A 112299-nucleotide genomic window follows, 5' to 3' on the forward strand; every position below is an offset into this window, starting at 1 on the left:
TATGCCGAAAATATGCGCTTATGGAATTGGGACGTGGTCATGTTTATCACATTGATAATGGTTGTTGTAGTAATGGTCATGGATAAGATCTCTGCAACATTACGCAAGAAATATATTATTGGTGAAGAAATTGCACTTTACCAACCCACTAATAGTATTAAAACACATGACTGAAATTAATATATTAGTGCTAGAGTGTTTTATTGATATATCTAATAATTCATTATGAATCGCATGTATAAATAAATGTGCTTTCTGAGTTTGTTATTTATATTTCGTTATTATTGGTCTATTGAGTGCTTTATCATTAATCAGATTTACATTGAGAAAATTGGCTTTGATCTATACAATACTGCCCGCTAGACGTTAAAGAAGATTTTTTGTTTTTCTTGCGATATTCGCACACGTCTAATCTACATAATAGGAATAGGGCAGTAATATGATCAACAACGATGTGCTCCGTAGTGTTCGCTACATGCTTAACGTAAACGATACCAAGATAACAGAAATCATTAAGCTGGCGGATTTTGATGTGAACAATGCGGATGTCGTTAATTTTCTTAAAAAAGAAGATGAAGCTGGCTATCAGGATTGTCCTGATCTGGTGATGGCACATTTCCTTAATGGCCTGATTTTCTTTCGACGTGGTAAAGATGACAAGTTCCCGGCACCTGCGGTAGAGCCAGTCATTACTAACAATATTGTGCTCAAAAAACTGCGTGTGGCATTTGAGTTAAAAGACACTGATATGCACGATGTTTTTAATGCCGTTGAATTCCCAGTATCCAAACCTGAGTTAAATGCCTTGTTCCGTAAAGAAGGGAGCAAAAACTTCCGTCCTTGTGGTGATCAGGTATTGCGTTATTTCTTGAAAGGTTTGACATTACGTATACGTGGTCCTAAGAAGTAAACCCGTCTATTGGTATAAATTACCACTCAAGAAAACAGGAATGGCAATAAGCGATTCCTGTTTTTCGTTAATTAACGCCATAGCCTCTTCACTATATTATCTCTGTTAACTTCTAAATTAAGCCATTTCTGCTTATCTTCTGTCATACCTTACTTTTCACTTTATTGCACTATCTGTGCTCGTCAGCTGCTCATTAATGGTGCAGATATTGGGGGGGATATCAGGCTATTTGGCCATAATATCTATAATCTTCAATTAAATTATTAAGATATAAAACTGGCATGGCGATTGCGCTGAGTAATTCAATCTTGTGTGTTTTTACTCAACAACCAGAGGTTAACGCTATGCAACACCGTCACTTATTTAAAGTTTTTGCACTCTCAGCTTCGGTCATCAGCATGGGTGTGGCTTTTGGCACACTGGCTGCTGATACTATCAAAGTGGGTATTTTGCACTCGTTGTCCGGCACGATGGCTATTTCTGAAACACCACTGAAAGATATGGCATTGATGAGTATTGATGATATTAATGCTCATGGCGGTGTATTAGGTAAACAACTTGAGCCAGTTATTGTCGATCCGGCATCCAACTGGCCCTTATTTGCTGAGAAAGCACGGCAATTATTAACACAAGATAAAGTTGCTGTTGTCTTTGGTGCCTGGACTTCAGTTTCTCGTAAATCAGTATTACCCGTATTTGAAGAGTTAAATGGCTTACTGTTCTACCCGGTGCAATATGAAGGTGAAGAAATGTCTCCGAATGTCTTTTATACGGGGGCCGCACCAAATCAACAAGCTATCCCTGCTGTAGAATATTTATTGAGTGAAGATGGTGGTGCGGCGAAGCGCTTTATTTTACTGGGCACTGATTACGTATATCCACGGACTACGAATAAAATTCTGCGTGCTTTCTTGCATACGAAAGGTATCCAAGATAAAGACATTGAGGAAATATATACTCCATTCGGTTATAGCGATTACCAAACTATTGTCGGCAATATTAAGAAATTCTCTGCTGATGGCAAAACGGCGGTTATTTCTACCATCAACGGTGATTCAAATGTTCCTTTCTACAAAGAGCTAGCTAATCAGGGTATTAAAGCGACCGATGTACCGGTTATTGCTTTCTCCGTAGGAGAGGAGGAGTTACGTGGCATTGATACTAAGCCATTAGTGGGCAATCTTGCGGCCTGGAACTATTTCCAATCCGTGGATAACCCAACTAACAAGAAATTTGTTGAGCAATGGAAAGCATATGCCAAAGCACACAACTTGCCGAATGCAGATACAGCAGTCACCAATGACCCGATGGAAGCAACTTGGGTAGGCATGCATATGTGGGCTCAGGCGGTAGAAAAAGCCAAATCAACCGATGTAGATAAAGTTCGAGCGGCCATGGCCGGGCAGACCTATCCGGCTCCGTCCGGTTTTACGTTGACGATGGACAAAACCAATCACCATTTACATAAGCCGGTGATGATTGGCGAAATTGAGTCTGACGGACAGTTCAATGTGGTATGGCAGACTGATGCGCCCATTCGGGCGCAGCCATGGAGCCCATTTATCGCCGGAAATGATAAAAAACCGGATCATCCAGTGAAAAGCACGCAATAGCGGTGACACTCCGGAGCCAGGTTAAGTTGGCTCCGGTTCTCCTTTGCCAAATACCTGTGATGAGTGGGCCTATGAAATCATTAATTCCATTTTGGGGTAGAGCAGCTAATTATTTGCTCAGACCGATAATCGGTTTGTTAATGGGGATATCGGCACTAGCAGTCGCAGGGCCTGCCCATGATTTTGTTGCAGCCAATCGTTCACAGCAGGCCATTATGTTGCAGCAGTGGGCAACAGAACCCGATGTTAGCCGGTTACCCTTATTGCAAGCGCTGAAGCAAGAAACGTTGGTGATTGATGGCGCCGGGCAAGCTTTTATCCAAAATAATCAGACTTTCACACCTCTAGAGGGTCAGGCACAACCCACTGATATACCGAAAAAAATCTGGCTTAATAACCGATTACGTACCCTGATTGCTAATGCGTTGTCAGCTCAACGGTTAGTTAGTGAGGACCCATCGGTTCGTTTGCTTGCAGCCCAAGAGTTACAGAAACAGGCGCAAAGCAGTCAATTGTTATTACTTAATCAGCGTCTGAAATTAGAAACTGATAATAAAGTGAAAGAGGCATTGAGCATTGCGCTTGCCAATTTGCAGCTCACTGATAGTGACCCTCAGGTACGCCTGAATGCCGTGCAGTTACTGGGGCAATCGGGTTCGCCTCAGACTCAGTCTCGGCTACAAAGTTTAACGGACATCAAGGTAGAACCTGATGAGCAAGTGCGTACTGCGGCTGCCAGTAGTCTAAAACAAGTACAACATCGGCTGATGGTTGGGGATATCATCGGGCAGGTATTTAGTGGGCTATCACTGGGGTCTATCCTGTTGTTAGCCGCGCTGGGATTAGCCATTACGTATGGTTTGCTAGGTGTCATTAATATGGCTCATGGCGAAATGCTCATGCTGGGGGCTTATTCCGCTTATTTAGTGCAATCCTTATTCCAACATTTTGCCCCTCACTGGCTGGCACTATATCCATTGCTCGCTTTACCCGTCGCTTTCTTTATTACCGCAGGAATTGGTATGGCTTTAGAGCGAACAATCATTCGTCATTTGTATGGCCGACCATTGGAAACTTTATTGGCAACGTGGGGCATCAGCCTAATGTTGATTCAGAGTGTACGGATGATTTTTGGTGCACAAAATCTAGAGGTTGCTAACCCGGCTTGGTTATCGGGAGGGATACAGGTTTTGCCGAATCTGGTTTTACCTTGGAATCGTATTGCGGTGATTGTTTTTGTGGTGATTGTATTGCTGCTTACATGGCTGTTACTGAATAAGACTCGTCTCGGATTACAAGTACGTGCAGTCACCCAGAACCGCGCAATGGCGGCGTGTTGTGGTGTGGCGACAGGGCGAGTCGATATGTTGGCATTTGGACTGGGTTCCGGTATCGCCGGATTGGGGGGCGTAGCACTATCACAGTTGGGGAATGTCGGCCCGGAATTAGGGCAGGGTTATATCATCGACTCTTTCTTGGTGGTGGTACTCGGCGGCGTAGGGCAGCTAGCAGGTAGTGTTGTTGCCGCACTGGGATTGGGAATGCTGAATAAAATTCTGGAACCTCAGATTGGTGCAGTGCTCGGCAAAATTTTAATTTTAGTGCTGATCATTTTGTTTATTCAAAAACGACCACAGGGTCTGTTTGCTCTCAAGGGCAGGGTGAGTGACTAATGAATCAACCTTTGGCGATTACGATGACACAAAAAGCACCAACTCTCACTCTATCACTGGGGGTAGTGGTACTTATTTTATTGATTACTCTTCCTTTTCTGGCTTTGTTACCAATGGATAATCCATTGGCAATTTCAACCTATACCCTAACACTTATCGGCAAGATTCTGTGTTACGCGGTGGTCGCAATTGCACTAGATTTGGTGTGGGGCTATGCCGGGTTACTGTCACTGGGGCATGGCTTATTTTTCGCCCTCGGTGGTTATGCTATGGGCATGTACTTAATGCGACAGGCTGCAGGAGAGGGCCTGCCTGCATTTATGTCTTTTCTGTCATGGAGTGAGTTGCCGTGGTTTTGGAGTGGTAGCCAATATTTTGTGTGGGCGCTGTGTTTGATTGTACTCGTACCCGGTTTATTGGCTTTTGTTTTTGGCTATTTTGCCTTTCGTTCCAAAATAAAAGGGGTCTATTTTTCCATCATGACACAAGCACTCACTTACGCAGGGATGCTGCTATTTTTTCGCAACGAAACGGGTTTTGGTGGCAATAATGGCTTTACTGGTTTTACGACGATATTAGGCTTTTCAGTGTCAGCGACATCAACACGCATTGCCCTGTTTCTCGCCACTCTCATACTGTTAATCGCCAGCCTGGCATTAGGCTTTGCGTTAGCGCGAACCAAATTCGGTCGAGTATTAACCGCGGTGCGAGATGCTGAAAACCGCCTGACATTTTGTGGCTATGACCCCAAAGGTTTCAAATTGTTTGTCTGGACACTTTCTGCGGTGCTGTGTGCTTTAGCTGGTGCGTTATATGTGCCACAGGTTGGTATTATCAATCCCAGCGAAATGTCTCCAACCAACTCTATTGAAGCCGCAATTTGGGTAGCGCTTGGTGGGCGCGGTACTTTGATCGGCCCGGTACTGGGGGCGGGGATTGTTAATGGTGCAAAAAGTTGGTTTACCATGGCAATGCCGGAATATTGGCAGTTCTTCCTTGGTTTGATATTTATTCTGGTGACCTTGTTCTTGCCTAAAGGTGTTATTGGTTTACTGCGTCGGGGGAAAGATAAATGAGCCGATTTCAAATAACTGAACAACTAATTTACCCCGAAATCATTGCTCAAGAACCCGGGGTTGTGCAGCATGCAGCAGACAAATACCGCCAGCAGCGAGACCCCGTGCTGACACTGGAAGAGATCAATGTCAGTTTTGATGGCTTTCATGCATTGAGAAATCTTTCATTGCAAATTGGTGTTGGGGAGTTGCGCTGCATTATTGGCCCGAATGGTGCGGGTAAAACAACATTGATGGATGTCATCACCGGTAAAACGCGACCACAGAGTGGCAAAATGATGTATGACCAACATCATGATCTTTTGGCAATGAATACGATTGAGATTGCACAGGCGGGTATTGGGCGAAAATTCCAAAAACCGACAGTATTTGAGGCGCTGAGTGTCTTTGAAAATCTTGAGTTGGCACAAAAAAGCACAAAAACTGTTTGGGCAAGTTTGTGTGCCAGATTGAGTAGTGAACAGCAAGATCAAATTGATGAAACATTAGCCATATTGCGCTTAACTGATATGCGGCAGCGCCCTGCCGGTTTGTTATCGCACGGCCAAAAACAGTTTCTTGAAATCGGCATGTTATTAGTGCAAGACCCGCATTTGCTTCTTTTGGATGAGCCAGCTGCAGGGATGACTGATGCAGAAACTGCTTATACAGCAGAGTTGTTTAATCAGTTGGCAGGTAAACATTCCTTAATGGTGGTGGAGCATGATATGGGATTTGTTGAGACCATTGCCGACCATGTAACAGTGTTGCATCAAGGGCAGGTATTAGCTGAGGGGACATTGGCAGAGGTGCAGGCTAATGAGCAAGTGATTGAGGTTTATTTGGGGCGCTGAGTTGCTCTGACTTATTGTTACTTTACCCCTTTGTATTTGGGATCATGTCTTGATTCTGAACGACTAGTCACCGTGATACTTAGCATTTGGTGATCAGCAGTTATCTGGATCCGTTGGGAGATAATATATGCTGCAAGTAAATGAACTCGATCAATATTATGGTGGCAGTCATATATTGCGCGGCTTGTCATTTGAGGCTGCGGTGGGTGAAGTGACATGCTTATTGGGTAGAAATGGTGTAGGTAAAACAACATTACTCAAATGTCTGATGGGATTAGTGTCAGCCAGAAATGGCAGCATTATTTGGGAAGGTAAAAACATTAGCCACCAATCTCCCCATCAGAGAGTCAAAGGGGGAATTGCCTACGTGCCACAAGGGCGGGAAATATTTCCCCGACTCACTGTCGAAGAGAATATTTTATTAGGGCTTTCGCGTTTCCCAAACTCACAAAGTAAAACAGTCCCTGAGCATATTTATCAACTCTTCCCTGTGTTGCAGGAGATGAAGTATCGCCGTGGCGGGGATTTATCTGGTGGGCAACAACAACAACTAGCGATTGGCCGGGCATTGGCTTGCCAACCGAGGCTGTTAATTCTTGATGAACCCACAGAAGGAATTCAGCCCTCAGTGATTAAAGAGATTGGATTAGTCATCAAAAAATTAGCGGCCCAAGGAGATATGGCTATCTTGTTGGTAGAGCAGTTTTATGATTTTGCTGCGGAGTTGGCCGATAATTATTTAGTGATGTCTCGTGGCAAAATTATCCAGCGAGGACACGGCACCGATATGGAGCTTGAGGGTGTCCGTGGCCTAGTCGCTATTTAACTGTCTTATGGTATAGGCTAGTTTTATGGCAGTTTCTTGTTATCAATAGGCAGTGAATCAGATGCACCCCACTCAGCCCAAGAACCATCATACAATGAGACTGTAGGGGCATTGACTGCCGCTAATCCCAGAGCAACAACGGCGGCTGTCACGCCAGAACCACAACTGGTAATAATGGGCTTGCTCAAGTCCACGCCTTGAGCAGCAAAAATACTTGCCAGCACCTGTGGCGATTTCAAATTACCGTTTTCAACCATGCTCCCCCAGGGAACATTAATGCTTCCAGGAATGCGCCCTAAGCGCAGGCCTGGCCGAGGTTCTGGTTCCTGAGCGTTAAATCTCCCCATCGGGCGTGCGTCTAGAATCTGTATCTCACTATCGCCAAGTGCGGCTAAAATCTGTTCAGCATTTTTAACCGCAGCAGCGTTGAATGTCGCATTGAATATTTCTGGGGAGCGGTCAGTTGGCCCGCTTTCTAATGCAAATCCAGACTGTAGCCATCCGCTGATACCGCCCGTTAAAATATGTACTTTTTTTACGCCAAATGTACGAAACGTCCACCAAACCCGCGGAGCAGAAAACAGGTTGCCATCATCATAAATAACCAATGTCTGCTGCTCATTGATCCCTAATTGGCCAACCATTTCACTGAATACTTGGGGGGATGGCAGCATATGAGGTAAATCGGTGCTGTGGTCTGCTATTGCGTCAATATCAAAATAAACCGCGCCAGGAATATGTCCCTGCTCAAATTCAGCTCGAATATCTCTCTTAGGTATTAATCCTGGTGGTGACATTCTGGCATCCAGAATAACGATGTTGGCATCATGAATATTTTCTGCCAGCCAGTGTGGTGTTACCAGAAAAGGTGAGTTCATAGCAAGTTACCTGTCGAAATTATAAAGGAGCAGCTCAGTGAGTACTCCATCGTGGTATTCACTATATAACGAAATAACATGATTGAAACCTTGAGTTATCAGCGTTGCGCAATGCGTCGCAATAATTGAAATCTATTATTTCATTTGTTACATAAAGAAAATAAAGTTTTCATTTGTAGTGTATTTGTTCATTGTTTTTGTGAACTGAGTAACGCGATTTATGCTTTGCATATGCAAAGTTTCATTGCACTAAAAATATTATTTGTAGTACTTCTCAAAAAGAGTTTTTATTCCATAATTTCCTTGATGATGAAATTTTAATTTCGTATAACCGTTACCAAGTAAAGTCCTAAGTGAGATGTCACCTTAAACAGGCAAGGGGAATAGAATGCAAAAGGTTCGAATTGGCCTTATCGGTACTGGTTATATCGGTCGTTGTCATGCCATTGCTTACGCGCAGGTCGCGACTGTTTTTCCATTAAAGGGGCTGCCAGTACTGGAAATGCTAGCTGAAGTCACTCCTGAATTAGCCCAACAACGCGCAGCTGAATTTGGTTTTTCTCGCGCCACTGCAAATTGGCAGGAGCTAGTTGCTGATCCAAATATTGATGTGGTGGATATCTGTGCGCCAAATTTCTTGCACAAGGAAATGGCACTGGCAGCAATTAGCCACGGGAAGCATGTTTACTCAGAAAAACCTTTGGCTCTTAATGCTGCAGATGCCCAAGAAATGGTCGAAGCTGCGCGAGCAAAAGGCGTAAAAACGTTGGTAGGTTTCAATTATATGAAAAACCCTACTAGCCAGTTAGCACGTGAGATTATTGCTAACGGTGAAATTGGTGATGTTGTTCATTTTTACGGTACACATAATGAGGATTATTTGGCCGATCCGAACACGCCCTTAGATTGGCATTGCACCAGATCACAAGCAGGGCTTGGTGCGTTAGGGGATCTAGCTGCACACATTGTGAATATGGCTCATTATTTGGTCGGTGATATTACCAATGTCTGTGGTGATATGCAGACAGTTATACAGCAGCGGCCCGACCCAAAAGATCGCTCAATCTTACGAACAGTAGAAAATGAGGATCAGGCCAGCGCATTGGTACGCTTTGCTAATGGGGCAATGGGAACAATAGAGACATCTCGTATCGCTTGTGGCCGCAAAATGGGGTTAACCTACGTGGTTACTGGGACTAAAGGCACTATCAGTTATACACAGGAACGCATGGCAGAATTACAACTCTATCGCCATGATGATCCGCAATCAAGACAAGGGTTTAAAACATTGCTCACCGGGCCGCAGCACCCAGACTATGCTGCTTTTTGTGTCAGTGCAGGGCATGGTATTGGTTTTAACGATCAAAAAACGGTTGAGATTCGTGATTTGATAAACGGTATAGCTGGTGAGGAGAGTATGTGGCCAGATTTTGAAGAAGGTTGGAAAGTATCTAAAGTATTGGATGCTATTGCCGTTTCAGCGCAAGAATTGTGTTGGATAGAGGTTTAGATAGACAGTTTTTAGATATACATAGTGCTTTAAATTAGTTAGCAGTGGGTATGCTTAAGCTGATACTGGTCCAAATTATGCCAAGTATGAGTCTTAAATATGTCGACTGCTGATGCCAAATCTGATTACCGCCCGGCAGGTGCTGCTTATTATCTTAGCCGGCAGCAACGAGCGCGAATAAAACAGTTATCACGTTCTTGGGTCTGGCGTTTGGAATTGCCAACTTGGGCGTTGATTAGTGTTATATACACGGGTTGGTTTGCATGTGTTATCTATTGGCAACAACTGGGTTCTGTGATTGGTAGCGTGTTTCTAATCTTGTTTAGCACGTGGTATATGTCGCTACAACATGAGTTGATTCACGGACATCCGACTCGCTGGCGGAGAGTCAATCAGCTATTCGGGACTTTGCCGCTTGCAGTGTGGTATCCCTATGGTCTCTATCGTGACTCTCATATTCAACATCACAGGGATGAGGATTTAACCCACCCAGAAAAAGACCCTGAAGGTTATTACTATACAGCAGAGCAATGGCGGTATTTTCCTTCTGTATTCAAAAGTATTGTACGTATTAGCAATACTTTCATTGGCCGATTGGTGCTGGGGCCAGCGCTAGATATCATTGATACTATCCGTAGCGCAACTCGTGCCTTTATTACTGGTGATCGTCCTGCCATTATCATGTGGTTAATTCATTTGGGGCTACTGAGTTTATTGCTTCACTGGATGTCCAGTCATGGTATTTCAACAATTTTTGCCATTTTAGTGATTGCTTATCCGGCACTTAGCCTGACTAAAGTGAGGTCGTTTTTTGAGCATAGAGCCGCGCAAGACAGTGCAGCACGTTCAACATTGAATGAGGCGGCATGGCCATGGCGATTGTTATTTCTAAACCTTAATTATCATCTAGTTCATCATGATTTACCTGCTTTGCCTTGGTATGGATTGCGTCAGATTTATCTGGAAAATCGCGTTCAATATCAACATCGCAGCGGGTACTTTGTGGTGAATGGCTATACTCAATGGTTTGAAGCTTTTGCTTTTACAGCTTTAGCAATAGAAATTCATCCTTTTTACGATAGCGAAAATAAAACATCAATCAGTAAACGACAACATGACAAGATTGATAGTGGCGATAGCCCTACTCAAACTCCATCTCAAATAGCCCGTTAAATGTAAAAAGCAGCTCATTGATGCTGAACAAACACTCTAGAAACTCTCTTCAGTTAGCTAAAATTTACTGTTGTTATATACAGCCATTTGTGTAATCTTAACCGTAAGTTTTGTAGACAAAATAATTTTTAAATACTTAGCTATCATACTGTTATGTATGAAACTGATCGGTCTGTTAGCCTAAAAAATTGCGAATAATATATTTGATATCAATTGGTTATTTGGTTTGTTTTGGACTAAATCTAATATGGTTACTGACTTGTTAATGATGGCAGGTTGTATACTTTACTGGCGTTTCTGTTGACAAACATTAGCAACCTAACTTTCTCTAACCCTTGAGCACATAGAGGTAAAACATGGCAAAGAACTTAACTCGTGGCCAGATTTTTGCGTTAGCAACAGTTATGTTGGCGACATCTAGTGGTGCATCTCAAGCTGCAGATACTGTCCGTGTTGGCTCAAAAATTGATACCGAAGGCTCATTGTTGGGTAACATTATTGTGCAGGTTTTGGATGCTAACGGAATTAAAACCACTAATAAATCGCAGTTGGGTACAACTAAAGTGGTGCGAGGTGCAATCACTGCTGGCGAGATTGATATTTATCCTGAATATACTGGTAATGGTGCCTTTTTCTTCTCTGATGAAAAAGATCCGGCTTGGAAGAATGCCAAAGCAGGTTATGAAAAAGTCAAAGCGCTGGATTACGAAAAGAATAAACTAGTATGGCTTTCGCCGGCTCCAGCAAATAATACTTGGACTATCGCAGTCCGCCAAGACTTAGCCAAAACGAATAACTTGAAAACATTGGATGACTTAGGCAAGTGGATTAATGCGGGGGGGCAATTTAAACTGGCGGCTTCTGCCGAATTTATTGAGCGTCCTGATGCTTTACCTGCTTTCCAGCAAGCGTATGGTTTCAAATTAAATCAGGATCAGTTGTTATCATTGGCTGGGGGAGATACAGCGGTAACAATCAAAGCTGCCGCAGAGCAAACCTCTGGTGTTAATGCCGCAATGGCTTATGGTACTGATGGCCCGGTAGCGGCCTTAGGATTGCAAACGCTGGAAGATACTAAAGGTGTCCAGCCTATTTATGCCCCAACGCCGATAATTCGCGAAGCCACACTGAAAGCGCATCCCAATATACCTACCTTACTCGATCCTGTATTTGCCACACTTGATGGCCCGACGTTACAAAAACTGAATGCCCGTATTGCGGTAGAGGGGCAGGATGCGAAAAAAGTCGCAGCCAATTATCTGAAAGAGAAAGGATTCGTTAAAGGATAATAATGAGTATGGGGGTGGTGCTATAACCGTCTGCATTATAGTGCCATCAAATAAACAGGTAATCGCTTATTAAGACAAAGATTATCTGTCATGGAGATGGATTTTTATGACTGTAAAAAACCGAGTCCTGTTAGCACTGGTTATTTTGCTGATTTTATCTGGCATGGGACTTTCTTTTGTTAGCCATGCGCCGAATCGCTTGATCTCTGGGCAGGGGATCTCGCTTTGGTCGCTAATGACTGGGCCGGTTTGGTGGGGATTAGCACCTATAGCAATATTGTTTATTTTTGTTTTTTTTAAACAGAGTAAGACCCTGTACTGGTCGACAGTTTTAGTGGCGGAGGTGTTGCTATTTACCTTGCTGTTGCTAGCGGGTACCACAGCCATACAACTTTCTGGAGGTGAAGATAGCCTCACTCGTACTTCACTCGGTGGTGGGTTTTGGCTAATGAGTGGGGTGAGCATATTGATAGCGATCGATAGCTTATCCCGTGCTGTGATGAACCCTATTTGGCGCAGCTTAGCTAACGTTTTGTTGGTATTACCGGTTGTTCTATTGCTGGTAACAGGGCAACTTGATCAGCTGTCATTGATGAAGGAATATGTGAATCGGCAAGACGTATTTGACGATGCATTGTGGCAGCATTTACAAATCCTAGTCGCAACGCTCATACCTGCTGTCATTCTGGGTATTCCTCTCGGCCTATTCTGTTTTCGTTCTCATCGTTTTCAAGGCGCTATTTTTTCAACACTGAATATTATTCAAACCATTCCATCAATTGCCTTATTTGGGTTGCTGATTGCCCCTTTAGCGGGGCTAGCAGCGGCAATTCCGTGGTTAGCAGAGCATGGTGTCAGTGGTATAGGACTGGCCCCAGCGATTGTTGCTTTGGTGCTTTATGCCTTATTACCCTTAGTGCGTAATGTCGTTGCTGGATTAGAGTCGGTTCCTGACAGTGTCGTTGAATCAGCCCAAGGCATGGGAATGACCCGTAGCCAGTTGTTCTTTCGGGTGCAAATACCCATCGCTATGCCACTCATTTTATCCGGCATTCGTATTATCTCAGTACAAACCGTTGGGCTTGCTGTCGTTGCGGCATTGATTGGTGCTGGTGGTTTGGGCGCAATTGTATTTCAAGGTCTGCTGAGCAGTGCATTGGATTTAGTGTTGCTGGGTGTCATACCCGTGATCGTGATGGCGGTAGTGGTTGATTCGCTGTTTAAATTCATCGTTATTTTTATGGATACTTCACATCGATGATTCATTTCCATCAGGTAAGTAAATATTTTGCAGGTAAACGTGCAGTAGATAACCTCACGCTACAGATTGCGAAAGGAGAGTTTACTGTACTGATTGGTACCTCTGGTTCAGGTAAGTCGACTACGTTAAAAATGATTAATCGACTTATTGAGCATGACGAGGGAAGAATCCATTTTGCCGGTGAAGAAATCCGTAATTATAATCCCGAAGATCTACGGCGACGTATGGGGTATGCCATTCAATCCATTGGTCTATTTCCTCACTGGACAGTGGCGCGCAATATTGCCACTGTGCCGCAATTGCTAAAATGGCCTCGAGAACGTATTCATCAGCGGGTTATCGAGTTGCTGGAGTTATTGCATCTGGATCCAGAGCAATTCCTGCATCGTTATCCTCACCAACTTTCAGGTGGGCAGCAACAGCGAGTCGGTGTCGCTCGAGCTTTAGCCGCAGACCCTGAAGTTTTATTGATGGATGAACCATTCGGGGCATTAGACCCCGTGACGCGTTCCGCATTGCAGTTTGAAATTACCCGTATTCATCAATTGTCAGGCCGGACCATCGTGCTGGTCACCCATGATATTGATGAAGCCTTAGCTCTGGCTGACCGCATAGTCTTGATGGATGAGGGAAGAGTTATTCAGCAAGGGACTCCTCTTGAAATGTTAACTCAACCAGCCAATGATTTTGTTCGCGATTTCTTCGGCCGTAGCGATCTCGGTATTAAATTATTATCCCTAGGTAGGGCTGAACAGCGTGTCAGGCAGGGTGAAATGCTAATAGGGCAGCCGATATTGGGTACCATGAGTCTACGTGAAGCTCTTTCTTTATTTGTATCTCGCCAGACGGATAAGTTGCCAGTTGCTAATGAACATGGGCAGCCATTGGGTGTACTTTATTTTGCAGATCTCATTGCAGATGCAGATAAGGAGGACTTGTGAAACCGACCGTGACCAAAGGCGGGAATATAAAAAATACGTTTGCGGTACGAATGTGGTCAGCTCTATCGCAGGGTTTAAAAGACCCCCTCTGCTGGGTGTTGCTATTATTGGCTGGCCTGGTTTTTGGCATGACTTCCTTGCAAGGCTTTTTCGCAGCACTGTTTCCTGATCTCGATAGGCCCATTTACGTACAGGATACCTTTTGGTCACTAGTTGTGGCCCATGTTTTTCTAGTATTGATTTCCAGTGTTATTGCCGTTGTTATCGGAGTGAGTGCCGGTGTTGCGGTCACTCGGCCGGCTGGGAAAGAATTCCGTTCTGTGGTGGAAACAGTTGTTGCCATGGGGCAAACCTTTCCTCCTGTTGCAGTGCTTGCTATTGCTGTTCCTGTCATGGGGTTTAGTGAAAAACCCGCCATTATCGCTTTAGTGCTCTATGGTTTATTGCCTATTTTACAGGGAACTATCACTGGTATTGAGTCTGTTTCTCGGGATATTCGTGAAGTCGCTCAAGGCGTCGGAATGAGTGCCAGACAGATTTTGTGGAAGGTAGAACTACCATTGGCATCCCCAGTCATCGTTGCGGGTATTCGAACATCGGTCATTATTAATATTGGTACAGCCGCAATAGCCTCAACGGTTGGAACAAAAACCTTAGGCTCTCCTATTATTATCGGGCTTAGCGGTTTTAATACGGCTTATGTTATTCAAGGGGCCGTCGTAGTTGCCTTATTGGCAATTATCACGGATATGATATTTACTCGCTGGAATCGACGATTGTCACGGTGGCGCGAATTACAAACCTTCACTGTTGTTAAAGACAATTGACGTTAAAAACAACTGATACTTTGAATTTTTACCGTTTCCGTGGTGAGCCCCTATGCTAGTTTCGCTGCCTATGTATGGCATCCATCCGCAGGACGTGCAGCCTTTTTGGCAACGTTTGTCTTGTCAACTGCGTCATCATGGGGTTACGGGAGTCGAAGAGCAGCTGATCTGGCCCTCTGACTTGTTACAGCATTGGCGAGACCCCAATATGCTACTGAGTCAAACCTGTGGTTTCCCGCTGGTGACATCATTGCGTCAGCAAGTGCAATTAGTGGGGGTTTTGGGTTATCAATCACCGTATTGCACAGGCCCGTATTATCGCAGTCTGGTTGTTGTTCGCGAGAATGAAGAGGGTCAACGATTAGCGGATTTTCGCCATAGAATAGTTACTTACAACAGTACAGACTCTCAGTCTGGTTATAATGCCTTACGTGCTTTAATTGCACCGCTGGCGGTTAATGGGGGTTTCTTTTCTCGCGGGTTAGTTTCCGGAGGGCATTACCAATCAATCGAAATGATTCAGCAAGGGCAGGCCGATATAGCAGCGATAGATTGTGTGAGCTTTGCGCTATTACAACGAGCCAAACCCACCGCAGTTGCCGGGCTAAAGATCATTGCGCTAACAGAGGCAGCACCAGGGTTACCGCTAATTACCTCATTATCGACATCGCAGGAGCAACTTCTGCGGATACGTCAGGCCATCACTGCTACAGTCAACTTACCGACATCAACTTCAGCTAAAAATAAGTTATTAATAGGAACATTTACTGTGTTGCCTTGGACGGCCTATGACGTCATTAGTCAAATGCAAAAAAAAGCGTTTGCATTGGGAGTCACCACAGTTTGATGCAGGTTCTTGTTTTTAGGTGAGTGAGCGGGTGTATTTCGGTTATCTGGGTACGACATCAGTACCTTCAGGCAGGATATAAAATTGTCTGTGAGGAATATGGCGTACATAAATAAGTGACTAACCTCTCTTTGTACACTTCTTCCGATATGGGTGCCTTTATAGTCAGTAGCGATTAATTTGGTAAGACAATATGCAAGAGATCGCCATGTCAGGTGAATGTGCAGTGATGATGGCGAGTTGCTCGTTATTGGCCGTTGGCAGGATGGAATATGGTCATTAAATCGGCAATTGATGTTATTGACGATATTCGTGCAGGAAGTTTGATCCATATATTGCCGGATTGGTCGGGGGATATTTTACCTTTAATGATCTTGTGCCCCCACCGCTCACAGGTGTCTGAATGGGTTAGGGGCTTACAAGCACTTTTGCAGCAGTGATGCCGGCGCTTACGGTGATTCTTGACCATTGTTAGATAAGCCCGCAGGGCCAATATCAGACAAGGGGGTCGATTCGATGGTTTCAGTTTCATGTGGAGTGGTTGAACGGGTGTAGATGTTCAGCCCAGCCAGAAAAACGCCGCCTAACGAACTCAGAGCCATTATCGCAATCAGGATAATGAGTGCTTTTCTCAGCATAATTATTTTCACTTTTTACCTAAACAGCGTGAATTATAGCCCGTTCACTAAATGAAACAACCATGTTGCATTCTTGCTGTATAGAGATTAACGAGGTTTAAACAAAAATTTCCCCAAGGTCACCAATACCACCGCAGAAACAATAACCGCTAATGCGCACCATTCGGTAGTTGATAAACTTTCACCGGCAAAACCAATACCCAACAATACTGCGACGACCGGGTTTACATAGGCATAGCTGGTGGCTACCGCAGGGCGAACATTTTTTAGCAAAAACATATAAGCACTGATGGCGAGCATTGAACCGAAAACAATCAAATAAAGTAACGAAAGAATCCCGCCCATAGAGGGCATTTGGTTAAGTTCTTCGCCACTGATTGTACTGGCCAGCAGTAAAACCACTCCTGCAACTAGCATCTGAGCTGCTCCGGACATTGCACCACTCGGCAGCGCCAAACGTGAGCTCCAGACAGAGCCGAACGCCCAACTGGCCGACGCCAGTAATATCAGCATCGCGCCCAGTGGGTTGCCAAGCAAGTTACTGCCAGTGTTAAGCAATATTATGCCTACTAAGCCGAGTGCAATACCAGCCCACTCCAATTTAGTGTTACGCATCCCCCATAACATGCTGAAACACAAGGTGAATAGGGGAACAGTTGCCACCATCACGGCGGCAATTCCCGAGGGAACATGCTGATGTTCGGCTATGGTTACCAGGCCATTACCTATTGCTAATAATAAGATACCGATGGCGCTGGCTCCCATCCATTGGCGTAACGTTGGTAATGCGTGACCACGAATAGCAAGAAAACTGAACAGTAATATCCCGGCAATCAAGTAGCGTAATCCTGCCATCATCAAGGGAGGCCAGCTTTCTACCCCAATACGAATGACTAGATAGGTAGAACCCCAGACGAAGTATAAGGTGAAGAGTGAACCTATCAGCAACCACAGATTACGACTATTTTGCTTCAGCATAGTTATTCAATAAGAAAGGAGAGGTAAAACACAGATGCACCAGTAAACATGAGAACAGTGATCGTTAGCAAAGGTTTTTATCATTTTTTTACCTTTTAATTATTCGTCTAAAATTTGCACTAAAACAGAGGGTTATTCTTGTGGGTGACAATGGTTAGGTTAAGAAACAGTGACAAAAACTGCACTTTTTAAGAAAGCATATAAAGCTTCAGGCATGATGCATAAAATCAGAGAATAACGGCCATACATAACCGATTATCAGACAAGGTGAATAAATTATGAGTGCTGTGCGCGTGGGTAAATTAGCTGATATTCGTGCTCTAAATTGGATACCTGTTTACGTTGTACTGATGATGTTACTGGCCTTTGTTATGCCACCTGTTGCTGATGCAGCGCAACATGACTATGCCTTTTTATCGACCAGCGCGGTGCAGCATAATCAACGGGCCATAGCGCAAGATGCGCAAAGGGGGCAACTGCCCGCAATGACTCAGCAAGCTTACCGCCAGTTATTACAGCAGGCAGATAAAGCGCTGAAACGGGCGAATCCCAGTGTCATGGATAAAAATAGGGTGCCTCCCAGTGGTTCTAAACATGATTATCTGAGTCTCAGCGCTTATTGGTGGCCCGATAGCCAAAAAAATGAGGGTTTACCCTGGATACGTAAAGATGGGCTGGTTAACCCCGCGAGTAAAAATGATGATAGTGATGGTGTGCGCTTGGCCGATTTTACGGCCCAAGTACAAACACTGACATTAGCTTGGTATTTCTCTGGACAACAAAAATATGCCGATAAAGCCATCAGCTTGATTCGAACCTGGTTTATTGCTCCGAAAACCCGAATCTCGATTTTGCGCAAGGTGTACCGGGAATGGCTTCTGGGCGGGGGGCTGGGGTTTTGGATGGGCGTTATTTCGCCACTCGGATTGTCGATTCACTCATTATGCTGCAGCAAAACAAACATTGGACAGCGCAGGATGAGCAGCTGATACAGCAATGGATGACAGAATATCTGGCGTGGTTACGGCATAGCCCGGCAGGTAAAAAAGAGGCGGCAGCACGGAATAACCACGCTAACTGGTATGCAGTGCAAGTAGCGGGCATCGCTTGGTATCTGCAACAACCGGATGTGGTATCAGAGATGGCCAATTTATTGAAAACAAAACTGGATACACAACTAGCCGCAGATGGTTCACAACCTTTGGAACTGGCCAGAACACGTTCATTCCATTACAGCTATTTCAGTTTGCAAGCCGCAGTATTGATGGCTCAGTTAGCGGATAAAATGCACATAGATCTGTGGCATTATCAAACATCTCACGGCAGTAGTGTGATTAAAGCACTTGATTTTATGGCTCCTTTTTCCGATGAACAAAAAGCGTGGCCCTATCACAGCCTTGACCATATAGGGGTACGGTTAGTTCCGCTGATGGTTCAGGCAGATAAAGCGTTAGGGAAGAATCGTTATCAATATTGGATTCAACATGCGGATTTGACCAAAACGATGCCGAGACAACAAGGTGCGCGGGCTGAAGTGGTGCGTGAGGTGGGGTTATTATCTGTTCCTGCTAATTATGAATAATTTATTGATAAAAATAAAACCGGGAGTGACCTCCCGGCAAAGTGAAAATAATGATGATTAATAAAACTCACAAATCACGATGAAGCATTCAAACAATGAGGATAATGCCGATGTACATTACTTAGAACTGATAAACCAGGCCGACAGCAACAACGTTGTCTGTATTTAATTTCAGCTTGTTATCATCGTTCAGTTGGTTGATTTTGTAATCAACATAGGTAGACATGTTTTTGTTGAAGTAGTAGTAAGTACCAACAGAAACATATTTAACCAGATCAGCATCACCGATACCTTCGATATCTTTTCCTTTAGACTGAATATAAGCCAAAGAAGGTTTCAAACCAAAATCAAAAAGATATTGCGCGACCAATTCAACGTTTTGGGTTTTATTTGCAAAGCCACTCACGCTGGTTGAGACATTATTAATAACCGCAGTACCAGAAATAGGCGTCATATTACGAGTTTCGGCATAGGTTGCACCTAAATAAACACCGTTATCGTCATATTTCAGGCCGGTAGTCCAAGCGTCTGCTTTATCACCTTTACCGAAGTTACTATTTTTCTGAGCGGTAGTGCGGTTAGACGACGCATAAGCGGCACCAACACTCACACCGGCACCAATCTCGTAACTGGAAGACAAACCGAAGCCATCACCATTCTGTTTTGTTGCGTCGGCACGACCATTATTGCTATCTGATTCACTGCCGTTTTTGCCTTGGTATTGCAGAGAGAACTTCAGACCATCAACCAAACCGAAGAAGTCGGTGTTGCGATAAGTCGCCACGCCAGTTGTGCGGCCAGTCATAAAGTTATCGGTTCTGGTATAGCTGTCATTACCAAACTCCGGCAGCATATCTGTCCAAGCGGCGATATCATATAACACACCGTAGTTACGGCCATAATCGATTGAACCTAATTTTCCGTAACGTAAACCCGCAAACGCTAAACGTGTTTTATTGTCTTTTGTTTCTTGGCTTTCAGCGTAGTTAGCGGCAATGTTATATTCCCACTGACCGTAACCGGTCAATTGGTCAGTAATTTGTGTTGCACCTTTGAAACCAAAGCGGACGTAAGATTTATCGCCATCACTTTTATTATTATCAGAGAAGTAATGCAATCCTTTTACTTTTCCGTATAAATCAAGTTTATTACCGTCTTTATTATAAATTTCTGCTGCGTGTGCTGTTGTGGCAACTAATAAAGCCGGTACTAAGATTGCCAGAATATTACGTTTCATATTTTTGCCCTGTTTCTCTTATTTAAAAGACGCGAGTAGTAGAATTTTTTGCTGTATCCAATATCTTTCTGAATTCATCCAGCGCAGAATTTTTACCGCATCTGTGTGATATATTTATGACAAATCATAAATAACTGCGACATTGCGTAAATTTCATCCCACTGTCATTTGCGTAAGAAGGATATTTCAACTACTGCAACGGGCTTTCGGGCTGACGTGGACGTTGTGGTGTGGGACAATAGGGCAACATTCAGTTTAGATAAGATATGCATGGCGTTATCCCCAGCAGTAAAAGAACAAATCAGTCAGTGGTATAAAGCGCTTTCGCAGCAGATTCCGGACTTTATCTCTCGAGCACCTCAGCGTCAGATGATAGCCGAAGTGGCGAAAACGCTAGCCGGTGATGCCGGTCGCCATTTGGCGATTGAGGCTCCTACCGGTGTGGGTAAAACGCTGTCTTATCTGATCCCCGGTATTGCGGTCAGTCGTGCAGAAAGTAAGCCGCTGGTGGTTAGTACCGCGAACGTGGCGTTGCAGGATCAGATTTACAGCAAAGATTTGCCGCTGTTGAAGAAAATTATTCCTGACCTCAAATTCACCGGTGCCTTTGGGCGCGGGCGGTATGTTTGTCCGCGTAATTTAGCGGCAATGTGCACGGACGTCTCGGGGCAAGGGGATTTGTCACTGTTTCTCGGCGATGAGTTGGCACCTGCTAACGGTGAAGAACAGGCGACCTGTTTAGCGCTCACGAAGTCACTGAACAGCCATGCCTGGGATGGATTGCGTGACCATCATCAGTTATCCCTTAGTGACAGCTTGTGGGCGAAATTGAGCACCGATAAAGCCAACTGTCTTGGCCGTAATTGCCATTATTTTCGTGAATGTCCGTTTTTTATTGCCCGTAAAGAGATTGAAAGTGCTGATGTGGTGGTCGCCAACCATGCGCTGGTGATGGCCGCACTCGAAACCGAATCTGTGTTACCCAATCCAAAAGAGTTGCTGTTGGTGTTGGATGAGGGGCACCATTTGCCCGATGTGGCGCGGGATGCATTGGAAATTGACGGTGAAATTACCGCCGTTTTTGCCAATATGCAGCTGGACATGATTGTACGTTTGGTGGACCAATGCATGGTGCAGTATCGGCCTAAAAACCCGCCAGGCTTATCAAACCCTGAGCGCTTGAAAGATCATTGCGAGCAGTTGCGTGAGTTGATGTTGAGTGTCGAGCAACAAGTCAGCCAACTTTTGCCAACGGATAATAGTCCGGCGGTGCATCGTTTTGAAATGGGGGTGCTACCGGGGAGTTTGACAGACGATTGTGCCAAATTATTCAAGCTGACGGACGCTCTGCGTGGCTTGGCCGAATTTGTCCTCAATGACTTGAGTGAACAAACCGGTAAGCACGATATCGTTCGTTTACATCGCGCTATTTTGCAAATGAGCAGGACGTTGGGTTATTTGGAAGCCATGAGTAAACTCTGGCGGTTGGCAGCAATGGAAAAAGCCTCGAATGCGCCGATTTCCAAATGGGTAACCCGTGAGTATCGCGAGAACCAAACGCACCTCTATTTCCACTGTGTGGGAATTCGTGTCAGTGATCAGCTCGATAAAATGCTGTGGCGTAAAGTTCCTCATGTGATTGTGACGTCGGCAACCTTACGTTCGCTGAACAGTTTTGCACGCCTACAAGAACTTAGCGGGTTGAGTGAGAAAGCCGGTGATCGGTTTGAAACATTGTCATCGCCGTTTAATCATATCGAACAAGGGAAACTCATTATCCCCAAGATGTGCCATGAGCCAACCATGGCCCATGAAGCGGAACACCTGGCTGAGATGGCACAATTTTTCCGTGCGCAACACGCCAGCGGGCGGCATAAAGGCATGTTGATCCTGTTTAGTAGCCACCGCGCAATGCAAACTTTCCTTAGTCATGTCACCGATTTGCGTTTAATGCTGTTGGTTCAAGGGGATCAACCGCGTTATCGGTTGGTTGAAGAACACCGCAAGCGGGTAAAGAATGGCACCGCCAGTGTATTAATTGGCCTGCAATCATTTGCCGAAGGGTTGGATTTGAAAGGTGAATTGCTGACTCAGGTTCATATTCACAAGATCTCGTTTCCGCCGATCGACAGCCCGGTGATTCTAACGGAAGGCGAGTGGCTAAAATCACAGAACCGCTACCCATTTGAAGTTCAAAGTCTACCTAGTGCTTCGTTTAACTTGATTCAGCAGGTTGGGCGCTTGATTCGCAGTAATGCATGTCACGGTGAAATAGTTATTTATGACCGGCGTTTATTAACTAAAGGTTATGGTTCGCGGCTATTAGCGGCACTGCCGGTATTCCCAATTGAACAGCCGGAAATGCCAAAGGGCCTCATTACACCTGCCGCAGTGACTAAAGTACCCGCTAAGTCAGGCGCGAAAAAAGTGCGAAGGGAACGAACGCCCAGTAGCTAATTATCGATATAAAAAACCATTTGATTTGAAATCTTTCCCTATAGACATCAATCCAGTGACTAAGATTATATAAGCCGCTGGTGAGCTGAACCTAACAAGTCAAGCCAGTCCGTACCTCCGGTGTCAATTGCTGGTTATTGGTTAGCGGCAGCGCTAACTGTATCGACATGTTTAGCGGGCAGGGGTGAAGCAGAATGAAACAGCTAATGGCAGAGTTTATTGGCACTTTCTGGCTGGTATTGGGCGGATGTGGCAGCGCAGTATTAGCCGCAATGTTTCCAGTAGCGGGGATTGGATTTCTTGGCGTCGCGTTAGCATTCGGGCTGACTGTAGTCACAATGGCTTATGCCTTGGGGCATATTTCAGGCGCACATTTTAACCCAGCAGTGTCTCTTGGTTTATGGGTCGGTGGTCGTTTCTCCGGCGCACAATTAATCCCCTATATTGTGGCACAAGTTCTTGGCGGGTTAATGGGGGCGGCAATTTTGTATTTAATTGCCAGTGGTAAAGCCGGTTTTGACGTTAGCGCCGGGTTTGCCAGTAATGGTTTTGGTGTACGCTCGCCGGGCGGATATAGCCTACAAGCGGTATTGGTCGCTGAAGTGGTTTTAACTATGGGATTTGTGATGGTGATTATGGGAGCAACGGACAAAGGTTCACATCCTGCCGCTGCACCACTCGCCATTGGACTATGTTTGACGCTGATTCATCTGATCAGTATTCCCGTGGATAATACGTCGGTAAATCCTGCGCGCAGCACTGGGGTGGCTATTTTTGCCGGGGGTATTGCCTTGCAGCAACTGTGGGTATTCTGGCTAGCACCTTTGGTTGGCGGTGCTTTGGGCGGAGCCATCTACCGTGTACTCTTTAGCCCGCCGGAGGAATTGAGTAACCTAGAGTGATTTATAGGTCGCAGCGGGAGCTAATCCTCTGTTGCGGCCGACTTCCCCCTATCAACGTTTTGCCCTTTATTCCCCTATATTCGTGCTGCCTACCGTTACAATGCCGATATTTCGAGTATAGCTATCGCTATCAATGATAAAGTTTAAGTAATATTTAACCTGATTTATATTTGCCGAATACGGACAGGGGAAACACTGCACCATGGATTACAGCAAAATTATCAAAGAGATTGGACGTGGTAAGAATCATGCTCGCGATCTGAGTTTGGATACCGCCTATGAACTGTATAAATCCATGCTGGCGGGGCAGGTTCCAGCGCTGGAATTGGGGGGTATCCTGATTGCATTTCGTATTAAAGGTGAATCCGAACAAGAAATTCTGGGTTTTTATCAGGCGATGCAAGAACAGGTTATGCCACTGCGTGCGCCAGAGGGATACCCATTACCTGTCGTGATCCCCAGTTATAATGGCGCTCGTAAGCAAGCCAACCTTACACCATTATTAGCATTGTTGCTTTCACGCCTTGGCCTACCCGTGGTAGTGCATGGCGTTACAGAAGACAGTAGCCGAGTGACCAGTGCCGAGATTTTCCAACAATTGAATATCCCTTGGTCACTGAATTCTAAAGACGCTCAACAGCGCCTTGATTGCGGGTTACCTGTGTTTATTCCGGTGTCGGCATTATCCAGTCCATTAGATGAACAACTACAGCAACGTTGGCGTATGGGGGTCAGAAATAGCAGTCACACGCTGGCAAAGCTGGCTACGCCCTTTATTCACGATAAAGCGCTACGTCTTGCCAGTGTTTCTCATCCCGAATATATGGAAAAAGTAGGAGGGTTCTTCCAGGCGATAAACGCCCCAGCACTGTTGCAGCAAGGCACTGAAGGGGAAGTTTATGCCAATCCACTGCGCTGCCCACCAATTCATTATATTCATGGTGGTGCGCAGACAATTTTATTGGATCGTCAACCTGAAGCGACTGAGCTGATATTACCTGAGTCGAAAGAGGTTGCCGTCACGGCACGTTGGATTGAACGTTGTCTGGCAGGTGAATTGCCAATCCCTGATGCTATCCAAAAACAATTAGCATGCTGTTTGGTCGGCGTAGGGCGAGCAGACACGGTTGAGCAGGCACTACAGCAGGTTAAAATTGTGTGAACACTGGGCCTGAATCATCGGGCCTTATTAATTTATCCGGTGAATATATGGCCTGTAATTATCTTATCGGGTTATTTATGCATTTTATTGCTATTTACAAGGTGTCAAAAACTTTCCTAAATACCGATTTTTAATATAAGATTTTTTACTTTTAATGCCCCCGGCGTATTTTCTGCAATAAAATATTTTCCTCAATCAAATGCCTATCTAATCAGTGTTTATAACCAATAAATACGATTTTTAAACTGCTAACCGAATATTTAAAGAGCAATCGCTTTTTTTCTTAATTAAGTCGGCTTTTTACCTCTTTTCTGTGTGTTTTTGCCTCATGATAATCGCCATTTGTCGTCTGTTCTGACAGTGCTAGACTGAGGAAAGTCCATTAGTTCTCTTACCGGAACATTGCTGAAAAGGAAGATTATGCAACAGGCTTTGAACTACTTTACTGCACTGAACCAGGATTATCTGGCTGTCCATCAAGCCAAAGAAGATCTTTTCTGGCAGAACTACATGGGGATAGGGGGGGATGATATTGCACGGCAATTTTCTGCGGCGGAAACAGCTTACAAACGTTTTATTGCTCAAAGCCATCGTTTAACAGAATTGCGCGACTTGATTCAATCATTAGAAAATCAACCGGCTAGTATAGAGCGTGATGAGTTAATGCATGGGTTACAGGGGTGGTATCGTTTTTTTGACTGTAATGCGATTGAAGACCCCAGTACGCAAGTCTTACTTGATGAGATTATTTCTGCTGAATCCGATCTATATCAGCGGCGTAAAGCCTTTACTCTAACGCACATGAATGCAGCGGGTGAGCGAGTTCCCGCATCATTAGGTGAGCTACTGACCAATCAGGGTACAAATGAAAATGCAGAGTGTCGCCATAGTTCACATCTGGCATTGCGTGAACTGGAGCAATGGTTATTACACAATGGATTACCAGAGTTAATTAATTTACGGAATCGCTTTGCACGGCAAATGGGGTATCGCAATTACTTCGATTATAAAGTGAATAAAACCGAGCGTATGACGCCAGAGCAGTTGTTCACTATTTTAGACCGCTTTGAAGTGCAGACGCGTGAGGCGAATCAACGCAGTTTAAGGCAATTAGCTGTAGAAAAAGGCCCTGAAACACTGGAACCTTGGAATATCCGTTTCGCCAGCAGTGGCGATGTGACTCGTCAATTAGACCCTTATTTCCCCTTTGCTGAGTCTCTCCACCGCTGGGTCAATAGCTTTAAACGACTGCATATTAGTTTTCGCGGCGCACAAATGAATCTGGATCTGCTGGTACGCTCAGGGAAATATGAAAATGGCTTTATGCATGGCCCGGTACCACCCTATGTCGACCAAGGAAAATGGATCCCGGCGCGGATTAATTTCACCAGTTTAGCCAAGCCAGATCAGGTTGGTAGTGGGGCTTCGGGGTTAAACACCTTATTTCATGAAGGTGGGCATGCGGCACACTTCGCCAATATTGTGCAAAATGCACCCTGTTTTTCACAAGAGTTTCCACCGACCTCAATGGCCTATGCCGAAACTCAATCCATGTTCTGCGACAGCCTGCTCAACGATGCTGATTGGCTAAAACGTTATGCTAAAAACAGCGCGGGGGAATCTGTACCCGACGTCTTGATTCAAGAAAGTATTCAGGCGCGGCAACCCATGCGGGCTTTTAACGAGCGTCATATATTATTGGTTCCCTATTTTGAATGGCAGCTTTATCAGTGGGATGATGCGCAACGCACACCACAAGCTATTACTCAATTAGCTCGGGATATTGAACTGAAAATTCTAGGAGTCAGTGGTAGCCCAAGACCAACATTAGCGATTCCGCATTTGTTATCGATGGAGTCGGCTTGCTCCTATCAGGGATATTTACTGGCACTGATGGCAGTTGAGCAGACGAGAGCATTTTTCCTTAAACGTGATGGTTATCTGACAGATAACCCAACAATCGGCCCGGATCTGGCGCAACATTATTGGCGACCAGGTAACAGTGTCAGCCACGATGAGACATTGCGTAGCCTGACAGGGGAAGGCTTCAATCCTGATTATTTGGCGAAAGTTTGTAACCAAACCGTTGAGGACGCTTGGTTCGATGCGCAAAAAACCATCGAGCAGGCAGCTTTGCGCCCACAATCCACGGCAGACTTTGATTTGAATGTCACGTTGCGAATAGTCGATGGGGATAAATTACTGGCGGATAATCAGCAAGGTGATGAAGCAATGTGCCGCACATTTGCCAATGCAATAAATAAATTGCTTCATTAAGTATGAATTTGGCATTTTTCTCGCCAAAAAAAAGCTCATCAAACCAGTGCTGATGAGCTTTTTCTCTTGTGGCAGCGAAGGGGATTAGACACCGCTGACAGCGTGATAATTTCAAACACAAACGTTAAATTAGTTATAAATAACCGCAGTACCGTGCATCAAGTTATTCCCTGTTGCAGATGTGATGGTGAACGCTTTCGCACCAGCCGCATCTGCTTTTTCTGCCAGTTGTGCTTTCAAGCTGCTTAAATCAGTCACGCCACTGACAGAGACGACCCCGACTTGTTCTAATTTAGCGGCATCTTGGCTGTTAACGTATTCAGCTGCAAAGCTACCGAAAGAGAGAGTAGAGAGTGCGATAACTGCAACGAAATTTTTGATGCTTTTCATGATGTATTCCTATTCGATTTTAAAGTTGAAAGGGCGCTTCCTTTCGATAGAAGCTATGCTACGCCATTGTTGAAACTTTAAAACCGGATAGAATTGAGTTAATTGATCAAAATATTTGAATATTAATTGTAGGCGGACACTCATCCGTTTACCGCTAACCCGCTTAACGCTAATTTATGCTATCTTACGCGCCAGAAAATGCCTACCAGAGAGCCTGTACGATGGAAAACAAAAAAGTATTCCCGAAAGAAAAAAGCGGATTGCATCCCCGAAACCGTCATCGTTCGCGTTATGACTTTGATGCTCTTTCAGTGAGTTGCCCTGAGTTGATCCCTTTTTTGGCACCCACTGCCTACGGTGATATTTCCATCGATTTCGCTGATCCTTTGGCGGTGAAGATGTTAAACAAGGCCCTGCTAAAACACTTCTATGGTATTGAGTATTGGGATATTCCTGCTGATTTTTTATGCCCACCTATCCCAGGCCGAGCCGATTATGTGCATCATCTAGCTGATCTACTTGCCAGTTGCAACGATGGTGTGATCCCGCAGGGGAAGAACATTGCTTTGCTAGATATTGGTGTGGGCGCTAACTGTATTTATCCCATTATTGGTCAGCGAGAATATGGCTGGCGTTTTACCGGCACGGAGATTGACGCACAAGCACTCAGTGCGGCAAAAATGGTGGTCTCTATGAACCCGACACTGAAAAACGCACTGCGACTGAGACACCAGAAGAATCCACAGGCAATTTTTGACGGTGTTCTGGCAGTCAATGAGCGCTACGATGCCACATTGTGTAACCCACCATTTCATGGTTCAGCTGAAGAAGCGGCAGCCACCACGCGCCGCAAGCTACATAAGTTGGGCAAAGGGGAAGTTGCAGCGAAACCCGTACAAAATTTTGGGGGTAAAAATAGCGAACTGTGGTGTGATGGCGGCGAAGAAGGGTTCGTCAGTCGCATGGTAGCTGAGAGCGCAACCAAGGCAAAAAATTGCTTCTGGTTTACTTCATTGATTTCCAAAAAAACAACATTACCGGCTATTTATCATGCCCTGCGTTACGCCAATGCTGTGGAGGTTCGCACCATTGATATGGCACAAGGGCAGAAAGTGAGTCGGTTTGTTGCATGGACTTTTCTGACACCAGAGGAGCAAGTCGTTTGGAAAGCCGAGCGCTGGACCCTGCGTTCTTGACGCCGCAGCGGTGTTCGCTGTATTCACTCACCCGAATCACTTACTGATGTAAGCTCATCGGGATGAGTTCACTTGCTGCCTTGCTGCAACGGCAATAACTTTGGGTCATACTCTGCGTTCTTGACGCCGCAGCGGTGTTCGCTGTATTCACTCACCCGAATCACTTACTGATGTAAGCTCATCGGGATGAGTTCACTTGCTGCCTTGCTGCAACGGCAATAACTTTGGGTCATACTCTGCGTTCTTGACGCTGCAGCGGTGTTCGCTGTATTCACTCACCCGAATCACATACTGATTTCACTGGTTCAACTCTTTCCTGTGCCTCGACTCTTTGGGGCACAGCGAGCAGATATGTCTCCCGAATCACTGAGTTATATAAGCTAATGACTTGATGCTTATCGACTTTAGTCTAAGCTAATTAAGATAAATCTTAGTTGGGCATAATAAGCCGACAAGTAATGGCTTTATTGTAATTTTTTGTCGTATTTTGATTTTAGAAACTCCTCTAACTCATCGTCCAGGGTGAAGAATAAAATCCAAAGAGCCTTAAGGCTTTTTGGTTTTATCGTGCATGCACGTTGATCGGCACATTGTTAATTTGCGGCTCAATCATTCGCCATAAGGACTCAACTTATGCTGTTTAACTTCAGCTCATCTCATGCATCTCCACGCGCAGAACTGACATCAATTGATAATGCAGTTCCAATGATTATTTTTAAGCCCGACGGCACAGTAAAACACGCGAATACATTATTTTTACAGGCAATGGGATATCAGCAAAATGAGGTTGTGGGTAAACATCATAAATTATTTTGTGACCCACATTATGCGCGAAGTGATGCTTATCGCCGCCACTGGCAATTACTCAATGAAGGGCGACCTATTACCGATAATATTAAGCGCATTCGTAAAGATGGCAGCATTATCTGGCTACAGGGGACCTATACACCGGTACTTGATAGTCAAGGCCGAGTTGTGGAAATAATTAAGATTGCGAGTGATGTAACTGAGCGAGTTTTGCAATCTCAGGAACATCAAAGTTTACTGGCTGCTTTAAATCGCTCTATGGGGATGATTACCTTTACACCGCAGGGCATTATTTTGGATGCCAATGATAATTTGCTTAAGGTGATTGGCTATTCATTGGCAGAGATTCAGCATAAACCCCATCATATCTTGTGTACTCCTGAATTTGCTCACTCGGATGAATATCGTCAGCATTGGCAGCGATTAGCACGAGGTGAGTTTGTTATCGGGCGTTTTGAGCGAGTCAATAGCCGTGGTGAGCGGGTATGGCTGGAGGCGAGTTATAACCCGATTATGGATAATGATGGGCAGATACTGAAAGTAGTAAAGATTGCTCAAGATATTACACAGTTGATGTTGCAGTAAGAACATGAGGAAAACCTGATCCGCGATGTGCACCATTTGTCATTAACCACCGATCGTTCCGCATCTCAGGGCGCTGAAATTGTTCAGCAGGCGGTGCGTGGTATGCAAGAGGTCGAATCTGTCGCTCGTGAAACATCGGATGTTGTCAGTGAGTTAGGCCGCTGCTCGAAAGAGATAGGCACCATTGTAGAAGCTATTCGTAAAATCTCTTCGCAAACTAACTTACTGGCGATCAATGCTTCTATTGAAGCTGCCCACGCCGGTGAACATGGTAAAGGTTTTTCAGTGGTAGCGAGTGAAGTCCGGATGCTGGCAGAGAGGTCTCGCAAGGCAGCGACAGAAATCGAACATATGACAAAGACGATTCAAAACGGTGTTATGGCGGCCATTAAGGGCATGGATGTTTGCGTCGAACATGCCGGTGGCGGAGTGACACTGACACAAGATGCCGGTGAGGTGATCAATCAGGTCAATATCGGTATGCAGGATGTTGTGAAGTTGATGGCCGCATTTGCTCAAGTAAAGAATCGGCAAAGTATGCCAGGCTAGGTTTAAGATAGCGCAAGATAAAAAACGGGCAGGTATCGGTGAGATACCCGCCCGTTGTGATTTGATACCTGTAGCGCATTAAGATACGTGTTGCAGGAATTCCCGTAAACGCTCACTGGGTGGATGAGAAATCAAGCTATCAGGATCACCATCTTGTGCCACGCGGCCTTTATCAATAAAGATCAGGCGCGACGCCACTTTTTGGGCGAAACCGACCTCATGAGTCACAATCACCATGGTCATGCCTTCTTCGGCCAAGTCTTTCATTACCGTCAGGACTTCATGGCGCAATTCAGGGTCCAGTGCAGATGTTGGCTCATCAAACAGCATCAGTTTCGGTTTTACCGCCAATGCACGGGCGATAGCCACACGCTGTTGTTGACCGCCCGACAGTTCCGCCGGGTAATGATGAGCGCGCTCTTCTAAACCCACCTTGGTCAATAACTCCATCGCGAGCTTATTGGCAGCTTCTTTTGATGCCTTACGTACACGGATCGGGCCAAATGCCACATTTTCCAGCGCCGTCAGGTGCGGGAACAGGTAAAACTGCTGGAACACCATGCCAGCTTCCTGACGAATTAAGCGTTCATCGACTTTAGGGTCATTGACATCCAGACCGTCGACAATCAGTTGACCACTGGTAATCACTTCCAGCTTATTGATACAACGCAGCAAGGTCGATTTACCTGAACCGGAAGGACCAATAATGACCACCACTTCTCCCTTGGTGATATTCAGATTGATGTCGTGGAGCACCTGGGTTTTACCAAAGTGTTTGGAGACGTTTTTAAATTCAATCATATGATTTTCAGTTTTCTTTCTAACCGGCGCAGAACGAAGCTCAGAGCCAAGGTAATTATCAGGTAGATCACCGCCACCGCACTCCATATCTCCATGGCGCGGAAGTTGCCGGCAATAATTTCCTGACCCTGACGAGTCAGTTCGGCTACGCCAATCACAATAAACAGTGAAGTGTCTTTGATGCTAACGATCCATTGGTTACCTAATGGCGGCAACATACGACGCAAGGCCAATGGCGCAATCACATAACGCAAGGTATCACGTTTGGATAAACCCAACGCCAGTCCGGCTTCACGGAACCCATTATGAATGGATAGCACGGCACCACGGGTGATTTCCGCGATATAGGCACCAGAGTTAATAATGATCGTCACAACGGCTGCTGAGAAGGGGTCAATGCGCACAGGCATCATCATCGGCAATGCAAAGTAGATGAACATCACCTGCACCACAATTGGCGTGCCACGGATAAGTTCAATAAAAACTAATGCGATATTTCTACTCAGCCAACCGCCATAGGCGCGGGCAAAACCGGCTATAACCCCAATAATCAGGCCGCCAAGCAACCCCAGGACCGAAATCCATAGGGTTAACTTGGCGCCTTCAAGCAGGATTGGGATGGCGGGCCAAATAGCGCTCCATTCAAACTGCATGGATATTCTCCTGGTCTAAAAACGGCAAAAATAAATTACTTAGGTTCTACGCCGAACCATTTTTTATAGATTGCAGCGTAAGTGCCGTCTTCTTTCAGGGATTTCAGAGCAGCGTTAACTTTTTCACGCAAGTCACTGCCTTGTGGGAATGCGACACCATACTGCTGGGCTTTAATGGAGTCACCTACAGCTTTGAACTGGCCATTACCGGCGGTTTTGATGAAGTAAAGGATATTGGGTGTGTCATGCAATACAGCATCAGCACGGCCAGTACCTAACTCCAGATAGGCATTATCAATATTTGGGAATTGGCGCAGGTCTTTGGTTTTGATATTGGCTTTCGCGTAATCAACAGAACCCGTACCACTTTTCACTGCCAGCACTTTCCCCGCCAGATCAGCTTCGCCTTTAATGTCATTGTTATCTGCTTTGACCATCACCAGTAAGCCGCTGTTGTAATAACCATCGGAGAAATCAACGGCTTTTTTGCGCTCGTCAGTAATGGTGATACCGGCCAGTGCCAGATCCACGTTTTTGGTTTGCAGCGCAGGAATGATGCCACTGAAATCCATTGGTTTCAGGGTATATTTCAGATCCAGTTTTTTCGCGATGGCATCCCATAAATCGATATCAAAACCGACATATTTATCCCCTTGTTTGAACTCAAAAGGAACGAAAGCGGTGTCTGTTGCAACAATCAGTTCTTTCTCTGCGGCGTGGGAGCTAACGGCAAAGGCCAGCGTGAGTGCGGCCAATGAAACTTTGACAAGTGACTTCATAAGTGGGAGTTCCTTTGTGCTTTTGTGGATATACCTTGGGTTGTTGAGATTGCAGTGAGCTGCAATGCCAATCGCTTGAGGCATGGAGATCCATTTTTATATTTCAGGATGCAATATGAAAAGATCGTGCCAGAAATGCAAGTTATTTAAAAACAAAGAGATTTCTTAAATTAATTTGCAGGTAAATACTTAGCTGACACTCATTGCACCAATATGACCCACCAAAATGGTGCGTTACTGTCATTTTGGTGCAACTTATCGATTATTTACTTATTATTAACTCGGTAGTCAATAATAAACAATCGGTAATCAACATTAATGTAACAATATTGTTAACTGTATCGGATTTTTGCTTGAAAAGGGTGCAGTGAGGGGAGTTGAAAACTATCTAAGTTGGCTATCTTTACTGCCACGACGATTATAGCCAGCATGGGTTGCTTGGTGTTTATCTAATTCATTTTGGCAGGTCAGACAATATTTAACACCGGCCAGTGCCTTGCGTCGTGCTTCAGGAATAGCGTGCCCACACTCCAGACAATATAATTCACTCTCACCTTTACCAAGAGCTTGTCGGGCGCGTTTGACTGCGTCTTCTAAGGTCGAGTCAATTTGATCTTGTACTGCGCCGTCGCCAGCCCATCCACTTGCCATATGACCTCCATGAACAGAGCCGGATAATCACCGGCCCTGTATCGTATCCTACAATTTAAAATCTACTGAGCTATAGGATGATAATTACTCAATATTTGCTTCGATAAACCACAAGAATTTATCCAGATCACGAGATGCGGCGGTAAACATATCTGCCGTATCTTCATCTTTAACTTCTGAAATTGCTTTACGGATGAAGTTCGCGACCACCCCATAACGATCCGCCAACTCTTTCAGGTGCTCTTGCACACTGTGGATATTGGTTGGATAGCTCTTCAATGGTGTTTCTTGAGTTACGAGTTGTGCAGTACCTAACGCAACGCCACCTAACTGTACGGCACGCTCAGCGAAGGTATCCAAGTGATCATTAATGGCAGTGCGGAAGCCATCCAACATTTCATGGACAGCAATAAAGTTGGCACCACGCATATTCCAATGTGCTTGTTTGGTGATAAGTGACAGATCGATGAACTGAATAACCATGTCATTTAAGTACTTAATGGTTATTTCTTTAGTATGTTCATCAACATCATTGCGTGTGTAGATGAGTTCGGAAGATTTTGCTTTTACCAGTTTTGCTGTACTCATAATAGGTATCCCTTTATTGAGTTGATTGCCAATTTCTTCACCGCAATAAGTATAACAAGAATATTTAACTTTGTGGTTTAGATAGTGCCTATCAATTAAATAGCTTATTAGCAAGAGTGTTTTAAAATGTAATTGAGTGTTTCCTATTTAAAATAGATTTTTTGCTTTTATGGCGTCTAATCGATAATGACTATGGCTGTGATTTATATATATTTTATTATTTAAATGGTTTTGAATGGTATTTTATACTGAAGATGAAATGAAGCTGTGGTTAATTAATAACTTGCGTGGCTCAGTTTCGGTGATTAATAACATGAAAAATAAATAGTTTCTACTCTGGACTATTTCATTGCTATTTTATCAATATGTTATGCCGATTAATTTAACCGGCATTGATAAGAGGGTTATTGTGGCATGTGGGCAACAATGAATAAGCGTGGGAATGCGAGTAAGCGTTGCCCATCAACTTGTTGTGGATAGGCGGTATCGATGAGAGCCAGATAATCTTGCAAGAAATCTACTCGCAGAGCTTCAGAAAGTGGCTCGAGGAAGGGGCGTAAACCGGTAGCACGTAGCCAGTCAATAATCGCTTGTGCTGAAGGCATTGGGTGGTGATAGGTGGTACGCCAAATATCTACCCGTTCGGCATGTGGAGCCAACAAATCGTAATATTGATTGGCCGTGAGCACTTTTGTTCGGATAACCCCTGCTTCTTGTAAGGTTTGTTGCCATGGGCCATTTTCTGCCACTTCCCGCATGGCTCTGTGGCTGGGTTCATCCAGATTATCAGGCATCTGAACCGCAAGGACACCGCCGGGTGCCAGCTTGGTCAATAAATCAGGAAAAAGTTGCTGGTGGTCAGTGATCCACTGTAATGAGGCATTGGCATAAATAAGGTCTTGTGGCTCAGAAGGCTGCCACTGGCGGATATCTGTTTCGAGAAAGGCGCAATCAGGCAAGCGCTGCTGCGCGCTGAGTAACATACTTGCTGAATTATCAATTCCAACAAGTTGGCTGTGGGGAAAACGCTGTTGCAATAACTGAGTGGAGTTGCCCGGCCCACACCCTAAGTCACTGATCCGTTTTGGGGCTGCTAGCGTAATATGCGCGAGCAGATCATTGGCAGGGCGGGTGCGTTCCGCTTCAAATTGGCGGTATAAATCAGGATCCCAGTCTTGCATGAATAACCTCCAAGAGAGTAACAGTGGAGTGATTTGGGTAGTAAAAACCGCCATCACTCTTTAACGTAAGTCCTACAACTTCAAGCCTTACAAAAACAAAGAACAACAGTATCTTACAGATTTTGTAATGCGCCACTGAATAAGACCGCCCCAGTTGGCTGACCAGTAGGAGATCCGCCGTGCGGCTCCAGACTGATTGCCAGCAATGAATTTGCGCTTAACTGATTTTCAGCCAGTGTCAGTTGGGTTGGCCCATGGGTATTTAGCAAGCCCAGTGAGTGAGGTTTTTCACCGGCGGGAATACTCCATAATTCAAGGCTGTTGCTATCACTGACTGCAACTGGATTGAGTGGTGTTAGCGTTAAACTGCGAGTCGATTTTTCAAGGCTGACAACCCATTGGCCATGTTGTTGGCTATTAGACAACACTGCTACAGGTATTGCCGTGGGGGGGGTTACCAGTAGTCGCGGTATCACTAATATAGCAGCAAGAGCGGCGGCGACCGCCCAACCAGCATAAGACCAACGATTTCGCTTAATATGGCGCACATTAATGGCTGGTAACTGTAGCTCCAGCCGTTTCCAAACACGCTCAGGCGGCTCTAACGGGGCTAGCTGATTATCCAATTGAGTAAACAAGCTTTGCCAACTGGCAACATCTGCTGCCAGCCGGGGATCACGGCGGACTCTTCGTTCAAAACGCACCCGGGCCAGTCCGCGCAAGGTTCCCAGCGCATACTCTGCAGCCAGTGCTGAGTCATATTCGCGTCTGTTTTTCATAAGCCTACACAGTCCTTCAGGTGGTCCAGTGCACGACGTATCCAGCTTTTTATCGTACCAAGTGGTTGCTGTAAATGAATTGAGATTTCCCCATGAGAAAGCCCTTGATAATAAGCCAGCATAATACTTTGCCGTTGCTCTACTGATAGGTGCGCCAGGCAATTGGCTAATTGTTGAGCTTCACTATCTTGCTGCAATTGCGCCAACGGTGTCAGGGTGTCATCGGGCAGTGCAGCAGTTTCTTCATCGTCCAATGTTTGCAGGCGATTATCACTACCCCGCATCAAATCGATAGCTCGGTTACGTACGATATGCGTTAGCCACGTCAGCGGTGCACTGAGTTGCGCATTATAATTTCCTGCTCGGTGCCAAACGGTGAGAAAGCTGTCGTGTAAAACTTCTTCTGCTCGGGCAGGATTACGGAGCATGCGTAGCGCGACTGCGAATAATCGGGGGGAGGTGAGTCGATAAAGCTTTTCAAAAGCGGACTGATCGCCTTGAGCTATGGCATTTATCAGTCCGATCTGTTGTTCCAGCGAACATTCATTCATGTGCCAATCCCTAAAAAATCCGTCAGGTGCAGTGAGACACTGCACCCAGTATAGACGGGTTTTATTTAGGCATCAGGACAGTATCGATAACATCGATCACACCATTTTTCTGTTGTACATCATAGGTACTGATGTTGGCGACATTCCCTTTCGCATCTTTGATCTGAATATTGTGCGGACCATTATTCATAAACCATAGTGGTTGACCGTTAACAGTTTTCAGTTCAGCAGTGCCCCCACCGGCTTTAATTTTACTTGCTAACTGCTTCATATCGTACTTCCCGGCCACCACGTGATACGTCAGGATCTGGGTGAGCATGGCTTTATTTTCTGGTTTGACCAGATTTTCAACCGTACCTGCTGGCAATTTTGCAAACGCGGCGTCAGTGGGTGCGAACACGGTAAAGGGACCCTGGCCTTGTAGTGTGTCAACCAACCCAGCGGCCTTAACTGCTGCAACCAAAGTGGTATGGTCTTTCGAGTTCACCGCATTCTCAATAATATTCTTGCTCGGAAACATTGAAGCGCCACCCACCATGACAGTGTCGGACATCATGGCGGCCATTGAAACACTGCTGAACACTAAAGAAGCACAGATAGCGGTACGAATAAGCGTTTTCATAATGTATTCCTTTTAGGATGGTTGAGGTGAAGTCTTGCCTCACATCTACCTATACGAATCAGCTTGGTGTTTTGGATGCAAAAAAATTAAAAAATAATAAAGAAAAAACGCCAACCCTTGAAATTACTGGGTTGGCGAGAATGCTGGTAGGCATCAGAAAGGCTATTAGTGCGAGTTTGGGACGAGTACCCGATGCATAACATAGGCATCAACGTAACCCAGTTCGCGATGGTTAAATGCGTTTGGTAATGTGGCAATGATGTCGAAACCTAACTTTTGCCATAGAGCAACGGCCAGAGTATTGGTGCTGACAACAAAGTTAAACTGCATTGCCCGGTAGCCGAGAGTTGTTGCCTGTTCAATGCAATGAATCCCTAAGGCTTTGCCAATCCCCAAGCCGCGAGCTTGCCCGTCAACCATAAACGATGCATTAGCAACATGAGAACCGAGGCCGCGTTGGTTATCGATTAATTTATACATGCCAACAATATGTTGTTCATGCAGCGCGACGAAACAGCGCACCCCGGGGCCAAACCAGTAATCATAAGCATCTTGCTCAGAGGTATCAGGAGTGAAGACATAAGTATCCCCACGGCTGATGACTGCCTGAAATAGCGGCCATATTTGGGCAAAATCTGCGGGCGTCGCCATTCTGATTTCCATGTATAGCTCCTTTTTTAGGCAATTTGGTCAATTTGGGGCTTGGGTTTGATCGTTAACGTTGCACCAATCGATGCACTGATAATGGATGCCAAAGCCAACCATTGAATCAATGTTAGATGTTCATTTAAGAATACCAGCCCCGAAATTGCCGCTAATGCAGGTTCCAAACTCATCAGCGTACCGAATGTACGGGTTGGAAGGCGGGTGAGGGCGACCATCTCAAGTGAGTAGGGCAACGCGGTGGACAAAATAGCCACCGCTAAGGCAACCGGTAAAATTGCGGGGTCAAACAGTGCCAAACCGTTATAAGCCACCCCTATTGGACAGAAAACCAGTGCCGCAATCAGAGAGCCAACTGCAACGGTTCCTGGCCCATGATCTCCCCCGGCTTTTTGCCCTGAAACGATATACAGTGCCCAGCAAGCCCCCGCACCTAGCGCATAAGCCGCACCAAACAAATCTATCGTGCCAATATTATTCCCTAAGGGTAATAGGAACCACAAACCAAGTATGGCTAATCCGACCCAGATGAAATCAACGGGGCGGCGTGAAGATAGCATAGCCACCGCCAGAGGTCCGGTAAACTCCAGTGCGACGGCAATCCCTAATGGCACCGTTTTTAATGACAGATAAAACAGAAAATTCATGCCACCCAACGTCACCCCATAAATAAACAAGGGTAAACGACTGCCCGCTTCAAATCGCATTCGCCACGGTTTAAAGATGATAAACAGTATTAATGTGCCAATACCAAGGCGCAGCGACGTTATTCCCTGTGCTCCGACGACGGGAAACAGGCTTTTTGCAAGCGATGCGCCACTCTGTATTGAGATCATAGCGATTATCAGCAAGAAAATCGGAAGCAGTGGCAGTGAATGTTTGGATGAAGGAGACAAAGACATCCTGTTGAGCCTCGAAGAAAAGTATTAGATATCCATGTCTGCCAGTGTAAATGAAATGTCAGCGAAGTGTTTGAAAATAACCAAGAACTAAAGAAAAGACGTCGCCCAGAAAATTAAAGATAAATAATTTTCTGACTTGCTGTTTTTTAACGCTATTTTTGACGTTAATTTGAGCATGAAAATTAAGAATAGTCTGGAATGCCTTTTGGTGATGGATGTCACAAAATAGAGTGGTATAGTGAAAAATCGTAAGCGTATTAGCAAGATGGAAGATGCTTGAAATTCTTTGTTACACCAAATAAATAGTTAGACAATCATTACCAGGCAGAGTTTCTAACTGTTTATTGTTATAATTTCATGGTGTTTTTGTTTCATCTAAAATTTTGCGTCTTTCGAGGTGGTTATGAATAAAATTGCATGTCTTTCAGCTGTAGCAGCTTGTGTATTAGCAGTGACCGCAGGTTCCGCTTTTGCAGGTCAAAGCACTGTTTCTGGTGGTTATGCCCAGAGCGATTACCAAGGTGTTGCTAACAAATCTTCAGGTTTCAACCTGAAATACCGTTACGAGTGGAGTGATTCTCAACTGGGGTACATCACCTCTTTCACTCACACTGAAAAAAGCAGCTTCGGTGACAGCGCGTCTGTTTACAACAAAGCACAATACAATGCCATCACCGGTGGTCCAGCTTACCGCATCAACGATTGGGCTAGCATCTATGGCCTGGTAGGTGTGGGTTACGGTCGTTTCACTCAGAACTTCCCAACTTCTGCGGGCGACAAAAACAGCACCAGCGATTACGGTTTCACTTACGGCGCAGGTATGCAGTTTAACCCAATGCAAAATGTTGCTCTGGATGTTTCTTACGAACAGAGCCGTATCCGCAACGTTGATGTGGGTACTTGGGTTGCTGGCGTAGGTTACACTTTCTAAGCAATTGCTTAGGACTATCAGCATTCATCTTTTATCGTGACATGCTGTGCTTGAAAAATCCGCTTTCGGGCGGATTTTTTTCGTCTGTACCCTACATCGGTATCAATCAGTGATGCTGGGAGTGGCCGTATTTGACGGGATGAAAACTATTTGACCGTATTGGCGGCATCAGCAATCAAATCGATGATTTGTTGTGGATGTGAAATATGTGATGCGTGGCTAGAGAGTAACTCAATCACCTTTTGTGCTTGAATTCGTTCGGCAAATCCACGTTGTGTTTCGGCTGGTAACATTCTGTCTTCGGTTGAAACTTGATACCAGCAGGGTTTGACGCGCCAGGCTGGTTGGGCTGACTTATCAGTAAAAGTGCGGGCGGCTAAAGGTTTTTGTGATAACGCCATAACCAAGGCTTCGTTTTCATCGATATCTTGGCACATGTGCTCATGGAATTTGTCGGAATCAATCCACAAAAAACCGTTATCATCAGGGCGAATGTAAGCTGTCCCGGCAGGGGGGGCACGTAAAGCTAATAGGCTAGATAAACTTTCACCAGCATCAGGGGCAAATGCGGCAAGATAAACCATCCCTACCACATTTTGCAGGTGCCCGACCTGTGTAATCACCATTCCGCCATAAGAGTGACCGACTAATAATGTCGGGCCATACAATGCAGTGGTGAGTTTGATCGTGCGTTCTACATCATCGGCTAATGATGTAAGCGGATTCTGGATAGCAATAACTCGGTGTCCCATTGCATGTAAGGCGGGAATAATATGTCGCCATTGTGAGCCATCAGCCCATGCTCCATGTACTAATAGAATATTAAGTTTTGCCACCATATTTCCCCCTGAACGGGTATTATCGTCAGTCGTGCATAATATCTTTATGCAGATACGGTATTCTTGATGAATAACAATTTCTGGTCATTTACTGTTCTTAATTACAAGTTTTAATGACTGATGTATGTTATTAAAATTAATCAACTCTGTTATTAGAATTAAAGTATAAGCTTCCGGAGATGAATGGCTTTAAGATAAATACTAAAAAAGGCTATTCAATTAATCTATTAATGTGATATTTAACGATATAAAATCCCTAATAACAAAATAGAGGCTATTTTAAATAAGTAAAAACAAGAGATTAACCTGATTTTATCTCTTGATATTACCACGTAATTTACTGGTAAAAATGGAATAATATGACACACTACTCATAGCTTTGATTGATTGTCACTGTGTTTATCGTGATTGACGTATCAAGCTGAATAAAAACAATTGGTCAATATAAAACAATAAGTTGCCCTAAAATAGGTTGTAATCATGACAATACTCAGTGAACAGGTAGCTCCTATACTGCATGATACCAAACTAGAACAGCAAATTTTACGCCGCTCGATTTTTTGTACCTTGTTTATTGCCATTATGGGCATCGTTTTCGGTATTGTGTGTGGCTCAATGTCGATTATTTTTGATGGTATGTTTTCTGCGTTAGATGCTGGGATGTGCAGTTTATCTTTATTGGTATCTCGATTACTGGGTCAACCCAATAGCCGGCGTTTTCAATATGGTTTCTGGCATGTCGAACCTTTAGTTTTGGCCTTTAATGGCAGTCTACTGGCTTTCCTTTGTCTGTATGCTTTTGTTAATGCTATTAAAGGGATTATCGATGGAGGGCGGGAGCTGGAGCTTGGCTGGGCAATTGTTTATGCGCTGGTCGTCAGTGTTTTCTGTTTTACTATCTTCTTAAAACAACGCCGCTTAAATAAACGAGTGAAGTCTGAATTAATTGCATTGGATACCAAAAGCTGGCTGATGTCAGCTTGTATTAGCTCTGCTTTATTAGTGGCCTTTTTGCTTTCCTGGAGCATGGAAGGCACGCGCTATGAACATTTGATTGTTTATACTGACCCTAGCGTGTTAGCACTGTTAACATTGGTCTTGATTCCAGTTCCAATAAAAACAGTCATTGCCGCTGTTCGTGAAGTATTACAGATGACACCCGATACACTGGATGCATCGATGGAAAGCTTAATGGACAGACTAATGGCTAAGTACCAGTTTGTTGATTATTCACACTACGCCACCCGTATTGGTCGGGGATTATTTGTCGAAATTCATGTGGTTATTCCACCAGAGATGGAAAATAGCGGAGTCTCTTATTTTGACCAAATACGTGATGAAATCTCCCATGCGATTGGCGAGTCAGGGCCACATCGTTGGTTAACCATTTCCTTTACCCGCAATGCGAAGTGGTTATAGTAAAAAGTCATGGGCCAGATGAATGTACATTAACTCACCGGGATAATGAAAAAGATGATGACGAAACGCCAAGTAAAACTTAACCCGATTGATGCCCCACCAAGATTGACTTCAGTTGCTAAAGTAGCGCTTAGTGATGACACTATTGCTGCACGTAAAGCTAAAATTATCAGTAATATGGCTTACGCTAATATTGATTACTTACTTATTTATGCTGATAAAGAGCATGGTGGTAATTTCGAGTATTTGGCCGGATTTATTCCGCGGTTTGAAGAGGCCGCCATGGTTGTGCATGCTTCAGGCGAAATCTATTTATTGCTCGGTAATGAGAATTTAAAGCTGTCACAATATGCCCGAGTGAAAAATACCGCGATCCATGTTCCTTATTTTTCGCTGCCTAATCAGCCGATGGACACCACTAAAACCATGGCGGAATTACTGGCTGAAACCGGAATACGACAGGCAAAAAATGTCGGAGTGGTGGGGTGGAAATTGTTCACCAGCAAGTTAGAAGATAATAGCCAGCTATTTGATGTCCCCTATTTTCTTCTCGATGCTATCAAGAAGTCTGTTTCATCGGCAGCGTCGGTAACGAATGCGACAAATCTATTTATTGGCAGTGATGTGGCGGCTAGGGCGACAAACAGTGCTAATGAATTAGCTCATTATGAATATGGCGCTAATTTGGCATCAAATTGCGTTCTCAGTGCATTAGCCGCAGTAGATATTGGCATAACAGAAAAACAACTTGGCAGTTATCTGACAGATGAAGGGCAACCGAACACCGTTGTGATAATTGCTGCCACGGGTGATCGTTTTGAACAGGCTAATCTGTATCCGGGCGATAAAACGGTAACGCTAGGTGATAAAATATCATTGACCACGGGCTTTAAAGGCGGCTTAAGTAGCCGAACCGGTTATGCCGTCCATCATGCAGATGAGCTACCAAAAGCGCAAAGAGATTACCTTGATAAGGTTGCTATTCCTTATTACTCCACGGTAGTGGCTTGGCTGGAAAGCATTCGAATCGGAATGCCCGGCAAAGAGATGTATGCGCTAGTGGAAACTATTTTCCCTAAAGAGCAATACCACTGGTCATTAAATCCAGGTCATTTGACTGCGGATGAAGAGTGGCTTTGTTCGCCGATTTATTCTGGTTCAGAAGAGAAAATTCGCAGTGGGATGCTATTCCAAATTGATATTATCCCTTCGGTAAAAGGCTATGCAGGAGTTAGCGCAGAGGACTGTATTGCTTTGGCTGACAAACCGTTACGTGATGAACTGGCTACCCGTTATCCAGATGTTTGGCACAGAATACAAAAACGTCGCGATTATCTCAGTGAGACACTGAATATCCATCTAAGTGAAGAAGTATTGCCAATGTCGAATACGGTGGGTTATCTGCGGCCTTTCTTGTTGAATAAAGGCGGTGCATTGCAATGCAGCAATAAAGTGCCTAACTGACACATACCATCTGAGCTTTATTGAGAAGGGGCTATTTGGCCCTTTTTCTGGTGATAGGCCTTGCTGTAGCCGCCGCTCATTCCCCGATTTATCTTCCTGTTGAGATTTCATGCAAACTGGAGGCGATACTCTTGCCATCTTGTGGCATAATGCGCGCCGAATCACATTTTCTAGTATTCTTGAATATCCCTATTCAGTAATCCAATCGAGAGCGAGCTCTGTGCTAAGTACTAACAATATCACCATGCAATTCGGCAGCAAGCCGCTGTTTGAAAACATTTCAGTAAAATTCGGCGGCGGTAATCGCTATGGCCTGATCGGCGCTAATGGCTGTGGTAAATCCACATTCATGAAAATCCTCGGTGGTGATCTGGTGCCAAGCGGCGGTAACGTTTTCCTGGATCCAAACGAGCGTCTGGGTAAATTACGTCAGGATCAATTCGCCTTTGAAAACAACACAGTGCTGGACACCGTCATTATGGGGCACGGCGAACTGTGGGAAGTAAAAGAAGAGCGCGACCGCATTTACGCCCTCGCTGAGATGAGCGAAGAAGATGGCTATAAAGTCGCTGATCTGGAAGTGGCCTACGGTGAAATGGATGGTTACAGCGCAGAAGCCCGTGCCGGTGAATTGCTACTTGGTGTTGGTATTCCTGTTGAACAGCATTACGGCCTGATGAGCGAAATTGCTCCCGGCTGGAAACTGCGTGTGTTGCTGGCGCAGGCCCTGTTCTCAGACCCAGAAATTCTGTTACTCGATGAACCAACCAACAACTTGGATATCGATACTATCCGTTGGTTGGAACAAGTTCTGAACGAACGTAGCAGCACCATGATCATTATTTCCCATGACCGTCACTTCCTAAACATGGTTTGTACGCACATGGCAGATCTGGATTACGGCGAATTACGCGTTTATCCGGGTAACTATGACGAATATATGACGGCGGCGACGCAAGCCCGCGAGCGTCTACTCTCTGATAACGCTAAGAAGAAAGCTCAGATCTCTGAACTGCAATCATTTGTTAGCCGTTTTAGTGCCAACGCCTCTAAATCCAAGCAGGCCACATCACGTGCTCGTCAGATTGATAAAATTCAACTTGATGAAGTAAAAGCGTCCAGCCGCCAGAACCCGTTTATCCGCTTTGATCAGGATAAAAAGCTGTTCCGTAATGCGCTAGAAGTTGAAATGTTGACCAAAGGTTTTGATAACGGTCCACTGTTTAAGAACCTGAATTTGCGCTTGGAAGTGGGTGAGAAAGTGGCAATCCTTGGGCCAAATGGTATCGGTAAATCGACTTTACTGAAAACATTAGTCGGGGATTATGAGGCTGATGCAGGTACGGTTAAATGGTCAGAAAATAGCAAAATTGGCTACTACGCACAGGATCATGCCAGCGATTTTGAAATCGACCTGACTGTATTTGACTGGATGAGTCAGTGGAAGCAAGAAAAAGACGACGAGCAGGCTGTGCGCAGTGTGTTAGGCCGTTTGTTGTTTAGCCAAGACGACATCAAGAAGAAAGTTAAGGTGCTGTCTGGTGGTGAAAAAGGACGGATGCTGTTTGGTAAGTTGATGATGCAGCGCCCTAACATTTTGATCATGGATGAACCAACCAACCACTTGGATATGGAATCCATCGAATCTCTGAACATGGCATTGGAAATGTACGAAGGTACGTTAATTTTCGTCTCCCATGACCGTGAGTTCGTTAGCTCCCTGGCGACCCGAGTGATTGAAATGACACCGAAAAAACTGATCGACTTTACCGGTAACTACGAAGATTATCTGCGTAGCCAAGGTATTCAGTCCTGATTATTTGATTGAGTGTTAATAAGAAAGCTGATGCATCGCATCAGCTTTTTTTATTTTAATGATTAGACGATGGTCTCACTCTGCCTTACTGCACACTTCGCAGTTGGCATCTTTTGCCAGTTTCATACTACGAAACTCGGCCGTCATGGCATCATACATGAGTATGCGACCTGATATTACCTGACCGTAATCAGCCAGCAGCTTAATGGCTTCCATGGCCTGTAAATTACCAATAACCCCTACCAATGGGGCCATGACACCAGCCTCAACACAGGTCAGGGCGTTATCGCCAAACAATCGACTCAAACAGCGATAGCAGGGCTGATTCTCCTGATAAGTAAAGACACTCACTTGCCCCTCCATGCGGATTGCTGCGCCAGACACCAGTGGTTTATGCTGCAAATAACATAGACGATTAAGCTGCTCACGGCTGGCGACGTTATCTGTGCAATCCAGTACTAATTGATGTTCTGCAATAACAACAGAAAGTGACTCATCATCTAGTTGTGCATCAATAGGTTCCAGTTTTACATCAGGGTTCAGCTCTGACAGCGTCAGTGCCGCAGAGGTCACTTTAGGCATACCGATGCGGCTGTCACGGTGTAGAATTTGTCGTTGTAAGTTGGAAAGAGAAACCGTATCAAAATCCAGCAGTGTAAGATGGCCAATACCTGCCACGGCTAGATATTGTGCTGCTGCACATCCAAGGCCGCCCAACCCAACAATTAATACTTTGGCTGCGTTTAGTTTTTCCTGACCATCAAAATCAAAACCGCGCAGAATGATTTGCCGGTTATAGCGCAGGGTTTGTGCATCGGAAAGTTCCGGCAACATAGTAGCCTCTTAGCAATTAGTTGTTCAACAATCGACTAATTCAATAACCCGTTAAATAATTCGATCTCAACGGTTTCACCGACCGCCACCGAACCCCGCTCTCGTTCAAGGACGATAAAACAGTTGCCTTGACTAAATGAGCTGAAAACATGGGAACCTTGATGTCCGGTGGTACGAACTTCCAGTTCTCCGTGAGCATTAGTTGAAAAGATCCCACGTTGGAAATCTAAACGGCCCGGCGTTTTTTTCAGCGCCGTCGTCGTTTTTGCCTGTAAACGTAATGGTGGTTGCCATTGCGAATGCCCTGAAAGCTTGGCGATAAGCGGTTGCACCAATTGATAAAATGTCAGTACTGCCGAAACCGGATTACCCGGTAAGCCGCAGAACCAGGCATTTTTCAACTTGCCGAAAGCAAAAGGTTTACCGGGTTTTATGGCCAGTTTCCAGAAGCCAATATCTCCCAGCTCATCGAGCATTTGTTTAGTGTAATCGGCTTCACCGACTGAAACGCCACCACTGCTAATGACCAAATCTGCGGCGGCATCCGCTTTTTCAAATGCCTTACGTAATGCTTGCTGATCATCACGGATAACACCGAGATCAATAATTTGGCAGCCGAGTTGTTGCAGCATTAAGCGGACAGCAAAACGATTCGTATCATAAATCTGGCCTTCACCGAGTGGTTGTCCGACAGGTTGTAATTCGTCTCCTGTGGAAAAAATAGCCACTTTTAATGTGCGGAAAACATTAATCTCGGCAATACCTAATGAAGCCAATAACGGCAGTTGCGCTACGCCTAATCTAACACCAGCAGGAAAAACGGCAGCCCCTTGCTCGATGTCTTCGCCCGCTAGACGGATATTTTGCCCCGCACGCGGGTTGCCACTAAAGGTTACCCCTTGTTCACTCACCGTTGCTTGCTCTTGCATGATGACGGCATCGGCACCTTCAGGAATAGGTGCGCCGGTCATGATTCGCACACAAGTATTGACAGGCCATACATCTTTAAATGGCGCGCCTGCAAAAGCCTTACCCGCCACCGGTAATGGCATTGTGCTGCTAAGCTCATTGCAGCGAACAGCATAACCGTCCATGGCAGAATTGGCGAAAGGTGGTACGGCAATGGGTGATGTTATTGCACTGGCTGTGATACGGCCCGCAGCATCAGTGAGTGCGATGATTTCTGTCGCCTGTAAGGGCGTGACCTGTGACAGCATTTTAGTCAGTGCTTGTTCCAGAGAGAGTAAATCCGAGGTATTACAGTGATCCATGCTGAACTCCGTGGTCTGAGGGCATCGTTGCATATCATGGATGCAGAGATACCTATCAAATAAGAGCATCATTATGGCAGAGATTACCATGTGGGTGAATTGATGGGAGGCAAAGAGACCTCAGACTGTTACTGTCTTGGTCAGTAATATTCTTTTTATCGATACTTGCTTTTATTGGGTGAATAGGAGGGGACATGGACTATCAAAAAATTCTGAAATTCTGGTTTAGTGAGATGGATTCGGCTTTGTGGTTTAAAAAAGACGAGAATTTTGATGCCCATTTACGCCAGCATTTTGGCTCCATTTGGCAGGCTGCCTCAAAGGGGGAGCTAGCTCATTGGCGGCAGAGTATTGAAGGGCGTTTGGCTGAAATTCTAATATTAGATCAGTTTAGTCGAAATCTATTCCGTGATTTACCGGCCTCATTTTCCTGTGATGGAATGGCACTCGTGTTGGCTCAGGAGGCTGTGAATACCGGTCTGGCAGGGCAGTTATCCGATACTCAACGCGGGTTTCTCTATCTGCCTTTTATGCATTCCGAATCTGCATTAATTCACCAACAAGCGTTAGCACTCTATACGGAATTAGGTAACGAGATTCAGCTAGATTATGAATTGCGCCACAAAGCCATTATTGATCGTTTTGGTCGGTACCCACATCGTAACCTTATTCTTGGGCGGGTATCCAGCGCAGAAGAACAGGCTTTTCTGTTAGAACCGGGATCAGCATTTTAAGTCGCAGAGCTAAAATACAAAGGCCAAGACAACGCTATTCCGCCCTTTCTCTGTGGGCGGAAATATTCCTAATAACTTCGTTTCTCACAAATAAATATTAATCTTACACTCCACATTGCATATTTATTCGATTGCGATCACAGGAGAAATAAGGTTTTTCCTAAACTATTGTCTAGGATAGAACTTAGATTGAAACGATATTGTTACTAATATATAACAATACGACAATATATAAATGAGCCTTCAATGTTTGCATATTCTCAGCTCTCGGTTTATGCCGGCGTGGATGTCTCATAAGATGACGGATGCATCAAATATGGCAGACACAACATCAATAGAGATAGTATCGGCAGAAAATACAGCAATAGCAGCGCAATCAGCACGACTCACAGAGAAGGCGGATACTCGGCAGAGAGTTCGGGCTATTGTTGGTGCTTCTTCAGGCAATTTGGTTGAATGGTTCGATTTCTATATTTATTCTTTCTGTGCGCTCTACTTTGCGCCACTTTTCTTTCCTAGTGATAATCCTACGACACAATTAGTTCAAACTGCGGGGGTTTTTGCTGCGGGCTTTTTGATGCGACCAATTGGCGGCTGGTTATTTGGTTATATTGCTGATAAGCATGGGCGTAAGCTCTCAATGCTTATTTCGGTTTATATGATGTGTGCCGGTTCGCTGATGATTGCTTGCCTACCTACCTATGCCTCGATTGGAAGTTTGGCACCAATTTTACTATTGGTTGCACGTTTATTCCAAGGGCTATCAGTTGGCGGAGAATATGGCACTAGCGCAACTTATATGAGTGAGGTTGCAGTAAAAGGGCGTAAAGGTTTTTATGCTTCATTCCAGTATGTCACATTAATCGGTGGTCAATTACTGGCTTTACTGGTACTGGTTTTATTACAACAAACACTCTCATCCGAAGTGTTACATAGCTGGGGATGGCGTATTCCTTTCGTATTAGGTGCGCTGCTGGCAGTTGTTGCACTTTATTTACGCCGTTCATTGAATGAAACTTCAGATGAAAAGACGCGCAATAAGAAAGATGCCGGCAGTTTGAAAGGGCTGTGGAAAAACCGCCGTGCCTTTATTATGGTATTGGGCTTCACTGCGGGTGGTTCGCTTTCTTTTTATACTTACACCACCTATATGCAAAAGTATTTAGTTAATACTGCGGGCATGGATGTGAAAACTGCCAGTTTGGTGATGACTGCTGCTTTGTTTATTTTTATGATAATTCAACCTTTATTTGGTGCATTGTCTGACCGTATTAGTCGACGTACATCTATGCTCACTTTTGGGTTATTAGCTATGTTGCTGACGGTTCCAATTTTACATGCGCTAAAAGGTGTTACCAGCCCTTATATTGCCTTTATGTTAATTGTCACTGCTCTTATTATTGTCAGCTTTTATACCTCCATTGGCGGGTTGCTGAAAGCAGAAATGTTCCCGCCAGAAGTCCGGGCACTGGGGGTTGGTTTATCTTATGCTGTCGCAAATGCCATGTTTGGTGGCAGTGCCGAATATGTGGCGCTATCACTCAAGTCATTTGATATGGAGAGCAGCTTCTTTTGGTACGTCTCTGCAATGTGTTTCCTGACTTTCCTCGTCTCTTTACGTTTACATCGTAAAGGGCAAGAAGTTGATTTATAAATTAAATTATAAATACCTATAATAAAAAATTGAGGCCACAATCATGTGGCTTCAGTGGTATTAGCGATGTAATGTTGGATTGTTGCCAGCAAATTCCCTGTCCCGCAGCATGTATCATTATATCCTTCAGTATGCCGGCGATTAATGACGCGGTCGTGGGGGCATCCACCGTGACAAATAGAAAACCACTGACAATGGTGCATTTTTATCGTCGCCTCTTTTTCCTCATTGATGGCTTGTTGATTATGGGATGAGTGAGCTAAAAGATCGGCTAAGTCAGTATGTAATAATGAACCATAAATACTGTCTTTATCACCGACATATTTATCACAGGGGGAGACATCTCCGTTGGGCTCCAAAGTAATTATCTCTTGTGAACAATTCCCAGACCAATAACAAGCGGCAGTTTTTGTCGCCGGGTTTTTTAGCACTTTGATAAAATCGTCAAAAACAGCGATATGTATCTTATCTTGATAACCTTTAACCCAGAGCGTAAACAGTATGGAGAGAAAGTTAATAAACTCGGCATAACTGATGAAACTGTTGCCGATGTATTCACCTTTAACTAACCGATTGTCAGGCACTATATTGAGGAACTCAATACTGGTTAATTCAATTGAAATAAAGTAATCGAGCATTTCTTTCATATCCGTTTGGTACACATCTCGATCAACAACTATGAGGGCACCATACAATATATTATGTTGCTGTAATTTTTTTATTCCTTTTGCAATACGATCGGAAGTTCCCCTTCCTCGATAGTCAATTCTTCTTTTATCATTCACTGCTGGGACACCATCCAGACTTATTCCGACATTCATTCCAATACCTTGAATAAACTTTAGCCACTCATCTGAAATACTGACTAAGTTTGATTGCATCGTATTCGTAATATATTGTCCCGGCCGTTTAAATTGTTGTTGCAACCAGATCAACTTTTTAAAAAAAGCAGGTTTGAGTAATGTTATTTCACCGCCATGCCATACAAACTCAAATCTATTTACATTAGGAATAGCCAGAATCTGGCGTACACTATGAACTAGTGTATGAAATGAAACCGTTTGGTTGGGGCCTTCGGCCCATGAATGGCAATAGGTACAGCGTAGATTACATAAACGTGTCGCCTTCAATACAATAACCAGTTTTTCTGCTTTGATTGCTTTTGCAGAGATATATTTCTTTATTTCTTGATTGTATATTTCCACCTCATCATTATCTAATATTTGATCGGCAGGGATTTTACCGATCAAATATGCGGATAATGATTTATATTCACAAGTTTCAAGTTTTTTTAAATGTTGAGTGTCTATATCATTAATTTTAATGCAATCAATGTTTTTGACTGGAATTCTATTTTCCATAAAATATTCCTATTTGGTCATGTGAAATTACCATCTTTCATATTGATTACTCTATTTCCGTAAGTGGCTGCTTCAACTGAATGCGTCACCATAATAATAGTGGTGCCTTTTTTATTTATATATTTCAATTGCTGGAGTACAGCATGTGCATTTTTGCTATCTAAATTCCCAGTAGGTTCATCAGCCAAAAGCAATGTGGGTTTAGACACCATCGCCCGGGCGATAGCTACACGCTGCTGTTGACCGCCTGATAATTGCGCAGGCTTATGTTCTCTCCGGTTATCAATACCGAAGAGAGTTAAAATCTGATCGACTCTTTCAATCCGCTCTTTCTTGTTAATACCCCGATATTTAAGGGGTAATGCAATATTATCAAAAATGGATAGATGAGGTATAAGATTAAATGATTGAAAAATATACCCTATCAGAGTTCTTCTCAGAATGATCTTTTGTGAATAACTTAAGTTAGTTATTTCCTCTCCCGCGAGAGTTAGTGAACCACTATCCAAATTATCAAATAGACCAATGATATTGAGCAGTGTTGATTTTCCCGATCCCGATGGTCCCATAATTGAAACGAAATCGCCTTTTTCAACAGAAAAATTCAAATGATTAAGAACCTTAGTCTTTATTGTTTTGGTTATGTAGCATTTTTCAGCATTTTGTATATTTAGCATTTTATTTAAACTCAATGATATCGTATTCATTATTATTGGTTTCAGGAGGCATGACAATATGTTGTCCAGCCGTCAGCCCTGCTGTGATCTCTGTTTTTATGGCACTTCTTCGTTTAATGCTTACTTTGGATTTAATGGCTGTATCTTTTTCTGGTTGGTAAATATAGATAAAATAATCCCCATTTTTGCCAGAGACAATACTTTCTGTCGGAACTAGTAATACGTTATCATTTTCTTCCTGCAATATAATCTGTATTTCAATCGACTGTCCTCTCTTTAACGGAAAAATACTTTCTTGATACGGTACAAGTTTGGCTTTGAACTTACCATTTTCAACAATGGTTGATACCGACTCAATGAGGAGAGGGACATTCTGACCATTTATTTGTGAAACGATATGGCTCTGCGGTATGATTTTATCGAGATAATACTCACTGAAGTAAACATTAAAATAGTATGATTGTAAATTATCTATTATTGCGATTTTTTTACCGGGTTTTATCTGCTGACCTAACTCAATATCCAGAACAGATAATGTTCCATCAATTGGTGCAGTTATTACTAGCTGATCCATACCATCTTCAATCATTCCCATCATTCTCTCTAGTAATGAAATAGAATTCTCTATCTCCTTAAATTGTGATGGAAATGATTTTTTATTTTTATCATTATGTTCCCGCAATATGTCAACTTTTATCTGCCAGTTTCTTAGCATGCCAATTTGGTTTTCTAATTCAGATTTGGCAATCATTGATTTCCTATCTAGTACTTGATGTCTGTCTAATGCTTTAGAAATGACAGCTATTTGATACTCTGCGTCTTGCAAGTTTATTTTTGTGTCTCGATTATCTTGCTCAAGCTGCATTTTTATATTACGCAGGTTATTTATTTTTTCTGCAATATTCGCTATTCTAGATGTTGCTTCTAGCATAAAGTCATAGTTTGATAAATTGGCAATAACATCACCTTTAGCCACAGTATCAAAGGCCTGCTTTGTGATATCTATAACTTTCCCACCGCGTTCACTTGAGATAATTATGCTCTCCTTTGGTACTGTAATTGCCCGTGTAATGAGTAGATCTTGATACGACTCTGGCTTAATTTCATGAAAGATAACATCCTCTCGCGAAACTAGGAGTGCTCGCTGAATTGTTGATAAATAATATACAGAGTAAAGGCTGCCAATAAACAGCATTAGCACGAAAATAATAATTAATTTAGCGCTGTTATTTATATGTTTTTTTGGTTCTATTTTTATATCCATGGGTATTATTTATTTCCAAAAATATTCAATGATTTGCTGCTAAATATGAGTGTGACAACCATGACTGTAATTACACTTAACATGAAAATAATAAGTGCGCTGGTGGCATAAATATAAGAAATACTATTCACTAAGGGGTATTGACTGAGCCAGCGTTGCAATAATAAAAAACTGATAGGAAGTGATATTCCAGCGGCTATCACTATAGGGATTAGGTTTTGTTGTATAAAAAATATAACATTAGTATAAATAGAACCACCTATTGACTCCATTATTTCTAATGTTTTCCCTAGTCGTTTTGTTTCTGAAGTACCAACTATAATGGTGCTGATGAGTATTAATATTACAGAAAGTAAGGTGGCCATATTAATGGTCTCTTTCATAAGTTTGTTATTGTTAAAGTAATCTTGATGTAATTCATTGGCGGATTTTATCTGTTCAGTGCTAACGTTATAGTGTTTTAATATTTTCTCTACAGCAGCGCGATCTGTAATGTTATTTAGCTTGATTGCAGCATAGCGTTGGGCACTGTTCTGAATAAAAATAAGTAACGGAGATGATACATCCTCTCGCTCGGCAAGATGGAAATCATCGATAACTCTAAGGATTCTTACGGTCTGCGGTGTACCGCTTTCGTTAATGTAAAATATGTTATTCAATACCTGATCATAGGAATATAGCCCCATTAATGCCAAAAAAGACTTAGTAGCAATAGCATGGTGCATATTATTACTGGTGCTCGGCAATATTAGATTATTATCACCTGCAAGTGTTTTTATCCCCCATGTATTAATGAAGTGCTTATTTACATTTAGTGTGTTAACCGTAATAAGTTTATCTTTCTCCTGTTGATTGTGGTGAAAAATAGAAATATTTCTTCTCGACATATCAAATGGACGCCAACTGCTCATCGCTATATTTTTGGTGCGAATTTTTTTATTTAATTCATCTTGTAAGCTATTAATCAACACCTGGGATTTAAGGTCATCATTTAATGCAAAAGTCACTACATTATTTTTCTCATAGCCGAAATTATTGTTTTGCATCAAGTATATTTGCGTCATGATACCTGCCCATAAATAAATGATGATGCCAGCAATAATAATTTGCAGACAAAACATAATGCGATGCATATTCTGAGTATGAGTTTGTCGAGCATAAATACTGTCATAATAGATATGGCTAGGGAGTGATAGTGTAAATAAGAATAAAATATGAGCAAGCAAAATGGCAATGTACGTTGCAGCTAAAGTCATAGAAAATGCGGTTAAAAAATCCTGACTACCTTGAGTCAGTATGAGTTCTCTGACGTTATCAGAAAACTGTGTGAGTGATATTAAAATGAAAAGAACCAATAGAAGCATAAATACAGTTTGTAATGTTGCGATGAAAAAAGATTCAATCAGTAGTTGATACAGAGAGGCTCCGACGGCTTTTTTCACATAGAAACTGTTTTTCTTATTGTTGTTAATGACATTATTAATGTTGAAGAAGTTCATGGTCGTGGTTAAAAAAACAAACAAACCTGTAGCGTATAAAATATTTAAATATGCGCTTGACACAACGGAACTCATTTCATCGGGGAGTGCATTGTCATAATGGATATCAGTGATATTGCGGACTGATAATTGAATGAACTCTTCAGGGCTAAAGGGTGCACCAGGAAGTTGGGGGGCATGTTGGCTAATGTGTGAATTCAATTGTTTAATATTAGGCTTTATTCCCGATTCCATAGTGATAAAAACGTAGGCGTGCGTGTCATACCAATCGTGCCTTTTATCATGGTAGTTCTCTATTATGTCAGGAGACAATGTGACGAAAGCTCCGGTTTTAAAGCGACTGGATTTATCAAGTTCAACCATATCTTTAATAATGAATTGTCCTTTATCTCCGAGTGTAATGACGTGGCCCTGCGGAGTATCTAAATGAAGATATCGATGGTTGAACTCGGGGGTGATAATAATTTCGTTATGTGCCAAGTGAGAGGGCTTTTGTCGAAAAGGGTTTACGGCATCAAAAAAATCAGTGCTAACTGCATAGATATCTACATCAGAATATGTCTTATCGTTAACCTGCAAGTGAGTAACAATACGAACCATAGAATCCACGCGTTTGATATTTTTATCATTCTTTAAAACGGAAGTCAGCGGTAAGGGGGATTGTGCTGATTTTACTTCATCACCATTGGGCAGGTTAAACTGTGTTTCTATCCGATAAATATCATTGTAATTGTTATGTTGTTTTTCAATGCGATCATCCGTTAAATAAAGAAGTAAAACTAAGAACGAGGAGATTAATCCAATGGCTGTTACTATTATGGCTAACAGGCTTGATAATGGACTTATTTTCAAATCATTGAAAAATTCACTTGTCAGCATATGGAAGTATCTCACTTGTTTTAATGAAATTTAGTGATGTTATTTCTTTAAATTATTTATTTTAATTATCGTATCAACACTAAAATATATTATATTTCTATTGCAATGCTGAAAATATACTGAGTAACAGTTAGGATTAAGATGTTAATGAAACACCTTAATCCAATATATTAAAAAATGTCATTGATTAACTTATTGTTGAGTAAAGCTTTTTGACCAATTCCATGCGGTTATTTTGGTATTGGTTCCGTTGTTTTTTAAATTTTCTATTTCATGGTCATTTATAGAGAGCGAATTATTTTCAAATGATGCTTCTAATGACGCTAACTTGGTTCTCAACATCATTAAATTTGTCTTGTTTGTTTTTCCGTCAGTTTGGTGTGAAATATGCATATAATTCTCCATTTAAATAATATCCTTTAGATGTTACTGAAGCTTGGTAAGTGTTCAGCCATTTATTTGTAATTCTTTTTTTGGACTTTATCAATGTTTTTTATTTCTGATTGTCACATAGCCTCTAATTAATTTTATTGTTATTTAAATTATTTTTTAGAACTAAATGTAACGATGATGATGATAAGTTTTTTATCAAATAAAAAGCCCCAAAAGGGGCTGGTAATATTTATTATTGATAATTTAGTTAGTTGCGACAGTTACGGGTGTAAATATTCCGCATGGAAGCGCAAGTGATCCTCAATAAAAGTCGCTATGGTGAAATAGCTATGATCATAACCAGGTTGAATACGCAGAGTCAGCGGCCAGTCACGTTGACGCGCGAGTTCAGCCAGTTTTGCTGGCTGCAACTGGTCAGCCAGGAACTGATCACCATCACCTTGATCAACCAACATGGGTAATGTGGTTTGGGCATGAGTAAGTAAATGGCAACTATCATATTGCAGCCATTGGCTTTCATCCGCACCTAAATATGCTGTAAAGGCTTTGCGGCCCCAAGGGACTTGGCACGGATTGACGATCGGTGCGAAAGCAGAAGCAGATTTATACTGACCAGGATTGCGTAAGGCGAGCATTAGTGCTCCATGGCCCCCCATTGAGTGACCACAGATAGATTGATGCTCTTGGTTAACACTAAAATGCTGGCGGATTAGCGCTGGTAGCTCTTGGCTAATGTAATCGTACATTCGAAAATGCTCTGACCAAGGCGCTTGCGTTGCATTTAGATAAAAACCAGCGCCTTGCCCCAAATCATAGCTATCATCATTGGGCACTTCATCACCACGTGGGCTGGTATCGGGCATCACCAATACCAATCCGAGTTCGGCAGCAACTCTTTGTGCGCCTGCTTTCAGGGTGAAATTTTCATCATTACATGTCAGCCCTGAAAGCCAATAAAGCACGGGAGGAGGATTATCATCCCGTGGCGGTGGCAGATAGATGCTGAAAGTCATATTACAATTCAGGCTGCTGGCGGCGTGGCGGTAGCGTTGCTGCCACCCACCAAACATCCGGTGCTCTTCGAGAAGTTCAAGTGACGTATTCATGCGTTGTCTGCCTCCTTGCCTTATTTATCTTGTGAAGGTTTATCGAAATGAATCACGGTGCGGATGGATTTGCCTTCATGCATTAAATCAAAGGCTTCATTGATTTGATCCAGACCCATGGTATGAGTGATAAAATCATTCAGAGCGAATTTACCGTCCAGATATTGCTGCACAATGCCGGGTAATTCTGAGCGACCTTTCACCCCACCAAATGCAGAACCACGCCAGACTCGGCCGGTTACCAACTGGAATGGACGGGTTGAGATCTCTTCGCCGGCACCGGCAACACCAATAATCACGGATTCACCCCAACCTTTGTGGCAGCATTCTAAAGCTGAACGCATGACATTGACGTTACCAATGCATTCAAATGAGAAATCTACGCCACCGTCGGTCAGCTCAACAATCACATCTTGGATAGGTTTATCATAATCTTTCGGGTTGATCAGATCAGTTGCCCCCAGTTTGCGTGCCAGCTCGAATTTACTGGTATTTAGGTCGATGCCGATAATTCGGCTGGCTCCAGCCATCTGTGCACCGATGACGGCAGACAAGCCAATTCCCCCCAAACCGAAAATGGCTACAGTATCGCCGGGTTTGACTTTGGCAGTATTGATAACCGCACCCATACCAGTGGTGACACCGCAGCCCAGCAGACAAACTTCCTCTAATGGTGCTTCTTTATTGATTTTTGCCAGTGATATTTCTGGCACAACAGTCAATTCAGAGAATGTTGAAGTCCCCATATAATGGAAGATAGGTTGACCATTTTTTGAAAAACGGGTGGTGCCATCTGGCATCAAGCCTTTGCCTTGGGTACTGCGGATTGCCTGACATAAATTGGTTTTGCCTGAGCGGCAGAATTTACACTCGCCACATTCTGGGGTGTATAGCGGAATGACATGGTCACCCACAGCAACGCTGGTAACACCTTCACCAATAGCTTCCACAATCCCGCCGCCTTCATGACCAAGGATGGCCGGGAATACCCCTTCAGGATCTTTGCCTGACAGAGTATAGGCATCAGTGTGGCATACCCCACTGGCGACAATCCGTACGAGCACTTCGCCTTTTTGTGGTGGCATCAAATCCACTTCTTCAACGGATAGTGGCTGGTTTGGCCCCCATGCGACTGCGGCGCGGGTTTTAATCATCTCCATGGTGTTGCTCCTATAGCTTCTGTGTAATGAGTGTTATATAAATATATTCTTTATGTATCATATATGTTGCATGTGGCTGTTCGTGATGATAGCCCATGATCATTGTATGAATTATGACCGTAAACTGGGGTTGTGCTTGCTCAATTACGGCATTTCCGTCTGTTCAATGATCAGTTCTTTGAGTGCGCGGACATTAGGGCTAAAGGCATCTTTGCGCCAAATCAACCAAGTCGAAGTGTTGGCGATATCAGGTGGCAGCAAATGAACTTGTACCCGCTCATGCCCTGGTAGCAAAGCCAATACCGAGTGTGGAATTAGCGCTAACCCAGCACCGCTGGCCACGCAGGCCAGCATGGCATGGTAGGACTGAATTTCCATGATTTGCCCAGGTAGTGCGCCAGCTTGACGGAACCAACTCTCCAGTTGCAGCCGGTATGAGCAACTGGGGCGAAAAGCAAACAGTGTTTCGTCCACGGCGTCTTGGGCTTGTTCAATAGGGTGGTGATCAACACAGGAAATGATCACTAATTTTTCGTCGAAGGAGCGGCAGCCGTGCAGCTCATCATGCTGTACCGGGCCATCGACCAGCGCGGTTGCGAGTGTACCCGCCCGCACTTGTTCAATGATCTCGCCGGAAGTGCCGGTGGTCAGTGACAAGGCAACTTTAGGGTAGCGCTGGTGATAAGACGCCAGCAAGCTGGGTAAGCGAGTGGCCGCAGTACTCTCCATTGAACCGAGTGGGAAATGGCCCGCGGGTTCACCAGCATGGGTAATGCGCATTGCCTCTTCACTCAGTGCCAGAATTCGGTTGGCGTAGCAGAGAAAATTATGGCCCATAGGCGACAGACGCAGGCGCTGTTTTTCACGGATAAACAGATCAGCCCCTAGCTCAATTTCAAGCTGGCGTAAGCGTGTCGTCAAGTTTGAAGGGACGCGGTGCATTTGCTCCGCTGCTCGGGCAACGGAACCGGTTTCTGCCACGCAGCAAAACATGCGTAGCTGGGTCAGATCCATGAGTGTTCTCTTTTTGTGATGAACTTAGTGAGTATTATTCATTTTTTGTGATTCTAATGCTCAGGCATGATATTGGCAACTTTCTTTTAACAGACTGGCAGATCAATTCACTGGCAGAGCAATATAGGGTAGGGCGGATGGCACTAAGAATTGCATTAAGTGGTTTCTTGGCATTAGTGGTTGCGATGGGAATTGGTCGCTTTGCTTTTACCCCACAAGTGCCTCTTATGATTGCGGAACACCAATTTACACTAACAGGTGCGGGGCTGGTGGCGGCGTTTAACTACTTGGGTTATCTGTTCGGTGCCTTTGATGCTATGCGTGCCAGTCGCCATGTTGAGCGCCGTTTATGGCTGGGATTATGGGGGGCGGTGACTCTAACGCTGCTATCAGCTATCGTCGATGGCCCGTGGTGGCATGGTCTGGTGCGTTTTGTGATTGGTTGGGCCAGCGGTTGGTCAATGGTGCTAATTGCTGCTTGGACGAATGAACGACTGGCGCATTTTGGTCGCCCGGCATTGAGTGCGGCGGTATTTGCCGGGCCAGGGGCGGGGATATTCATCAGCGGTATGCTGGCCGTCCTAATCCATAGCTATGAATTATCTGCTGCTGAAGCCTGGCTAGTGTATGGCGGATTGGCACTGATTATTATTGCGACGATCAGTATTAATCTGCCGCGGAGTGGGGAGCTTCACCGTCCACATATTGCCGCTGTTCCACTGACCTTAACTCCGGCATTGAAACGCTTGGTATGGAGCTACAGTTTGGCGGGGTTTGGCTATATTTTACCCGCGACGTTTTTATCGCAAATGGCTACCTCTCGGTTTCCAGATAGCCTTTTCGCCCAATTTGTCTGGCCTGTTTTTGGCGGTGCAGCCGTGATTGGTATCATCATCGGTATTCTGACGCGCCATTGCCTGACTTCCCAAACTCGGCTGGCATTGACACTTTGGATTCAGGCTTTAGGGGTGCTGTGTGCCGAATGGGTACCGGGCGTGAGTGGGTTAGCATTAGGTGCATTACTTACCGGCGGCGGATTCCTCAGTGTTGTTCAACTTTCACTGCAACATGGCCGCGAACTGGCACCGGAACACACTCGCTATATGGCCGGTTTGCTGACCACCGGCTATGCTATCGGGCAACTGGTTGGTCCAATATTGTCTGCAATATCAACAGCATTAACCCACCGGCTAGAGCCTGCACTCTATGTGGCTGTCATCGCGCTGATTATTGCGGGCGGATTAGTGATTAAAACCCCAGCCCGCGCTCGGGAAACTGTCACGAATTGAATGTTTGTCAGGTGCTGGCAGAGATGCAGCTCTTTCATCATGATATAAAGAACAATCACAGATGAATAACAATCACTGGATAATCATTTTGCTCTCCACTAAAGTGGGGAGCAAAATCTGAACGTGATCTGCATCATGTTTATCCCGCTCAGATACGTACGCCTGTTGGAGAGAAAAATGTCATCGCTGAGTAAAGAAGCTGAGCTGGTTCATGAAGCATTGCTGGCCCGTGGACTCGAAACCCCATTGCGCAAACAAGAACTAGACGCCGAAACGCGCAAGACCCGGATTCAGGAACATATGACGCAAGTCATGCAATTGCTGAATCTTGATTTATCTGACGATAGTCTGGCGGATACGCCAAGACGTATCGCCAAGATGTATGTTGATGAGATTTTCTCCGGACTGGATTACGAAAATTTCCCTAAAATCACCTTGATCGAAAATAAAATGAAGGTCGATGAGATGGTCACTGTGCGGGATATCACCTTGACCAGCACCTGCGAACATCATTTTGTGACCATCGATGGTAAAGCAACGGTGGCATATATTCCGAAAGATAGCGTGATTGGTTTGTCCAAAATTAACCGTATTGTGCAGTTTTTCGCCCAGCGTCCACAAGTACAAGAGCGACTGACACAGCAAATCTTGCTGGCGTTGCAGACTTTGTTGGGGACTAATAATGTCGCAGTTTCTATTGATGCTGTGCATTATTGCGTAAAGGCGCGTGGTATCCGTGATGCTACCAGCGCCACCACCACAACATCACTGGGTGGATTATTCAAATCCAGCCAAAATACTCGCCAGGAATTCCTGCGTGCAGTACGCCACAACGGCTAATTAATCTTTTGTCAGAATGGGCACCATTGGGTGCTCCAAAACAGGATGTCGGGTATGCGTCAACGCATCGCAACGCTAGACAGTGCGCGAGGTCTGGCCATTCTTGGCATTCTTCTGCTCAATATCAGTGCTTTCGGCCTACCAAAAGCAGCTTACCTTAATCCTGCCTACCTTGGTCTCCCCTCCGTGTCTGATACTTGGACATGGGCCATCCTTGATATCGTCGCGCAAGCAAAGTTCCTGTCTATTTTTGCTATTTTATTTGGGGCGGGCCTTGAACTGCTACTTAAACGGGGTAAAAGCTGGATACGGGCGCGGCTTTCTCTGCTGCTATTACTGGGATTAATTCACGGCATCTTCTTTTGGGATGGGGATATTCTACTAGCCTATGGTTTGATTGGGCTGGTGTGCTGGCGAATGATTCGTGATGCTAAAGATGCTGCCAGTTTATTGCGCACAGGGGTTGTGATGTATTTGCTGGGCGTCGCGGTATTATTACTGCTGGGGTTTATTACCAGTGGGGAACCGGGGCGTTTTTGGCAACCGGGGCCTGCGGATTTGCAATATGAACAATTTTGGAAGTTGCAGGGCGGAGTGGAAGCCTGGAAAAACCGGCTTGATCTGTTGTCCTCCAATTTGATTGCTATCGGTGCGCAATATGGCTGGGAACTGGCGGGATCGATGCTTTTTGGCGCAGGGTTAATGCGTTGCGGTTGGTTACGGGGCGAGTTTAGCTTACGCCATTACCGGCTTCTCGCTGCATGTCTGATACCGCTTTCATTAGTTATCCAAATACCCGGTGTGGTGATGCAATGGCTGGTGGGATGGGATTTCCGCTGGACAGGTTTCTTGTTACAAGTTCCCCGTGAGTTAGGTGCCCCGTTGCAGGCCGTGGGATATCTCGCTCTATTGTATGGTTTTTGGCCGACACTCTCGGGCTGGCGAATCAGCCACTGGTTGGCACAGGTTGGCCGCATGGCATTAAGCAATTATTTACTACAGACATTACTCTGTACATTGCTGTTCTATCACTTCGGTTTATACCAACAACTTGATCGCGTGCAATTGCTCGCTGTCGTTCCATTGGTCTGGCTGTGCAATATTCTTTTCTCCTTGTTATGGCTGCACTATTTTGCCCAAGGGCCAGTTGAGTGGCTATGGCGCAAATTGACAGCTTATGCCTGCGGTCAATCGTTACAACCACGCAACACTAAGCCGTGAATATGCCAGCAAAGTCAAAATGAGTGGGCGGTTGCAAATTTGTATGTAAACGTTTTCTTTCTTGTGACGTATTTCACGTGGCAATTTCAACAAACTGGGTAGGATAGGCCACCTGCCATGCTCGGTTGTTCGCTCCGTAGCATGGCGACTTATTTTTCACAGGATAAGCCATGGCCGCTCTGCATTCAGTTAGAAACAATATCACCATTCGCGATGTGGCTTCACGGGCGGGCGTTTCGCTGGCTACCGTATCCAGAGTCCTTAATAACAGTGCCGCTATCCGGCCAGAAACCCGCGCAGCTGTCTTGAAAGCTGTGTCAGAACTGGGCTACCGGCCCAATGCCAATGCGCAAGCACTCGCCACGCAAAGCAGTGATACTGTCGGTGTCGTCGTCATGGATGTCTCAGATCCCTTTTTTGGTGCACTAGTGAAAGCGGTGGACACTGTTGCCCAGCAGCATCAGAAATATGTGTTGATTGGCAATAGTTACCATCAGGCTGATAAAGAACGTCATGCCATTGAAGTGTTGCTCCGTCAACGCTGTAACGCCTTGGTTGTTCATGCTAAGGCATTGAGTAACGGCGAGTTAATCACTTTTTTAGAGCAAGTTCCTGGTATGGTCCTGATTAATCGGATTATTCCCGGTTTTGAGCATCGCTGCGTAGGATTAGACAATGTTAGCGGTGCGCAAATGGCGTGTCGCTTGTTACTGAAACAGGATCATCAACGCATTGGTTTCCTCGGTTCTAACCACCCCATTGATGATGTTCTTCAGCGCCAAACTGGCTACTTAAATGCGCTTGAAGGTGCCGGTATCACTGCCCCGGAGAGTTGGCGAGCCTACGGTTCTCCAGACTTGGCCGGAGGCGAACGGGCGATGATTGACTTGCTAGGGCGTAATTTACAACTCAGTGCTGTGTTTGCTTACAACGATTCAATGGCTGCAGGTGCATTAGCCGTATTGAAAGAAAACGGTATCAGCGTTCCTGAGCAGTTTTCGCTGGTGGGCTTTGACGATATCCCGATAGCACGTTATACCAGCCCAAAACTGACGACAGTCCGTTATCCTATTGTTTCTATGGCAACTTTAGCTACCGAGCTAGCGCTTGAAGGGGCCAGCCGTGCAACGGACCCTCACGCCACTTATTGTTTTACTCCCACCTTGGTGCCACGACATTCTGTCGCAATTTGTGGTGTTGCTCACTAGTTGGGGATTTATTCTTGTGTAACCGTTTTCAATCTGTGAGAAAATTCACAGATTCTTAACAACGGGACGTCTATGCTCTAGTGGTTTTCTACCTGAATGTATCAATATGTCATCAGTTACCGGATAAAAAAATACACGGTAGCGGGTTTTTAGAATAGCGATTTACAAACACGAGTTCCGCAGACGAGGAGTTTGTAAATGACATGGTTTTTGACGACTCAGGCTGCTTTTCGGAGTGGAGTGTGCTCAAGGACGATAGATATTCAGTGTCAGCTGCTTTGAACGATGGGGTTTTCTCACGTTAAGGCGATGGTGTTATCACCCTGTACTACCCTACATAAACCCGGAGATACAAATGAATAAGAAGGTTTTCACATTAGCGACTCTGGTTGCCAGCATGATGTTCGGCGCGGCGGCTCAAGCTGATACCCGTATTGGTGTCACTATTTATAAGTATGATGACAACTTTATGTCCGTGGTCCGTAAAGCTATCGAGAAAGATGCTAAAGCATCTCCTGACGTTACCTTACTGATGAACGACTCGCAGAATGACCAATCCAAGCAAAACGACCAAATCGACGTGTTGCTGGCGAAAGGCGTAAAAGCACTGGCGATCAACTTGGTTGACCCAGCCGCAGCGCCAGTGGTTATTGATAAAGCGCGTGCCAATGATGTGCCAATTGTTTTCTATAACAAAGAGCCTTCACGCAAAGCACTGGATAGCTACGACAAAGCATATTATGTAGGGACTGACTCTAAAGAATCTGGCGTGATTCAGGGTGAGCTGATTGCCAAACACTGGCAAGCCAACCCTGCTTGGGATCTGAACAAAGATGGCAAAATTCAATTTGTGTTGCTGAAAGGCGAGCCGGGCCATCCAGATGCTGAAGCTCGTACCACTTACGTCATTAAAACGCTGAATGAAAAAGGTCTGCCAACACAGCAACTGCAATTAGATACTGCCATGTGGGATACCGCTCAGGCTAAAGACAAAATGGATGCCTGGTTATCTGGCCCTAATGCAAACAAAATTGAAGTGGTTATCGCCAACAACGATGCGATGGCAATGGGGGCAGTAGAAGCATTGAAAGCGCATAACAAAACTAGCATTCCAGTCTTTGGTGTTGATGCCCTGCCAGAAGCATTGGCGATGGTGAAATCAGGTCAAATGGCCGGTACTGTTCTGAATGATGCGAACAATCAGGCGAAAGCAACCTTTGATCTGGCTAAAAACCTGGCTGCGGGCAAACCTGCCGCTGAAGGGACTACTTGGAAAATCGACAACAAAATTGTACGTATCCCGTATGTAGGTGTTGATAAAGATAATCTGGCTGAATTTACCAAGTAACAGTCAGCACCGGTAATAGGTGGCTAAACGTAAAGAAGTAACTATTAACCTTCTGGCCCAATAGTGGATAACCAGTAGCGGGGCGGAAGGTTTTTTTGCATTAATCCTTATTTTAGAGTGTGCGCTGTTCGGTGGATAGAATATATCTCGCGGAAAAGTCGCGCTTCTTAGCCAGGTACAACTATGGCCGATATTAATACAGCACAACCCCGTGAGTGGTTGCTGGAAATGAGTAATATCAATAAATCATTTCCAGGCGTAAAGGCGTTAGATAACGTAAATCTTAAAGTGCGACCAAATTCTATTCATGCGTTAATGGGAGAAAATGGAGCAGGTAAGTCAACGCTATTAAAATGTCTGTTTGGTATCTATAAAAAAGACTCCGGGAGCATTCTCTTTCAGGGGCAAGAAATAGAATTTAAAAGTTCTAAAGAAGCATTAGAACATGGCGTGTCTATGGTGCATCAGGAATTAAATCTGGTGTTACAGCGTACCGTCATGGACAACATGTGGTTGGGGCGTTATCCCACGAAAGGTTTCTTTGTCGATCAGGATAAAATGTACAAAGACACCAAGGCTATCTTTGATGAATTAGATATTGATATAGACCCACGAGATAAAGTTGCCACTTTATCCGTATCGCAAATGCAAATGATCGAGATTGCCAAAGCATTCTCATATAACGCCAAAATCGTTATTATGGATGAGCCGACTTCTTCATTAACTGAGAAAGAAGTTAATCATCTATTTACCATTATCCGTAAATTAAAAGAGCGTGGTTGCGGAATTGTTTATATCTCCCACAAGATGGAAGAGATATTTCAACTGTGCGATGAAATCACTATTTTGCGCGATGGCCAATGGATAGCAACTCAGCCGCTGGAAGGGCTGACGATGGATCAAATCATCTCAATGATGGTGGGACGTTCATTGAGTCAGCGCTTCCCTGACCGCCTAAATAAACCTGGTGAAGTTATTCTGGAAGTGAAAAACCTCACTTCACTGCGCCAACCCTCTATTCGTGATGTCTCCTTTGATTTGCATAAAGGTGAGATTTTAGGGATTGCCGGATTGGTGGGAGCCAAACGGACCGATATCGTTGAAACTTTATTTGGTATTCGTGAAAAAGTCGCTGGCACCATTAAGCTACATGGTAAGAATATTAATAACCACAGTGCCAATGAAGCCATTAATCATGGTTTTGCATTGGTGACGGAAGAGCGTCGTTCCACTGGGATTTATGCTTATCTTGATGTTGGTTTTAACTCCCTGATATCGAATATCCGCAACTATAAAAATAAATTTGGGCTGCTGGACAATACACGCATGAAAAGTGATACCCAATGGGTTATCGATGCAATGCGGGTAAAAACCCCCGGTCACCGTACCAGTATCGGTTCATTATCTGGTGGTAATCAGCAGAAAGTTATTATTGGCCGTTGGCTACTGACTCAGCCAGAAATATTAATGTTGGATGAGCCGACTCGGGGTATTGATGTCGGTGCTAAGTTTGAAATCTATCAGTTAATGACTGAATTAGCGAAGAAAGACAAAGGAATTATTATAATTTCCTCTGAAATGCCTGAGCTATTAGGGATCACTGACAGAATTTTGGTAATGAGTAATGGTCAGGTTGCGGGCATTGTTGAAACCAAAAAAGCCACGCAGAATGAAATATTACGTCTTGCATCCTTGCATCTCTAATCTAGTCGAAGGTTCTTATTATGAATGCGTTAAATAAGAAAAGCATGCTCACTTACCTAAAAGAGAGCGGGATTTATGTAGTGTTATTCGTATTGTTGGCAATAATTATTGTCAAGGACCCGACATTCTTAAGCCTGATGAACTTAAGTAATATTCTGACCCAATCTTCTGTGCGTATCATTATCGCACTCGGTGTTGCGGGCTTGATTGTTACCCAAGGGACTGACTTGTCTGCGGGTCGTCAGGTGGGGTTAGCGGCGGTGGTTGCGGCAACCATGTTGCAATCCATGGATAACGTTAATAAAGTTTTCCCTGATTTACAGACGGTACCCATCCCGGTTGTTACCTTAACCGTTTGTTTAATTGGTGCAGTTATTGGTCTGGTTAACGGTATTATCATTGCTTACCTGAATGTGACGCCATTTATTACCACATTGGGCACGATGATTATTGTTTACGGGATTAACTCCCTGTATTACGACTTTGTTGGTGCATCGCCAATTGCCGGTTTTGATCCTGCGTTCTCGACCTTTGCCCAAGGATTCTTACGATTTGGTGATTTCAAGCTGTCTTATATTACCTTTTATGCACTCATTGCTATCGGCTTTGTTTGGGTATTGTGGAACAAAACTCGCTTTGGTAAAAATATCTTCGCTATCGGCGGTAACCCAGAAGCGGCAAAAGTTTCTGGTGTAAATGTGCCATTAAACCTGATCATGATTTATGCCTTATCCGGTGTGTTCTATGCCTTCGGTGGGATGTTAGAAGCGGGCCGTATCGGTAGTGCCACCAACAACCTCGGTTTTATGTATGAGTTAGATGCGATTGCGGCTTGCGTGGTTGGCGGTGTCTCCTTCAGCGGTGGGGTGGGTACGGTTATCGGTGTGGTAACCGGTGTTATCATCTTTACCGTCATTAACTATGGGCTGACTTATATCGGTGTAAACCCTTACTGGCAATACATTATCAAGGGTGCGATCATTATCTTTGCAGTAGCACTGGATTCATTGAAATACGCGAAGAAAAAATAATCAGCGACTGAAATTAGATAATAAGCAGTAACAGCAGAGATAAAAATAAAATCCAGTTTTGGGCTAACCTAACTGGATTTTTTATTGGGAATTTTTTAAGGATTATTTCTCTGTTGTGTGCACAGTCTGGTATTCATGTCCTTCATCGAGATAAATTTCGCTATATAGATATTTATATCTCGATAAGCATGTGATGCGTTGAAATAAATAGCTGTAACTGTGTGTAACTTAATGTTTTATTTGGTTTTGATGTAAATGAGACGTGATTTCACCCATAGGTAAGCAGGCATAAGTTTTAGTCAAAAAGTTTGTTAATCCAGATCAAGCTTACAGCGGGTTAATATATATTTTTTTATTTCAATATCTTAAAGTATTTAAACTCCACTTCTCTGGGCTTAATTATTTTGGGTATATATGGATAGCACAAAAAAACTACCCCGCCCCACATTGGCCCAAGTCTGGCAAGATACATTGTTCCGGGTATCAAAAAGATTATTATTATTGAGGGATATCACCGATTTAGTTAATGAGCTTCGAAAGCTCTCTTTTTCTGTCGTGCGTTTTCAACGTGTCAATTTATTACTGCTGAACCCGCTGTATAACCAAATGACACTTTATACTCATGATGAAGTGACTGACACCGTTGTGGGCTCACACAATATTTTGTTTGCTGAAGGGCCTGGTGGGATGGCTTGGCAACAACAGATACCTTTGCAAACTGACCCACATCGTATGCGAAGGGAGTTTTCTACAGTTTGTGATTTAGCGCCATATCAGCAATTACATTCTGGCTGTCACTTTCCCTTAGGCCATGGCAATCATTGGTCGGGATGCGTTGAGTTTATTAAAACTGATAATAGTGAGTTTGATGAGCAAGCTGTGACTTTTTTGGCACTATTGGCCGAGGTCGTGGCTATCGCAGTTGATAATATTACTGAAATAAAACGGGCATGTTCTGAACGAGAGCAACTGCGCTTTGAACGAGATCACTTCCGAATATTGGTGGATGTCACCAATACGGTTATTTCTAAACTGGAACTGGATGTATTAGCCGCAGAAGTCTCTAAAGAGATACACCGCTTTTTCAATATTGATTACATTAGCCTGGCAATATGTGGCACGCATAAAGATAAAAATAAACTGAATGTTTTTTCTACCCGCTATCAGGTGGGGAAAGCGGTACAGTACCAGCAGGCGTGGGTAGATATGACGGGCACATTAGCAGGGCAAGTTTTACGCAGCCGCGAATTATTGCTGGTAAATTTAGCCGATATTTCTCTCTTAGCGCCGGATGATAAACAACTGGCTAATATGTTGGATGAGGGGTTACAAGCTGTTTGTTTATTACCGCTATTTTTCGGTCATAAAATGCTGGGGGTATTAAAACTGGCGCAATGTCAGAGTGATATCTTCACTGACAGTAACCTCAAGTTATTACGTCAAATTGCTGCCAGAATTGCTATTGCGGTTGATAATGCTCTGGCTTACAACGAAATTACTCGCCTGAAAGATTCATTGGTAAATGAAAATCTCTATCTCACTGACCAGATTATTCATAATGAAGAGTTTGGCGAAATCATTGGCCACAGTGCAGGAATTAAAGCAGTGCTGGAACAGGTTGAAATGGTGGCCTCCAGTGATTGTACTGTGTTGATTCTGGGGGAAACTGGCACCGGTAAAGAGTTAATAGCCCGCGCAATTCATAATTTAAGCACCCGAAAGAATAAACGTATGGTGAAAATGAACTGTGCAGCTATTCCCTCAGGTTTAATGGAAAGCGATCTCTTTGGTCATGAGAAGGGGGCTTACACCGGAGCTGCGGCACAACGTATTGGTCGATTTGAAATGGCTGATGGTGGCACGCTATTTCTTGATGAGGTGGGGGATATTCCCCTAGAACTGCAACCAAAACTTTTACGGGTATTACAAGAGCGAGAAATAGAACGCTTGGGTGGTAGTAAAATTATTCCAGTTGATGTTCGGTTAATTGCAGCAACAAATCGTGATTTAAAATTGATGATGGTAAATCGAGAATATCGCAGTGATCTCTATTATCGGCTCAATGTTTTTCCGATTGTGATCCCACCACTGCGTGAACGCCCTGAAGATATTCCCCTATTAGTAAAATTCTTCACTCAGAAAATAGCCAAACGAATGAACCGCACTATCGATATCATTCCGGGCGAAACATTACGATTACTCAGTCGCCTGCCATGGCCTGGGAATATTCGTGAACTGGAAAATGTGATTGAACGGGCAGTGATACTCAGTCGTGGAACCACATTAAATTTGCAGTTACAAGAACTGGAATACCATTTATCCCCCTTAGAGGCGGTTAAGCCGGTATCGGAAAAAACCATTCATAAACCATTATTACCAGAGAGTGATGAGCCGGAGTTTTCAGAATCTGAACGTACGCGAATTATTCGGGTATTGCGAGAAACCAACGGTGTGGTTGCCGGGCCAAAAGGAGCGGCGATTAAATTGGGGTTGAAACGAACCACTCTGTTATCTCGGATGCAACGACTCGGAATATCCGTAAGAAGTATCGAAGACGAAGACAGTTTGATGTGAAAATGCATCCCGCTAAGCCAGTATTTCACTCTGTGAGGTATTGCAGTTTTGCCAGTCTGAGCGAATCCAGACTGGCAAATCGTAATAATCGTTAATCCATCAACAGACTTCAGCTTCTCTACGTAACCGTGCCTTCAACTGGCTATATTCCTGCTGCACGTAATTTTCTGCCCACGTCTGATCGGCAATGGCTTCGAGTTTCACTGCGCAATATTTATACTCTGGGGTCTTAGAGATCGGATCCAGATGGTCAAGGGTCAATTCATTGCAGGCACCAATCCACCACTGATAAGTCATATAGACCGCACCAACATTGATGCGCTCACTGACTGACACTCGAGTGATAACTTTGCCGCGCCGTGATGCAACCCAGACCAACTGCTGATCCTGCAAGTGCATTTTATCAGCATCCTGCGGACTGATTTGCACATAGCCCGGTTCATCAGCCAGTGTTTGTAATGCGGAACAGTTACCGGTCATCGAACGGCATGAGTAGTGGCCGACTTCCCGGACGGTGCACAGCACCAGCGGGTATTCCTCATCCACCTGCTCCATCGGAGCACGCCATTCGCTGGCAAATAACAATCCTTTACCTCCGGGGCGGTCGAATTTATTGCCGGCATATAGCCACGGCGTACCGGGGCTGTCTTCAGTGGTGCAAGGCCACGGAACATAACCTAAACCGGCCATTTTTTCATAGGTTGCACCGTAATACAGTGGGCACAGTTCGCGCAATTCATCCCAAATTTCTTGAGTATTATGATATTTCATCGGATAGCCGAGGGCTGTCGCCATTAAACTGATAATTTCCCAGTCCGGTTTAACATCCCCTTGTGGATCAACTGCTTTTTCAAAGCGTTGGAAGCCACGATCCGCGGCAGAGTAAACACCTTCATGCTCACCCCACGATGTAGCAGGGAGAATCACATCGGCTTCGGCGGCAGTTTTTGTCATAAAGATGTCCTGCACAATCAGCAATTCCAACTCACTGAATGCTTCGCGCATCATCGACAGGTCCGGTTCCGTTTGTAGGGGGTCTTCACCCATCACATAGTTGGCTTTGATTTTGCCTTCTTTCACTTTGTGCGGCACATCCGTCAGCGAGTAGCCAATTTTGTCAGACAGGGAAGGGACTCCCCACGCTTTAGCAAATTTCTCTAGTGTTGCCGGATCAGTTACGGGCTGATAGCCGGGATACATATTCGGCAAGGCCCCCATGTCGCAGGCACCTTGTACGTTATTTTGTCCACGCACTGGACCGACACCGACATTCGGGCGCCCCAGATTGCCCGTCAGCAACGCTAATCCTGACAATCCTTTAACAACGTCTACACCCTGACCCCATTGGGTGACCCCCATACCCCATAAAATGGTGGCAGAAGGTGCCGCAGCATAGATGCGCATCGCTTCACGGATCGTTTGTGCGGGCAGACCAGTAATGCCTTCGACATATTCCGGCGTGTATTTGGCGACAATGTTGCGATACTCGTCAAAACCTTCGGTATAGCGCGAAACATAGTCTTTGTCATATAGCTCTTCAGTGATTAACACATTGGCAAATGCATTGACCAGCGCCATATTCGAACCATTTTTCAATGGCAACCAAAGGTCAGCAATACGTGCGGTTTCGATATGTCGCGGATCGCAAACAATCACTTTAGCGCCTTTCTCTTTTGCTTTGAGAATACGGCGTGCCACGATGGGGTGGGAGTCGGCGGCGTTATAGCCAAACACTAAAATGCATTTGGTATCTTCAATCTCGCAGATGGAATTACTCATCGCGCCATTGCCCAGCGTCACTTGCAGGCCTGCCACTGAAGGGCCGTGACACACGCGTGCGCAACAATCGATATTGTTGCTGCCGGTGACCGCACGGGCAAATTTTTGCATCACATAATTGGTCTCATTACCCGGCCCACGTGAAGAACCCGTGTGCATAATGGCTTCCGGACCATATTTTTCTTTAATTGCGCGCAGTTTGCTACTGGCGAAATCAATGGCTTCATCCCAAGAAACTGCCTCCAGCTTGCCGCCTTTTTGACGACGAATCATCGGTTGTTTTAGGCGTGGCGTCAGCAATTTGGTGTCATTGAGAAAATCCCAGCCATAGTAGCCTTTCAGACACAATTCACCCTGATTCGTAACACCATTCGCGCCCTCAGCGCCGACCACTTTACCGTTTTCAACCAGCAAATTTATTTTGCAGCCGGAGCCACAGTATGGGCAAACAGTTAATGCTTTATACATTTTTAATCCCCTTGGCTTTTGAGGCTGACTAGAAACTCATCTCGTTGGCTTCATCTAGCGCAGCGCGCATCTGTTTCTTGCGAAGCATGGCCTGCATAGTGTCGCGGCCAATCATGTGTAATGCCTGAGTTGGGCAAACTGAAATACAGGCCGGACCTGCCGTGCGGCCCTCACATAAATCGCATTTCTGTGCTTCTGCTTTCAGACAAAAGCCCTGAGAGAGACCGTTGAACATAACTTCAACTTCTTTAGTCACCACACTCATAGCACCGTACGGGCAGGCAACGACGCAGGTTTTGCAGCCAATACATTTTTCCTGCAACACTTGGATGCTGTCAGAGGCACGAATAATAGCGCCGTTCGGGCAAACATTGGCGCAAGGTGCATCTTCACAGTGACGACACATAATGGCGGTACTGACATTAAGTCCTTTAACCACTTTTAACCGTGGGGCAAAATTAGCCTTATTCAAGGCCTCCAGCCTGCCACCATTATGTGCCAGCACGCAGGCCACCTCGCAGGTGCGGCAACCAATGCACTTTTTGGGGTCTGCAATTATGAACCGGTTCATTGCTTTATCTCCTTACCCTTCATCTTTCAAATTGCAGCGGTGTTGGCTGCATTCGCTCACCCGAATCACTGACTTGTGTCAGCTCATCGGGACTCACTCATTTGCCGCCTTGCCGCACCTTGAAATCTATCAGGTATATTGGTCGTCATCTTTCAAGTTGCAGCGGTGTTGGCTGCATGGGCATTAAATAGCGTTCTGGCAGATTTGCCCTCGGGTGAGCAAAAATAGGCCATGACCTGATACAGGTATTCACTTAGAGATTGCATGGTTTATGCCAAGTTGAACTAATGACATGAAAATGAGTTAAACTTATTGTTTTGTAAGGAAATTATTGCTTTCCGTAAAAAGAACAATGAAGAGAGAAACTGTCGGTGAATGTGACGTCGGCAAATTTGACGACGCCACACCGTCACGCCATTAAAGGTGACTAAAGCCACCATCACCTTGCCAGTGAGCTAATTTCTGATACAGCGTATCCACGGCCTGTTTGACGATATCGGTCATGGGGAAGTAAAACGCTACCAATGTAGGTTGGATCCCCACGAACAACACTTCGGGGATATCTTCTTTTAGTTGGTCGATGAGAAAATTAAGTGGCAAATTATGAGTGCTCATGATGAACATTTCGGCAATCCGCTCAGGGTCAATAATTCGAATCTCCCCCGGCGGTAGCGCCATATCGGCGGCATCCACAATCACCAACCGTGTTGGCTGCAAAGCACGAATACGGTGAACCACATTTTCAGGGGCTGAACCACCATCAATCACTTGCCAGTGGGCTAATGGTTGCTGGGTCATGCGTTCAGCTAACAACGGGCCAGCGCCGTCATCACCCATCATGCTGTTGCCGACGGTTAATACCAGATTTGTGATTGCGCTCGGAGTGAGTGCTGCATCCTGAATAGTCATGGGCGGCGTTTCACCATTAAGTAAATTGCTGGTTCCTGCTCAATATCGTATAGGGTTTGCAGCAGTTGCTGACTCCATGACTGATGCAAGGTGTTGGCATCTTGTGCCAGCGGTGCAAAAGCGTGGGCCAGTAATTGGGTATGGGTGCTGTCGATGGTGATTTCACCAAACTTGAGCAACCCCGCCATTTTGCGGCGAGCTTCACCTTCAGGTAATTGGCTAAACCACTGTTCATACTCGTCCAATGGGCATTCCATCATCGTTTTTAGGCAGTCAATCACGCCGACATGATGGCCGATAGCCAGCGAGTAATACATCACTTGCTGCGCCTGCTCAGGCATATCGTCATCACTGTCGAGGAATTTCTGGTTCAGGACATAAAAAATAACTTTAACGGACATGAATATGCCCCCCTGCTAACTGCTCCTGTGCTATCTGCTGCAAGTGAGCGAATATCTCACTGAGTCGCGGGTCAGCCTGCTGATTGAGGTAAATCTGGCAGCGCTGATCCAACTCCTGCAAGGGCTGATTCACCAGTAGCGATAGGAAACTGTCGGTGATTTCTCTGCCATGACGGTAACCGGCCATGCGTCGGGCCTCGCGTTCAAGCAATACCCGCAAACTGAGAGGTGCATCAGGGTGAATCAGTGCCACGCGTTCATCGGCCGCTTCTTGATGATCCTCTCCTTTCAATTTCTGCTCCAACAAGCCTAATGCCACAGCAAAGCCATAAATAGTGGCTGCAGGGGGGGGTGGGCAACCGGGGATATAAACATCAATAGGCACAATGGTGTCGCTGCCGCCCCAGACACAATAGAGGTCGTGGAAGATACCGCCACCGCAGCCACAAGCACCATAAGAGACACAAATTTTGGGATCAGGGGCAGACTCATAGGCGCGCAGGGCCGGTGCACGCATGGCTCGGGTCACCGCACCTGTGAACAGCAAAATATCAGCGTGGCGTGGCGATGCGACGACCTTGATACCAAAGCGTTCTGTATCGAACAGTGGTGTAATAGCCGCGAAAATCTCGATTTCGCAACCATTACATCCCCCGCAGTCCACCCGATACACATAGGCCGAGCGCTTAATATCTTTCAGTAACTTGCCTTTTAACTGAGCGACGGCAGGGTCAAGGGCAATGGGCTGACTGACATGATGCCCCCAGCCCGGTTTTGATGAATGTGACTGGCTCATAGCTTGCTCCCTTCATCCCTGCGTGGGGTTGGTATTACTTTGTTATTCAAGGCAATATTATTTTTAAGTACAATATTCTCATGACCAACAATATTCTGTTTACGTTTACACTCAGGGCAGGTTTCAAAATGAGGCCGCTGTAGCTCAACATCTTCAGCACTCATGCCTGAATGAATCAGCAGTGCCATGACGTAATCCACCTCTTTTTTCGGCGCAAAAGGTTTTTGGCACTGTTGGCAATGGGTGAGGGTAAAACTGGCACGCTGATATAAATCAGCTTTATTGAAAACTGCCAACTCAAACTCTTCTGACAACACTATGGCGCGGGTCGGGCAGACCTCTTCACAGCGCCCACAGAAAATGCAGCGGCCAAGGAATAACTGCCATTGGCGTGTGCCCTTGGCAGTGTCAGTTTCCATGGTCAGTGCATTGGCTGGGCACGCCATGGTACAGGCACCGCAGGCAATACATTGTTCAGCATCATATTGTGGTTTACCGCGAAAACCATGGCTAACGTCGAGTGGCTTAAACGGATATTTCACCGTGGTATCGCCGACTTTCAGGATGGTTTTAAACAGTTTAAACATTCTTCATCCCTCTATTTGAGCGGCGAATGGGTGCGCTCAATGCCATAACGCTCGATCTCTTTGTACGGTACGGTGACGGATTTTTGCTTATTCACATCCACCAACGTCACTCGGTCGGTACAGGAGTAACAGGGATCGAGGCTGCCGATAATCAATGGCGCATCGGAAACCGTATTACCGCGCAACATGTAACGCAGTACCGGCCAGTTAGCGTAAGTGGCCGCCCGGCAGCGCCAGCGGAACAGTTTTTGATTGTCGCCAGTCATACTCCAATGCACATCTTCACCCCGTGGGGCTTCTGAGAATCCGAGAGCAAACTTATACGGCTGATAGTGGACTTTTTCTTCCAGCAGAGGTCCTGCAGGCATATGGTTCAGCCCATATTCAATCATCACTAATGAGTCGAAGAATTCACGTACCCGCACCAGCAGACGAGAATGTACGTCACAGCCAGCAAGGCTAAATAGTTCTTTAGGAACATTGGCGTAATTGGCATAGGGGTGGTCATGGCGCATATCACGGGTATAGCCGCTGGCGCGGATCATCGGGCCGACAGGGCTGAAATCGCGGGCAATCTTGCGGTCCAGCATACCGACACCGACAGTACGTTGCTCGATATTGGCGGTACTCATCAGCATGTCTACCAACTCACCGATATCCGCGCGCATTTCGGCCACCAATTGCAGTGTTTTCAGACGGTCCGCTTTCAGGATGTCACGGCGCACTCCGCCAATCAGGTTTAGACCGTAGGTTTTACGCGCCCCGGTGAGCATTTCGGCGATGGTCATGGCCTTCTCGCGTACTCGGAAAAACTGCATAAAACCGGTATCAAAACCGACAAAGTGGCAGGACAGACCAATATTGAGCAGGTGGCTATGCAAGCGCTCCACTTCTAGCAAAATGGTGCGAATCATCTGCGCCCGTGGTGGGACGATAATACCTAATGCATTTTCAATCGATGAGGTGTAGGCCACACTGTGGGTGAAGCCACAAATGCCGCAGATACGATCTGAAAGGAAAGTGACGTCGTTATAGCCCATACGGGTCTCCGCCAATTTTTCCATGCCGCGATGGACGTAAAACAGGCGGTAATCGGCATCGATAATATCTTCACCATCGACAAACAAGCGGAAGTGGCCCGGCTCATCGGAGGTAATATGCATCGGGCCGATGGGCACTACCCGGCTGCTGCTACCCGCTTCGTTTTCAAATTGATACGTTTCAGTGTCGCCAGTTGGGGTTGGGCGCTGACGATAATCCATGGTGTCTTTGCGCAATGGATAAAGGTCATCCGGCCAATCGTCGGGTAGGACTAAACGGCGCTCATCCGGCAAGCCAACAGGCTGAAGACCATACATATCTCGCACTTCGCGCTCGCCCCAAACTGCCGCTGGAACACGTGGTGTGACCGACGGAAATTCAGGCCGTTCTGGGCTGATGAGTGCTTTGACTATCACCCAACATTTATCGCCATACTGCTTGCCGGTATCAATGCCGTATTGTTCACGGCCTTCCATTGATAGCACATAGTAAATAGCAAAATAGCCATTCAAACTGCGTTCGTCATTGCCAAATAGAACTGACAGCCAGCCACCTTGCTGATAATAAAGGTGTTCAACCACCTCCGGCAGGCTATTAAGCTTGATGGTTATGGTCAGTTGATTATCGGTTTGCCACTCTTCATCAAGAATTACCGCCGGAAACTGTTCGCGCAGGCGAGCAACATAGGCGGCACCCAGTTTTTCACCGCCGTGTGGCTGACTTGGAATAGTTGAAATAGGCGTTTCGTGAGTCACGTTACATCTCCTGACGGGTCGGGGTGAATGGCAGAGCGGTATGCGTTTCTGCGTCGGAATGGATAGATTGCGTTGGGGAAATATTTTGCGGAGATGACAAGAATTCCCACGGCAAAATAAAAGGCTGGCGCACTGGGGCGCGACTGTCGTCATGGAGGACAATTTGCGCCGCATCAGTCAGTAAGCGAGTCACTGGCGAGGGAATATGGACACCTAGCAGCAACATAAGCAGCAATAAAATAGCCATCGGGGCGGTAGTCAGAATGCCCAGCTCACCTTTACTGACGGCAGCGGGTGGCGTGCCTAGAACGGTGCTGGCAACCATGCGCACCAAACCTGCTAGCACCAGCGTTAGCAGCAATAGCAGCACGATCACTAGCCAAATATGCCCGGCTTTAATTGCGGCGGCCACCACCATAAACTCACTGATAAACACGTTAAAAGGTGGCATTCCCGCCAGCGCCAATGCACCACCGGCCAGCATGACTGCCGTGAGTGGGGCTACCCGGATAATGCCTTTAATTGCGCCCATATCCCGTGTGCCATATTTCAACAGCACGTTACCGGAGCCGCAGAACAGTAAAGTTTTCGCCAAACTGTGATTAAGGGTATGGAAAAGAGCGGCCAATACTCCCAGCGGCCCACCAATTCCGAGCGCCACCGCGATTAAACCCATGTTTTCGACACTGGAGTAGGCCAGTAAGCGCTTCATATCGCGCTGCGCCAGAATAAAGAATGCGGAGACGGCAACGGACATCATGCCAAATACCAACAACAGCATTTGCGGGAAATACGGCCCGATCGCGGCACTGATAATGATGTAATAGCGGATTATCACTAACAGCGCGCAATTCAATAATACGGCCGACAATAACGCGCTAGTGGGACTTGGCGCTTCGCTGTGGGCATCCGGTAGCCATGAATGCATTGGGAACAGGCCAGTTTTGGTGCCAAAACCAATCAGAATAAAGACAAAGGCCAGATGCATCAGGCTAGGATCCAGTTCTTTGGCGTGTTCAGCCACCACAGTCCAGAAAATGGCACTGCCCGGATCCACCAGCACATTGGCGGCATTGGCATACACCAACACCGTGCCATATAGCCCGAAAGCCACACCAACAGTACAAATAATAATGTACTTCCAAGCCGCTTCCAGTGACGAGCGTTGACCATATAAACCGACCAAAAAGGCGGAGCTGAGGGTGGTGGCCTCGATGCCGACCCACATCAAAATCAGGTTATTACTGGTGACGACCAGTAACATGGTGAATAAAAATAGATGGAAAAAACCATAATAGTTACACAGCGTGCTAACGGTTATTTCACCATTATTCACTTCATGGCGCATGTAGCCGAGGGAATAGAGGCCGGTGATAAAGCCAATGACCCCGAGAATGGCGAGGAACAGGGCGCTGAGACTGTCGATATGCAGCCAGTGGTGGGCGGCCAGAATCTCCCCACCCAGCGCGACCCGACAGACTACCGTCAACGCCACTACCAGCAGTAAAGTGATACCGGTGAAATGCACCCAAGTGGTCGCCATTCGTGCCGCGCCCCCCAAGAACCGGCAAGCAAATGCCAACAGCGAGGCTATCAGAGGTATCATTAACAGTAACAACAGCAGGTCAGTATGACTCATTTCATTACCCCTTTAGCGCCGTCAGTTGTTTAACATCCAGCGTGTGCAATGTGCGGTAAATCTTGCGCGCCATTAGCGTCATCACCACCACTGCGAAAATGGCATCGGTAGCAATGCCAATCTCTACCAACTCTGGCGCGCGGAAGGCCAACAGCGCCAACATCAAGTGCGCACCATTTTCCATCAGGCAGTAGCCGAAAATGTTTTTTAGAATATTGCGCTGGGTGACGATACATAGCAGGCCAATCAGGAAATGCCCAAGCGAGACGGCTAATGCAGGCTTCAGTGCACTGACCATCGGCAACTGCACTGGCTCGACCACGAAGTAGCTCAGTAAGATAATGATGGCGGCAATAAAAATAAGGGAGGCGGTTCCAATGACACCGCCGTTGGCTTTCGGGTCTTCCATCTGACGAAATGCGCGATACATAATCCACGGCACCAGCACCACCTTGGTGATAAAGGCGGTTAACGACCACAGATACAGTTCATGAGCGTGCAGCGTTTCTGCCAATACCAAGAAAATCAGCACCAGTACCAACGACTGCAAGGCATAAAACAGCGCCGAAGTGGCAGGTTTCTTTACGAGGATGACCAGCAGAGAGGTAATTATCAGCAGCCCTGCAAGATTGTTGACGACCATCGTGTTGACAAAAAGTGTTCCGGTCATTTTTTACTCCCTTATCCGAGCCAAGCGACGGCAATAAAGCTTGAGCACACTGACATAATCACCAGTACGACCAGCACCCCCTGTATAGCCAATGGCAGGGGTTTAGCGCTGGCAACCTCTTCTGATGGTTTACCGGGCACGGTTTGTCCAAACCAGTACAGGAACCAGCCGAAGCTGGCGACTGACTCAATAAGTGCCAGCACCAGCAGTGGGATCAGCAGCCAATGTTCATGGGAAAGTGAAAAGCCAGCGGCAAAAATAGGGAATTTACTAAAGAAGCCGTTGAATGGTGGCACCCCGGTAATCGCCAGTGCTGCAACACAGAATCCCACACCTAAGAGCGGCATTTTCCCCATGATCCCTTTGAGTTTGGGCAACATGCGGGTACCGCAGCTGTAGCTCAGAGCGCCAGCGACCAAGAAGAACAGACTCTTGGCGAAGGCGTGGTTGAAGATGTAGGCAATGCCGCCATCGAAGGCCAGCTGTGACCCATAGATTGCTAAAGAGAGTGCGAAGAAAATGTAGGACAACTGAGTGATGGTGGAGTAGGCCAATAGCCGCTTCATGTCTTTTTGTGGCAGATACATAAAGAAACCATAAATCAGCGTGATAACGGCCATCACCATGCCCACAGTACCGATAATCTGTGGCACGTCACCGGCAGAATAAATGGCGCGAGCAAAGATATAGACGCCTACTTTCACCATCGACGCGGCATGTAGATAAGAGCTGACCGGTGTCGGTGCTTCCATTGCATCCGGCAACCAGATATGCAACGGCAACTGAGCTGATTTCCCCCAAGCGGCAAACAAAATGCCACCAAAGACGATGATTTTAGTGGTGTGATCCAGTTGTGCCAGTGCGGTGAGGGCGAAGGTGCCGGTATTGACCAGCAGCACCGCCGCGGCTAAGTACAGCCCGATGGCTGCTACATGGGTTACCAGCAAAGCTTTGAGTGCCGAACGTAGCGACTTCTGACTTTGGTAGTAGCCTATCAACCCCCACGAACAGCCACCGGTGATTTCGAAGAAGAATAACTGACCCAGCAGAGTGGAGGACAACACTAGCCCAGCCATTGCGCCGATGAAAACCAACAGTAATGCATAGTAGCGATTCGTGCCTTCATGTGGATGCTCGCGGTTACCCAGAGTGAGATAACCGGTGGAATAAATGCTAACCAGCAAGCCAAGGAACACCACGGCGAAAGCAATCAAGGTACTGATGCGGTCGACAGTCAAACCGAACAGCGCCATATCACCGTAATGAATCAGATCAAAAGTGATGTCTATCTTCCCGCCAGCTAAATAGATGTAGGCCAGCAACATTGTTCCGAGAGTGGCTAATAGCGCAAAGAAGATGCAAGACCATTTCGCCATTTTCTGCGGTAAACAGGCCGTCAGGATGGCACCTGCAAACGGGAGCAATAGAGTGGCAAGGGCTGTGTTTGCAAGGACAGTATTCATAAGAGCCATGTTCTCCATGATGGGGTTATTAGCTCCTTAAAGGCCAGTGAGATAGAAAACCAGAGATAAGGCAGCGACGCCAAACCCCAGCCAAGTGACACGGGAGGTCAACAGGAAGCGCCCGCGGGCGATACTGTTTTCCACCAAGGAGGCGAGGACAAATATCACCAGCAACTTGATAACACCGGCTACCAGCGCCCATAACAGACCCGGCCCACTGAGCACGGCCAGTTTGCCAAAGGGGATAAACACACCAAGGAACAGTTGCGCCACCACCACCTGTTTTAGACTGATGCCCCATTTGACCAACCCCAGTGATGCGCCGGAATACTCAGTTAATGGTCCTTCTTGTAACTCTTGTTCTGCTTCGGCGACATCAAACGGGATTTTGCCCATCTCGATAAAAACGGCGAAACCGCAGGCGAGCAGCGCCAAAGCCGTGGCCGTCGGTGATTGCCAGTGCCCTTGAGACAGCACGGTGCTGATGGTGCCGATATTGGTGGACCCTGCAATCAGCCCGACGACCAGCAGTGACAGAATTAATGTGGGTTCGACCAGTACGCCAAGAGTCAATTCTCGGCTGGCACCGATACCGGCGAAAATACTGCCGCTATCCAAACCTGCCAGAGAGAAAAAGAAACGGAACAGTGCGAAGAGATAGAGCAGAGCGATGAGGTCACCGGCCACGCCAAAGGGGGAGGCCAACGTGAAGACTGGCAGTGCCATGGCAATCAACAACATGCTGCCCAGCAACATATAGGGCATGAGGCGGAAGATAACGCCAGCATTAGCTGGAGCCACATCTTGCCGTTTCAGCAGTTTGGCTAGGTCACGATACTCTTGCAAAATGCCCGGCCCACGACGGGAGTGCATTCTGGCCTTCACCATGCGCGAGACGCCCGACATCAATGGCGCGAGCGCCAGCATGATCAGCGCCTGCCCGATGGCAAAGGCAATCATAGAGACCGCAGGCATATCAGTAGTTGGCATTGCTTGTCTCCTTAAAGAGCCGCAACGATCAGCAGGATTACCAATGCGGCAACCACATACAGACAGTAGAGGCGGAAATCACCCTGTTGCAGCCATTGAATTCGTTGACTGAGCCATTGGATCAGGCGGATAAGTGGGGCCACAATTTTGTCGTCCCATACGGGTTCCACCCGGCCTGCGCTGCGCACTGAACTCTCCAGTACGCGCTGCATTATTGGTGCGGGATCCAGTGTTTTGCGAATACGGTATAGTGGGGCAAACATCGCCCGCAATGGCTGGGTAAAGCCGCCAGCAGAAACTGTCATGGCCTGCTCGTATGCGTAACCACAGGCCCAAGGGTCTCCGCCATGACGAAATGCCAGACGGCTACCTCTGTAGAGGCTGACAACCAGCAAAATCACCAGTGGCAAGATGAGTAAACCGCAGAAAATATAGAGGGTGGACAGCATCGCCTGAGAACTGTGTTGCGGGAACAAGAGCGCGCCTTGTGCCACCTGAAGGTGAGGCATCGGTTGAGTGGTTATCAGGCTGGAGGCGATACGGGCGATGACGGGAGCGACATGACTGGCCCCTATTCCTAATGCCAGACAGAGCAGCGCCAACAACAGCATGGCAGAGGTCATTGGCCAAGGAACTTCCCGTGCAAGGGCGGTTTTTTCTGTGCGCGGTAGGCCGCAGAAGCTGAGGCCGTAAACCTTAACAAAGCACATCGCGGCCAGTGCACCAGTGATGGCCAGCATCACAATAGCAATCGGCCCGGCGAGGCGAATAATGAAGCCGCCATCTTGGGTCATGGTAAACAGTGATTGATAGGTAAACCATTCACTGACAAAACCATTGAATGGCGGCAGGGCTGAAATTGCCATACATCCCACCAGAAAAGCCAGCGCGGTGTAAGGCATCATTCTGGCTAATCCCCCCATCTTCTCCATATCTTTGGTATGGATGCGGTAAATAACGGCACCGGCCCCCAAGAAAAGTAGCCCCTTGAACACGGCGTGGTTCAGCAGATGATAGAGCGCGCCAAGCAGGCCAAGAGCAGCTAGCACCGGCTGGTGGCTGGCGATACCTATCATGCCAACACCGACACCCATCAGAATAATGCCAATATTTTCAACAGTATGATAAGCCAGTAGGCGTTTGATATCGTGTTCGGCCAGCGCATATAACACCCCCAGTACAGAGGACACCGCACCAAAGCCCAGTACCATTACCCCCCACCACAATTGGCTGGCGCCGAGTAAATCAATGCCTACTTTGATAATGCCGAAAATACCGATTTTAACCATGACACCAGACATCAGGGCAGAAGCATGCGATGGGGCCGCTGGGTGAGCGCGGGGTAGCCAGCCGTGGAGTGGTAGCATCCCGGCTTTGGCACCAAAACCAAAAAAGGCTAATAAAAAGATAATTGAGGCCATGATTGGCTGCGGATTAGCCTGCCGGAAGGCATCAAATTCTAAACTGCCGCTTTGGCGATACAGCAAGAAGAAAGCAATCATAATCAGCACTGAACCAGCATGGGCAATCAGGAAGTAAAGCAAGCCAGCACTGATGGCATCATCGTCCTGATCGGAAATCACCAGGAAGTAAGAGGCCAGCGACATCATTTCGAAGAAAATAATAAAGTAGAACGCGTTGTCCACTACCACTAGTGCCACCATCGAGGCGATGAATAGGTTCATAAATACGCCCATCCCCCATGCCCCACGCCCTTTGTATTCCTGCACATAAGCCAGTGAATATATAGAGGTTATTACCACTAACAGTGAAATGACCATCAACATAAATGCCGCCAATGGGTCAAGACGCAAACTGAATGCCGCGAACGGGAATGGCCCCGCCGTGGCAAAAGTGACAACGTCGCCACCAAGCAGTGTTGGGGTGGCGGCGAGCAGACCGGCAGCGCCACCTAATAATGAGGCCAATCCGGCGGCATAGATTGCCAACGTTTCGCGGCGTGCCAGCAGTAGGGAGAACAGTGCGCCAGCCAGATAGAGCAGTAAGGAGAGCCACAATAGCTCCAGAGAGTTCATCATCTTTTCTGCTCCTCGTGAGAGAGGGGGGCTGAAGTGTCTACGGCCATAAAGGGCAAGTCATTGGCAAACCCACCGGCGGCTGCCAGACGTTTAGCGCGATTCGCTTGTTCTATGCTGTGCTCATCAACCAGCATTAAGGCATTGGTTGGACAGACCCGCACACACTCCGGCCCTTGAGGTAGGAAGCTGCATAAATCACATTTCACCGCGACAATTCGCACGCCGGCATTCCAGGCAAGAAATGGGTTCATATTGGCCGGGCTGAAAGGAACATCGGACAATTCAGTCATGGGAATAGAGTCAGGGAAGGTTTCTGGCACAGACAATGGTTTGCTGCCTGCAGGAGTAATCGCACCAAACGGGCAGGCAAGCCCGCAGAGCTTGCAGCCGATACAGGTAGTTTCATTCAATTCGACGGCATTATTCGTAAGGGTAATTGCATTGACCGGACAAACCCGCGCGCACCATGCATCCTCGCAGTGGCGACAGAGAATGGGGGAGGTCACCGTGGCATTACGCATGACGGTCAATCTGGGGTGTTGTTGTAAACCCTTGGCTTTATGCACTTGGCTGCATGCAGCCATACAGGTATTGCATCCAATACAAAGCCTCGACTCCGCAATAACAAAGCGGTTCATAGCCATACCCTCCGGGACAAAAAACTGGTGACAGTCAGGCCAATAGAAATCATTTCTCAGCTCCAAAGCATATTCTGTGCCAGTACGGCATGCGCGGAGGTAAAAGAGTCATGAAGGCCCACCCGCTGTGCGTTAGGAGTGTGGTAGATAACGCGTTGAAATTTAAAAGGCAGTAAAAACAGTGTGATTGCTGTGGCTATGTGTCGACATTAGTGACGAAACGACTGTTTAGCGATGACACTTCGACAGTGACGGTTTATCAGGTGAGTAGACTGTAAAATAAAGTTGGTTAATAACGTTATTTATCAATTAATTAAATTGAATTTCAGACAGGTAAAAACCACTGTATTGCTGGCATCTTCTTTGCATTACTTTTGCGAGGGATATCAACACAGGAAGCACAGTCATGCATGAGATTACCTTGTGCCAAAACGCGATTACCATGATGGAGCAGCAAGCCAGACTGCACGGTGCGCAGAAGATAACTGGGGTTTGGCTAGAAACCGGGGCATTTTCTTGTGTCGAGCCGCAAGCATTAGCATTCTGTTTTGAATTGGTTTGCCGAGGCACCTTGGCGGAAGGTTGTGTTTTGCATTTAAGCCAACAGCCGTCACAGGTGTGGTGCCATGACTGCCAACAGCATGTCAACTTACTCAGCAGTAAAGTGACACGCTGCCCATTGTGTGCCGGAAGTCATTTACAGATAGGAGCGGCAGATGACGGCGTGATGATCAAGCGGCTGGAGGTGGAATGAATTTATTTTTTGTGCTGATAAAACCCAGCACCGATTGGGTGGGAGTCGAACTATGTGTATAGGCATTCCAGGGCAAATTGTCGCATTGGACGATGCTCAACTGGGGACTGCATGGGTGGATGTTTGTGGTGTGCGCCGTTCAGTGAACATTATGCTGGTGGCGGCGGATGAGCAGGCCAGCTTGGCATTAATTGGCCATTGGGTCTTGGTGCATGTGGGGTTTGCTATGAGCCGTTTGGATGAAGATGAGGCGCTGGAAACATTGCAACTCTTGCAGGAGATGGGGGAGGTTGAGAATGATGTGCGGGCGTTTTTGGGGCAACGGGAAAGTCACTAATATTCCCGATGCACCCTAATGACAAAACTAAAGTTACTGACTTTTTTGTTTTTCTTCTGTCAGCCGGTGTTCCAACTCGACAAGCTGTTCTGGTGAGACGGCCGGGTAACCTTGTGCGTCATCGGGGATGACGTGAACAGCTGGAATTGGGATCAATGGCCCCAAAAAGCGAGGTTCACGTTTCAGAATATAGAGATCAGACAGTGCACCGAGGCGGGCAAAAATCTCACGAACCCGGACATTGAGCATATCTTTCGGTGAAGGCACGGCAAAACACTGTGCCTGAATCCCCATATGCAAGGCAATAAACAGTGCTCGTTCGCAATGGAAACGCTGAGTAATGATAATAAAATCATTAGTATCAAAAACTTTTCGGGTACGTACTATGGAGTCCAGAGTACGAAAACCAGCGTAATCCAACACAATGTCAGCCGGTGCCACACCTGCGGCAATCAAATCACGGCGCATGGTCATCGGCTCATTATAACTTTGTAGCGCATTGTCGCCACTGAGCAATAAGTAGCTGACTTTGCCACTGTTATAGGCATTTATTGCCCCTTGGATGCGGTATTGATAAAACTGATTAATACCGCCAGTACGGTAATATTTGGCGGTTCCCAACACAACGCCAACCTGCCGATGGGGTAAATCTTGTAGTTCATCATAGATAAAAGGAGCCGTTTTCCAGCTAATCCAGCGATCGAGCGCAATAGCAGTCACCATCAGCAATCCTGCGATGGTAATTAGGCTAATTATCAGGCGTTTCCACATTCTCAGGCCTTCGATGCGTTCAATTCACAGTAGTATTTGCAAGGCTACTGTACCTGTCGTTGCCACGCAAGCCATTCTACCCTTCGTCCTTGACGCCACAACGGTGTTCGCTGCGCTCACTTACCCGAATCACTTACTGATGTAAGCTCATCGGGATAAGTGCGCTGGCTGCCTTGTTGTAACGCCAATGACGTTGGGTGCCCCTTCGCTTTTGACGCCACAACGGTGTTCGCTGCGCTTACTTACCCGAATCACTTACTGATGTAAGCTCATCGGGATAAGTGCGCTGGCTGCCTTGTTGTAACGCCAATGACGTTGGGTGCCCCTTCGCTTTTGACGCCACAAAGGTGTTCGCTGCGCTTACTTACCCGAATCACTTACTGATGTAAGCTCATCGGGATAAGTGCGCTGGCTGCCTTGTTGTAACGTCAATGACTTTAAGGCATTTCTATTGTTCTATTACTGTTTGAAATATTCACGAATAGATTAACCGGCCCGTATTTATGTACAGGCCGGTTAATATTTAGAACGAAGTGCGTTTATAGCTGCGGTATTGTGGTTGCCAGTAGTTATGGTCAATGGCTTTTTTCAATGCTTCTTCAGAAGTCACGATGGCGACACCTTGCAACTGTGCTGCTTTCCCTACTTGCATCGCAATACTCATGGAGACGGTTCGAATATCATCAATATTTGGCAGCAATGCCCCTTCACCGTGAAGTGCTAGTGGTGAACAATCGGCCAATGCCCGGCTGGCGGCCATTAACATGCCATCGGTAACGCGCTTGGCTCCTGATGCCAGTACACCCAAACCAATACCGGGGAAAATATACGAGTTATTACATTGCGCAATCGGGTACAACTTGTCTTTATAGCTGACCGGTGAGAATGGACTACCGGTGGCGACCAGTGCAGCTCCCTCGGTCCAGTTAATAATATCTTCCGGCCGCGCCTCTACTCGTGATGTTGGATTAGACAATGGCATGACAATCGGGCGAGCACAGTGTTTGTGCATTTCACGAATGAGTTCTTCGGTAAACAGCCCCGGTTGACCAGAAACACCGATTAAGACGGTTGGCTTGGCATTACGGACTACATCCAACAGGGAAATCGCATCACTGTTCGAGTCCCAACTTTGTAACGCTTCACTTTTTTGTACTAGCTTGCTTTGGAAGTCGAGCAAATTAGGTAATTTGTCGGTTAACAGGCCGAAGCGGTCGACCATAAAGACACGTGCACGTGCTTGCTCTTCACTCAGCCCTTCTGAAATCATTTGGGCGATGATCTGTTCAGCAATACCACAGCCGGCGGATCCTGCACCGAGGAAAGTGACAGTTTGGTCGCGCAACTGACTCCCAGCAGCACGGCTGGCAGCAATTAGGCTACCGAGTGTGACCGCGGCTGTTCCTTGAATATCATCATTGAAACAGCACAGTTCATCGCGGTAGCGGTTCAGCAGTGGGGTTGCATTGTTCTGGGCAAAGTCTTCAAACTGCAACAACACATTCGGCCAGCGACGTTTTACAGCCTGAATGAACTCATCGACAAATGCATAATATTCATCACCGGAGATACGCGGATGGCGCCAGCCCATATACAGTGGGTCATTCAGGCGTTGCGGGTTATTGGTGCCGACATCCAATACCACTGGCAAAGTATAAGCCGGACTGATACCTCCACATGCGGTATAAAGTGACAATTTACCAATAGGAATGCCCATTCCGCCGATACCTTGGTCGCCAAGGCCGAGAATACGTTCACCATCAGTAACAACGATGACTTTCACGTTCTGCTTAGTGGCATTTTGTAGCATGTCATCAATGTGTTCACGGTTCGGATAAGAGATAAATAACCCACGCGCACGGCGATAAATATCAGAGAAATGTTCGCAGGCTTCACCCACTGTTGGCGTATAAATAATCGGCATCATCTCACTAAGATGGGCTTCTAGCAGGCGATAAAACAGTGTCTCATTGGTATCTTGAATATTACGCAGATAGATATGTTTATCGTCGTCGTTTTTGAAATCCTGATACTGTCGGTAAGCTCGATTAACCTGTTCTTCAATGGTTTCAACCGCTTCGGGCAATAAACCATGTAAATTGAAGTGGCTACGCTCTTCATTAGTAAAGGCGCTACCTTTGTTCAACAGAGGGAATTCTAATAGGATGGGGCCAGCGTAGGGGATGTACAAAGGGCGCTTACTTTCGTATTCAAGTTCCATGAATTTTACTCTTATAACGTTATCAAATCGTTGCCCTGATCCTAAAAGATAAGAAAAATATGTACAGCTTTTGTTAGTTAAATATGTCGGTTAGCGGCAAAAGTGTGAGGCAGGGTGATAATCGGGGTGAGTGATGTCACCCCGGTTTTGCTGTTATTCCATTAAAATGTTACGCGTTTGACATCTGTGCAGCCCAATGCGGCCAAGGTTGCCTGGGTGGCACCCCACTGAGTGAGCATGGGTTTACTGCTTTCAACCAGTACTGCGCGGCGCAGCGCACCGCAATCTTTGCCAGAAAGATTGGCGAGAATTAATGCCGCTTGCAGCGGGGGGAGGCTTGGGTTAAATGCGGCATTTTCGGCATAGCGACCAGCATAAATTGTACCGTCAGCCGCTTCAACGGCAACGCCGCTGTGAGAAAGGCTGTAAGGGGCATGACTGTGATTTGCACCCTCAAGAGCGGCTTGTGTCAGAGCATCGGCCTGGGCCACTTTGTAGCCGTGATGAACGGGGTCCATCAACAGGGTGGTGATAGCCAAATCTTTCGGACCGAAAGCATCGGGTAAATATTGCCCCAGTGTTGAAGTTGGGCGGCCGGGTAGATGAATATCCAGTCCAGTTCCGCTATTTAACTCATTCATAAACTGGCGGCAATGGCCGCAGGGAGTGTAATTGACGGTAATAGAGAGCAGACGAGTTTCACCACGTAGCCAGGCATGTGTTACGGCACACTGTTCGGCGTGGATGGTCTGTTGTAGCGGCGCACCGCCAAATTCCATATTGGCACCGAAGTAGAGGTTGCCACTGATACCGCGAGTGATGGCCCCGACCATGAAATGGGATACGGGTGTCAATGCACAAGCGGCAGCCAGAGGTAGCAACGCAAATGCCAGCGCATCGTCATCTAACCCACTGATGCTTTTCACTGTTTTCACTTGTTCTGCTGTCAGCATGGCAGGGAAATCGTTTGCGCTTAAAATAGGCTCAAGTGCGGTTTGCAGTGAAGTGGGAAGATCTGCCCAAGGGGCTTGAAAACGTGCTTGCATAAGGTTTTCTCCAATAGTAACGGGAAACTATTTTAGGCAGCTTGAAGCTTTCTTGGTGTGATTTAGATCTCGTTATACGTGAAATTCATGCAAGTAAAATCTCAAATGAGAGATGTATCTCAAATTTATGTCGCAGTGTTGAGGATGTTAACCAAACAAATGTAGCAGTACTGGGAACAGGAATGGCGCGAGCAATGAGGTGATAATTCCGCAGATGACCAGTGCCAGCGAACTGAACGCCCCTTCCTGAAAATCCAGCTCTGCGCACCGGGCAGTACCGAGGGCATGTGAAGCCGTACCCATTGCTAAACCGCGCGACGCTTTGGTAGAAATTCGCAATATATTCAGCAGACTGTGACCAAAAACGGCCCCTAGAATACCAACAAAAATAACGCAGACTGCACTGATAGCAGGTAAGCCATGAAGGGATTCCGCAACTGCCATGGCAATGGGGGTGGTGACAGACTTAGGTAATACTGAGGCAGCAATCTCTGGGGTTGCCCCCATCCACAAAGCAATCGCGGTGCCGGTGACCATGGCGGTGACACTGCCGATAAAACAGATTGTGATGATGGATTTCCAGCGCGCGCGAATTTGATGTATTTGTTCATATAGCGGGAAAGCTAACGCCACTACCGCGGGTTGCAGCAGGTCATTGAGTATTTTACTGCCCGCAAAATAGTTGGCATAAGGCATATGCGTAACCAATAGCAATGGAATGATAACAACCATTGATATCAGCAAGGGGTTAAGCAATGGCATTTTCAAACTGCGGGCTAAACGACGTGCGCTGAAGAACACGATTAATGTCAGTGGCAGTGACCACCATAAGTTGCTGATCATTTGTCCTCCTCCGTGTGGGTTGGAGAACCAATCACTTTACGTTCACGATGGACGTAATGGGAGCTATAGGCCACCACTAACATCACAATCAAGGTACTGACAAAGCAGGAAACGACGATAGGACCAAATTGCTTGGTTAATTGATCATAATATTGCATCACGCCGACTCCGATGGGCACAAACAACAGCGCCATATAGCGGATTAGCAAGTGGCAACCCGGTTTTACCCATGTAGAGGGCAAAATCTGTGAAGCGAGTAGGGCAAACAGAATCAGCATCCCGATGATGCTGCCAGGAATGGTGATAGGCAACAACAAAGCGATGGCTTTACCGGCCCATAGACACAAATAGATAATGGCGAAAGCCCGCAGATACTGCCAGCAAAGTGAAGTCACGTTGCGCATAAAAAGGGTCCTGAGTAACGGAATACATTCATCATACAATTAACGATAGTAATGTGCTAGCAATCACATTATGAATAATATTAATGGAGTTGTGCCTACCATGACCAGTTCTGGCAGCCTATGTCAGATCAGAGCGGCTGTATTTGGCTGTAGCGTCTTGTGCTTTCGCCAATTGATAACCACGATAGAAAAACATCAACCCCAAAATGGCTGCAATAATCAGCATGTAGAACATCATGTGGGGTGCTGCATAGGCGAGCAAGAAACCACAGAGTACCGGGTTAACAGCTCCGCCTAATTGACCGAGATTCTGTACCCCATAGTAGCTGCCTTTAAGATTCGCGGGAGCAATAAAGTCGATAAACATGTATTCGACTGGAATAACAATAATTTCACCCAGTGAGAATATCGCCATGGCCAACATCCATAATGGGATTGACTCTTGAGCCGCCATAAATCCGAACAGACCGATAATGAAGAACAAGGTTCCTAGCATCAACCAGCGCATTAAGTTCTGCTGATTCATGCGGCGGCTTAATAGGTATTGCAGAGTAATCACAATGGTTGCATTAACGGTCATCACCGCTCCAATCACTTGATAAGCAAACTTAGCGTCGGAAACCGTAATCAGATATTGCGATAAGTAACCGGAAAACTGGCCAAAGACAATGGCACTGAGCATGCTACCCAGAGTGAAATAGATCAGCCGCTTATCATGGCGCAAAATGCGGAATGTCTGACGAAAATCAGGTGCTGACTCGGTTGGCGTATGTGCAGAAACCGACATATCAGTGCTGTCTATTCTAAATTTCAGTATGAGAGCGACTGATAGCGCCAGTATGCCAGAAATAATAAACGGGGCTTGCGGCCCGATGCCCACCACCAATACCCCAAGCGCCGGGCCGATGGCCCAACCCACATTGACTAACGTGTAGTTGGCAGAGAAGGCTTTAATGCGTTCATCGACGGGTAGCCAGTCAGCAAAACAGGCTTTAATAGCAATACTGTAGACAGAGTATGCCGAGTGTAGCAGTGCCAGAATCAGGATTATCCATGCAGGGTGTTCAATCCAAGGGAGCGTAAAAAAGGTGATCGAAAATAGAGTCACGGCCAGCAGGATCAACTGCTTTTTATTGAATTTATCGACCAGATAACCGCCATAGAGACTGGTGAAAATACCGAGCGTTAAACTTGCCCCCAATACCAGTCCGACCTTATCAGGCGCTAATTGGAAATGTTCTGCCAAATAGATAGTGATAAAGGGGAGGGTCACGGCTCGCCCGATAGTTAAGACCAACGACGCAATCAGCAGATTGGTAATACGCGATGGAAATCCTTTCATGATATTTTCTTTCTTATTTTTTATTATTTGGGCAATGAGTTGTTTTTAGGCGATTTTTTCACTTAAAAGTGTGATTCTCACCGTTAACGACATAGTGGCTCAGGCAATTACAGTAGACTATTACGACAAGAAAGAGAGGGGGGTAAGCGGAAATTTTTTTCAAACAGCAGATCGACCTGAATCGACCTGCTATTAACAGATAATTAACCTAAATACTCGATGATCGACAGACCGCCATTATAATCGGTGCTATAGATAATCCCTTGTGCATCAACAAACACATCACAAGATTGAATAACTTGAAGGCGTCCGGGCCGCTTATCCATCATTTTTGCGGGTGCGGCGGGAACTAAAGCCCCAGTTTCCTTGGGGTGATAAGGGTTGCTGATATCATAAGCGCGCACACCGGCATTTTGGTAGGTAGCGAAAATCAGTGATGAGCTGATAAAACTACCGGGCCGGTTTTCATGCAGATTATGTGGGCCAAAATGGGCACCTTTTTTCACATAATCTTGTTCATCAGGGACCGGGAATGTTGAGATACTCACTGGATTGCTTGGCTCTCGGATATCAAACACCCAGATATGCTTCTCGCCATCTTCCTGATTATCCAGGACAGCTTCATCCAGAACCACCAATAAATTGCGATCGGGCAGGGGCAGAGCAGTGTGCGTTCCGCCACCAAACGGTGGGCTCCAGTTGCGGTGACTGATCAGTTTTGGCTCATAACGGTCACTGACGTCCAACAGCGTTAGACCGCCATCGCGCCAACTGCCATAAGCCGTATCACCACTGATGATGGCATGATGTAGTGCATAGCGTTTACCTTCTGGCCAGCTTGCCTGCTCCCCTGCGGCAGTATGCATGCCGGGTAAAGCATAACGACCAGCCACTTGCGGTTTTTGTGGGTCAGCCAAGTCAATGGTTAGGAAGATATAATCACTGTAACCATCCAGAAGTGCAGAAACGTAGGCCCAGCGCCCACCGACGTACCAAATACGGTGAATACCAATACCATCAAGTGGTAGGAAGCTTATCTCACGAGGTTTATCTGGTGTCGAAATATCAAAAATACGCAGTCCAGCACTCCAACTGCGGCCCTCTTGGCGAGTACTGACCGTTTGTGCTACCGAGCGCGTGTAATACACTTTTTCCTCGGCAAAGCTGGCGTCAGCAAACAGATCACGGGCATTAATCACCAAAAGCAGGTCATCGTGGGCCTGTAAATGCACATTCCAGGTATTAGGCGGCGCAGCAATAAAACCGGCAGGTCGTGGGTTTTTCGCATCCCGCACATCAATAATTGAGACACCTTGCGACACCATATGACCGACATAGGCATACCCACGGTGCACCATAACTTGTACACCATCAGGTTTACCGCCTTGATCACTATGGCCAATCAGCCGCATATTGCGGCTGTATTCAGGTGTCGGCAAGAATCTTTGCGTTGCCATCTATATAACTCCAAATCAATTGAACCCGCGGATTTTACTGACCGTTTTTAGCGGCAAGCGTCGCAAACCAAGGCGAGTTGAAATCATCTGATTGGCCCCAACCGGGAATAATTTTACTTAAACCTGCAACGTTGACCGGACCGGGTTGGCTGACTAACAAGGCTTGTGGAATCGATGCCGCGCGAAATTCATAAGTGGCGGGGGTCTCTTCACCGGCAATTTTCTTGGCTATCAGGCGTAAGTTAACCGCACCAATGAGCTTAGGGTCAACGGCAACACTGACTTTCCATGGACTATTGGCTTCACGCATCAGTTGCAAATCCTGATTAGAAATATCAATGCTGTACAGTTTGATCTCTGTGCGGCCATTTTCTTGTAGAGCTTTATAAGCGCCCTGAGTGAAGGCATCCCAAGTCCCCCAGATAGCGTCAATCTTTCCTTTCGGATACTTCGCCAAGACTGCGCCCACTTTGTTTGCGGTATCACCTTGAACATCTGATGAAACTGCCCCGATAGATTCAAGTTCATTAATGCCAGGGTTCTGTTTCAACAGTGCCTGATAGGCAGCCTGACGACGTTCCATCGGCGGGAAACCGGCTACCCAGAGTTTGATAATATTGGCTTTACCATCGAAGTCTTTGATTAACTGACCAAAGGATTCATTGGTAAGAGAAGCGTCATCTTGCTGAGTCACTGTCAGACCGGGAATCTCACCCTGTATTGCGGTATCAAATACGGATACCGCAATGCCATTGGCGGCGATACGCTTAGCCAACTCAGTTGAGTAGGGATCACGGCCCTGAGAAAGAATGATGCCATCATATTTTTGGCTAATGGCTTGGTTAACGAAGTCCTGAAAACGTGCATCATCCCCATTACTTAAGAAAGTGTCGATTTTGAAACCGAGTTTTTTACCTTCTTTTAATACGCCAGATAAAAATTGTGTGGTGTTGTCATCGGAACCTAAATTGCGGATGACGGCAATTTTAATCTGCCCTTGATGCTTGGCAATAGCCTCTGGAATGGGGGCGACTGTGGCGGTGCTCGCAGCGAATACCGGTAGGGCCGTCAGTAGGCCCAGGGCCAGTAAAGGGGAAGCAATATTTTTCATCCGGAACTCCGTCATGGTGTCAATTAGGTATGCAATGTGTGTTGTTGTCGTTGTTATAGCTATCTTTGTGTCTAGACGTCCATTTGTCTCTGTACAGCATCATAACCATAACTATTTTGATAAGGAATTAACTTTGTTATGAATTTTTGGATCGCGTTATATCTTTTAGTTTGGATAGCTTAAATAAGCAGCAAAAGGTAGGGGGTAAGGCTGTCAGTCATTATAATTAGCAGTAAGTCGATGTAATAACCGTTTAATTTCAGTGGTTTTGTCTGAGTGACATATAACCTTATTGTTCATGCGACAAATGTCATGATTATTATTTTATTTCGTTACTAACTGAGTGCTGATATTCTAAATAGCATTGAGAGATAATAAGGTTAATCATCATAATTGATGTAAGTTCTACACGTTCTAAATTTAATGATATTTAAAGGATTAAAATCACCATGGGTAAAATTAGCAACCTATATAAATTCAGACAGGATGAAGCTGATAAGACAAAACTGAATGTCAATGACATTATCAGCAATGCTATTAACGATGATACCCTCTATCGTTATATGTCTCGTACCGAGTTTCTTTTTCTTTTTATCCGCTACTTATTTGCGTCGATAATTATCATTTTCTTAACAATGATAATGTTTCCTGATTTTTTTGATGAAATCTTATCGCTGTCAATATCATCTTTTTCTATCGTATATTCATTAGTATTGTTATTGCCTTGCTCATATCGCTTGGCAAGCCAGAGACTGAGCCCCTATTTATTAATTTTCCATCTTCTTCCGCTTGGTGGTTATTTTCAGAATAGTACGCTCACGCTATTTTTATTCGGGTTATTTTTACTTTATCTCATCTTTATCAATATCTATGACGTAAAACCACCCACATGTGAACGTAGAAAACAATTAGCTTCTAACTTACCTGATGAGTATCCGTTTGGACTGACTCTGATCTGTTTTAGTTTGTTATATATCAGTTTTTTCCTGCTATTTGAGCCGGATGACGCCTTTATTTCATTGATGATGCTGTCATGGATTTTCTTTCTACTGGCTAAATGGCATTGGCCTGTGGTGGTATTAAATATATTGGGCGCGGTTGGTGTCTTTTGGTTTTTCTCTTCGGGTTTCGTCGATATAAAACATCATAAGAATATTATTATCGACGCACTAATTAAGATCTCTTTATTAGATAATATTCTATTTTTGATTTTTTCCTTAAGCCTGTTTATTAATATGCTTTTTTGGCTGGAAGATTGGCTGCGTGAGCGGCAACCTCAAATACCTAAAGAATAGAGTGACGGTGAGAGTTAGCGCCTAGATGCCCTAAGAATGCTGGTCAAGTTAGCCTTGACCAGCATGTTAACGAGGAGGATTATTTTACTTGCATGCCAGGTTGAGCACCATTATCCGGGCTGAGTAGGAAGATATCATTCCCACCGGGGCCTGCTGCCATCACCATGCCTTCTGAAATACCAAAGCGCATTTTGCGTGGAGCTAGGTTCGCAACCATCACAGTCAAACGCCCTTCCAATACTTTCGGATCAGGATAGGCCGAGCGAATACCCGAGAAGACTTGGCGAGTTTCGCCACCGAGGTCCAGTTTCAGCCGCAACAATTTATCTGAGCCTTCAACAAAATCGGCTTGTTGAATCAGTGCGATACGCATGTCCACTTTAGCAAAATCATCAAAATTGATGGTTTCCTGAATTGGATCATCAGCTAATGGGCCCGTTGCTACTACGGCTGGGGCCATATCTTCTTTAGAAGAGGTGACCATCTCGTTCACCTTGTCCAAGTCAATACGGTTAAACAGCGCCTTAAAGGTATTAATCTGATGGCCGAGCAACGGCTGTTCAATGCTATCCCATGTCAGTTCGGTATTGAGGAAAGCCTCAGTACGTTCTGTCAGGGATGGCAATACTGGCTTGAGGTAAGTCATCAGAACTCGGAACAGGTTGATCCCCATGGAGCAAATGGCCTGCAAATCAGCATCGCGGCCTTCTTCTTTCGCCACAACCCAAGGTGCCTGCTCATCAACATAGCGGTTTGCCACATCTGCTAGCGCCATAATTTCACGAATCGCTTTACCTGATTCACGGCTGTTATAAGCATCAGCAATACTGGTCGCAGCATCGGTAAAGGTTTTATACAGCGCAGGATCAGCAAGTTGATCGGCTAATTTGCCGGCAAAACGTTTGTTAATAAAACCGGCATTACGGGAAGCCAGATTCACCACTTTGTTGACGATATCAGCATTAACACGCTGGACGAAATCCTCCAGATTCAAGTCGATATCATCAATGCGTGAAGAGAGCTTGGCGGCATAGTAATAACGCAAGCAATCTGCATCGAGATGTTTTAGGTAAGTGCCCGCTTTGATAAATGTACCGCGGGATTTCGACATTTTCGCGCCGTTTACGGTGACATAGCCATGTACAAACAGGTTGGTCGGCTTGCGGAAGTTACTGCCTTCGAGCATGGCTGGCCAGAACAGGCTGTGGAAGTAAACAATGTCTTTACCAATGAAATGATAAAGATCCGTTGTCGAACCTTCACGCCAGAATTCGTCAAAATCTAAATCGCCGCGCTTGTCACACAGGTTTTTAAATGCCCCCATATAGCCAATTGGCGCATCCAGCCAAACGTAGAAATATTTGCCGGGGGCATCTGGCACTTCAAAACCGAAGTAAGGGGCGTCACGGGTGATATCCCATTGTTGCAGGCCAGATTCAAACCATTCCTGCATTTTATTGGCAACTTGTTCTTGTAGTGCACCAGAACGTGTCCACGCTTGCAGCATGTTGCTGAACGCAGGTAGGTCGAAGAAGAAGTGCTCAGACTCACGCATTACCGGTGTTGCACCTGATACCGCAGATTTTGGATCGATAAGCTCCGTCGGGCTGTAGGTTGCGCCACAAACTTCACAGTTATCGCCATATTGATCTGGCGCTTTACACTTCGGACAAGTGCCTTTCACAAAGCGATCGGGCAGGAACATGCCTTTCTCAGGATCATAGAGCTGAGAAATAGTGCGATTTTTGATATAGCCATTAGCCTTCAGGCGGCTGTAAATCAGGCTCGACAGCTCACGGTTTTCATCACTATGAGTGGAGTGATAGTTATCATAACTGATAGCGAAACCGGCGAAATCCTGTTGGTGCTCCTGGCTCATTTCGGCAATCATCTGCTCTGGCTCGATACCCAGTTGCTGCGCTTTCAGCATGATTGGGGTGCCGTGGGCATCATCTGCACAGATAAAATGAACCTGGTTGCCGCGCATTCGCTGGAAACGGACCCAGATATCTGCCTGGATGTGCTCGAGCATGTGGCCGAGATGAATAGAACCGTTAGCGTATGGTAGCGCGCACGTCACCAATATTTTTTTCGCGACTTGAGCCATAGTGGGAAATTGCTTTCTTTATGTGGATTAAAGGGTCTTTGATGTTAACCGATAAGCGGGCTTGTCGCTAGGGTAAGGCAAGCCGCAGATTACCTTAAGTGGTAACAAGCTCATTTTAGTCACTTTTCAGCACATTGAGTTATTAACACTGTGGATTATGCGGTCTGTCATGGTTTTCTCACTATTCGGTGCACACAGGTCTGGATGAGTTCTGGTACACTATTGGAGGTTAATAACGATAAATTCAAGGAGCCGGGATGAGCCAAAAATCCCCTGAGCAGACCACCGCTGACCTGCTGCAATCACAAATTTCAAAGGTTCTTGCTGCCTTTACTCACCCAACCTTGCAAAAGGATCTGAGCACTCTACGTGCTATTCACCACTGCGCGTTACTGGACAATGTACTGCATATCGAGCTGGTGATGCCTTTTGCCTGGCAGTTCGGTTTTGAGATATTAAAAGAATCCGTCAGTGATGAATTGCTGACGGTGACCGGCGCTAAAGCCATTGACTGGAAGCTCTCTCATAATATTACAACGCTGAAACGTGCTAATGACCAGCCGGGTATTAAAGGCGTGCGCAACATACTGGCTGTCAGTTCCGGCAAAGGTGGGGTGGGGAAATCCAGCACTGCCGTTAACCTGGCACTGGCATTGGCTGAGAAAGGGGTTAGCGTTGGTATTTTGGATGCTGATATTTATGGCCCGTCCATTCCCAACATGATGGGAACTGTGAATCAGCGGCCAACCTCCCCTGATGGTAAACATATGGCGCCAATTATGGCCCACGGGATAGCCACTAACTCTATTGGTTATCTGGTCACTGATGAGAATGCGATGGTATGGCGTGGCCCTATGGCTAGTAAGGCATTGTTACAGATGCTGCAAGACACTCTATGGCCAGATTTGGACTATCTGGTGATTGATATGCCACCGGGTACTGGGGATATCCAGTTGACACTGTCGCAGAACATTCCGGTCACTAGTGCCTTGGTGGTGACAACACCACAAGACATTGCATTGATCGACGCGATGAAAGGCATTGTGATGTTTGAGAAAGTTCATGTGCCGGTACTGGGTATCGTTGAGAATATGAGTGTGCACATTTGTAGCAACTGTGGCCATCTGGAGCCTATTTTTGGTACGGGTGGGGCAGAGAAATTAGCGAAAAAGTACAATTGCGAGTTACTGGGGCAACTTCCTCTGCATATGTCATTGCGTGAAGATCTGGACCGTGGAGAGCCGACGGTTGCCTGCAAACCCGACAGTGAATTCACAGGAATGTATCGCGAACTGGCATCCCGAGTTGCGGCACAAATGTACTGGAAAGGTGAGGCTATCCCTACGGAAATCTCCTTCCGCGCACTGTAGTGAGCGCGCTTGATTGATACCCAAAATAATTGGGGTTGCAGGTAGGCGGCAAACGAGAGCATCCCGATGAGCTGACACTGGTCAGTGACTCGGGTGCTTGAGGGCAGCTAACACTGCTGCAACTTCAAGTATGAAGGGTATAGCGCTAGCATCGAACGGGCTAACTCCTTATAATTGGCGCGCTCGAAGCATCTTGCATGCTTCGTCTCCCCTCACAACATTTAGTAATCAGGTCTTTAATTTTATGACTGACAAAGCACACCAGTGCGTCATTATCGGGATAGCGGGTGCCTCAGCCTCCGGAAAAAGTCTTATCGCCAGTACGCTGTATCGTGAGTTGCGCGAACAGGTGGGCGACCAACATATTGGCGTCATCCCTGAGGATGGTTATTACAAAGACCAGAGTCATCTGTCGATGGAAGAGCGGGTCAAAACCAACTACGACCACCCCAGCGCCATGGATCACAACTTATTGCTAGAACATCTGCAATCACTGAAAGCAGGTAAGTCGATTGAATTGCCACTTTACAGCTATACCGAGCACACGCGTAAAAAAGAGACTGTCCATTTAGAACCGAAGAAAGTCATTATTCTGGAAGGGATCTTGCTGTTGACTGATATCCGCTTGCGCCAGGAGATGAATTTCTCAATCTTTGTCGATACCCCATTGGATATCTGCTTGATGCGCCGAATGAAGCGTGATGTGAATGAACGTGGCCGCTCAATGGATTCTGTTATGGCGCAGTACCAGAAAACCGTACGCCCAATGTTTCTGCAATTTATAGAACCTTCCAAACAATATGCTGACATTATCGTTCCGCGCGGTGGTAAGAACCGAATTGCGATCGATATTCTAAAAGCAAAAATCAGCCAGTTCTTTGAGTAATGTTCGTCTGGACCTTTGCTTCTTAATATGGCAGCTTTCAGAGTATGCGAGCTGTAACATGCGAATTCTAATGGAGATTTAAGCAATGAGACTGTGCGACCGTGACATAGAGGCTTGGCTGGACAGCGGAAAATTGGGCATTGACCCTCGCCCGCCTGTCGAACGTATCAATGGTGCTACAGTCGATGTTCGCTTAGGCAACCAATTTCGAGTGTTCCGTGGCCACACTGCTGCATATATAGATTTAAGTGGCCCGAAAGATGAAGTCAGTGAAGCGCTCGAACGGGTCATGAGTGATGAGATCAACTTACCTGAAGGGGAGGCCTTCTTCCTGCATCCTGGTGAGTTAGCGCTCGCAGTGACACTAGAATCAGTTACTATCCCTGATGATTTGGTCGGTTGGCTTGATGGCCGCTCTTCTTTGGCCCGTCTTGGGTTGATGGTGCATGTGACAGCACACCGAATCGATCCCGGTTGGCAAGGCAGGATTGTGCTGGAGTTCTATAATTCAGGTAAGCTGCCATTGGCCCTGCGTCCAGGGATGCTCATTGGCGCGCTGAGTTTTGAGCCACTTTCAGGCCCGGCAGCTCGTCCTTATAATAGTCGTCAGGATGCAAAATACCGGGGCCAACAAGGTGCTGTAGCCAGTCGTATCGACAAAGACTAGCCATTTTTCTCGCTGATTTTAGCCGGTTTGGGCTTTATCGCTTGTTTAGACAAGAGGATGTCATGAGACGATTACTAACGACGTTAATTATCCTGCTCGTTGTATTAGTTGCAGGTATGAGCGCATTGGTATTGCTAGTAAATCCAAATGACTTCCGTGGATATATGGTCAAACAGGTTGAAAGGAAAAGTGGTTATCAGCTACAACTTGAAGGTGATTTGCGTTGGCATGTCTGGCCACAACTTAGCATTATTGTTGGCCGGACTGCGCTGACGGCCCCCGGCGCGACGACTCCAGTGATCAGTGCTGAAAATATGCGCTTGGATGTCAAACTCTGGCCACTGCTATCACATCAGCTTGATGTTAAACAGGTGATGCTGAAAGGGGCGGTTATCCGCTTAACGCCTGACAGTGAAGCACAACAACAACCAGGAGCGCCAGTTGCCCCAAGCGGAACTGCACCTGTTGATGAACACCGCGCTTGGAAGCTTGATATTAATAAAGTCCAGATTGCTGACAGCCTGTTGGTTTGGCAACGGACAGATAATGATCAAGTGAATGTCCGCGACATTAACCTTGAGCTTCAACAAGACGCGCAACGACAAGTCCATATCACTCTTTCCAGCCGTGTTAACCGTAATCAACGGGATATCACGTTTGCCATGGTTGCAGATGCCGACATGCGCCATTATCCGCAGCAGTTCAGTGCCAATATCAGCCAATTTACCTATAAATTGGAAGGCGCAGATATTCCTATCGGGGGCGTGAGTGGAGAGGGAACATTACAAGCCAGCTATCAAAGTGACATCCAGCAGTTATTGCTGAACCAACTGAGTTTCTCAGCAAATAACAACCAGTTGACCGGGAGCGCCAAAGCGACGCTGGGTGATATCCCTGATTATGCCATCAATCTAGCTGCTGATAATCTAAACTTAGACGCGATTTTTGGTTGGGAGGCTAAAAACACGGCGGATAGCAAAGCGTTGGCTAAACAGCCGATTGCGACTGCACCGGTTATTGCGATTCAGGCTGATGATGATGTCGGTCAAGACTTACAAGCATTGCGCGATTTTACTGCACAAATAACACTCACAGCGAGTAACTTGGTTTATCGCGCTATCAACGTCAATCAACTGAATCTGCAGGCATCAAACCAACGAGGGAATGTGCAGATAAGTCATTTAACGGGCAAGGCACTGGGAGGAGATTTCTCACTACCAGGCTCGCTGGATGTGACCGGAAAGAAAGTGCTCACAACGGTTAGCCCTATAATTAATAATATGGAATTGGGGCCTGTATTATTGGCGGCAGGTTTACCGCAGATGATGACCGGTAAATTCTCCATGAAAGCGCAACTGTCTGGGGACGGCCTCAATGTCGAGGCATTCAACCGTCGCTGGAAAGGGGATGCGCAACTCAGCATGAATGGTGCGCAGTTGCAAGGGCTGAATATCCAGCAGCTTATCCAACAAGCCGTGACCCGCAGTTCCAATGATGTTAAAGCCGAAGAGCGCCATGAGCGCTACACAGAGGTTAAACAGCTACAAGCCAATCTGGCTCTAAACAAAGGGCGAGTGAATGTAAGTAGCCTCAGTGCTGATTCTGCATTAATTGCGATTACAGGCAATGGTGAGCTTAATTTACCTCAACGGCAGTGCGACATGAATCTGTCTGTACGGGTGATGCAAGGCTGGAGTGGCGAAGATCGGTTGGTTAAGTTTTTACAAAACACGGATATTCCACTACGTATTTATGGCCCGTGGACTCAATTGAGTTACCAACTGAATGTTGAGCAACTCCTGCGTAATGAATTGCAGCAGCGTGCGAAAAGAGCCCTCAGTGACTGGGCTGAACGTAACCCAGAGAACCGCGCCCGTCAGGACCTTAAGAAGCTGATTGATAAGCTTTAATCTACATCGCCAATATTGATATGTCGGGTGGCTTATCAATATTGGATGATAGCTATTCTTTGTTATTTTTCTGTTGTTGCATTGATCCCCAATCTCGTATTTCTAAATACAAAATACTTTGGCTTACTCACAAACTAATATTTGTTTCTAAAATCCCTGCGAATCATTGATAGATGTCATAAACTCGCCGATGGACTTTGGGCAGAGTGCAGGGCTATTTCTGCATTTTTACAAGAAGAATCTTAATGCAGCATTCAGCAACAAATGAGTATACCCAAATACCAAGGGGATATTCGGTGAGAGAGGGTATATGTTAGATCTTTTGATTGGGATTGTCGTGGCGGTCGGCGTAGGCCGTTATATTATTAAAGGTTATTCGGCCACAGGTGTGTTGATGGTCGGTGGTCTACTGCTATTGGCGATCAGTGCCCTGATGGGCAAAAGCGTGTTGCCAGCCAGTGCGACGCCAACAGGTTGGCGAGCAACGGATATTGTCGAATATGTCAAAATCCTGTTGATGAGCCGTGGCGGTGATCTGGGTATGATGATCATGGTGTTATGTGGCTTTGCGGCTTATATGACACATATCGGTGCAAATGATGTGGTAGTCAAGATAGCATCTAAACCGCTGCAAATGATCAATTCCCCCTATTTACTGATGGTCGCGGCATACATCGTGGCCTGCTTGATGTCGTTGGCGGTATCATCGGCAACCGGGTTAGGTGTGCTGTTGATGGCCACATTATTCCCAGTGATGGTTAACGTTGGTATCAGCCGTGGAGCAGCGGCGGCTATTTGCGCATCTCCTGCGGCGATTATTCTGGCTCCCACCTCCGGTGACGTTGTGCTGGCTGCACAAGCCTCTGAAATGCCGCTGGTTGATTTTGCCTTTAAAACAACATTGCCCATCTCTATTGCCGCTATCGTTTGCATGGCCATAGCTCACTTTTTCTGGCAGCGCTATCTCGACAATAAAAGCCAGGAAAAGCATGAAATGATGGATGTAAACGACATCAAAACAAATGCACCGGGTTTTTATGCCATCTTGCCATTCACACCAATTATTGGCGTGCTGATATTTGATGGTAAATGGGGGCCAGAATTACACATCATCACAGTATTGGTTATCTGCATGCTGATGGCTGCTGTGATTGAATTCTTGCGTAGTTTCGATGCGAAAACCGTATTCAGCGGTCTTGAAGTGGCTTATCGCGGTATGGCTGATGCTTTTGCGACTGTGGTGATGTTGTTAGTTGCTGCTGGGGTGTTCGCGCAAGGTTTGAGCACCGTTGGTTTTATCAGCGGTTTGATTGGATTGGCTCAATCTTTTGGCACCGGTGGCATTATTATGATGCTGGTTTTGGTCGTGATAACTATGCTGGCGGCAATGACAACAGGTTCAGGTAACGCACCGTTTTATGCCTTTGTTGAATTGATTCCGAAACTTGCGGCTCAAATGGGGATAAACCCGGCTTATCTGGTTATTCCCATGCTACAGGCATCAAATTTAGGTCGCACGTTATCCCCAGTTTCGGGGGTTGTTGTTGCGGTAGCCGGGATGGCAAAAATATCGCCTTTCGAAGTGGTAAAACGCACCTCTGTGCCAGTATTGGTCGGTTTGGTTGTCGTGATTGTCGCCACTGAGATTTTGGTACCAGTGCACTTATAATTTCGACATGAAGCCATAAAAAAGCCGGGTGACAATAGACACCCGGCCTAATATACCGCAGGTCAACTATACCCCATAGGTCAACTACACTTCATAATCAGGATCAGGCACAGCCAGTGGCGTTATTTTCACCTTCAATATACGGTGACTACTCACTTCCAGAGGCTCAAACAGATAGTCGCCAATCTTCAGCTGCTCGCCAACTTTTGGTATTCGCTGGGTGTACTCCATCAATAACCCGGCTAATGTGTGATATTCACGTTTATCATCAATGGGCAAAGGCAGATAAAGGACTAAGTCTTCCAGCGGCATATAACCATTCGCAATCCAACAACCATCTTCTGTTTGCTGAATATCGTGGCGTGCATCCAGCTCTTCACCTGCCACCGGTAGATTACCCGCAATGGTTTCCATCACATCCGTCAGAGTAACAACACCTTCGATGGAACCAAACTCATCGACCACGAAAGCAAAATGTGTCTGTGCTTGGCGAAATTGCTCAAGTGCCATCAATAGAGAAACTTGCTCAGGGAAAATCAGCGGTTGGCGAATCAACGCACGTAAATCAAGTTTTTCTCCAGCCAACTGTTGTTTCAGTAAATCAATGACATGGATAACCCCCAGGGGTTCATCAGTCGAGCTATCCTCAGTGACAACAATTCGAGTGTGCAGATTTTTCGTCAGCAATTGAGCCAACTTCTCAGGAGGATCATTAAGGTCTAGATATTCAACATCATGGCGGGATGTCATGATGCTGCTGACGGTCCGTTGAGCTAGCCCCAGTACCCGCTCAATCATCCTACGTTCTTGCTCGTTGAACACCTCTTGACCTTCACTGGTATTATCCGCAATCAGATTGGCTGTGTGATTATCCAACTCCGCTTCTTCATGCTTGCCACTGAGCATACGCAACACAGCTTCTGCTGTCCTTTCACGTAACGGCCGAACAGTAGACAGAAAGCGACGGCGGTTGAATTGTGCAAACTGATTCAATGACTCAATAATTACAGAGAAGCCAATCGCTGCGTACAGATAGCCTTTCGGAATATGGTAACCAAAACCCTCGGCCACTAGACTGAAGCCAATCATCAGCAGGAAACTCAAGCAAAGAATGACAATGGTTGGATGTGCATTCACAAAGCGAGTCAGTGATTTACTGGCCAATAGCATCAACCCAATGGCGATACAGACAGCTGCCATCATGACTGCAAGGTGGTCGACCATACCAACAGCGGTAATAACTGAGTCGAGGGAGAAAATGGCATCCAACACGACAATCTGCGCCACTACCGGCCAGAAACGAGCACCTTTACGTTGCTGGCTCTGCTGATGGTCTTTGCCTTCAAGTCGCTCATTGAGCTCCATGGTGGCTTTAAAGAGCAAAAATATCCCCCCAACCAACATAATCAAATCGCGGGCACTGAATGGGTGCCCGGAAAGGGTGACCAAGGGGGCAGTTAAGGTCGCTAACCAAGAGATACTGGCCAACAGCACCAGTCGCATCAATAATGCACATAGTAGCCCTGTGACTCTGGCCTTATCCCGCAAGTGCCGGGGCAGTTTCTCCGCCAAAATAGCAATAAATATTAGGTTGTCTATACCTAACACAATTTCAAGCACAACTAGCGTCGCCAGCCCTGCCCAAATAGTAGGATCTGCGATCCATTCCATATTTCTAACTTCACCTTTTATTTCTATGGCTTGTGCCGTAGATGAGAATAATGGCCCTGTAACACGAGGTTTTCAAATTCAAATATAAGAAAAGGACGATATTACTAACAAAAAATACGAATGTGAAGAATAAAAAGGAAAACTGTAACTCACTGAAACTATTGTGTAATCCTTAAAAAAACACGTCAGATAAATGAAGGAAACTAACAGATATTTCCTAGTTAAATTTAATGCTATATAATAGATAATCAGTAGAAATAATTATGTGAGTATAATTCACTCAATAAAATCATACGTCTATAATTTAACAGTGACGATGAAATGCTGTAAATATGAGCAAGTAGCTATTGGTAGCTGTAAAGCCAAGGGCGGTAGCGTTGTTAAACCAATTAATTATGCTGATTATTATTTCTTATGGAATAGTTATTATTCTCATTTGAGGTGTGGTACTTCTAGTTGTATGCAACTTTATAGTGATAAGGATATATGATGTTACTTCCGGTGATTATGGCGGGTGGAACGGGTAGTCGTCTGTGGCCGATGTCAAGAGAGCTTTATCCCAAGCAGTTTTTACGCTTGCATGGGGTAAATTCGATGTTACAGGAGACTGTGAATCGTTTAGAAGGAATTTCTGTTAGAGAGCCAGTCGTCATTTGTAATGAAGAACATCGGTTCTTAGTCGCTGAACAGTTGCGGCAAATAAATAAACTATCACATAATATAATATTAGAACCTGTTGGGCGTAATACTGCCCCTGCCATTGCATTAGCCGCGCTAAACGCTGTCTCCCAAGGCGACGACCCAATAATGTTAGTGTTGGCTGCCGACCACATAATCAATGATTGCCAAGCATTCCAACAAGCCGTCACCAAGGCAATTCCATTTGCTAAGAAAGACAGCCTAGTTACTTTTGGCATCGTTCCAACGGGCCCAGAAACTGGCTACGGTTATATACAGCGTGGCGAAACCACCGTTAATGATATCTCTGAAGCTTTCAAAGTTGAGCGTTTTGTTGAAAAACCGGATTTAAAAACGGCAGAGCAATATATTCATTCTGGTGAATATTATTGGAATAGTGGCATGTTTATGTTCCGCGCCAAGCGATATATCCAAGAATTAGAAAAATTCAGACCCGATATTCTTGACGCCTGTAAAGCCGCGATGAAAGATTCAGACTCAGACAAAGATTTTATCACTATTGATAAAGATAAATTTAGTACTTGTCCGGATGAGTCTATTGATTATGCCGTGATGGAAAAAACCAGTAATGCTGTGGTCGTACCGCTTGACGCCGGCTGGAGCGATGTTGGTTCTTGGTCTGCACTCTGGGATGTGAGCAGCAAAGATGAATTAGGTAATGCTGTTACTGGCGATACTTACTTACATGACACACAGAATTGCTATATCAACACAGATGAAAAATTAGTCGCAGCTGTTGGGGTGGACAATTTAGTTATTGTTAGCACTAAAGATGCCGTATTAGTTGTTGATAAATCTAAAGTACAAGATGTTAAAAAGATTGTTGAACATCTTAAATTAACAAAGCGCAGTGAATATCGTCGTCACAGAGAAACATATCGCCCTTGGGGACGTTGCGACATTGTTGTTAATGAACAACGCTTTAATGTAAATCGCATTACGGTTAAGCCGGGCGGCGCATTCTCTATGCAGATGCATCATCATCGTGCAGAACATTGGATTGTGTTATCCGGTACTGCAAAAGTGACGATTGCAGACAAGACATTCTTAATTACTGAAAACCAGTCAACTTTTATTCCTATTGGTTCACTCCATATGTTAGAGAATCCAGGGAAAATTCCACTTGAGCTTATTGAAGTTCAGTCAGGTTCTTACTTGGGCGATGACGACATTATCAGAATTAAAGACCATTATGGCCGCTGCTGATTTAGAGGAAACAATGAATACCCTAACTTGTTTTAAAGCTTATGATATCCGTGGTCAATTGGGTTTAGAGTTGAATGAAGATATTGCTTATCGTATTGGTCGAGCTTTTGGTGAGTATTTAAAACCTAAAACTATTGTTGTTGGTGGTGATGTTCGGTTAACCAGTGAATCCCTAAAGATGGCTTTGGCAGACGGATTGATGGATGCTGGTAGTGATGTCTTGGATATTGGATTAAGCGGTACTGAAGAGGTCTATTTTGCCACATTTCACTTAGGCGTGGATGGCGGAATAGAAGTGACTGCTAGCCATAATCCAATGAATTACAACGGAATGAAGCTGGTCCGGGAAAACGCTAAACCTATTAGCGGTGATACTGGTCTACGTGATATCCAAAGGCTGGCAGAAGAGAATAATTTCACAGCACCGGACCAAAGTAAAAGAGGTCGTTATAAGAAGATCTCAATACTCAGTGAGTATGTAGATCATTTGATGGGTTACATCGACTTTAAAAACTTCACCAGACCTTTGAAACTTGCAATAAACTCTGGCAATGGTGCTGCCGGGCATGTGATTGATGAAATTGAAAAACGCTTTGTTGCTGCACACCTCCCAATAGAATTTGTCAAAGTTCACCATCACCCTGATGGTCATTTCCCTAATGGAATTCCCAATCCTTTACTTCCAGAGTGCCGAGCGGATACAGAAAAATCTGTTATTGATTCTGGTGCGGATATGGGGATTGCATTTGATGGTGATTTTGACCGCTGTTTCCTATTTGATGAGAACGGACAATTTATTGAGGGTTATTATATTGTAGGTTTGTTAGGTGAAGCTTTTTTACAGAAAGAAAAGGGCGCTAAAATAATTCATGACCCACGTTTAACTTGGAATACAGTTGATATTATTTCTAAAGCTGGCGGGATTCCAGTCATGTCTAAGACGGGCCATGCTTTTATAAAGGAAAGAATGCGCAAAGAAGATGCAATATATGGCGGAGAGATGAGTGCTCATCATTATTTTCGCGATTTTGCATATTGCGATAGTGGAATGATCCCATGGCTATTAGTCGCAGAATTACTTTGCGTTAAGAATATGTCCTTAAGCCAATTAGTTGGTGATCGTATGAAGGCATTCCCTGCCTCTGGCGAGATTAATCGTAAGTTGATAGATGCTAAAAGTTGCATTGCCAAAATTAGGGCTATCTATGAACCCGATGCTGTCAATGTTGATTTAACCGACGGTATCAGTATTGAGTACAGTGATTGGCGGTTTAATTTAAGAACTTCAAATACTGAGCCTGTAGTGCGTCTAAATGTTGAATCAATAGGAAATGTCACTTTAATGGATAGTAAAACTAAAGAAATTTTAGAGTTATTAAGCGAAAAATAATTTTATAATGAAAATAGCTATTATTTGTAATTGGTATTTTTATTAAATACATCTTTAAATCATAAGCATCAGTTGCTTACTGAATATTAGCCATCGCCAATAGAATGCGTTAATTAGGTGAATATATTTTGAAAATTTATATTGTCCTCCTATCAAAAAAAATAGGCTGCTATGATTTATTAAGATATTTATATAGGAATATATATGTTAAATTTAAAGCGAGTCTTATGAGGGTTATTTATAAATATAAGGGACTCAATGAAGAATTAAATATATCAAATGATACGAAAAATATGAGAATAAAATTGGACTTCCATATTAGATCCAAAAGGAAATAGCATGCGATTAGTCATTGACCTGCAAGGAATTCAATCAGCTAGCCGTTTTCGTGGAATTGGTAGATATACCCTATTAATAACCAAGGCAATTATTAAAAACAAAGGAAATCATGATGTTATTCTAGTTGCTAATGGTACGATGACTGATTCGATATCTTCTGTGCTTGATAATTTTGATGGGATTATTTCCCGAGAGAATATTAAGTTTTGGTATTCTCCAGGCCCACTAAGTTATCAAGCCAATCAAGATCATACGCGAATAGAAAATGCAAAGCTTATTAGAGAAGCTTTTATTTATAGTCTTAAACCTGACCTTATCTATATTCCTACTATGTTCGAAGGTTTCTTAGATAATAGTATTTTAAGTGTGAATGAATTTAGCACCAGAATACCGACAGTAGCGACATTATATGATCTAATCCCCTTACAGAATCCAGAAAATTATCTCGACCATAATCCAGAATATAAAAATTTTTATCTAGAAAAAATAAATTATATTAATAGATGTGATGCTTTATTAGCAATATCAGAGTTCACAGAAAATGAAGGTAACAAATATTTAGAAGATAGAAAAGGTAATATTTTCAACGTTTCAACAGGTTGTGATGATCTTTTTAAAAAAAATGAATATTCACAAATTGTAATTGAAGATATCTCCACTAAATATTTTTTAACGAAAGATTTCTTCCTGTATGCTGGGGGAGCCGATGAGAGAAAAAATTTACCTCGCCTGCTCGAGGCTTATAGTTTACTTCCTGTTCATATAAAAAATAAATATTTACTTGTTATTTCCGGAAAATTATCTGATATTTCGCGATACAATATTCTTGCAGAAGCCAAGAAGTTTGATATAGAAGATCAAATTCGTATAACGGGCTATATTTCTGATGATGACCTAGTTAAACTCTATAATTTGTGTTCGTTATTTATTTTTCCTTCATGGCATGAAGGATTTGGTTTACCTGCTCTTGAAGCAATGGCTTGTGGTGCTGTAGTAATTGGTGCTAATAATTCGAGTTTACCTGAAGTTATTGGTGATGAAGATGCATTATTTGATCCTTTCTCAGTTGCGGATATTGCTAGTAAAATTGAAAGAGTAATGACTGATAAAAGTCTTTATGAAAAATTGAAAAAAGTAGAAAATGAAAGAAAAAAATATTTTTCATGGGATCAGACCGCTTTAAAAGCACTACAAGTTTTCGAATCAATAAATAAAAGTACCAAGGCTATTAATATCGAGAGATCTGTAAGTCGTTTAAAATTGGCTTATATATCACCACTCTCTCCGGAAAGAACTGGAATAGCTAAATACAGCGAAGATTTGATACCATATCTTGCGAGTTTTTATGATATTGATGTTGTTTGTGAGCAATCTGTTATAACAAGCAAATTTATAGATGATAGAATCAAGGTTATTAACTCAAATGATTTCCTAAAAAATTCTCAAAATTATGATCATATATTATATCATTTTGGAAATTCACCATATCATGAATATATGCATAAATTAATTACCCTCGTTCCGGGTGTAGTTTGTCTGCATGATTTTTACATGAGTAATTATTTAAGATATATTGAATCTAGAGATGGAGGCTTAGGTATTTGGGAAAGAGAGTTATTCTTCTCACATGGATATTCAGCGATTATTGAACGAGCAGAGAAAGATGATGATGAATATATCATGTACAAATATCCTTCAAACTTTAGTTTATTAGCAGCTGCAAAAGGGATCATAACGCACTCTTCTTATTCTTATAGTTTGGCTTGCCATTGGTATGATAAAAAAGTTACTAAAAATTGGGAAGTCATTCCTTTATTACGTAGAAAACCAATTGAAAGAACCAAGTATGATGCCAGGAAAAGACTAGATATAGCAGAAAATGATTTTATTATTTGCTCATTTGGAATGCTTGATAGTTCAAAATTAAATGATGTTATTATT

94 protein-coding genes and 2 pseudogenes (1 of these 96 cut by a window edge) are annotated in these 112299 nt (G+C 45.3%); 46 read left to right on the plus strand and 50 right to left on the minus strand.

The window, feature by feature from the left end; genetic code table 11:
* The 7 genes from phnE to urtE form a co-directional block, all read left to right on the plus strand.
* Positions 1–174 carry the end of a phosphonate ABC transporter, permease protein PhnE gene (gene phnE / locus HUZ92_RS14715; RefSeq protein ID WP_128451737.1) on the plus strand. 732 nt of this gene lie to the left of the window's left edge, so only the last 174 of its 906 coding nucleotides appear in the window; the start codon falls outside the window, past its left edge; the stop codon is at positions 172–174.
* Between the two features lie 265 nt (positions 175–439).
* Complete coding sequence (locus HUZ92_RS14720) at positions 440–910, plus strand: YehS family protein (RefSeq protein WP_004713424.1); 471 nt, start codon at positions 440–442, stop codon at positions 908–910.
* A 344-nt stretch (positions 911–1254) separates the two neighbouring features.
* Positions 1255–2523, plus strand: a complete 1269-nt coding sequence (gene urtA, locus HUZ92_RS14725; protein WP_050099223.1) for an urea ABC transporter substrate-binding protein — start codon at positions 1255–1257, stop codon at positions 2521–2523.
* A 71-nt stretch (positions 2524–2594) separates the two neighbouring features.
* On the plus strand, positions 2595–4196 hold the full coding sequence (urtB, locus tag HUZ92_RS14730) for an urea ABC transporter permease subunit UrtB (protein ID WP_145579898.1): 1602 nt from the start codon (positions 2595–2597) through the stop codon (positions 4194–4196).
* Complete coding sequence (urtC, locus tag HUZ92_RS14735) at positions 4196–5272, plus strand: urea ABC transporter permease subunit UrtC (protein ID WP_050098781.1); 1077 nt, start codon at positions 4196–4198, stop codon at positions 5270–5272. Before urtB ends, urtC begins: the two co-directional genes overlap by 1 nt.
* Entirely contained in the window at positions 5269–6105 is an 837-nt protein-coding gene (gene urtD / locus HUZ92_RS14740; protein ID WP_050098779.1) for an urea ABC transporter ATP-binding protein UrtD, read from the plus strand. The genes urtC and urtD overlap by 4 nt, the downstream gene beginning before the upstream one ends.
* Before the next feature lie 127 nt (positions 6106–6232).
* A complete protein-coding gene (urtE, locus tag HUZ92_RS14745; RefSeq protein ID WP_050098777.1) occupies positions 6233–6931 on the plus strand; it encodes an urea ABC transporter ATP-binding subunit UrtE in 699 nt (232 codons plus the stop codon).
* 23 nt (positions 6932–6954) lie between these two features.
* Here urtE and sseA read toward each other — a convergent pair whose 3' ends face one another.
* Positions 6955–7809, minus strand: coding sequence for a 3-mercaptopyruvate sulfurtransferase (gene sseA, locus HUZ92_RS14750; RefSeq protein WP_050098775.1), 855 nt, complete (start codon positions 7807–7809; stop codon positions 6955–6957).
* Positions 7810–8197: 388 nt separating this feature from the next.
* Between sseA and HUZ92_RS14755 the strand changes: the two genes are divergently transcribed.
* From HUZ92_RS14755 to HUZ92_RS14785, 7 genes are all read left to right on the plus strand, one after another.
* The gene (locus HUZ92_RS14755) at positions 8198–9319 is read left to right on the plus strand and encodes a Gfo/Idh/MocA family protein (protein ID WP_128451741.1); all 1122 of its coding nucleotides are present in this window, start codon (positions 8198–8200) and stop codon (positions 9317–9319) included.
* 99 nt (positions 9320–9418) lie between these two features.
* Positions 9419–10492: a fatty acid desaturase gene (locus HUZ92_RS14760; RefSeq protein WP_050141012.1), complete on the plus strand. Its 1074-nt coding sequence runs from the start codon at positions 9419–9421 to the stop codon at positions 10490–10492.
* A 356-nt stretch (positions 10493–10848) separates the two neighbouring features.
* Positions 10849–11781, plus strand: a complete 933-nt coding sequence (gene osmF, locus HUZ92_RS14765; protein WP_050141011.1) for a glycine betaine ABC transporter substrate-binding protein OsmF — start codon at positions 10849–10851, stop codon at positions 11779–11781.
* 106 nt (positions 11782–11887) lie between these two features.
* Positions 11888–13042, plus strand: a complete 1155-nt coding sequence (locus tag HUZ92_RS14770; RefSeq protein ID WP_128451742.1) for an ABC transporter permease — start codon at positions 11888–11890, stop codon at positions 13040–13042.
* Positions 13039–13983, plus strand: a complete 945-nt coding sequence (locus HUZ92_RS14775; RefSeq protein ID WP_050098766.1) for an ABC transporter ATP-binding protein — start codon at positions 13039–13041, stop codon at positions 13981–13983. Before HUZ92_RS14770 ends, HUZ92_RS14775 begins: the two co-directional genes overlap by 4 nt.
* A 128-nt stretch (positions 13984–14111) precedes the next feature.
* Positions 14112–14810, plus strand: coding sequence for an ABC transporter permease (locus tag HUZ92_RS14780; protein WP_050141044.1), 699 nt, complete (start codon positions 14112–14114; stop codon positions 14808–14810).
* A gap of 70 nt (positions 14811–14880) precedes the next feature.
* A complete protein-coding gene (locus HUZ92_RS14785) occupies positions 14881–15657 on the plus strand; it encodes a phosphate/phosphite/phosphonate ABC transporter substrate-binding protein (protein WP_145579907.1) in 777 nt (258 codons plus the stop codon).
* A 449-nt stretch (positions 15658–16106) separates the two neighbouring features.
* Here the strand turns inward: HUZ92_RS14785 and HUZ92_RS14790 are convergent, their stop codons facing one another.
* Positions 16107–16295: a hypothetical protein gene (locus tag HUZ92_RS14790; RefSeq protein ID WP_050098763.1), complete on the minus strand. Its 189-nt coding sequence runs from the start codon at positions 16293–16295 to the stop codon at positions 16107–16109.
* 87 nt (positions 16296–16382) lie between these two features.
* Entirely contained in the window at positions 16383–17273 is an 891-nt protein-coding gene (yedA, locus tag HUZ92_RS14795) for a drug/metabolite exporter YedA (RefSeq protein WP_050098761.1), read from the minus strand.
* Positions 17274–17551: 278 nt separating this feature from the next.
* Here yedA and HUZ92_RS14800 point away from each other — a divergent pair.
* A pseudogene (locus tag HUZ92_RS14800) lies at positions 17552–18855 on the plus strand (alginate lyase family protein).
* 121 nt (positions 18856–18976) lie between these two features.
* On the opposite strand, the gene ompF2 reads toward HUZ92_RS14800, so the two are convergent.
* The gene (gene ompF2 / locus HUZ92_RS14805; RefSeq protein WP_174846856.1) at positions 18977–20092 is read right to left on the minus strand and encodes a porin OmpF2; all 1116 of its coding nucleotides are present in this window, start codon (positions 20090–20092) and stop codon (positions 18977–18979) included.
* Between the two features lie 270 nt (positions 20093–20362).
* Here ompF2 and dinG point away from each other — a divergent pair, with 270 nt between their 5' ends.
* The 4 genes from dinG to HUZ92_RS14825 all read left to right on the plus strand — a co-directional run bounded on the left by dinG (position 20363) and on the right by HUZ92_RS14825 (position 26890).
* Entirely contained in the window at positions 20363–22549 is a 2187-nt protein-coding gene (gene dinG / locus HUZ92_RS14810) for an ATP-dependent DNA helicase DinG (RefSeq protein WP_145579897.1), read from the plus strand.
* A 194-nt stretch (positions 22550–22743) separates the two neighbouring features.
* Positions 22744–23451 carry an aquaporin Z gene (aqpZ, locus tag HUZ92_RS14815; RefSeq protein WP_050295450.1) on the plus strand — a complete coding sequence of 236 codons (708 nt, stop codon included), beginning with the start codon at positions 22744–22746 and terminating at the stop codon, positions 23449–23451.
* A 202-nt stretch (positions 23452–23653) separates the two neighbouring features.
* Positions 23654–24613, plus strand: a complete 960-nt coding sequence (gene ybiB / locus HUZ92_RS14820; protein WP_145524800.1) for a DNA-binding protein YbiB — start codon at positions 23654–23656, stop codon at positions 24611–24613.
* 420 nt (positions 24614–25033) lie between these two features.
* On the plus strand, positions 25034–26890 hold the full coding sequence (locus HUZ92_RS14825; protein ID WP_050098751.1) for a M3 family metallopeptidase: 1857 nt from the start codon (positions 25034–25036) through the stop codon (positions 26888–26890).
* A 129-nt stretch (positions 26891–27019) separates the two neighbouring features.
* Here HUZ92_RS14825 and bhsA read toward each other — a convergent pair whose 3' ends face one another.
* Positions 27020–27280 carry a multiple stress resistance protein BhsA gene (bhsA, locus tag HUZ92_RS14830; RefSeq protein WP_050098750.1) on the minus strand — a complete coding sequence of 87 codons (261 nt, stop codon included), beginning with the start codon at positions 27278–27280 and terminating at the stop codon, positions 27020–27022.
* Between the two features lie 221 nt (positions 27281–27501).
* Here bhsA and rlmF point away from each other — a divergent pair, with 221 nt between their 5' ends.
* The gene (gene rlmF / locus HUZ92_RS14835) at positions 27502–28476 is read left to right on the plus strand and encodes a 23S rRNA (adenine(1618)-N(6))-methyltransferase RlmF (protein ID WP_174846857.1); all 975 of its coding nucleotides are present in this window, start codon (positions 27502–27504) and stop codon (positions 28474–28476) included.
* A 633-nt stretch (positions 28477–29109) separates the two neighbouring features.
* Positions 29110–30417 (plus strand): annotated as a pseudogene (locus HUZ92_RS14840) (methyl-accepting chemotaxis protein).
* 78 nt (positions 30418–30495) lie between these two features.
* Here the strand turns inward: HUZ92_RS14840 and glnQ are convergent.
* From glnQ to rhtA, 11 genes are all read right to left on the minus strand, one after another.
* Positions 30496–31218, minus strand: coding sequence for a glutamine ABC transporter ATP-binding protein GlnQ (gene glnQ / locus HUZ92_RS14845; protein WP_050098747.1), 723 nt, complete (start codon positions 31216–31218; stop codon positions 30496–30498).
* Positions 31215–31871 carry a glutamine ABC transporter permease GlnP gene (gene glnP, locus HUZ92_RS14850; RefSeq protein WP_004709093.1) on the minus strand — a complete coding sequence of 219 codons (657 nt, stop codon included), beginning with the start codon at positions 31869–31871 and terminating at the stop codon, positions 31215–31217. The genes glnQ and glnP overlap by 4 nt, the downstream gene beginning before the upstream one ends.
* A gap of 35 nt (positions 31872–31906) precedes the next feature.
* Positions 31907–32650: a glutamine ABC transporter substrate-binding protein GlnH gene (glnH, locus tag HUZ92_RS14855; RefSeq protein ID WP_050098746.1), complete on the minus strand. Its 744-nt coding sequence runs from the start codon at positions 32648–32650 to the stop codon at positions 31907–31909.
* A 384-nt stretch (positions 32651–33034) separates the two neighbouring features.
* Positions 33035–33301 (minus strand): DksA/TraR family C4-type zinc finger protein, encoded by a 267-nt coding sequence (locus HUZ92_RS14860; protein ID WP_145579896.1) that lies wholly within the window; start codon positions 33299–33301, stop codon positions 33035–33037.
* Positions 33302–33385: 84 nt separating this feature from the next.
* Complete coding sequence (gene dps / locus HUZ92_RS14865; RefSeq protein ID WP_050098744.1) at positions 33386–33889, minus strand: DNA starvation/stationary phase protection protein Dps; 504 nt, start codon at positions 33887–33889, stop codon at positions 33386–33388.
* Positions 33890–34293: 404 nt separating this feature from the next.
* A complete protein-coding gene (tam, locus tag HUZ92_RS14870) occupies positions 34294–35070 on the minus strand; it encodes a trans-aconitate 2-methyltransferase (RefSeq protein ID WP_050098742.1) in 777 nt (258 codons plus the stop codon).
* A gap of 113 nt (positions 35071–35183) precedes the next feature.
* Complete coding sequence (locus HUZ92_RS14875; protein WP_050098741.1) at positions 35184–35849, minus strand: anti-sigma factor; 666 nt, start codon at positions 35847–35849, stop codon at positions 35184–35186.
* Positions 35846–36400 carry a sigma-70 family RNA polymerase sigma factor gene (locus tag HUZ92_RS14880; protein WP_050098740.1) on the minus strand — a complete coding sequence of 185 codons (555 nt, stop codon included), beginning with the start codon at positions 36398–36400 and terminating at the stop codon, positions 35846–35848. The genes HUZ92_RS14875 and HUZ92_RS14880 overlap by 4 nt, the downstream gene beginning before the upstream one ends.
* Positions 36401–36461: 61 nt before the next feature.
* Positions 36462–37022 (minus strand): fasciclin domain-containing protein, encoded by a 561-nt coding sequence (locus HUZ92_RS14885; protein WP_050098739.1) that lies wholly within the window; start codon positions 37020–37022, stop codon positions 36462–36464.
* Between the two features lie 165 nt (positions 37023–37187).
* Positions 37188–37685, minus strand: a complete 498-nt coding sequence (locus HUZ92_RS14890; RefSeq protein WP_050098736.1) for a GNAT family N-acetyltransferase — start codon at positions 37683–37685, stop codon at positions 37188–37190.
* Between the two features lie 14 nt (positions 37686–37699).
* Positions 37700–38587 (minus strand): threonine/homoserine exporter RhtA, encoded by an 888-nt coding sequence (gene rhtA, locus HUZ92_RS14895; protein WP_050140999.1) that lies wholly within the window; start codon positions 38585–38587, stop codon positions 37700–37702.
* A 403-nt stretch (positions 38588–38990) separates the two neighbouring features.
* Between rhtA and ompX the strand changes: the two genes are divergently transcribed.
* Positions 38991–39518 (plus strand): outer membrane protein OmpX, encoded by a 528-nt coding sequence (gene ompX / locus HUZ92_RS14900; RefSeq protein ID WP_050098731.1) that lies wholly within the window; start codon positions 38991–38993, stop codon positions 39516–39518.
* 146 nt (positions 39519–39664) lie between these two features.
* On the opposite strand, the gene HUZ92_RS14905 is transcribed toward ompX, so the two are convergent.
* On the minus strand, positions 39665–40357 hold the full coding sequence (locus HUZ92_RS14905; RefSeq protein WP_050098729.1) for an alpha/beta fold hydrolase: 693 nt from the start codon (positions 40355–40357) through the stop codon (positions 39665–39667).
* Between the two features lie 480 nt (positions 40358–40837).
* Here HUZ92_RS14905 and HUZ92_RS14910 point away from each other — a divergent pair, with 480 nt between their 5' ends.
* The 3 genes from HUZ92_RS14910 (at position 40838) to HUZ92_RS14920 (ending at position 45056) form a co-directional block, all read left to right on the plus strand.
* A complete protein-coding gene (locus HUZ92_RS14910; RefSeq protein ID WP_050098727.1) occupies positions 40838–41776 on the plus strand; it encodes a cation diffusion facilitator family transporter in 939 nt (312 codons plus the stop codon).
* Positions 41777–41821: 45 nt separating this feature from the next.
* Positions 41822–43240 (plus strand): M24 family metallopeptidase, encoded by a 1419-nt coding sequence (locus HUZ92_RS14915; protein WP_174846858.1) that lies wholly within the window; start codon positions 41822–41824, stop codon positions 43238–43240.
* A 220-nt stretch (positions 43241–43460) separates the two neighbouring features.
* Complete coding sequence (locus HUZ92_RS14920) at positions 43461–45056, plus strand: ABC-F family ATPase (protein ID WP_072087678.1); 1596 nt, start codon at positions 43461–43463, stop codon at positions 45054–45056.
* A gap of 75 nt (positions 45057–45131) precedes the next feature.
* Here the strand turns inward: HUZ92_RS14920 and moeB are convergent, their stop codons facing one another.
* Together moeB and moeA are read right to left on the minus strand one after the other, a co-directional pair.
* Complete coding sequence (moeB, locus tag HUZ92_RS14925; protein ID WP_174846859.1) at positions 45132–45890, minus strand: molybdopterin-synthase adenylyltransferase MoeB; 759 nt, start codon at positions 45888–45890, stop codon at positions 45132–45134.
* A 35-nt stretch (positions 45891–45925) separates the two neighbouring features.
* On the minus strand, positions 45926–47161 hold the full coding sequence (gene moeA / locus HUZ92_RS14930; protein WP_145579895.1) for a molybdopterin molybdotransferase MoeA: 1236 nt from the start codon (positions 47159–47161) through the stop codon (positions 45926–45928).
* A gap of 194 nt (positions 47162–47355) precedes the next feature.
* Between moeA and HUZ92_RS14935 the strand changes: the two genes are divergently transcribed.
* Positions 47356–47895, plus strand: a complete 540-nt coding sequence (locus HUZ92_RS14935) for a DUF924 family protein (protein WP_050140993.1) — start codon at positions 47356–47358, stop codon at positions 47893–47895.
* 316 nt (positions 47896–48211) lie between these two features.
* Entirely contained in the window at positions 48212–49549 is a 1338-nt protein-coding gene (locus HUZ92_RS14940) for an MFS family transporter (RefSeq protein WP_050141041.1), read from the plus strand.
* 41 nt (positions 49550–49590) lie between these two features.
* Here HUZ92_RS14940 and darE read toward each other — a convergent pair whose 3' ends face one another.
* From darE to ptrR, 8 genes are all read right to left on the minus strand, one after another.
* Complete coding sequence (gene darE / locus HUZ92_RS14945; RefSeq protein WP_050295457.1) at positions 49591–50910, minus strand: darobactin maturation radical SAM/SPASM protein DarE; 1320 nt, start codon at positions 50908–50910, stop codon at positions 49591–49593.
* Positions 50911–50927: 17 nt separating this feature from the next.
* Positions 50928–51587: a darobactin export ABC transporter ATP-binding protein gene (darD, locus tag HUZ92_RS14950; protein WP_145579905.1), complete on the minus strand. Its 660-nt coding sequence runs from the start codon at positions 51585–51587 to the stop codon at positions 50928–50930.
* Position 51588: 1 nt separating this feature from the next.
* The gene (gene darC, locus HUZ92_RS14955) at positions 51589–52851 is read right to left on the minus strand and encodes a darobactin export ABC transporter periplasmic adaptor subunit (RefSeq protein ID WP_145579894.1); all 1263 of its coding nucleotides are present in this window, start codon (positions 52849–52851) and stop codon (positions 51589–51591) included.
* 5 nt (positions 52852–52856) lie between these two features.
* The gene (gene darB, locus HUZ92_RS14960) at positions 52857–55229 is read right to left on the minus strand and encodes a darobactin export ABC transporter permease subunit (protein WP_145579893.1); all 2373 of its coding nucleotides are present in this window, start codon (positions 55227–55229) and stop codon (positions 52857–52859) included.
* Between the two features lie 192 nt (positions 55230–55421).
* Positions 55422–55622: a darobactin family peptide antibiotic gene (gene darA, locus HUZ92_RS14965; protein WP_072086597.1), complete on the minus strand. Its 201-nt coding sequence runs from the start codon at positions 55620–55622 to the stop codon at positions 55422–55424.
* A 260-nt stretch (positions 55623–55882) separates the two neighbouring features.
* Positions 55883–56728 (minus strand): S-formylglutathione hydrolase, encoded by an 846-nt coding sequence (gene fghA / locus HUZ92_RS14970; RefSeq protein ID WP_050098707.1) that lies wholly within the window; start codon positions 56726–56728, stop codon positions 55883–55885.
* 20 nt (positions 56729–56748) lie between these two features.
* Complete coding sequence (locus tag HUZ92_RS14975) at positions 56749–57888, minus strand: S-(hydroxymethyl)glutathione dehydrogenase/class III alcohol dehydrogenase (protein WP_050098706.1); 1140 nt, start codon at positions 57886–57888, stop codon at positions 56749–56751.
* A gap of 144 nt (positions 57889–58032) precedes the next feature.
* Complete coding sequence (ptrR, locus tag HUZ92_RS14980; RefSeq protein ID WP_145579892.1) at positions 58033–58902, minus strand: putrescine utilization regulator PtrR; 870 nt, start codon at positions 58900–58902, stop codon at positions 58033–58035.
* A 137-nt stretch (positions 58903–59039) separates the two neighbouring features.
* On the opposite strand from ptrR, the gene HUZ92_RS14985 reads away from it, so the two are divergent.
* From HUZ92_RS14985 to flhA, 8 genes are all read left to right on the plus strand, one after another.
* Complete coding sequence (locus HUZ92_RS14985) at positions 59040–60191, plus strand: YbfB/YjiJ family MFS transporter (RefSeq protein WP_128451752.1); 1152 nt, start codon at positions 59040–59042, stop codon at positions 60189–60191.
* 177 nt (positions 60192–60368) lie between these two features.
* The gene (gene folE, locus HUZ92_RS14990) at positions 60369–61031 is read left to right on the plus strand and encodes a GTP cyclohydrolase I FolE (protein ID WP_004709152.1); all 663 of its coding nucleotides are present in this window, start codon (positions 60369–60371) and stop codon (positions 61029–61031) included.
* 54 nt (positions 61032–61085) lie between these two features.
* The gene (gene yeiB, locus HUZ92_RS14995) at positions 61086–62252 is read left to right on the plus strand and encodes a DUF418 domain-containing protein YeiB (RefSeq protein ID WP_050098698.1); all 1167 of its coding nucleotides are present in this window, start codon (positions 61086–61088) and stop codon (positions 62250–62252) included.
* Between the two features lie 170 nt (positions 62253–62422).
* Positions 62423–63460 (plus strand): HTH-type transcriptional regulator GalS, encoded by a 1038-nt coding sequence (gene galS / locus HUZ92_RS15000; RefSeq protein WP_145579891.1) that lies wholly within the window; start codon positions 62423–62425, stop codon positions 63458–63460.
* Positions 63461–63815: 355 nt separating this feature from the next.
* The gene (gene mglB, locus HUZ92_RS15005) at positions 63816–64808 is read left to right on the plus strand and encodes a galactose/glucose ABC transporter substrate-binding protein MglB (RefSeq protein ID WP_050098694.1); all 993 of its coding nucleotides are present in this window, start codon (positions 63816–63818) and stop codon (positions 64806–64808) included.
* Positions 64809–64991: 183 nt separating this feature from the next.
* Positions 64992–66512: a galactose/methyl galactoside ABC transporter ATP-binding protein MglA gene (mglA, locus tag HUZ92_RS15010; protein ID WP_050140985.1), complete on the plus strand. Its 1521-nt coding sequence runs from the start codon at positions 64992–64994 to the stop codon at positions 66510–66512.
* Positions 66513–66532: 20 nt separating this feature from the next.
* On the plus strand, positions 66533–67543 hold the full coding sequence (mglC, locus tag HUZ92_RS15015; RefSeq protein WP_145579890.1) for a galactose/methyl galactoside ABC transporter permease MglC: 1011 nt from the start codon (positions 66533–66535) through the stop codon (positions 67541–67543).
* Positions 67544–67957: 414 nt separating this feature from the next.
* The gene (flhA, locus tag HUZ92_RS15020) at positions 67958–70117 is read left to right on the plus strand and encodes a formate hydrogenlyase transcriptional activator FlhA (RefSeq protein ID WP_050098689.1); all 2160 of its coding nucleotides are present in this window, start codon (positions 67958–67960) and stop codon (positions 70115–70117) included.
* 99 nt (positions 70118–70216) lie between these two features.
* Here flhA and fdhF read toward each other — a convergent pair whose 3' ends face one another.
* From fdhF to HUZ92_RS15085, 13 genes are all read right to left on the minus strand, one after another.
* Positions 70217–72364, minus strand: a complete 2148-nt coding sequence (fdhF, locus tag HUZ92_RS15025) for a formate dehydrogenase subunit alpha (protein ID WP_050098688.1) — start codon at positions 72362–72364, stop codon at positions 70217–70219.
* A gap of 28 nt (positions 72365–72392) precedes the next feature.
* Positions 72393–72935: a 4Fe-4S binding protein gene (locus tag HUZ92_RS15030; RefSeq protein ID WP_050098687.1), complete on the minus strand. Its 543-nt coding sequence runs from the start codon at positions 72933–72935 to the stop codon at positions 72393–72395.
* A 417-nt stretch (positions 72936–73352) separates the two neighbouring features.
* Positions 73353–73775, minus strand: coding sequence for a hydrogenase maturation peptidase HycI (gene hycI / locus HUZ92_RS15035; RefSeq protein ID WP_174846862.1), 423 nt, complete (start codon positions 73773–73775; stop codon positions 73353–73355).
* Between the two features lie 65 nt (positions 73776–73840).
* The gene (locus HUZ92_RS15040) at positions 73841–74245 is read right to left on the minus strand and encodes a formate hydrogenlyase maturation HycH family protein (protein ID WP_050098685.1); all 405 of its coding nucleotides are present in this window, start codon (positions 74243–74245) and stop codon (positions 73841–73843) included.
* Positions 74235–75041 carry an NADH-quinone oxidoreductase subunit B family protein gene (locus HUZ92_RS15045; protein WP_145579889.1) on the minus strand — a complete coding sequence of 269 codons (807 nt, stop codon included), beginning with the start codon at positions 75039–75041 and terminating at the stop codon, positions 74235–74237. Before HUZ92_RS15045 ends, HUZ92_RS15040 begins: the two co-directional genes overlap by 11 nt.
* A complete protein-coding gene (gene hyfH / locus HUZ92_RS15050) occupies positions 75038–75628 on the minus strand; it encodes a hydrogenase 4 subunit H (RefSeq protein WP_145579888.1) in 591 nt (196 codons plus the stop codon). The genes HUZ92_RS15045 and hyfH overlap by 4 nt, the downstream gene beginning before the upstream one ends.
* A gap of 11 nt (positions 75629–75639) precedes the next feature.
* Positions 75640–77424: a hydrogenase large subunit gene (locus tag HUZ92_RS15055; protein ID WP_050295462.1), complete on the minus strand. Its 1785-nt coding sequence runs from the start codon at positions 77422–77424 to the stop codon at positions 75640–75642.
* 1 nt (position 77425) lies between these two features.
* Positions 77426–79063, minus strand: a complete 1638-nt coding sequence (locus tag HUZ92_RS15060) for a hydrogenase 4 subunit F (protein ID WP_050098681.1) — start codon at positions 79061–79063, stop codon at positions 77426–77428.
* A 4-nt stretch (positions 79064–79067) separates the two neighbouring features.
* Complete coding sequence (gene hyfE / locus HUZ92_RS15065; protein ID WP_050098679.1) at positions 79068–79733, minus strand: hydrogenase 4 membrane subunit; 666 nt, start codon at positions 79731–79733, stop codon at positions 79068–79070.
* Between the two features lie 11 nt (positions 79734–79744).
* Positions 79745–81214: a hydrogenase 4 subunit D gene (locus HUZ92_RS15070; protein ID WP_128451097.1), complete on the minus strand. Its 1470-nt coding sequence runs from the start codon at positions 81212–81214 to the stop codon at positions 79745–79747.
* Between the two features lie 18 nt (positions 81215–81232).
* Positions 81233–82186, minus strand: a complete 954-nt coding sequence (locus HUZ92_RS15075; protein ID WP_050098675.1) for a respiratory chain complex I subunit 1 family protein — start codon at positions 82184–82186, stop codon at positions 81233–81235.
* Between the two features lie 11 nt (positions 82187–82197).
* The gene (gene hyfB, locus HUZ92_RS15080; RefSeq protein ID WP_072087679.1) at positions 82198–84225 is read right to left on the minus strand and encodes a hydrogenase 4 subunit B; all 2028 of its coding nucleotides are present in this window, start codon (positions 84223–84225) and stop codon (positions 82198–82200) included.
* Complete coding sequence (locus tag HUZ92_RS15085; RefSeq protein ID WP_145525735.1) at positions 84222–84863, minus strand: 4Fe-4S dicluster domain-containing protein; 642 nt, start codon at positions 84861–84863, stop codon at positions 84222–84224. The genes hyfB and HUZ92_RS15085 overlap by 4 nt, the downstream gene beginning before the upstream one ends.
* A 406-nt stretch (positions 84864–85269) precedes the next feature.
* On the opposite strand from HUZ92_RS15085, the gene hypA reads away from it, so the two are divergent.
* A complete protein-coding gene (gene hypA, locus HUZ92_RS15090) occupies positions 85270–85617 on the plus strand; it encodes a hydrogenase maturation nickel metallochaperone HypA (RefSeq protein WP_050098667.1) in 348 nt (115 codons plus the stop codon).
* A 52-nt stretch (positions 85618–85669) separates the two neighbouring features.
* Positions 85670–85954, plus strand: a complete 285-nt coding sequence (locus HUZ92_RS15095) for a HypC/HybG/HupF family hydrogenase formation chaperone (RefSeq protein WP_050098663.1) — start codon at positions 85670–85672, stop codon at positions 85952–85954.
* A gap of 33 nt (positions 85955–85987) precedes the next feature.
* On the opposite strand, the gene sanA is transcribed toward HUZ92_RS15095, so the two are convergent.
* The 8 genes from sanA to HUZ92_RS15135 form a co-directional block, all read right to left on the minus strand.
* Complete coding sequence (gene sanA, locus HUZ92_RS15100) at positions 85988–86725, minus strand: outer membrane permeability protein SanA (RefSeq protein WP_050098659.1); 738 nt, start codon at positions 86723–86725, stop codon at positions 85988–85990.
* Between the two features lie 523 nt (positions 86726–87248).
* Positions 87249–88946, minus strand: a complete 1698-nt coding sequence (locus tag HUZ92_RS15105; RefSeq protein WP_050098610.1) for an NAD-dependent malic enzyme — start codon at positions 88944–88946, stop codon at positions 87249–87251.
* A gap of 161 nt (positions 88947–89107) precedes the next feature.
* A complete protein-coding gene (gene cdd / locus HUZ92_RS15110; protein ID WP_050098606.1) occupies positions 89108–89992 on the minus strand; it encodes a cytidine deaminase in 885 nt (294 codons plus the stop codon).
* Between the two features lie 147 nt (positions 89993–90139).
* On the minus strand, positions 90140–90835 hold the full coding sequence (locus HUZ92_RS15115) for a CidB/LrgB family autolysis modulator (protein WP_050098603.1): 696 nt from the start codon (positions 90833–90835) through the stop codon (positions 90140–90142).
* Positions 90832–91239 (minus strand): CidA/LrgA family protein, encoded by a 408-nt coding sequence (locus HUZ92_RS15120; protein WP_050098601.1) that lies wholly within the window; start codon positions 91237–91239, stop codon positions 90832–90834. Before HUZ92_RS15120 ends, HUZ92_RS15115 begins: the two co-directional genes overlap by 4 nt.
* 118 nt (positions 91240–91357) lie before the next feature.
* Complete coding sequence (locus tag HUZ92_RS15125; protein WP_050140715.1) at positions 91358–92581, minus strand: MFS transporter; 1224 nt, start codon at positions 92579–92581, stop codon at positions 91358–91360.
* 203 nt (positions 92582–92784) lie between these two features.
* Positions 92785–94038 carry an LVIVD repeat-containing protein gene (locus tag HUZ92_RS15130; RefSeq protein WP_145579887.1) on the minus strand — a complete coding sequence of 418 codons (1254 nt, stop codon included), beginning with the start codon at positions 94036–94038 and terminating at the stop codon, positions 92785–92787.
* Positions 94039–94072: 34 nt separating this feature from the next.
* Positions 94073–95149 carry a sugar ABC transporter substrate-binding protein gene (locus tag HUZ92_RS15135; protein WP_050098593.1) on the minus strand — a complete coding sequence of 359 codons (1077 nt, stop codon included), beginning with the start codon at positions 95147–95149 and terminating at the stop codon, positions 94073–94075.
* Positions 95150–95598: 449 nt separating this feature from the next.
* On the opposite strand from HUZ92_RS15135, the gene HUZ92_RS15140 reads away from it, so the two are divergent.
* Entirely contained in the window at positions 95599–96444 is an 846-nt protein-coding gene (locus HUZ92_RS15140; protein WP_072086561.1) for a hypothetical protein, read from the plus strand.
* 79 nt (positions 96445–96523) lie between these two features.
* Here the strand turns inward: HUZ92_RS15140 and metG are convergent, their stop codons facing one another.
* On the minus strand, positions 96524–98551 hold the full coding sequence (gene metG, locus HUZ92_RS15145) for a methionine--tRNA ligase (RefSeq protein WP_145579886.1): 2028 nt from the start codon (positions 98549–98551) through the stop codon (positions 96524–96526).
* Positions 98552–98808: 257 nt separating this feature from the next.
* Between metG and apbC the strand changes: the two genes are divergently transcribed.
* From apbC to dcuC, 5 genes are all read left to right on the plus strand, one after another.
* Entirely contained in the window at positions 98809–99921 is a 1113-nt protein-coding gene (gene apbC / locus HUZ92_RS15150; RefSeq protein ID WP_050098589.1) for an iron-sulfur cluster carrier protein ApbC, read from the plus strand.
* 244 nt (positions 99922–100165) lie between these two features.
* Entirely contained in the window at positions 100166–100807 is a 642-nt protein-coding gene (gene udk, locus HUZ92_RS15155) for a uridine kinase (protein ID WP_004388770.1), read from the plus strand.
* Positions 100808–100892: 85 nt separating this feature from the next.
* Entirely contained in the window at positions 100893–101474 is a 582-nt protein-coding gene (dcd, locus tag HUZ92_RS15160) for a dCTP deaminase (RefSeq protein WP_050098588.1), read from the plus strand.
* 62 nt (positions 101475–101536) lie between these two features.
* Positions 101537–103384: an outer membrane assembly protein AsmA gene (gene asmA, locus HUZ92_RS15165; RefSeq protein ID WP_050098586.1), complete on the plus strand. Its 1848-nt coding sequence runs from the start codon at positions 101537–101539 to the stop codon at positions 103382–103384.
* Between the two features lie 310 nt (positions 103385–103694).
* Positions 103695–105053 (plus strand): anaerobic C4-dicarboxylate transporter DcuC, encoded by a 1359-nt coding sequence (gene dcuC, locus HUZ92_RS15170; RefSeq protein WP_050098584.1) that lies wholly within the window; start codon positions 103695–103697, stop codon positions 105051–105053.
* Positions 105054–105137: 84 nt separating this feature from the next.
* Here the strand turns inward: dcuC and HUZ92_RS15175 are convergent, their stop codons facing one another.
* A complete protein-coding gene (locus HUZ92_RS15175) occupies positions 105138–106724 on the minus strand; it encodes a TerC family protein (RefSeq protein WP_050140719.1) in 1587 nt (528 codons plus the stop codon).
* 489 nt (positions 106725–107213) lie between these two features.
* Here HUZ92_RS15175 and HUZ92_RS15180 point away from each other — a divergent pair, with 489 nt between their 5' ends.
* The 3 genes from HUZ92_RS15180 to HUZ92_RS15190 all read left to right on the plus strand — a co-directional run.
* Complete coding sequence (locus HUZ92_RS15180) at positions 107214–108629, plus strand: mannose-1-phosphate guanylyltransferase/mannose-6-phosphate isomerase (RefSeq protein WP_050098580.1); 1416 nt, start codon at positions 107214–107216, stop codon at positions 108627–108629.
* Between the two features lie 13 nt (positions 108630–108642).
* On the plus strand, positions 108643–110019 hold the full coding sequence (cpsG, locus tag HUZ92_RS15185; protein WP_050098652.1) for a phosphomannomutase CpsG: 1377 nt from the start codon (positions 108643–108645) through the stop codon (positions 110017–110019).
* A gap of 339 nt (positions 110020–110358) precedes the next feature.
* Positions 110359–112299, plus strand: a 1941-nt coding sequence (locus tag HUZ92_RS15190; protein WP_174846861.1) for a glycosyltransferase family 4 protein, incomplete at its 3' end; no start/stop codon positions are given.

Source organism: Yersinia vastinensis (assembly GCF_902726565.1).
Taxonomy (GTDB): Bacteria; Pseudomonadota; Gammaproteobacteria; order Enterobacterales; family Enterobacteriaceae; genus Yersinia; species Yersinia vastinensis.

Bases quoted from the DNA above. Each gene is read 5' to 3' on its own strand.
- darE (WP_050295457.1), bottom strand. From the start codon at position 50,910: ATGGAAAATAGAATTCCAGTCAAAAACATTGATTGCATTAAAATTAAT.
- yedA (WP_050098761.1), bottom strand. From the start codon at position 17,273: ATGCTGAAGCAAAATAGTCGTAATCTGTGGTTGCTGATAGGTTCACTC.
- HUZ92_RS14790 (WP_050098763.1), bottom strand. From the start codon at position 16,295: ATGCTGAGAAAAGCACTCATTATCCTGATTGCGATAATGGCTCTGAGT.
- HUZ92_RS15140 (WP_072086561.1), top strand. From the start codon at position 95,599: ATGGGTAAAATTAGCAACCTATATAAATTCAGACAGGATGAAGCTGAT.
- HUZ92_RS15175 (WP_050140719.1), bottom strand. From the start codon at position 106,724: ATGGAATGGATCGCAGATCCTACTATTTGGGCAGGGCTGGCGACGCTA.
- moeA (WP_145579895.1), bottom strand. From the start codon at position 47,161: ATGGATCACTGTAATACCTCGGATTTACTCTCTCTGGAACAAGCACTG.
- dps (WP_050098744.1), bottom strand. From the start codon at position 33,889: ATGAGTACAGCAAAACTGGTAAAAGCAAAATCTTCCGAACTCATCTAC.
- darD (WP_145579905.1), bottom strand. From the start codon at position 51,587: ATGCTAAATATACAAAATGCTGAAAAATGCTACATAACCAAAACAATA.
- darC (WP_145579894.1), bottom strand. From the start codon at position 52,851: ATGGATATAAAAATAGAACCAAAAAAACATATAAATAACAGCGCTAAA.
- HUZ92_RS15135 (WP_050098593.1), bottom strand. From the start codon at position 95,149: ATGAAAAATATTGCTTCCCCTTTACTGGCCCTGGGCCTACTGACGGCC.
- glnP (WP_004709093.1), bottom strand. From the start codon at position 31,871: ATGCAGTTTGAATGGAGCGCTATTTGGCCCGCCATCCCAATCCTGCTT.
- urtE (WP_050098777.1), top strand. From the start codon at position 6,233: ATGCTGCAAGTAAATGAACTCGATCAATATTATGGTGGCAGTCATATA.
- dcd (WP_050098588.1), top strand. From the start codon at position 100,893: ATGAGACTGTGCGACCGTGACATAGAGGCTTGGCTGGACAGCGGAAAA.
- HUZ92_RS14935 (WP_050140993.1), top strand. From the start codon at position 47,356: ATGGACTATCAAAAAATTCTGAAATTCTGGTTTAGTGAGATGGATTCG.
- HUZ92_RS15125 (WP_050140715.1), bottom strand. From the start codon at position 92,581: ATGAAAGGATTTCCATCGCGTATTACCAATCTGCTGATTGCGTCGTTG.
- hyfE (WP_050098679.1), bottom strand. From the start codon at position 79,733: ATGACCGGAACACTTTTTGTCAACACGATGGTCGTCAACAATCTTGCA.
- mglA (WP_050140985.1), top strand. From the start codon at position 64,992: ATGGCCGATATTAATACAGCACAACCCCGTGAGTGGTTGCTGGAAATG.
- HUZ92_RS14985 (WP_128451752.1), top strand. From the start codon at position 59,040: ATGGCACTAAGAATTGCATTAAGTGGTTTCTTGGCATTAGTGGTTGCG.
- HUZ92_RS15115 (WP_050098603.1), bottom strand. From the start codon at position 90,835: ATGATCAGCAACTTATGGTGGTCACTGCCACTGACATTAATCGTGTTC.
- fghA (WP_050098707.1), bottom strand. From the start codon at position 56,728: ATGAATACGTCACTTGAACTTCTCGAAGAGCACCGGATGTTTGGTGGG.
- darB (WP_145579893.1), bottom strand. From the start codon at position 55,229: ATGCTGACAAGTGAATTTTTCAATGATTTGAAAATAAGTCCATTATCA.
- apbC (WP_050098589.1), top strand. From the start codon at position 98,809: ATGAGCCAAAAATCCCCTGAGCAGACCACCGCTGACCTGCTGCAATCA.
- HUZ92_RS14915 (WP_174846858.1), top strand. From the start codon at position 41,822: ATGAAAAAGATGATGACGAAACGCCAAGTAAAACTTAACCCGATTGAT.
- osmF (WP_050141011.1), top strand. From the start codon at position 10,849: ATGGCAAAGAACTTAACTCGTGGCCAGATTTTTGCGTTAGCAACAGTT.
- HUZ92_RS14770 (WP_128451742.1), top strand. From the start codon at position 11,888: ATGACTGTAAAAAACCGAGTCCTGTTAGCACTGGTTATTTTGCTGATT.
- HUZ92_RS15130 (WP_145579887.1), bottom strand. From the start codon at position 94,038: ATGGCAACGCAAAGATTCTTGCCGACACCTGAATACAGCCGCAATATG.
- bhsA (WP_050098750.1), bottom strand. From the start codon at position 27,280: ATGAAAAGCATCAAAAATTTCGTTGCAGTTATCGCACTCTCTACTCTC.
- urtC (WP_050098781.1), top strand. From the start codon at position 4,196: ATGAATCAACCTTTGGCGATTACGATGACACAAAAAGCACCAACTCTC.
- dcuC (WP_050098584.1), top strand. From the start codon at position 103,695: ATGTTAGATCTTTTGATTGGGATTGTCGTGGCGGTCGGCGTAGGCCGT.
- HUZ92_RS14890 (WP_050098736.1), bottom strand. From the start codon at position 37,685: ATGGAAATCAGAATGGCGACGCCCGCAGATTTTGCCCAAATATGGCCG.
- tam (WP_050098742.1), bottom strand. From the start codon at position 35,070: ATGCAAGACTGGGATCCTGATTTATACCGCCAATTTGAAGCGGAACGC.
- mglB (WP_050098694.1), top strand. From the start codon at position 63,816: ATGAATAAGAAGGTTTTCACATTAGCGACTCTGGTTGCCAGCATGATG.
- yeiB (WP_050098698.1), top strand. From the start codon at position 61,086: ATGCGTCAACGCATCGCAACGCTAGACAGTGCGCGAGGTCTGGCCATT.
- dinG (WP_145579897.1), top strand. From the start codon at position 20,363: ATGGCGTTATCCCCAGCAGTAAAAGAACAAATCAGTCAGTGGTATAAA.
- rhtA (WP_050140999.1), bottom strand. From the start codon at position 38,587: ATGTCTTTGTCTCCTTCATCCAAACATTCACTGCCACTGCTTCCGATT.
- folE (WP_004709152.1), top strand. From the start codon at position 60,369: ATGTCATCGCTGAGTAAAGAAGCTGAGCTGGTTCATGAAGCATTGCTG.
- ybiB (WP_145524800.1), top strand. From the start codon at position 23,654: ATGGATTACAGCAAAATTATCAAAGAGATTGGACGTGGTAAGAATCAT.
- ompF2 (WP_174846856.1), bottom strand. From the start codon at position 20,092: ATGAAACGTAATATTCTGGCAATCTTAGTACCGGCTTTATTAGTTGCC.
- cdd (WP_050098606.1), bottom strand. From the start codon at position 89,992: ATGCAAGCACGTTTTCAAGCCCCTTGGGCAGATCTTCCCACTTCACTG.
- cpsG (WP_050098652.1), top strand. From the start codon at position 108,643: ATGAATACCCTAACTTGTTTTAAAGCTTATGATATCCGTGGTCAATTG.
- asmA (WP_050098586.1), top strand. From the start codon at position 101,537: ATGAGACGATTACTAACGACGTTAATTATCCTGCTCGTTGTATTAGTT.
- darA (WP_072086597.1), bottom strand. From the start codon at position 55,622: ATGCATATTTCACACCAAACTGACGGAAAAACAAACAAGACAAATTTA.
- HUZ92_RS14775 (WP_050098766.1), top strand. From the start codon at position 13,039: ATGATTCATTTCCATCAGGTAAGTAAATATTTTGCAGGTAAACGTGCA.
- HUZ92_RS15045 (WP_145579889.1), bottom strand. From the start codon at position 75,041: ATGAGCCAGTCACATTCATCAAAACCGGGCTGGGGGCATCATGTCAGT.
- HUZ92_RS15040 (WP_050098685.1), bottom strand. From the start codon at position 74,245: ATGTCCGTTAAAGTTATTTTTTATGTCCTGAACCAGAAATTCCTCGAC.
- aqpZ (WP_050295450.1), top strand. From the start codon at position 22,744: ATGAAACAGCTAATGGCAGAGTTTATTGGCACTTTCTGGCTGGTATTG.
- HUZ92_RS14785 (WP_145579907.1), top strand. From the start codon at position 14,881: ATGTATGGCATCCATCCGCAGGACGTGCAGCCTTTTTGGCAACGTTTG.
- HUZ92_RS14885 (WP_050098739.1), bottom strand. From the start codon at position 37,022: ATGAAAACGCTTATTCGTACCGCTATCTGTGCTTCTTTAGTGTTCAGC.
- urtA (WP_050099223.1), top strand. From the start codon at position 1,255: ATGCAACACCGTCACTTATTTAAAGTTTTTGCACTCTCAGCTTCGGTC.
- HUZ92_RS14940 (WP_050141041.1), top strand. From the start codon at position 48,212: ATGGCAGACACAACATCAATAGAGATAGTATCGGCAGAAAATACAGCA.
- HUZ92_RS14875 (WP_050098741.1), bottom strand. From the start codon at position 35,849: ATGAAAAACAGACGCGAATATGACTCAGCACTGGCTGCAGAGTATGCG.
- hycI (WP_174846862.1), bottom strand. From the start codon at position 73,775: ATGATGGGTGATGACGGCGCTGGCCCGTTGTTAGCTGAACGCATGACC.
- HUZ92_RS14760 (WP_050141012.1), top strand. From the start codon at position 9,419: ATGTCGACTGCTGATGCCAAATCTGATTACCGCCCGGCAGGTGCTGCT.
- HUZ92_RS14780 (WP_050141044.1), top strand. From the start codon at position 14,112: ATGACTTCCTTGCAAGGCTTTTTCGCAGCACTGTTTCCTGATCTCGAT.
- HUZ92_RS14755 (WP_128451741.1), top strand. From the start codon at position 8,198: ATGCAAAAGGTTCGAATTGGCCTTATCGGTACTGGTTATATCGGTCGT.
- flhA (WP_050098689.1), top strand. From the start codon at position 67,958: ATGGATAGCACAAAAAAACTACCCCGCCCCACATTGGCCCAAGTCTGG.
- HUZ92_RS14905 (WP_050098729.1), bottom strand. From the start codon at position 40,357: ATGGTGGCAAAACTTAATATTCTATTAGTACATGGAGCATGGGCTGAT.
- glnH (WP_050098746.1), bottom strand. From the start codon at position 32,650: ATGAAGTCACTTGTCAAAGTTTCATTGGCCGCACTCACGCTGGCCTTT.
- moeB (WP_174846859.1), bottom strand. From the start codon at position 45,890: ATGTTGCCGGAACTTTCCGATGCACAAACCCTGCGCTATAACCGGCAA.
- HUZ92_RS14880 (WP_050098740.1), bottom strand. From the start codon at position 36,400: ATGAATGAATGTTCGCTGGAACAACAGATCGGACTGATAAATGCCATA.
- HUZ92_RS15120 (WP_050098601.1), bottom strand. From the start codon at position 91,239: ATGCGCAACGTGACTTCACTTTGCTGGCAGTATCTGCGGGCTTTCGCC.
- ompX (WP_050098731.1), top strand. From the start codon at position 38,991: ATGAATAAAATTGCATGTCTTTCAGCTGTAGCAGCTTGTGTATTAGCA.
- HUZ92_RS15105 (WP_050098610.1), bottom strand. From the start codon at position 88,946: ATGGAACTTGAATACGAAAGTAAGCGCCCTTTGTACATCCCCTACGCT.
- HUZ92_RS15030 (WP_050098687.1), bottom strand. From the start codon at position 72,935: ATGAACCGGTTCATAATTGCAGACCCCAAAAAGTGCATTGGTTGCCGC.
- rlmF (WP_174846857.1), top strand. From the start codon at position 27,502: ATGGAAAACAAAAAAGTATTCCCGAAAGAAAAAAGCGGATTGCATCCC.
- ptrR (WP_145579892.1), bottom strand. From the start codon at position 58,902: ATGGATCTGACCCAGCTACGCATGTTTTGCTGCGTGGCAGAAACCGGT.
- hypA (WP_050098667.1), top strand. From the start codon at position 85,270: ATGCATGAGATTACCTTGTGCCAAAACGCGATTACCATGATGGAGCAG.
- urtB (WP_145579898.1), top strand. From the start codon at position 2,595: ATGAAATCATTAATTCCATTTTGGGGTAGAGCAGCTAATTATTTGCTC.
- HUZ92_RS15180 (WP_050098580.1), top strand. From the start codon at position 107,214: ATGTTACTTCCGGTGATTATGGCGGGTGGAACGGGTAGTCGTCTGTGG.
- HUZ92_RS14720 (WP_004713424.1), top strand. From the start codon at position 440: ATGATCAACAACGATGTGCTCCGTAGTGTTCGCTACATGCTTAACGTA.
- HUZ92_RS15070 (WP_128451097.1), bottom strand. From the start codon at position 81,214: ATGGAGAACATGGCTCTTATGAATACTGTCCTTGCAAACACAGCCCTT.
- HUZ92_RS15085 (WP_145525735.1), bottom strand. From the start codon at position 84,863: ATGAACCGCTTTGTTATTGCGGAGTCGAGGCTTTGTATTGGATGCAAT.
- sseA (WP_050098775.1), bottom strand. From the start codon at position 7,809: ATGAACTCACCTTTTCTGGTAACACCACACTGGCTGGCAGAAAATATT.
- hyfB (WP_072087679.1), bottom strand. From the start codon at position 84,225: ATGATGAACTCTCTGGAGCTATTGTGGCTCTCCTTACTGCTCTATCTG.
- HUZ92_RS14975 (WP_050098706.1), bottom strand. From the start codon at position 57,888: ATGGAGATGATTAAAACCCGCGCCGCAGTCGCATGGGGGCCAAACCAG.
- galS (WP_145579891.1), top strand. From the start codon at position 62,423: ATGGCCGCTCTGCATTCAGTTAGAAACAATATCACCATTCGCGATGTG.
- HUZ92_RS15095 (WP_050098663.1), top strand. From the start codon at position 85,670: ATGTGTATAGGCATTCCAGGGCAAATTGTCGCATTGGACGATGCTCAA.
- HUZ92_RS15075 (WP_050098675.1), bottom strand. From the start codon at position 82,186: ATGCCAACTACTGATATGCCTGCGGTCTCTATGATTGCCTTTGCCATC.
- HUZ92_RS14860 (WP_145579896.1), bottom strand. From the start codon at position 33,301: ATGGCAAGTGGATGGGCTGGCGACGGCGCAGTACAAGATCAAATTGAC.
- udk (WP_004388770.1), top strand. From the start codon at position 100,166: ATGACTGACAAAGCACACCAGTGCGTCATTATCGGGATAGCGGGTGCC.
- HUZ92_RS14910 (WP_050098727.1), top strand. From the start codon at position 40,838: ATGACAATACTCAGTGAACAGGTAGCTCCTATACTGCATGATACCAAA.
- mglC (WP_145579890.1), top strand. From the start codon at position 66,533: ATGAATGCGTTAAATAAGAAAAGCATGCTCACTTACCTAAAAGAGAGC.
- metG (WP_145579886.1), bottom strand. From the start codon at position 98,551: ATGGCTCAAGTCGCGAAAAAAATATTGGTGACGTGCGCGCTACCATAC.
- urtD (WP_050098779.1), top strand. From the start codon at position 5,269: ATGAGCCGATTTCAAATAACTGAACAACTAATTTACCCCGAAATCATT.
- fdhF (WP_050098688.1), bottom strand. From the start codon at position 72,364: ATGTATAAAGCATTAACTGTTTGCCCATACTGTGGCTCCGGCTGCAAA.
- sanA (WP_050098659.1), bottom strand. From the start codon at position 86,725: ATGTGGAAACGCCTGATAATTAGCCTAATTACCATCGCAGGATTGCTG.
- glnQ (WP_050098747.1), bottom strand. From the start codon at position 31,218: ATGATTGAATTTAAAAACGTCTCCAAACACTTTGGTAAAACCCAGGTG.
- HUZ92_RS14825 (WP_050098751.1), top strand. From the start codon at position 25,034: ATGCAACAGGCTTTGAACTACTTTACTGCACTGAACCAGGATTATCTG.
- HUZ92_RS15060 (WP_050098681.1), bottom strand. From the start codon at position 79,063: ATGAGTCATACTGACCTGCTGTTGTTACTGTTAATGATACCTCTGATA.
- hyfH (WP_145579888.1), bottom strand. From the start codon at position 75,628: ATGTTTAAACTGTTTAAAACCATCCTGAAAGTCGGCGATACCACGGTG.